The sequence below is a fragment of the Pseudophaeobacter sp. C1-32P7 genome (assembly GCF_041008775.1).
Taxonomy (GTDB): Bacteria; Pseudomonadota; Alphaproteobacteria; order Rhodobacterales; family Rhodobacteraceae; genus Phycobacter; species Phycobacter gallaeciensis_A.
Genome location: NZ_JAXGFR010000014.1, coordinates 1 through 105,626, shown reverse-complemented (window position 1 = coordinate 105,626; position 105,626 = coordinate 1). Strand labels below are relative to the sequence as shown.

Genomic DNA, 105,626 nt, shown 5'->3' with positions numbered 1-105,626 from the left:
AAGCGCAGAAGGATGCGGTGGTCGCCCAAAGGGGCTCACCGAGTAGCCGTCACAAGGGCCGCAGTTCTCGATGGTCGGCTGACCGTCGCAAACAGAAAACGCGCCGCATGACCCCCATGTTTTGTCCACTCCCGATTTAAGGGAAACGCGACATCGGCCTTGCGAATATGAGGCATCCGGGTGAGCGAAGCGGCAGGCTGCTGGTGCGCGGCGATCCACGATATCGCCTGGAACAGCCAGCCATCACGGTGCCAAGGATCGTCACCCTCCGCCAACGTCAGTTGTTTGATCGCTGCAGTCGCCTGCTCGGCATTGGCAGCAGGTCCCGGCACCCCCGCACCGCTCAGGATCTTGGCGACGTGGCGATATTGGCCGAGAACTATACGTGCAACCTGTTCGGCGAGTGCGTCCTCATCATCGATGGACCACGCCCAGCCGTGGCAGAGTTCGCCATGATCTATTGGAACGAGTTTGAGAGTCATGGGCACGCCGAGCCATTGCCCGAACTTGTAGGGGAGCAACCCAGCCACGATTGACATTCATGGTCGAATGGCAATTGTCATCGCACCTTTCTCTAGGCAGTGGTGGGTAGCGGATCGGTACCCTCGCTGAGGATGGTCAGATAGGCGCGATAGCTGAAAACACGCCCCCGCTTCCTCCCAGTAATCTCCTCAAGAATTCCGAAGCGTTGGAGGTCGGCGAGGGCCGCGTTCACCGTCGGAGCCGACAGACCGGTGTACTCGACCAGTTGGTTCGCGGTCAGGAAGGGGTGCTGCTGGAACAGTTCATGGATACGCAGTGACGAACCGGCGCGATCGCTTTGCGCTGAAATGCGCTCGCGATCCTCCTTAAACAGGTCAACAATCCGCGTGGCGGCATCAAATGCCTGGTTTGCCGTATCCGCCACGCCAGCGAGGAAGAAGTCAAGCCAAGCCTCCCACTGACCATGCTCACGAACCTCCTGGAGCAGGCGATAGTAATCAGCGCGATGCGTCTTAAGAAACAAGCTCAGATAGAGGAGAGGCTTTTGCAGCACCCCATTGACGCAGAGGTACAATGTTACCAGCAACCTGCCGATGCGGCCATTGCCGTCGAGAAAAGGGTGGATGGTTTCAAACTGGACGTGCAGCAGTCCTGCCTTGATGAGAGCAGGAAGGCGGGACTGGTCGTCGTGCATGAAGCGTTCAAACGCGCCGAGGCAATTGTCCAGTTCCGTGACGGGGGGTGGAACGTACAGCGCATTACCGGGACGTGTCCCTCCGATCCAGTTCTGGGAGCGCCTAAACTCCCCGGGGTCCTTGGTGCCGCCACGTCCGCTTTGCAGCAAACGCGCATGCATCTCGCGGATTAGCCTCAGGGACAGTGGCAAGTCTTCGAGGCGCTCCAACCCGTACATCATGGCATCGACGTAGTTCGAGACCTCGCGGATGTCATCGATTGGCTGGCCCGCCTGTGCTTCGGTCTCGAAACGCAGCAGGTCTGTCAGCGTCGATTGCGTTCCTTCGATCTGTGAGGAAAGTACGGCCTCCTTGCGGACATACATATAGAGGAACAGTTCCTGGCGCGGCAGAAGCATCGTGATGCCATCCAGCCGCCCTAAGGCGCGCTCCGCGAGGCTGAGTCGGTCGAGAAGCCCCAGTACGTCGATTGTTGGGACTGGAGGCAGGGGAGGTGGTACGAAGGCGCGGACCGTCTCTCCTGCAACGGGGGTTTCGACAAAGCGGCCAAGGCGTTGGTTGGGGTCTGAATCGGTCATAGCTCACTATGATGCCCCTCTTTTATTTAAGCAATACGGGCTTCGCTTAAATAGTGGGTAGGCTAAGATAAGCGGGTTTAATTAACGTGGTGAGAGTAGGTCAGTGGCAATATGAGCGGGTTCATGGCAGCTTCCTACTGCTCTCGGTTGCAGGAATCCTTCCCGATGCCTGTGCGGAATAGCCTCTTCCAGAGAACACCATCGATCACGAGTCGCCAATCGAGACCTTTCGGCTCATTGGCCCGCATTACGGGCGTCCTACGCGATATGGCAGCTACGCGCACGACAACTCGGATGGCTGAAGAAGGCCAAAGGTCGTATCTGTTACATTCCGAGTCGGGGTTAGTTTCATCAAATCGGCGAACGGAATTCGTGGGTGCTTGTTGTCCATAAATCATCCTGCCCTTTGGTCAGGACCGCGCCCTACTCGGTCGGCTGCATGCAGCCGCCCTCCCCGAGCTGAAACGCTGCCTCTCCCTGCGACGTACCGCTGGCCGTGCCGTCTCCTCCGGAGCCAGCCCGACCAGCCGTCGCATGGTCGTGGCAACGCTTCATCTCGGCCATTCGGTAACGGTCGCTGGGGCGGGGCGGGTCGCTTCAATAGTCTCGTTTTTCCCGTGTCAGCCGGTGTTAGTCCTCGCTTTGCCGGACATGCTGTTCTGCCATCATTGACCGCAAAGGAGTTTCGACAACCGCCGGATCGCTCTGGCCAAAGCTGGCAGAGGGTCGGTGTTGGACGCGATGTAAAAAATCGCAAACTATTGGGATGCCGAAGAGGGTTGGTCCGAAATCGGGATGACCCGCGCCCGGTGCAGATGCCACGGCGGTCTGCTTGAAATCGCTCAGCCAGATGGCACCTCACTCGACCAACTTACCACGGGCAAGCGGTCGCGCCACGTTAGGCAAGGCTCGGCAAAGCGCGAACCCGTCCGGCTGCGGCTCGGGGTGAGAGGGCAGAAAGGACACCGCCCCCGGCAGTTTCATCGGCTGTTCACCTGGGTGTCCTTCGCGGCCACCGCACTTCTCCCGATGTGTTGCTCTGCATGACATGCTGGTCGCAGCTGTCGTCCCGTCCACAAAGGTTGTCGCCGATCTTTTTCCCCTGACCCTACGGGTCATTCCTCGCGCGCCAAAAAGACCGGCGCCTGCCCCTCTCCGCTACGCTTCGCCTTCGGTGTGGCCGGGCCTTGGCCAGCTGCAAGGTGACCATCATTGCAATGCAAACAAGGAGAAGAGCAATGACCACGAACTGCATTAAATTCACCAGCACCGACATCGAAACCGCCAAGGGCGTCGGCTCCATCTCGACCCTGACCTTCGACCTCGACATCACGGTCGAACCCGTCGCGAGCACGAACCCGATGGCCCCCACGCACCGCGTCCTCGGCCGCTCCCCGCGCGGCAAGCTGGTCGAGTGCGGCGGCATCTGGAAGAAGCAGAACAAGGAGACCGGCGCCGACTACTACACGCTGACCATCCGCGACCACGGCTTCAACGCCAACCTCGGCAAGGCCGCAAACCAGGACGATCTGTCCCTGCAGGCTGTCATCCCTTGGGGCCCCAAAGACGCCGCCTAAGCCAACGGCCAGACCGCTCCGGCGGTCTGGTTTTTTCTTGTTCCTGGGAACGACAGCGGTTTGAGTGAACGAACGAAATATGAAGCCCCGAAGCAGCCTATTGCGGGCAACATTGCGAGCTTCATAAGTCCTACACCACCCTTGCTCAGGGCAGCATGACCCCGCGGTTCTGAACGGTCACATACATCAGCGTCCAAGAATTAAGGGAACAGTGACACCCGCATAGCTGTCCTGCACGGTTACACTGTGCTCGGCATCCCGCTCGCGGAGGCCGTGAGATCAGTCTTTGTCTTGGACGAACGGCACGTGCTCAATTGGCGCGACGGATGCTGAGTTATCGGACCTGATGAATACACTCCGCGCGAAAACTCTAAAGATCGGGATGAGACACAGCATCTACATCCCAAAACCGCCGCATTGCTTCCGGAGGAACTCTTGTCAGGTTGGTTGTCGCGGCTGTCTGCGGCTAATTTCTGTCATGCGACGCTTCCTGCTCATGTCTAAATCTGATAGCGCGCCGATCGCCGGACGTGATGCAGATCGTTCAATCATCGCGGCGAGCGCGATGTCAGGCGAAGAGCGCAAGAAGCGGTGCTACGGCCTTCTGCCAGCTGTCACGCGCTTCAAGCCGGCCGATCCAGCCCGCGATTCTGGGGAATTCGTCCAGCGAAATCCCCGCTTGGTCGCGATACATGAATGTGGTCGCCAGATAGAAGTCGGCAAGGCTGAGTGCGCCTGCAATCCAATCCTTATCGTCGAGTCCGGTTTCCAGAACGGCAAGGAACTGATCGGTGGCTTTCCGTTCCGCTTCGACCACAGTAGGATCAGGATCGCCCATGCCGAATTTCTCTTTGAGGAACAGCTCAAAGGACAACTTCTGCATCGCCGGGCCTAGGTGGATGGCTTGCCACCAGGCCCACTGATCGACGAGGGCCCGCGTCTTGAGGCCATCAGGATAGAGCCCTGCCTCGGGCCGGATCCCGGCCAGATAGGCACAGATCGCCCGGGACTCCCAGAGCACGAAATTCCCGTCCTCCAAAACAGGCACCTTTGCATTTGAATTGCGGGCAAGAAATTCCGCCGCGCGGTTGTCCCCGGCACGGATGTCGACCTCGACGATTTCGAGTTCCACGCCCAGTTCGTGCGCCACCGCCCGTACACGCAGCGCATTCGGTGAGAAGTTCGCGTTGTAAAGCCTCATGACATTTTCCAGCATTATTGTTCCTGCGGCGCCTGAAGAAGCGCCGCGCGGTTAGCGGCCAGGAAATCGGCCACCGACTGTCCGGGCTTGCCGGTGAGCGATTCGAGATCGCCGCTGGCCACATCGAGATAGCCCTGCGCGATTGCTTCGTCGAAGGAGGCAAAGACCCTCGCCATGAACTCCGGCAGTCCATTTGCGATCATCGCCTGCACCAGATCCTCGGCGGGCAGGGCGACATAGGGGATTTCCTTACCCGCAATTTCGGACAAGATCGCCGCGACCTCGGCCTGGCTGACCGTCTCCGGCCCGGTGATATCGAGGGTCTCCCTTCCCGTAGCTTTCATTAGCGCCGCGGCTGCGGCACGGGCGCAATCCGCGCGTGTCACATATCCGGTCTTGCCATCTGCTGCGGCGGAGAAATGCGTGCCCATGGCGACGCTCTGCTGGCCGCCCATCAACAGAAAGTCGGTGTACATATTGTTGCGCAGGATCGTATGATCCGCCCCACTTTCCGTGATCAGCTTCTCGGTCCCTTCGTGGTCTTGAGCGAATCCGATTGGACTTTCCGCGACTGGGCCTGCGAAGGAGGTATAGACGATGTGGTCGATACCTACCGTCTTGGCCGCAGCAATCGCATTGGAATGAGCTGCGAGCCGCTTGCCCGGCTCCAGATCGTCGGTGGAGATGATGAGGAGACGCTTGCCGCCCGCGAAGGCTGCTTCAAGAGAAGCCGGGTCGTTGAAATCGCCCTCGCGCGCCTCGACTCTTTTTCCCGCCAGATCGGCAAGCTTGTCGGGAGTGCGCGAGATCGCGATGACCGGCCCGGCACCTGCCTGAACCAGCAGGTCGACCACCTGCCGGCCAAGTTGTCCGGACGCGCCGGTCACGATGAAGGGGCCGTTCTGGATGTTGGACATGGTATCTCTCTTATCTTGATGTTTCTGCAAGCGCGCTTGCGATCAATCGTGGATTTGGGTGGGGGCGGGATTCGCCAGCTTGCCGCGCGCGAAACCCCAGCTTGTGGTCAGGATTTTGATCATCACATCGACCTCTGCCTCATCGCGTGGAGCAAAGGCCATGATCGCATTGGCCGGGATGTATCCGGCCGAGGCCATCGGGTGCTGTTCGCCCCATCCCTTCGCGATGAGTTCCTCAACCGCCGCCAGCGGCAGCATCATGTGCGACGAACCGTCATAGGCGGGATGCACATGCGCAAATTCGCGTCCGATCATGAAGGCTTCGCGCGGGCCGCAGGCATGCGGCCGCGGCAGGACTAATGCCTCGGCGCCGGGGACCGAAATACCCGATCGGCAACGCTCGACGAAGGGCAGGGCGAAGGCCTTCTGCTTGAACAATGCGTGAATCTCGGCCGAGGAGTTCTGCGACACTTGCTCATGCGGGGCGCACTCGGTGGTTTCGGGGCGCGGACCCTGCCGCAAGGGAAGTTCGAAGCACATATCTGGTCCTATCCAAATCTGAACGCGCTTTCGACCGCGCCCAATACGTGATCCTCGAGGGTCTTTTCCCCCCGATCCGCAAGCGCGGCGCCGGCCACGACGTGCAATGGAATTAGATGTTCCTCGCGCGGATTGGCGTCGCGTGCGCCGGGTGCCCGATCCCAAGCAGCCAGCATGGCGCGGCGCGCCCCGGGGTCTTCATGGGTCACCGCACCCGTGAGCCATCGGTCGAAGTCGCCGCCGTTCACCGGGCCATCGGGTCCGCCCCTCATCGCCCGCATCATCTTGCCCATGTTGTGATAGGTGTTGCCGGACCCGATGATCAGAACACCTTCGTCTCGCAAGGGCGCCAACGCGCGACCAGCAGCAAGATGCGCCTCAGCGTCGAGATCGTCGCGCAGGCTCAGTTGGACGGTAGGTATGTCGGCCTCAGGCAAAGCCACCTTTAGCGGAACAAACACCCCATGATCGAAGCCACGCGTAGCGTCGGCCCGGGTTTCAAAACCCGCGCCATTCAATAGCTCGCTTGCACGGGCCGCCAGCGTAGGATCGCCTAGCGCGGGCCAGGTCAGCTGATAAGTATGGGGGGGAAACCCCTGATAGTCGAACAGCAGCGGCGGCGCGGAGTTGGTCTGCACGGTAAACACCCGTTCCTCCCAATGGCCTGAGATCACGAGAAGCGCCTTGGGCTTTGCCGGCAGGCTCGCAGGCAAAGCCTCAAGGAATCTGCGGTGCCTGTCCCAGGTGTCAGGCGGGTTCCAGTCCATGAAGAAGCAAGGGCCGCCTCCATGGGGAACAAACACTGTCGGCTGCCTTTCGGTCATTCTGTCGTCCTTTTGAACCCCAAGCCCGAGGGTGGATGGCCAGCGCCGTGGCAACTCCGCATCGGATTAATTCGTCTCTGTCGGAAACGTCGGCGCATATGCCGACTTTACCGCACGCACGCGATTGGCTGTCATCCACGAGGCGATCAGGAGCACCCAGGTCGCAAGAGCCGGTGGCCAGCCTGGATCGCCCGCGCCCACATGCGCCCCGAACGCCAACACCAGATGCCAGAACATCGCCGCGTAAGCCCAGTCCGCCAGCATCGCCGAAGGGCGCCAGAGAATCACCACCGCGCCGACAATCTTCAAAATCGCGAGCGGCCAGATGATGTATGTGGGATAGCTCAACACCTCGCGATACATGCCCGCGACCATATCGTGGGATGAGATGTAGAAAGTCGCCGCACCCAGATAGACCAGCGCCACAAGGCCGGTCGCGATCCAGTAGACATACTTTGCCACGTTGTCACTCATCACCGCACTCCCTGTTTGCAAGGGCTTGTTCAGCCGCAGTTTCCGCTCTAAGTACCTTTAGGTGTCTTGCATCGTTCGTGAAAGTAGGCACTTAAAAGTAACTAGATTACTTTAACCGCGAGGATAATCCACGATGAAGAGCGTCCAGCCCCCCTCATGCCCGATGGAGGCGCTTCTGCGTGTCATCACAGGCCCTTGGACGATCTATATACTCTGGGTTCTGTCCGAGCAGGGACCGCAGCGTTTCGGCGCGCTCAAGCGTTTGGTGCCCGGCATTTCCACCCGGGTCCTGACCGAGAGGCTGAGAATGCTGGAACATGCTGGCGTTGTATGGCGCGAGCAGGCCATGACCATCCCACCCGCTGTCACCTACGGGCTGACTGAGCGCGGCGCGGAACTGCGCGGCGTGCTGGACAAGCTTGGCTCGATCGCACGCCGCTGGGAGGCCGAGGGTGCCTTTGTCGGGACCGCAAGCGCGGCAGAATGACGGTACCCCTCCTGTTCGCGGGATAATCCCGCGCCCGAGAACAACTCAGGCAGAATCAGACCCGAAGCTCATGACGAATTGAAAACGGCGCTAGAAAAAGCCGCCAAGCGGCGCTTGGTGGGGTAGATCCGCACAGCTTTACGCTTTGCTGCTAAATCAACTTCTATCTACTATACTCACTAGACGGTACAGTAAAGCTTGTAACCGCCTAGTCCTGCCTGGGATAGAGAGAACGAGATGCCCGTGAGAAAAATGGCCGACGTCATGATTGGTGCGCGCGAGGTTTTCTTCCGATGCGGTTACGAAGGAGCCACGGTCGATGCAATTGCCGCTGAAGGAAAAGTGTCGAAGGCAACCATGTATTCGTATTACCCGACCAAGGAGCAACTGTTCCTGAGCGTGGTTGAATCCGAATGCGGTCGGCTTGCGGACGAAATCCTCCGGCCCTTGATCGCGTCTTTGGAGCCGCGCGCCCAGTTGGAAGAACTCGCCCTTCGCATGGTCGACCTCACCTTGGACGACACCTACATCCGTCTCCTGCGAACGTGCGTTGGCGCCTCCGAGGCACTGCCCGAAGTGGGTGAGGTTTATTTTCGCGCAGGCCCGAAACCTGCCCGCGAACTCGTCGGTCGGATTCTGGAGCGCCTTACGCGCGAAGGCGCGCTCGATGTCGATGACGTCCGGCGCGCGTCCGATCACTTCATACACCTTTGCGTTTCGGGGCTACTTATGCCGCGCCTTCTCGCAGTGAAACGAGCTGTCCACCGCGAGCAACATGCGCGCGAAGCGGTCGCTGCATTCCTGCGACTTTACGGTAGCGGCCACAGAGACAAATTTTCAGATTGAGCTCGCTTGCCAAATACGGGGCAGCGCATTAGCTCGCCCAATGACTTAACCGACCGGACGGTACAGGGTGACTGCACAAGTGGAAAAGCAACCGAAGAACGCCTCGCCGAAGATTCTCGGCGCTGCGCGGGCGATTGCGCTGCGAGAAGGCGCGGGAAAGATCACGATCGACGCCGTCGCTCGGGAATCCGGCCTCAGCAAGGGTGGGGTGTTGTACAACTTCCCCACCAAGAAAGCGCTTCTGGCCGGGCTGCTCGACGAAATGCTCGCGGAGCACCGCGAACGTCTGGCGTCGGTCCCGGAAGGGCACAGTTCCCGCACCCTGCGCGGTCATCTCGAGACAGTTCTGCAAGCCGTAAGCACCGATGATGACCTTTCGATGGCTATTCTCGCGGTTTCGGCGTCGGATCCGAATCTTCTGGACCCGCTGAGAAGAGAGCTGTCCCGTGATGTCGAGCGCATCCGTTCGGACGCGCAGGACGACACTGCGGCGATGGTTCTTTTTTTGGCGATCCAGGGTCTTCGTTTCCAGAGGCTTCTTCGCCTCGCGGATGGTGACGACGATCAGCAAGACGCCGCCATCGACAGATTGAAGGACATGATAAATGAGCTTGAATAGAACCAGATACTTCCGAGGAGGTGCCGCTGGATTGGTCGCCCTTCTTCTCGCCATTGTCCTTCTCGTGCAATTCAACCCGGACATCGCATCCAAGGTCTTCGCGCAGACTACGGATGAGGTTTCCGGTGCCGATGCGCAAGGGAGCGCCGAGCAAGACATGGCCCAACCGGTCACGGTCGAAGTATCGCGTGCCGAGCTTCGCGATAGCGATAGGGCGCGCAGCCTGGCAGGCCGCGTGGAGCCCGCCCGGACCGTGGATATTGCCTTTCAGGTTTCGGGTCAGCTTTCCGACCTCGCGGTAGATGCTGGGACTCGGGTCGAGAAAGGCGATTTAATTGCCGCGCTCGACCCAGTCGATTTCGAATTGGCCGTGGATCGGGCGCAGGCCTCTTTCGACCTCGCAAAATCCGAATACGATCGTGCGTTGAGTCTGACCGAGAGGGGGGTGGCGACCGACGCCCGACTTGAAACGAACCGCGCGCAGCTTGCTCAGGCAGAAGTCGCCCTGCGTGAAGCGGAGCGACGCTTGGCTCAAGCCACGATCACCGCGCCCTTCGACGCCATTGTCGCGCGCATCTTTCTGGAGGAGTTTTCGAACGTCACCCCTGCGGCTCCGATTGCCAGGTTGCAGGACATCAGTGAAATGCGGGTGCGGATTTCGCTGCCCGAGGAACTCGCCGCGATGGCACGGGCCCAGCCCGATGCATTCAGGGTAACCGCCTCTTTCCCCGCCGTGCCGGGATATGACGCAACTCTGTATCTGCGGAAATTCGTGACCGATGCAGACCCCACAGCCCAAACCTATGACGTCGAGTTTGCAATCGAGGGCGCCATCGACCCGAGATTGCTGCCCGGAATGACGGCGAATGTGCGCGTAGCCGCCGCCGCGGAGGGTGCGCAATCGCGGTTGGTAGTCGTCCCGGTCTCGGCGATCGACACGACGAGCCGGAGCGAGCCGTCCATCTGGCTGTATGACGAGGGGACCGGCCGGGTGTCCCGTAAGACGATCCGCCTGGGGCTGCCGAACGACGACGAAATCGTCGTGCTTGAGGGGCTCTCCGGAGACGAACTGGTTGTGTCCGGCGGGTGGTGGCGCCTGAAGGAAAACGAAACAGTCGCGGTTCGCGGCCTCTGAACGATCCTGGACCGGAAAACCGAAACCATGACAATGAGTATTTCCCGCGCAAGCATCCGACGTCCGGTCGCCGTTTGGCTGGCAATTATCTTTTGCCTTCTCGGCGGTTTGTGGGGGCTGAACACGGTCGGACGCCTCGAAGACCCGAGTTTCACGCTCAAGACGGCGCTCGTTTTCGTGCCCTATCCGGGCGCGACGGCGATGGAGGTGGAAGAGGAAGTCACCGATGTCGTGGAAAGCGCACTCCAACAGATGAAGCAGCTCGACCGGGTGGAATCGAAATCCATGCCGGGCATGGCCCAGATCACGGTCGAGATCGAGATGACCTATGGGCCCGACGAGATTCCGCAGGTCTGGGACGAGATGCGCCGCCGTATCCGCGACATCGAAGGAGAGCTTCCCTCCGGTGCGCAGTCTCCGATCATCAATGACGATTTCGGCGACGTCTACGGCATGTTCTACGCTGTGACGGCCGATGGGTTGAGCGCCTCGGAACAGCGAGACCTCGCGACTAAACTGCGGCGCGACCTTGTCACCGTCGACGGGGTGGCCAAGATCGAGGTTCAGGGGCTGGCTGAAGAGGAGATCATCATTTCGATCCCTTCGGCGCGCCTGACCGAACTGGGCCTGCCACCGGACCAGATCCTCGGTATCATCGCCGACGAAAACCAGGTTTTCTCCAACGGCGAGATCAGCGAAGGGCTGTCTCGGCTGGGCGTGTCCGTTCCGCCGGGTTATGTCAGCGTCGAGGGCATAGAGGCGCTGCGGCTCGGCGCCCCCGGAGAGGTCGGGCAGATTGCGCTCTACGACATCGCTCGCGTGGTCCGAGAGGAGACAGAGCGGCCGAGCCAGATCGTGCGTCACAATGGCACGCGGGCCTTCACCCTCGGGGTCTCGGCGCTCGTGGACCGCAACGTTGTCGAGGTCGGCAGATCGGTCGAGGCACGGCTGGACCAGCTGAAGACCGAATTGCCGGACGGCGTCGAGATCGTACCGATCTATGAACAGCATAAGGTCGTCGACGAAGCGGTCTCGAGCTTCCTCGTCGGCCTCGGTCAATCCGTGGCCATCGTCATCGGGGCGCTGATGCTGACCATGGGTTGGCGCGCGGGTTTGGTCGTGGGTGCCACGCTGGGCCTCACGGTTTTTTCCACACTGTTTTTCATGTCTGTCTTCGGCATCGAGATGGAACGGATCAGTCTCGGGGCTTTGATCATCGCCATGGGCATGCTGGTCGACAATGCCATCGTGATCGCCGAAGGCATGCTGATTGGCATGGCGCGGGGCAAGTCCGCCGAAGACGCCGCCGCCGATACAGAGACCGCGACAGGGTTTCCCCTGCTTGGGGCCACCGTGATCGGGATCATGGCGTTTTCGGGCATTGGGCTATCGCCAGACGCCACCGGAGAATTCCTGTTCTCGCTTTTCGCGGTTATCGCGATTTCGTTGCTGATGAGCTGGATCCTCGCCGTAACCGTTACACCCTATCTTGGGAAGCTCCTTCTGAAGGCGCCAAGAGACACCTCCAAGGACCCCTATCGCGGCTTAGTCTATTCGGCTTATCGCGGTTTCCTCTGGATGGCGCTGCGCGCCCGCGTGCTCGTAGTCCTGACGGTCGTCGGAATCACGGTCTGGTCGGTCATGGCCTTCGGCCAAGTCAAGCAGGCTTTCTTTCCGGCGTCGAACACCCCGATATTCTACGTCGAATTCCAGATGCCACAGGGCACGGACATTCGAGCCACGAATGAAGAAATGGCCCGGCTCGAGGCGATCATCTTAGGCGAGGAGATAGTGACGGACGTTACAACGCTTGTCGGGCGAGGGGCCAGCCGCTTCATGCTGACCTACAACCCTGAGCAGGCCGATGCGAGCTACGGTCAGCTGATCGTGCGTGCGACCGATGCCACACTCATCCCCGATGTTGCGGCGCGTCTCAATCGCGAACTGCCGGCGCAATTCCCCAATGCTCTTATCCGCGTCGAGGAGATCGTCTTCGGTCCGCCTGCCGGGGCCGATGTCGCCGTTCGCTTTTCGGGACCCGATCCGGTAGTCCTCCGGCAGCTATCGGATAACGCGCTTGCGATCTTCGACGAGGCCGGCACGATCACAAACCCGCGCACAGACTGGCGACAGCGCGAAATTCTCGTCGAACCCATCGTCGACGAGGCTCGCATGCGGTTGGCCGGTGCGACTCGCGGATCGATTTCCGACACCGTGCAATACGGGACCTCGGGCCTGCGGGTCGGCACCCTGCGCGAAGGCGATGCCGAAATCCCTATGTATCTGCGGCTTCCCGAGGTCGAGCGCGACGGGCTGGATCGTTTGCGCGATCTCTCCGTCTGGTCGCCGGGTGCAAATGGCTATGTGCCGATGGCCAACCTCGTCTCCGGCTTTGAGCCCCGCCTCGTCGAGGCCCTTATCCACCGCCGCGACCGTGAGCGTACGATAACGGTCCTCGGCGGTGCAGGCGGCGACCTGACAGCAGATGAGGCCTTTCGCAGTGTCCGCTCTGATATCGAAGCCATTCGGCTTCCCGAAGGCTACACGATGGAATGGGGTGGCGAGTTCGAAAGCGCGGGAGAAGCGCAGGCAAGTCTCGGCAAACAGCTTCCCTTGGGCTTTCTGGTAATGCTGACAATTTCGATCCTGATGTTCAACAAAGTGCGCCAGCCACTGATCCTGTGGCTCGTGGTTCCGATGTCGGTCACGGGGATGGTTCTTGGTCTGCTGTTCACTGGGCTACCGTTCACGTTCACGGCGCTTCTCGGCTTCTTGTCCCTTTCCGGGATGCTGATGAAGAATGCCATTGTGCTGGTGGAAGAAATCGATCAGCAACGCGCCGAAGGTGTCGAGGACTATCAGGCGGTAATCGATGGCTCGGTCAGCCGTTTGAGGCCCGTCGTGCTGGCTGCGGGCACAACGATTTTCGGTATGACTCCGCTCATATCAGACGCCTTCTTCGCATCGATGGCTGTCACAATCATGGGTGGCCTCGCGTTCGCCTCGATCCTGACACTGGTCGCGGTGCCGGTATTGTATGCGCTGTTCTTCTTGATCAAGCCGCCTAAACAAGAAAACGCTCCTTCAGGTTCCCCAGCGACAGCCTGAACGCAGATGCAGTTATAAGCGTTTCTCTGAGCGCCCTCGACCCGTCTTAAGGACGGTGTAGGCATGTTCCGTCGCCTCAAGCGCGCCTTCGAGAAAACCGCCGAATGTCGGAGCCACTTCGGTGCCGCCAAAGACGAGCGCTTCGTCCCACAGGCCTGAAAGAACGCACGGCAGGCCATAGTTCGGGTGGGCAAAAAAGACAGCGAAACTGCGGCTGGCAGCACGCCAGGCGCACTCCCGCTCCATGGTCTAGGCCTTCAAGGCATGGACCGAGGCCCAACTGCTACGCATTCCCGGCAAGGACGGTCTCGCGAAGGCCTTCCGCTATGGTCTCAGCTGCTGGCCGTCATTCGAGCTCTTCCTTGGAGATGGCCGCGTCGGCATCGACGACACCACCGCCGAGCGCGTCATGCGCCCGATCAGCATCGGGCGAAAAAACTGACTTTTTGCAGGCTCCGACAGCGGTGGCGAAACGCTGTCCCGGGCGATCTCCCTTGTCGAGACAGCCAAGATGAACGGCCACGATCGGCAAGCCTGGCTGGCCGAAATCCTCGACCGCATCCACAATCACATGACCAACCCGCTCAACGAACTGCTTTCATGGAACTGGACGCCGATAAACTGATGCGCGGTAACAACCGGGCGGTTACGTTTTTGGGGAAGTGATTACCTTTGAATCTTGAGGTCCGACTTCGCCTTTGCTAGGAATCGAACAACCATTAGAAAATTAGCAAAGTCGAAAGTGCAGATGTCTGGACCCCTTGATCAACTGAAGATTATAGAACTTGGTCACGTAATTGCCGGACCACTTGCGGCAGCTTTACTCTCGGATTTTGGTGCAGATGTCATCAAGATCGAAGCCCCCAACCGGACGGATATGATGCGCGACCTTGGACCCAAGGCAGAGGATGGGGTGGGCGTCTGGTGGAAGACTTTGGGCCGTAACAAGAAAACACTAGGCCTGGACTGGAAGTCCGACGAGGGCCGGGACATCCTGCGAAAGTTGGTCGAAGATGCCGACGTGCTGATCGAAAATTTCCGACCGGGTGTGCTGGAACGTGCCGGTGTTGGGCCAGACGTCTTGCACGATTGGAACCCGGACTTGGTTGTCTTGCGGGTTTCAGGTTACGGACAGGACGGTCCGATGCGCGACGTGCCAGCGTTTGGGCGTGCTGCGGAGGCCATGAGTGGATTAGCGCATCTGACCGGTTTTCCCGACGGGCCGCCGATGCACCCCGGCTTTCCGGCGGCCGACAGCACGACAGGGCTGATGGGCGCTTTGGGAATCATGATCGCGCTATTTGCTCGCGAAAAGGGCATTGCACGCGGTCAGGTCGTCGATCTTGCGGTGTTCGAGGCGTTGCTTCGGTTGATGGACTATCCTGTTCCCGCATTGACGGGCGCGAACCTCTCGCCGCGGCGCAATGGGCTGCGCCAGCCGATGGACTTTGCTCCGGGGGGGATGTTCCGAACGTCCGATGGGGTGTGGCTGACCGTTTCCGCAGGGAGCGCGGAAACCGCGCACCGACTGTTGCGGGCAGTCGGCGGGGACGCCCTTGCCGATGATCCGCGGTTTGCGACACTCGGCGAGATGTCGCAGCACATGACGGTGGTCTTTGACGCGATCAATGATTTCGTCACGCAGCACACGGCTAAGGAAGTGGAGGCGGTATTCGCCCGCCATGATGCCGTTGCCTCGCGTGTGTTGAGTGTCGAGGAAATCGCGACGAACGAGCAGATACGCCATCGCGGGGATATCGTGTCGGTCGCTGGCGAACAGACTCAGGTCATTGGTCCGGTCCCTCATCTCAGCGCGACGCCCGGTCAGCTTCGTTGGCTGGGACGACCGCCTGGCGCAGACAGCCAAAGCATTCTGCGTGATCTTGGTTTTGACGATGAGCGGATCGCTGCCCTATGTGAGGCTGGGCTCGTAAGATTGGAAAGAGGGCGCGCGCTATGACATTTCGATTGACCGCCGACCAACAAGAGATTCGCGACCAGGTTCTGCGGATTTGCGCAAGGTTCGACGACGACTATTGGCTGGATCGGGATCGCAACGGTGGTTTTCCCCATGAACTGCACAGGGCAATGGCCGATGGCGCCTGGCTGGGTATCGCCATGCCAGAAGCTGTCGGCGGCGCTGGTCTGGGGATCACCGAGGCGACCATAATGATGCAGGCAATCGCCGAGTCGGGGGCCGGCGCAAGCGGAGCCTCGGCCATCCACATGAACATTTTCGGGCTCAACCCGGTGGTGAAGTTTGGGACCGATGAGCAGCGCGCGCGTATGCTTGGCCCTCTAATAGCAGGCGATGAAAAGGCCTGTTTCGCCGTGACCGAACCGACGACGGGGCTGGATACCACAAAGCTGAAGACCATGGCGGTGCGGCGGGGGGACAGATATGTCGTGCACGGACAAAAAGTCTGGATTTCTACCGCGCAGGTGGCAGACAAGATGTTGCTTCTGGCCAGAACAACGCGGCTTGAGGATGTGAGCAGCCCGACCGAAGGGCTGAGCCTGTTCTATACAGATCTCGACCGAAATTTCGTTGACGTGCGAGAGATCGAAAAGATGGGTCGAAAGGCTGTCGATTCGAACGAAGTCTTCATCGATGGATTGCCGATTCCGGCTGAGGACCTGATCGGGGAGGAGGGCAAAGGCTTTAGGCAAATTTTGCACGGGTTGAATCCCGAACGCATCCTGGTGGCCGGTGAATGCATCGGTATTGCGCGCAACGCACTGGCGCGAGCGGCGCATTATGCAAACGAACGTGTGATTTTTGACCGCCCGATCGGCCAAAATCAGGGTGTTCAGCATCCACTCGCCAAAGCCTGGGCGCGAGTGGAATCTGCCAATCTCATGGTGATGCACGCTGCAGCCCTCTACGATGCGGGAGAACCCTGCGGCGTCGAGGCGAACGCCGCCAAGCTTTTGGCCGCCGACGCCGCGGTCGAGGCGACCGAAGCCGCGCAAATTACGTTTGGCGGATTCGGATATGCTAAGGAATATCACGTGGAGCGACTGGTACGTGAAGCTCTGCTGTTCCGCATCGTACCGGTGACACCGCAGATGCTTCTGTCGTTCATAGCAGAAAAAGCCCTTGGACTTCCAAAGTCTTACTGATCGGAGATAACGGGCGGGGCTGGTGGGAAAAGTTGTCTTGACCAATTTTCTAACGCCCGTTAGATTACTGGCAGCTGCCCCTAATGGGGAATGGGAGGAGGCGTCATGAATAAGACGCAGTTTGGGTCTTCGAGGGAGGACCTATCAAAACGTGCAACCGTTTACGCAAGCGGTTTATTCACCGGCAAAGTCGTTGTGGTGACCGGGGCCGGAGGCGGATTGGGGCTGGCAATTGCGACCTTGTTCGCAAGGCTCGGGGCCAATCTGGCGATCAATGGACGCAACGAAGAGAAACTGGCTTTGGCCAAGGAGTTTCTTGAAAGTTTCGGGGGCGAAGTTTTCGCTGTGCCTATGACCATCCGGGAGCCTGAGCAGGTCGAGGATTTTGTCGCCAAGACGAACCAGGAGTTCGGGGCGATTGACGTATTGGTGAACAATGCTGGGGGTCAGTTTCCGCAAGCAGCGTTGGAGTTTAGTCCAAAGGGCTGGAATGCGGTCATAGACACCAACCTGAACGGCACGTGGTGGATGATGCAATCCACGGCGCGCCACTGGGTTGCCAACAAGCAATCGGGCTCCATCGTCAACATCGTGGCCGATATCTGGCGCGGCATGCCCGGCATCGCGCATACCTGTGCGGCCCGGGCAGGGGTAGTTTACCTGTCCAAGTCGGTTGCGGTGGAGTGGGCCCCGCACGGTATCCGAGTGAACTGCGTGGCGCCGGGTTGCTGCGAAAGCAACGGTTTCGGGAACTACCCTCCGGAGGGTTCTGCGACCTTTCAGGACTCCAACCCGATGCGGCACGCCGGGGACGAATGGGATGTCGCTGAAGGGGTTGTCTATATGGCGGCGAATTCAGGGAAATTCGTAACCGGAGAAGTTCTGAACATCGACGGTGGGCAGCAATTGTGGGGGGATCCATGGCCAACGGGGCGGCCGGACTACTTCCGGATTACCTGATGTTGGCCGTGAACCTTAGGGGGACAATGATATCTAGATGACGACAAGGATTAACACAGCAATCGGAGCCGATGATGGGGCGATACTGGAGTGCAGCGGGGTCGAACGACGGTTCGGCGGCATCGTCGCTGTCACCGGTGTTGACCTCGTTATTCGACAAGGGGAAATCTTTGGACTTGTCGGTCCGAATGGCAGCGGCAAGACAACGCTAACAAACGCAATTACCGGATTTTACCCGCCAAACGAGGGCAGGGTCCGGCTGGCAGGAAACGACATTACGGGTACGGCGCCTCACAAGGTTGCCAAGCTCGGCGTTGCCAGAACGTTCCAAAATCTTGCCCTGTTCAACGGGATGAGCGTTCTGGACAACATCCTGCTCGGGCGGCACATCCACATGAGCCCAGGCGTTTTGCGTACGGCGCTATATTGGTGGGCAGCACAGCGTGAAGAAATCGAGAACCGTAAAATCGTCGAGGAGGTGATCGAGTTTCTACAGCTCGAGAGCATTCGGCATGAGTTGGTCGATGGTCTTCCGATCGGGTTGAAAAAGCGGGTCGAGCTGGCGCGGGCATTGGTGGCCGAGCCACAGATGCTGATTCTCGATGAACCGATGGCCGGCATGAACCAGGAAGAGAAAGGGTATATGTCCCGTTTCATTCTGGATGCCCGTGCCGAACGCGGCGTCAGCGTTCTGCTGATCGAACACCATATGGATGTCATCACCGGCATTTGTGATCGGATGCTGGCACTGAACTACGGTGAAATGATCGCCAGTGGCATCCCCAAGGAGGTTGTGAAGGACCCGCGGGTCATCGAGGCATATATCGGAGGGTCGCATGACTGATTTTACGAAGAACCGGTCTTCAGGCGGCGAAACGATTGGTGCACTTCTGGCGAAGAACGCGTCGCTCCACGGAAAGGATATCGCCCGTCGCGAAAAAGAGCGTGGGATATGGAAAGAAACCACCTGGGCGGAATACGCCCAAGAGGTGGTGGCCTGTGCGGCTGGGCTTGAAAAAATCGGCGTGAAGCCTGGCAAAGCAGTGCTTGTTCTGGGCGATAACCGTGCGCGGCTCTATGGCGGCATGCTGGCTGTTTCGTTGCTTGGTGCCTACGCCATGCCCGCTTATCCGGGCGCAACTCTTGAGGAACTAAGGCACTTTCTTGGCGAAGTCGAGATCGTCGCGGCCATTGCGGAAGATCAGGAACAGGTTGACAAGATCCTGGAACTGAAGGACGCGGGCGCCGAGGGCATCGACCACATCATTTATGATGAAGCGCGCGGTCTTGGCTTCTACGAGGTTGAAGGGCTGTTGTCCTGGGATCACCTGATCGAAGTTGGTCAGCACGATCTGAACGAAACCCCGGGCCTGCGTGAGGAACTGCTTAGTCGTGCGAAGCCGGAAGATCCGGCCATTTTTCTGCACTCCTCCGGAACGACGGGCGCGCCGAAGGGCATCGTACTGAGTCAGAAGAACGTTCTTGCTGCTGCTCGGAATGGACATGCGGCGGGTGCCTTCGACGAAAATGAGGAGATCCTCGCGTACTTGCCGATGGCCTGGGTGGGAGACTACGCCATAACCGTTGCCGCGGCACTCCTTTGGCGTTTCACCGTGAATGTGCCTGAGCGCCAGGAAACGGTCGTGCGCGACATGCGCGAGATCGCTCCGACCTTCTATCTGGCGGCTCCGAGAAGCTGGGACCAGATGCTGACGACAATCCAGGTGGGTATCGAAAATTCGTCCCCTTTAAAGAAATGGCTGTACCATTTTTTCATGGATCGGGCCATCGCCGCTGAGACACGCAAGCTGAACGGAAAAAGCGGTGGTATATTGGAGCCTTTGGGCCGACTTTTGGGCGAGGCAATCATTTTCGGACCGATCAAGGACCAGTTCGGAATGAGCCGCCTCAAGAACGCGTTCACCGGCGGCGAAGCGATCGGCGAAGACACCTTTGTTTTCTACCGATCCTTGGGAATCAAATTGCGCCAACTCTATGGCCAAACCGAAAACAGCGCGATCAATGCAATTCAGTCTCCGGGTGAAGTGCGCCTTCATACCGTCGGCAAACCCGCGCCCGGCGTCGAGGTGACCATCGCCGAGGACGGGGAGATCCTGGTACGCTCGGACAGCGTATTCGAAGGGTACTTCAACAAACCCGAAGCGACCGCCGAAGCCCTTGAGGGCGGGTGGCTGCATACAGGTGATGCCGGGTATTTGGAGGAAGATGGACACTTGGTTGTTCTGGGGCGCGTCTCAGAGGTCATGCATACGGCCGGAGGCGAGCGGTTTGTGCCAAACTACATCGAGAACCGGTTGAAATTCAGCCCTTATATTAAGGATGCTGCCGTAATCGGCGCCGGGCTGAAGGAACTGACGGCGATGGTCTGCGTGGATTTCGAGGCCGTGGGGCACTGGGCCGAAGTGAACGGCGTACCTTACGTGTCATATGCCGATCTTTCTCAGCGTGAAGAGGTCGCGACGTTGCTTCGCGAGGCCTTCCAACGGGTCAACAAGGCCGTCACCGAACCATTGCGCCTGCAACGCTTTGTCAGTCTGCCGAAAGAATTCGACCCGGACGATGGTGAAATCACACGGACACGAAAACTACGGCGCAAGGTCGTTCAGGAACGCTATGCTGACGTGATCGCGGCGCTCTACGACGGTTCAAAAGAGGTCCATGTAAGCGCGCAGGTGACTTACGAGACCGGGGAAGTAGGGAAGGTCGAAAGAAGCCTTCCCATCAGGGAGGTATAAATGGACTGGGTCTTTCTATCAGAGCTTGCGATCAACGGAGCCTTGACGGGTCTGCTGTACTCGCTATTCGCCATCGGCCTTGTGCTGATTTACAAGGCATCTTCGGTGCCCAATCTGGCGCAGGGCGGGTTGACCATGGTCGGGGCCTATGTGGTCTTGGCGCTGGCACGCGACGTGGGTTTACCCTTGTGGCTGGCCATCCCTCTGGCTGCGGTTGTCATGTTCGGCCTTGGGTTCGGCATTGAGCGTGTTGCTTTGCGCCGTCTCGCAGGTCGGCCGGTTGTCATGATCTTGATGCTGACACTCGGCCTCGACATTTTCCTGCGGGGTACAACGCTTGCGATTTGGGGCGGGACGTCACGTTCGATGGAATTGGGCGTCAGCTATGATCCACTGTTTTTGGACGACATCTTCATCAGCCGCATCCATCTGGTTGGTGCCGGTGTTGCGCTCGCCTTGTTTGTCGCATTCATGCTGTTTTTCCGAACCCGGACCGGGATCAAGTTGCGGGCGATCGCGGATGATTACATGGCTTCGTGGTCGGTCGGCATCTCGGTTGAACGCGGAGTTGGCCTGTCCTGGGCGCTGGCATCTGTTGTTGCTGTCGCCGCGGGCGTTATCTGGGGCGGAATTCAGGGTGTCGATCAGGCGCTGTCGCTGTTGCTGCTCAAGGGTCTGACCGTTGCCGTTCTCGGTGGTCTCGACAGTATCCTTGGCGCCGTGATCGCGGGCATCATCCTGGGCGTCGTCGAAAACGTTGGCGCTGATTTCCTCGATCCGCTTGTCGGAGGCGGAAGCCGTGAGCTTATCGTCGCCGCCGTGCTCATTCTTACGGTCATGATCCGTCCGCACGGGCTATTTGGTCGTCACGACATCGAAAGGGTGTAAGGGATGTTTTACAGACTTTCTGGCGTCCATCACGCCGACTACGTTTCGGACAGCCGTATCTTCAAGGTGCCTGCCGACAGAAATCTGACAGCATTCATCTTTCTGATCGGTCTTGCCGCGCCGTTCATCATTCCGTCGCTTTACCTGAACAGCTACTTGCTTCCCTGGCTGATCTGGACGGCCGCCGCTTTGGGGCTGAACCTGGTGACAGGTTGGGCGGGGCAGCTTCACCTGGGCTATGCCGCGGTCATGGCGGTCGGCGCCTATTCGGCGATCCATGCCGCGCGTTTCGGGGTGCCGTGGGAATTCGCGCTGATCATCGGCGGGTTGACGTCATCCGTGATCGGCAGCCTGTTTGCTTTTGCCGCTTTGCGGGTCAAGGGACTGTACCTCGCCCTTACCACTCTTGCGATGCAATTTGTGATGGACTGGGTTCTGACCCACTCTCCGGCGATCTCGGGGGGCTCACACGCGTCGCTCCAGTCACCGACATTGGCGCTGCTCGGGCAAGAGATTACCACTGATACTGGCTTCTACTATGTCGCCTTCGGCTGGTGTGTCTTGGTGACGATCTTCATGCTTAATCTCAAGCGTACTGGACTCGGTCGCGCTTTGGTCGCTGTCCGTGAAAAAGATTTTGCCGCCGCGATCCTGGGTGTGAACAGTTTCTACTACAAAATTCTCGCATTCGCGACTTCGTCGTTCATCGCGGGCGTCAGCGGTGCGTTGCTTGTTGCCACCTTTTTCTTTCTCGCCGCACCCGAGCAATTCTCGGTTGCCGTTTCGATCCAGGTTCTTGCGATGGTGATCGTTGGAGGTCTTGGCAGCATCATCGGATCCTATTTTGGGGTTGCCCTGATCCTTCTTGTTCCGGGTATCGTGAACGGTCTCGTCGTCACGCTGAGTGAATGGATTGGCATGCAGATCAACGTTGAAACGCTCGCTCACATCCCGAACGCAGTCTATGGCGCACTGATCGTCATTATCCTTCTGATCGAACCACTCGGTTTGGGAAAACTCTACGGCAACATCAGAGACTACCTGATGGTCTGGCCCTTCGATCAGTTCAAGAAATAAGGGAATTGACGATGCAAGAGAAAGTTGAAGCCCAGAACATTCTGTCCATGAACAGTGTCGAGGTGCTGTACGACAATGTAATGCTGGCGATCAAAGGTGTTTCGGTTCAGGTTCCTACAGGCGGGATGATCGCACTCTTGGGATCGAACGGAGCGGGGAAAAGCACCACGTTGAAAGCGATCAGCGGTCTTTTGAAGGCTGAGCGCGGACGCATCAGCCGAGGTGAGATAACGTTCCAGGGAGCGGACATTACCGAAGCGCTCGCGCAAAAACGCGTCGAGATGGGCATCTGTCATGTCATCGAAGGGCGACGAGTCTTCGAACACCTGACCCCCGACGAGAACCTGACCGCCGCCGCGCCGCGCGGAATGTCCCGATCAACGCTGAATGCGGAAAAGGACAAGATCTACGGATATTTTCCGCGGCTTGCCGAACGCAAGAATTCGCAAGCAGGCTATTTGTCGGGTGGTGAGCAACAGATGCTTGCCATTGGGCGGGCCCTCGTGACCCAGCCGAAGCTGTTGATGCTTGATGAACCAAGTCTCGGGCTTGCTCCGTTCCTGGTCGAGGAAATCTTCGGCATCTTGCAAAAGATCAATAAGGATGAGGGCCTGTCCGTCCTGCTGGTGGAACAGAACGCCTTGGCGGCTCTGGAAATCGTTTCGCAAGGGTACCTTATCGAAAACGGCCGCGTTGTTATGCACGGCACCGCCGAGGCGCTCAAATCTAACTCCGACATTCAGGAGTTCTATCTAGGCGGCGGAGAGACCGATTTTCACAACGTCAAGCACTACAGCCGACGCAAACGTTGGTTGAGTTGAGGTACTAATCAGAAGTTGTTCAGGGAGGAACAAATGAAGAAACGTACCAAAGCGTTGGCCGTATTATCAATGTTCGGCGGAGCAATGTTTGGCACCCAGACGCTGGCTGAGCCATTCAAGATCGGCATCTGCTACGATCTCAGCAAGGCCTATACCTTTGCCACGCCGCAGGTTTCGCAGGCCGCGATGGACCTTGCCAAGCTCATCAACATGAAGGGCGGCATCGGTGGGGAACCGGTCGAAGTCATCGTGCGTGACCACGGGAACGAACCGCAGCGCGGAATCGAGTGCTACTCCAAGCTCAGCCGCGAGGGTGTATTCGTCTTCGATACCCTGTCCACTCCGGTCTCTCTGGCTATCCTGCCGCGGGCCATGGAAGACGGGCGTATCCTGATGCAGTCGCTTGTCGGCCGAGGCGATGCCGTTGACGGCACCGTTTTCGAATGGGTCTATCCGGTCGGACCGACCTATTGGGGACAGGCGGCCAATGATGTTGCCTACATAAAGCAATTGCATGATGGCGACTTGTCGGACGTGAAGGTGGGGTTTGTGTATTTCGATTACCCTTTCGGACAGGAGCCGATCGAGATCCTGGAAACCTTGTCCGAAAAAGAGGGTTTCGAGCTTGAGCTGTACCCCGTGCCGCTTCCGGGCAGTGACCAGGCCGGTGTGTGGTCCAAGGTGCGCCGCGACAAGCCCGATCATGTAATCGTCTGGATGTTGGGCGGTGCGCATGTGGTTGCGTCGAAGGAGATGCAGCGCAATCGCATTCCGATGGACAAGTACATCTCGGTCAACTGGTTGAACGAAGTCGATATCGCCAACATCGGTGAAGAGGCCGCCAAGGGTATCAAGCGCGGTACCAATGTCGTGGGCGGTCAGGATATTGCCCTGTATCAGGAAATCATGTCCGAGCTTTATGACAAGGGCGAGGGGTCCGGCCCGATCGAGAAGACGCAGGACGTTTTCTACAACACCGGTCTGGCGATGTATTCAATCATGTTCGAAGCCGCGCGCAGGGCGGCAGAACAGGAAGGCCTTCCGATAACCGCGGAGTCCTACAAAGCCGGACTGGAATCTCTTGAGGGATACGACGCGAACGGGCTGATGGCCCCCATTACGGTGACGGCCGAAGATCATGGCGGCGGCGGTAAGACCCGGATCGAGATGTGGGACGGGGAGACTTGGGTGCCGCAAACCGACTGGATCTCTGAGTACACGGACGTCGTGTGGGACGTGGTGAAAGAAAGTTCCTCAAAATACGAGCAGTGAAAGACAGGTAGCAGGAAGGGTGACGCTACGCAGGGCGGCAGCGGCGCTTACGAAACGGTATCATCGCCCTAAACCCTAGAAACGGGAGAGAGAAAACATGAAAGTCAAACAGCACATTAAGGCAGTGGTCCTTGCTACTGCGCTGGCTGCAAGCGCGACTGTGGCCTCAGCGCAGGACAAGGAGCCGATCCGCTTCGGACTCTGCTTCGACCTCAGTAAATCCTACACGTTCATTTCGCCGCAGGTGGCCCAGGCCGCGCAGGATCTCGCGATGTACACCAACGAAAACGGTGGTATTGAAGGGCATCCGGTTGAAGTCATCATTCGCGATCACGGCAACGAACCGCAGCGTGGCGTGGAATGCTATGAGCAGCTCAAGCGCGAAGGCGTTTTCCTTTTCAATTTTCTGTCCACGCCGGTCACGAACGCGGTTTTGCCGCGTGCCATGAAGGACGGTAACGTACTGATGCAGTCTTTCGTTGGCCGCGGTGACGCGGTGGACGGCGAAGTGTTCGAATGGGTTTTCCCGGTCGGTCCGACGTACTGGCAGCAGGCGGCAAATGACGTTGCCTTCATCAAGGGTCAGATGGGCGGTGACTTGAGCAAGGCGAAGATCGGGTTCATCTATCTGGATTATCCCTTTGGCCAGGAACCGATCGAGATCCTGAAAACGCTTTCCGAAAAGGAAGGGTTCGAGTTGGAGCTGTATCCCGTACCGCTTCCCGGGTCGGATCAAGCCGGCGCATGGAGCAAAATCCGCCGCGACAAGCCCGACTATGTGATCAGCTGGCTACTGGCGGGCGGACATGTGGTCGCCTCGAAGGAAATGCGCCGCAACCGTTTCCCGATCGACCGCTATCTGTCGGTGAACTGGCTGAACGAAGTCGATATCGCCAATATCGGCGCGGAAGAGGCGAAAGGCATCCTGCGCGGGACGAACGTGGCCGGTGGCCAGGAAGTTCCGATCGTCAAGACGATGCTGGACACCTACTATGCCAATGGCAAGGGCAGCGGACCCGAGAGCCTCGTGCGCGACGTGTACTACAATACGGGCATGGCGATCTACTCGGCCGGTTTCGAAGCTGCGCGTATTGCGATTACCGAAAACGGTTGGCCGATCACACCGGAAACCATGAAGAATGCCTTTGAATCGATCGAGAACTTCGATGGAAACGGCATCATGGCCCCGGTTACAGTGACCGACAAAGACCACGGAGGTGGTGGCAAGACCCGGGTCGAACAGTGGAATGGCGAAACCTGGGTTCCGCTGACCGACTGGAGCGCCGACTATCTCGACGTTGTTTGGGATGTCATCAAGCACAGCTCGGCGACTTTCACCGTCGAATAAGACTGGGCTTCCCCGCGGCAGACACGTCGCGGGGAAGCTTTCCGCAGTTAGATTGTCCCGAGAAAGCGAAGCAGGTATCATGAGCCCCATTGACGTGAAGATCGAAGACGGAATTGCAACCGTCTGTATTAACCGGCCCGAACGCAAAAACGCACTTTCCGTGGCGGCTACGAACGGGCTGACCGATGCTTGGGAAAAGATCGAGGCGGATGACAGCGTTCGTGTGGCCATTCTGACTTCGGCCGATTGTGGCGTGTTCAGCGCCGGACTGGATCTGAAGGAAGCCACAAAAATCGCACGCGACGAGGGCGTCGATATTCTGACCAAGATGCGCGACCCGTTTCACGAGACAATGCGCGCCTGCAAGAAACCGATCATCGCGGCGATGACGGGGTCGCTGATGGCGGGCGGAATGATGCTGACTTTGAATTGCGATCTGCGGGTCGGTCTCAAGGGGACCAAGGTCGGTATCACCGAAGTAAAGATCGGTCGTGGATCGCCTTGGGCATCGCCAGCATTGTCCATGCTGCCGCAGCCCATCCTTATGGAAATAGTTCTGACCGGCGACTTGATGCCGATCGAGCGCCTGCACGAATACGGGTTCACCAACTATATCGAAGACACTCCCGATGCTGTCCGCGCACGGGCCTTCGACCTTGCCAAACGCATTGCCAGCGCGGCCCCGCTGTCGGTTGTTGCCGCGAAAGGCAGTGTTCGCGCAACCATGGATCTTGGCTGTGCCGGTGGTCTGGAAGAGGGCAAGCGCCTGCACGAGGTGGTTTACGCCAGCAACGACGCGATTGAAGGCCCAAAGGCCTTTGCTGAAAAGCGAGCACCCGTCTGGACCGGGACCTGATGGAGGCTTGAATGACTGAGCTTATTCGCCTGGACAGGGATGGCCCTGTCGGAATCCTGCGGTTTCTTCAGCCGACAAAACGCAACCCTTACAGCATCGGGTTCGTCGAAGAACTAGTGGCGCTCCTGCGCGAAGCCGAACGGGACGCTACGATCCGTGTCGTTGTTATGACCGGTGGCGATCATTTCAGCAGCGGCGGCGATCTTGTCGGGTTTCAGTCTGAGATCGCGAAAGGCGCAAAGGCGACATCGGAAATGGTGGAGCTGGTTCACGATGGCGGACGCGCGGCCTATCTGTTTCGCAAACCTCTGATTTCCGCGGTATGCGGCGTGGCTTTTGGCGCGGGTTTAAGCCTGGCCTTGTCGGCGGACATTGTCGTTGCTGCCGAAGATGCCCGGCTGTGCGAAGTTTTTGCGCGCGTCGGCGGCTGTCCTGACACGGGATCAAGCTGGCTGCTTCAACAGCGTGCCGGTGCGGGGGTGGCGCGGATGCTGGTGCTCACGGGCCGCGAGATCGACGGACGCACCGCTAGGGACCTGCGCGTTGTCGAAGAATGCGTGCCGGCCAACCAGGTCGAGGTACGGGCGTTGGAAATTGCCCGCGAGATTGCAACGCACCCGATGTTTGGCGTTCAGACCGCCAAGCGTGTGATGCGCGCCGCAGCCGAGTGCAGCTATCTCGAGGCGCTGGATATCGAGCGCGATGCCCAAAGCGTTTTGCTGTGCGCGCATGACTTTCCCGAGGCGATGAAAGCGTTCTCGGAAAAAAGAACTCCAGAATTCAAAGACCGTTAGCTCGGTTGAAACCTTATCGCAAAACTCAAGGAGCCCACGCCAATGAAGGTACTCGTGCCTGTGAAACGCGTGATCGACTACAACGTGAAGGTCCGCGTCAAGGCGGATGGCAGCGGTGTCGATCTCGCCAACGTTAAGATGTCGATGAACCCGTTCGACGAAATCGCCGTTGAAGAGGCGATCCGCCTGAAAGAGGCGGGAAAAGCCGAAGAGGTCGTCGCGGTATCCATCGGCGTCAAACAGGCGCAGGAAACCCTGCGCACCGCACTGGCCATGGGCGCCGACCGCGCCATCCTGGTCGTCGCAGCGGATGACGTGCACCAGGATATCGAGCCGCTGGCAGTGGCCAAGATCCTTGCCAAGGTCGTGGAAGAGGAACAGCCCGGTCTGGTTCTCTGCGGCAAGCAGGCGATCGACAACGACATGAATGCCACCGGCCAGATGCTGTCGGCGATCCTCGGTTGGAGCCAGGCGACCTTTGCCTCGGAAGTGGGCATCGATGGCGACAGCGCCGTCGTCACCCGCGAGGTCGATGGCGGCCTGCAGACCATCAAGGTCAAGATGCCGACCGTCGTTTCCGTCGACCTGCGCCTGAACGAACCGCGCTATGCGTCGCTGCCCAACATCATGAAGGCCAAGAAAAAGCCGCTGGATGAAAAGACCGCCGCCGATTACGGCGTCGACGTCACCCCGCGCCTGACCGTGGTCAAGACGTCCGAGCCGGCCGAACGCGCCGCCGGTGAAATGGTTGGCTCGGTCGACGAGCTGGTTGCGAAACTCAAGGAAAAGGGGGCGGTGTGATGGCTGTTCTTCTTCTTGCCGAAGTCAACAATGGTGAACTGTCGATGGACGCGACCGCAAAGGCGGTCACCGCGTCCAAGGCCCTGGGCGACGTGACGGTTCTGTGCGCCGGCGCATCCGCCGCCGACGCCGCGAAAGAAGCCGCGACAATTGATGGCGTGGCCAAGGTGCTGGTCGCCGAAGACCCCGCGCTGGGTCATCGCCTGGCGGAATCGACCGCCGACCTGATCGTGTCGCTGGCAGGCGATTACGATCACATCGTGGCGCCCGCCACCACCGACGCCAAGAACGTGCTGCCCCGCGTGGCCGCGCTGCTGGACGTGATGATGCTGACCGACGTCTCGGGCGTGGTCGATGCCGACACGTTCGAGCGCCCGATCTATGCAGGTAACGCGATCCAGACGGTGAAATCGGGCGACGCGAAAAAGGTCGTGTCCTTCCGCACCGCCAGCTTCGACGCGGCCGGCACCGGTGGCTCGGCCGCCGTGGAAACCGTGGGCGGGGCCTCCGCTTCGGGCCTGTCGGAATGGGTCGAAGACAAGGTCGCCGAAAGCGACCGTCCCGAACTGACCTCGGCCGGTATCGTGGTGTCGGGCGGCCGTGGCGTCGGCTCGGAAGACGATTTCGCGCTGATCGAGAAACTGGCCGACAAGCTGGGCGCCGCCGTTGGCGCATCCCGCGCCGCCGTCGACTCGGGCTTTGCACCGAACGACTGGCAGGTTGGCCAGACCGGCAAGGTGGTCGCGCCTGACCTGTATATTGCCGTCGGCATCTCGGGTGCGATCCAGCACCTTGCGGGCATGAAGGACAGCAAGATCATCGTCGCGATCAACAAGGACGAAGAGGCCCCGATCTTCCAGGTGGCCGATTACGGTCTGGTCGCCGACCTGTTCGAAGCTGTGCCTGAACTGACCGACAAGCTGTAAGTCCATTGCAAAAATTACAAAAAGGCCCGCCTGTTTTGTCGGGCCTTTTTGTACGAGCCGAATGGGCGGCGCGTTGATTGGAAAAATCCGGATGCGCACGGTCCGAAGCCGTGTGACGCTCCGTCAGAACGGCTCGGGTTCATTGTCGAGAAAAAAAACACTTGTTAGATTTCCTCAATGCAAGCATGACTCGATAGGAATAAAACATGTCTCTGATCAAGAACTCCCCGAGTTGGGCAGTGGATGAACACAAGATGTTCGCCGATAGTACACGCAGGCTTTTCGATGCAGAGATGGCTCCGAAGATTGAAAAATGGGCGGAGCAGGGAATTGTTGACCGCGACTTCTGGAAAACAGTCGGTCAGCAGGGTGTCATGGGTGGCTCGATTGCCGAAGAATATGGTGGTTTCGGTGGCGGCATCGGGTTCGACGCGATTACCGTCTACGAGCAGGGGCGCACCGGTGATACGGGTTGGGGCTATGGGATTCAGTCCATCGTAATCCATTATCTCAACGCATATGGCAGTGAGGAACAGAAGAAAAAGTGGTTGCCGAAACTGGTCAGCGGCGACAGCGTTGCGGCGATTGCCATGACCGAGCCTGGAACGGGCTCTGACCTCCAGAACGTACAAACCTATGCGGAAAAGGATGGCAACCACTACAAGATCAACGGTTCGAAGATCTTTATCACAAACGGGCACACGGCGGATCTCGTTGTTATCGTGGCAAAGACCGATCGCAACGCCGGCGCCAAGGGCGTTTCGTTGATCGTTCTGGAAACCGAGGGCGCCGAGGGCTTTCGCCGGGGACGGAACCTGAAGAAACTGGGTATGAAAGGTTCGGATACTGCTGAGCTGTTCTTCGAGGATGTGCGCGTGCCCACGGCGAACCTGCTTGGTCCGGAAGAGGGGCAGGGGTTCTACCAGCTGATGAAGCAGCTGCCTTGGGAGCGTCTGATGATCGGCATTACCGCGCTCGGTTTTATTGATTTTGCGATCGATGAAACGGTGAAATATGTTCAGGACCGCAAGGCATTTGGAAGCCGGATCATGGACTTCCAGAATACACGCTTCAAACTGGCGGAATGCAAAACCAAGGCCGAATTGCTACGTTCTTTCGTAAATGACGGGCTCGCGCGTCTTGAAGCGGGCGAACTTGATGCGGCCACGGCTTCGATGGCGAAATGGTGGGGCAGCCAGACGCAGAACGAGGTCATGCATGAATGCCTGCAACTGCACGGCGGTTACGGTTTCATGATGGAATACCCCATCGCGCGACTTTATGCCGACAGCAGGGTCCAGATGATCTATGGCGGCACCAACGAGATCATGAAGGAACTGATCGCACGCTCGATGGATGTTTGATCCGTCCGGTGCCGGGTGGGGCTATTCCCTGCCCGGTCCCAGAATTTCGTCGCTGTGTTCCCCAAGTCGCGGGGCCGGGCGATGATCATGTCGCGCAGGGGTCGCCGAAAAGCGAGCCGGCGGGCGTGTCGTCCAGATCGCACCTTCGGTCGGGTGATCAATCCGTTGAAAGAACCCGGTTGCGGCAAGATGGGGATCGTTCGGCAAATCTGACAGGTTGCGCACTGGCATGGCGGGTATGTCGGCCTGCTCCATGAGGTCAAGCCACTCATCTGTGGTCCGGGTCAGCGCAATCTGCGCCACCATATCGTATACTGCGCCGATGTTGCGGCTTCGGGCATCCATGTCAGTGACCCAGACATGGTCGATCATGTCGTCGCGCCCGACCGCCTGAAAGAACCGCGCCCATTGCACGTTGGTGTAGGGCAGAATGGTGATGTAGCCATCTGCGGTCTGAACCGGACGCCGGTGCGGAACCAGCATGCGGGCATAGCCGAAATCCTGCGGAGTCTCCTCGAAGGTGGCGCCATCCATGTGTTCGGCCAGCAGGAAGGCGGCCAGCGTCTCAAACATCGGAACTTCGACATGCTGGGCCTGTCCCGTACGCTCGCGGTGGAACAGGGCGCCCATCACGGCATAGGCGGCGGTCACGCCGCCAAGCTTGTCGGCCAGAATTGTCGGGGCATAAGCGGGCGGTGCCTCGGGGTCGCGCAAGGTTGCCAGGCTGGCCAATCCCGACACCGACTGGACGGAATCGTCGAATGCTGGCTTGGCGGCATAGGGCCCGTCCTGTCCGAAACCGGTGGCGGATACCGTGATCAGGTTCGGGTTTTCCTGGCGCAGGGTTTCGGGATCCAAAGACAATCTGGCAAGCGCCGCAGGCCGGATGCTCGAAATCATCACATCGGCATCGATGAGCAGTTTGCGCAACTGATCGAGACCGGTTTGTGTTTTGAGGTCGAGTACGACACTGCGCTTGTTACGGTTGGTCCCCAGAAAAGCGGCCCCCATCAGCTTGTTGCGCGATGGCTGGACCTGGCGAAGAAGATCGCCCTCGGGGCCTTCCACCTTGATCACATCGGCCCCCAGATCGCCCAGCATCTGCGTCGCCAAAGGTCCGAAAACTACAGAAGTCAGATCGACGATCTTCACGTCTTGAAGGATCGCCGGATTGTTCTCATCGGTCATTTGATTGTCCACTTAGTTGCCTACCGTTTTTTATGAACAACGGCCGAACTCGGCGCGAAGGGCCTTGCCTTGCGCATCGAAGGCCGGGCAGGGGCCCAGTGCCGTTTCGCCGAGGCTGCGCCGGATCGGGGGGGTCGGGACGTTGATTTCACCGGAAGGCGTGCGAATTACGGACCGGTCAAGCTGGGGGTGACCGGACAGGGTCGCCACGTCGTTCACCGCGCCCGAGGCAATGCCCGCAGCGTCAAGCCGCTTCAGCATCTCGGCGCGGTCATGCGAGGCGAACACGTCCTTGATGAGAACTTCGAGCGCGGGTTTGTTTTCAATTCGCGACGTGTTGTCATGGAACCGGGGGTCGGTTGCCAAAGCCGCATCGCCCAGTATGTGTTCACAGAACCGTTGCCATTCGCCGTTGTGTTGCACGGTAATGACGACAAGCTGACCGTCCTTGCATTCATAGGCCCCGTACGGGCAAATGACCGTGTGGTTCAGTCCGACACGAGGTGTCGGCTTGCCAAGGTAATCGTGATACAGCAGTGGAACCGACATCCAGTCGGCCATCACATCAAACATTGCCACGGAAACGCCGCTGCCCTTGCCGGTGCGATCACGCCCGACAAGTGCTTCGCAGATTCCAGCATGGGCTGTCATACCGGTGGCGATATCGCAGACCGACACGCCCACCCGTCCTGGTCCGTCGGGTGTACCGGTCACTGATGCCAGACCGCTCTCGCATTGCACCAGAAGGTCATAGGCCTTGGCGTTGCGCATCGGGCCGTCTTCGCCATATCCGGTGATGTCGCAGGTCACTAGACGCGGGAAGCTCTCTCGCAGACTCGCGGAATCGAGCCCCAGCTTGGCCAGCGCGCCCGGCAGCAGGTTCTGAATAAACACATCTGCGTTTTCCAGCATCCTGAGCAGGATTTCACGGTCTTCGTCGGCTTTAATGTCCAAGGCGACCGATTCTTTGCCTCGGTTCAGCCATGTGAAATAGGCGCTTTCACCGTTGGCGGCGGTATCGTAGGCGCGGGCGAAATCGCCTGCGCCCTTGCGTTCGATCTTGATCACGCGCGCGCCGGCGTCGGCCAGCCGCGAGGAGCAAAAAGGCGCAGCGACTGCCTGTTCCAGCGCAACGACGAGTTTGCCGGAAAGGGGGGCTAAGTCTGAACCTGACATGAGTTTCTCTCAATTGATCCTGAAAGGTTGACTAAATCTAACAATTGTTAGAAAGATTATCAATACGCTTGAACAAAGACTGGGTCGCTTGAAGGAGAACGCCTATGCAGGATGCCAAAGGACCAGACCAGCTTTTCCAACGCGCGCTGGCAGAGGGAGAGATCCTGCTGCCCAAGTGCGACGACTGCGGGGCCTATCACTTTTTCCCGCGAGTCCTGTGTCCACATTGTCATGGCGCCGCGATTTCGTGGAAGCAGGCCACCGGCAAGGGACGGGTCTACACCACAACCGTCGTGCGCCGCAGCCAAAACCGCGGTGGCGACTACAACGTGTGCATGGTCGAGCTTCAAGAGGGCGTTCGAATGATGAGCCGGGTCGAAGACATTGCACCGGGTGAGGTCGCCATCGACATGGCTGTAACCGCTTTCGTGGGCGAGGCCGAGGGTGTTCCGGCCGTGCTCTTCAAGCCGTCGGAGGTATAAGTCATGACCACAGAACTTCGGGGGAAATCCGCCATCGTGGGAACCGGTCATGCCGGTTTCGGAGAAGCCCATGGCCTGACGGCCTATGATGTCATGGCGCAATCTGCGCTTGCGGCGCTTGGCGATGCCGGGCTGAAACTGTCCGACGTCGACGGGCTGTTCTGCACCATGATGGAAGACAGCATGCCGGCGCTTATGGCGGCGGAGTATCTGGGCATCCAGCCCCGTTTCATTGATGGCACGATGTCGGGCGGTTCGTCCTTCGTAAACTACCTGACGTCCGCGACCATGGCGCTTGATGCCGGTCTGTGTGATGTCGCTCTTATCGTCTATGGCTCCAACCAGCGCACCGCATCGGGCAGACTCGTGACCGCTTCACGTCCGCCGGCCTACGAGGCGCCATATAATCCGCGCTATCCGATCTCGGCCTATGCGATGGCCGCAGCCCGGCACATGCATGAATATGGCACCACCCGAGAGCAGCTGGCCGACGTGGCCGTTGCTGCGCGGGCATGGGCACAACACAACCCCGAAGCGTTCGAGCGCGGCCCGCTGACCCGAGAAGACGTGTTGGGCGCGCGCATGGTGGGCGATCCATTGACCGTGCGCGACTGTTGTCTTGTCACCGACGGCGGTGGCGCGATCGTGATGGTCCGCGCGGACCGCGCACGGGATTTCCCCAAGGTGCCTGTCTATGTGCTGGGCAGTGCGACGGCAAGCTCGCACCGGCAGATTTCCCAGATGAAGGATTTCACCGTGACCGCGGCCCGCGACTCGGGCGCGCGCGCCTTTGCGGCGGCCGGAGTGACCCCTGCGGATATCCAGGCGGTCGAGCTCTATGATGCCTTCACCATCAACACGATTTTGTTTCTCGAAGATCTTGGGTTCTGCGCCAAGGGCGAGGGAGGGGCCTTTGTCGAGGGCGGACGCATCGCGCCTGGCGGCGTCTTGCCGGTGAACACGAATGGCGGCGGCCTGTCCTGCGTGCACCCCGGGATGTACGGCATCTTCACAGTGATCGAGGCTGCTCGTCAGATCCGTGGCGACGCGCCGGGCATTCAGTCGAAGGATATCGACCTGGCGCTGGCGCATGGCAACGGCGGTGTGCTGTCCAGCCAGGTCACGGCGATACTTGGATCGCAAAACACGCTCTGACGGCAACTAAGGGAGGAAAGTAAATGCCATTGGATTTCGAGGCACTGTCGAACTGGGACTTTGAGGAAATCGAACAGACGCTGACCGAGCGGGATACCATCCTGTATGCACTCGGCCTTGGGTTCGGCGAGGATCCGACCGACAAAAAGGAGCTGGCCTATGTCTATGAGGACGGGCTCAAGGCAGTTCCCTCGATGGCGGTCATTTTGGGGTATCCCGGCTTCTGGCTGCGCGATCCCAAGACCGGCGTAAACTGGCAAAAAGTGCTGCACGGAGAACAGTGGCTCGACATCTACAAGCCGCTGCCGACACATGGCCGGATTGTCGGCCGCAGCAAGATCGACTTCATCGCCGACAAGGGCGAGGGCAAGGGAGCCGTCATTTACCAAAGCCGTGATATTATCGACGCGGACAGCGGTGAAAAACTGGCGCGCGTGGCGATGTCGGCTTTCTGTCGCGGTGATGGGGGGTTCGGCGGTGAGAACCAGGCAGGTCCGGCACCCGCAGTGCTACCTGACCGGGCGCCTGATCACATATGTGATATCGATACCCTGCCCCGCCAAGCCCTTATTTATCGTCTCAGCGGTGATTTCAATCCGCTTCACGCTGACCCGGATGTGGCCCGTTCTGTCGGGTTCGACCGCCCGATCCTGCATGGTCTGGCGACCTATGGGCTGGCGGCCCGGGCGATTCTAAAGACGTTGCTTGACTATGATTCTGCCCGGCTTGTCGGTCTGGATGTTCGGTTCTCGGCTCCGGTCTATCCCGGCGAAACCGTGCGGTTCGAAATCTGGGAAGAGGACGGCGAGGTCCGGTTTCGAGCGTCTATTCCTGCACGCGACGTGGTTGTTCTGAACAACGGCGCAGCGCGCTTCGCCTGAGGCAATGAAGATGGCTCAACCTCTCAAGGATATCCTGGTGCTGGATTTCAGCACCCTTCTTCCCGGTCCGATGGCGACGCTCATGCTGTCCGAGGCCGGCGCCGAAGTGATCAAGTTCGAACGGCCCGGAGTCGGCGAGGACGCGCGCCAAACCGAGCCCAGGATCGACGGAGAGAGCATCGGATTTGCCGTGTTGAACCACGGCAAGCGATCGGTGGCCATCGACCTCAAGTCAAGGGGCGCAGTGGAACGTCTGCGCCCTTTGATCGAGAAGGCCGATGTTCTGGTAGAGCAGTTTCGTCCCGGCGTGATGGACCGGCTGGGGCTTGGTTATGAAGCGTTGCGAAAGATCAATCCCGGTCTCATCTATTGTTCGATCACCGGCTATGGCCAGACCGGACCAAAGGCCAGCGCCGCCGGCCACGATCTCAACTACGTCGGTGATGCGGGTATCCTGTCGCTCAGTCGCGGACCGGATGACCAGCCAACAGCCCCGTTCGGGCTGGTCGCCGATATCGGAGGCGGAACCTATCCTGCGGTGATGAATATCCTGCTGGCCCTGATTGCGCGGCAGGCAAGCGGGCAGGGGACGCATCTGGATATCGCAATGGCCGAGGGGGCGTTCGCCTTTGCCTATTGGGCCCATGCCGAAGGTGTGATTGCCGGGCAGAACATCGAAAGCGGTTGCAGCCGTCTGACGGGTGGCCTGGCCCGTTATCGGCTTTATACGGCTGCGGACGGGCGTCAGATCGCCGTCGGCGCGTTGGAAGAAAAGTTCTGGCAGTCGTTCTGCGATGTCATTGGTTTGCCGGTGGCCCTTCGCGATGACTGGTCCGATCCAAATGCCTGTGCCGCAGAGGTTGCACGTCGTCTGAGGGAACACCCCTCGACCCATTGGGAGCCTTTGCTGGCTGCGGCAGATTGCTGCTGTTCGGTCGTGAAGACGCCCGCCGAGGCGGCGCGTGGCCCGCATTTCAAAGCGCGTGACGTGTTCGGGCGGACCGTAAAAATCTCCGGCCGGGACGCGCCCGCTTTGCCGCTGCCAATTGCCCCGGAGTTCCGTTCTTCCGGAAATTCGGTCGGAGTTGCAGCCACTCTGGGCGAAGACAATACGCGTTATGGCTTGGACCAACCAAAGACAGAGTAAATCCCGTTGACGGGCAGGTTTTGAATCGGTAATCTAACAATTGTTAGAAAAAAGGAGGGTCCAATGGACAAGTCTGACGATGACCTGCCGACTGAAGCTGAGCGTTATGTCATGCCATCGCGCTTTGTGGAAAGCGATAGCTTGGAAGTGCAGGGTTTCGTGACATCGGCTTTGCGTGATCTTCCTGTGGGCGCAACCAATCGAGATAAGGCGATCCGCCTGTTCGAAGCGGTGCGCGACGATATTCGCTATGATCCCTATTGTTTTGCGCTGGATGAGGACTCTTACCGTGCCAGCCGTATCGCTGGGGCGGAAGCGGCGTTTTGCGTTCCCAAGGCAATTCTTCTGGCGGCTTGTTTGCGTGCTGTGGGTATCCCTGCCGCTCTGGGGTTCGCGGATGTGCGCAACCACCTGAATACACCCAAGTTGCAGGAGTTGATGGGGACCGATCTCTTTATCTACCACGGCTATGTTCAGCTGTGGTTGGGGAATGAGGCCTACAAGGTGACACCTGCATTCAACATGGAACTGTGTGAAAGATTCGGGGTCAAACCCCTGGTCTTCGACGGCTATCACGACGCGCTCTTTCATGAGTTCGACGAACAGAATCACCGGCACATGGAATATGTGAACGACCGTGGTCTCTATTTCGACGCGCCGATGGGTGAGTTCCTGGTGGCGTTCAAGCAAACCTATCCGAAGCTGGAAGAATTCAACCGCATCCGAATATCCAAGGATGCGAGCGGATACGATGACGGTTTCGCAAAGGAGGGTGCCTCTTGAGGTATCTGGAAGACTTCTCGCCGGGCCAAGTCTATCGCTTTCGCAGCGCTCCGATGAGCGCGGATTCAATAAAGGCCTTTGCCAAGGAATGGGATCCGCAGCGGCTGCACACCGATGAAGACTATGCAACCGCCATACATGGCAGCCTGATCGCCTCGGGCTTTCAGACCATGCTTGAGGTGTTCAAGCCGGTCATGACCGAGATGATGGTCGATGTTGCCAATATCGGCGGCATGGGCTTTGACAATTTGCGCTGGCTGCGGCCTGTGCACCCGAACGAACCCCTTGATGTCGAACTGACGGTCAACTCGGTCACACCGTCAAAAAGCAAGCCCGACAGAGGTGTTTTGCACTATACGCTCAGCGCCAGAAACCCCGAGGGCGAGGTCGTTTTTTCGACCGACACCCCCGTGATGATCCAGCGAAAACAAAATGACACAAACTGATATCCTTTCCAGCGAACAAGAAGACCTTCGCCTGTTGCGCGAGAGCGTGCGCACGTTGTTTGAACGGGCGGGCGGAAGTGACAGAGCCCGACAACTCCGTGATGCCGGGGGCGGTTTCGATCCGGAGATGGTCCGGGAACTGGCCGAGGCCGGTGTTTTCGGCGTGGCGGTGCCCGAAGATCAGGGCGGGCTTGGCATGGGCCTAGCCGCCGGGGGTGTCATCGCCGAGGAAGTCGGCCGTGTGATTGCCCCGGAACCGGTCGTGTCGACGATCGGTCTGAGCCTCGGCCTTCTGCGCCGCCTTTGTCCGGATCATCCGAAGATGGCACAGCTCATCGGCGGCGAAATTTCATTGGCGGTTGCCTGGCAGGAACGCGGCCCCGACGGGGCGCCTGCCGATGCGACCTGCCGATACGCGGACGGAAAGCTGACCGGTAGCAAGGCCTGGGTCGTCGGTGCGATCGGTTCGCACGGGTTCCTTGTCGTGGCCGAACAGGATGATGGTCCGGTTCTGGTTCTGGCTGAGGCAGACGCGCAGGGGCTTGTCATCGACAAGCGGACGCAGGCGGATGGCAGCTCTCTGGGCGAGCTTTCGTTTTCGGGAACTCCGGCCGCGGAATTGGCCAGCAGCGGTGCGGTTCTCACTGCACTGGCCGAGGCTGTCGCCGATGCAACGGCGCTTGCCGCGGCCGAGCTTGTCGGCCTGAGCGAGCGCGCCTTCGAGATCACGCTCGACTACATCAAGACGCGGGAGCAGTTCGACAAGCCGATCGGATCATTCCAGGTCATCCAGCACCGTGCCGTCGACCTCAACGTGATGTGCGAGGTCGCGCAGGCCGGAGTGCGGGAGGCGCTTGCGCAGATGGACAGCGAAACCGATCCGAAGGTTCGGGCCCCGATTGCCAGCCGCGCCAAAGCGCGCGCCGTCACGGCCGCCAAGAAAATCACCCGCGACGCCATCCAGCTGCACGGGGCCGTCGGGTACACGGATGAGTTCGATATCGGGCTCTACCTGAACCGGGCGCTGGTGCTGTCGGCCTGGTTGGGCGACGATGCCTATCACAGGCGGATATGGTTCGAGGCACGCGAAGCAGAGGGGGCAGCACAATGACCGACTGGAACGCTATGACCGATGCAGAGTTCCGCAAAGAAGTGCGCCAGTTCTTCGAGGCGGAATATCCCGAGGAGCTGCGTCACCTGCCGCACCGACCGAAGTTCGCCGAGATCGAACATTGGCACCGCAAGCTTCACGCCAAGGGCTGGGTCGCGCCAGCCTGGCCCGCTGAATTCGGCGGTATGGGGCTGAACGCCGCCAAGTTGCTGATCTTTTACGAAGAGCAGCAGCGCTGGGGCGTCAATCGCGGCCGCGACATGGGCGTGCAGATGGTCGGGCCGCTGATCATCAAATTCGGCACCCAGGAACAAAAAGATTACTGGCTGCCGCGTATCCTGAGTTGCGAAGATATCTGGTGTCAGGGCTATTCGGAACCCGGCGCCGGGTCCGATCTGGCGAACCTGCGCACACGCGCAGAGATTGACGGCGACGACTTTGTCATCAACGGACAGAAGATCTGGACCACGATGGCGCATGACGCCACGCATATTTTCATGCTGGTGCGCTCCGATCCCGATGCGCCGAAGAAACAGCAGGGCATCAGTTTCCTGCTCGCTCCGATGGATCAACCCGGAGTCGAGGTGCGCACCATCACGACCCTGTCGGGCGAGACCGAGTTTTGCGAGGTCTTCTTTGACAATGCACGGACGCCCCGCGAGAACCTCGTGGGCGAGCTGAACAAGGGTTGGACGATGGCCAAGGCTCTCTTGAGCTTCGAACGCATTTTCATCGGTTCGCCAAGTCTGGCCCAGAACGCTCTGGGACAGCTTGAAAGCTTTGCCCGTGGCCGTGGCGCGTTTGACGATCCGGTGTTCCGTGACCGCTTTGCCCAGGCGGCACTGGATGTGGAAGATCATGCCGCGCTTTATGCCCGTTTTGCAGATCAGCTCAAACGTGGCGAGACGCTCGGTGCGGATGTGTCCATGCTGAAGATTTGGGTGACTGAATGCTTCCAGCGCATCACCGAGCTGATGATCGAAGCAGCCGGTCCCGATGGCGGCTCCATCGGGCCGCTTCAGGTCGGCAACGTAAGTGTCGATGTTCTGGCGAGTTTCTACAAGGCCAGACCTACCACGATCTACGGTGGATCGAACGAAATCCAAAGAAACATCCTGTCCAAGGCCGTCCTGGGACTGCCTGGCTGACTCAATACCCCACGGAGGAAATAGAACCATGTCGGATCGTTATGCAAAATACGATAAACTGAAATTTGACTACCCGGCGGATCGCGTCCTGCGCATCACGTTCGACCGGCCCGAGACATTCAACTCGGTCGATGCCGAAACCCACACTCAGATGACGGACATGTGGATCGATATCGACCGTGACCCAGACATCAATTCGGTCATCGTGACCGGTGCGGGCAAGGCATTTTCCGCCGGGGGTGATTTCAGCCTGATCGAAAACATGATTGGCAATTCGCACGAGATCATGAAGACGTGGAAAGAAGCCAAGGATCTCGTCTATAACATCATCAACTGCAACAAGCCGATCATTTCCGCGATCAATGGCCCTGCGGCCGGCGCAGGCCTTGTGGTTGCCATCCTGGCCGACATCTCGATCGCCGGAAAGAAGGCCAAGATTGTCGATGGTCATCCCCGCCTTGGTGTTGCCGCCGGTGACGTCGCGGCGATTATCTGGCCGCTGCTGACCTCGATGGCCAAGGCGAAATACTATCTGATGACCTGCAAGCCGGTGTCGGGCGAAGAGGCCGAGCGTATCGGTCTGGTATCAATGTGCGTCGAGGATGACGAGCTGCAGCAGATCGCGCTGGATACAGCCGTCGAACTGGCCAACGGCTCGCAAAGCGCGATTCGCTGGACCAAGTATTCGCTGAACAACTGGCTGCGCCAGGCCGGGCCGATCTTTGATGCGTCGACCGCGCTGGAGATGCTTGGCTTCATGAGCGAGGACGTCAAGGAAGGTGTGTTGTCGCACCGCGAGAAGCGCGCGCCGAACTTCCGTAAGGACTGCCCGCTTTAACGCCCGATTGGACGAGGAGGCATGGAAATGTCTGATGATATCTACAAAGATATAGCTCAAGCCTATGCCGCTGCGGCCGAAAAAGCTCCTGGCCTGAAATCGCGATTTACGGCTGCCGGATTCGATCCGGCAGCTGTCACATCGGTGGCGGACCTCTCGCGTCTTCCAGTGATGAAAAAAGAAGAGCTTCTGAAGATCCAGCGCGAGAACCCGCCCTTTGGCGGGTTCCTGGCCTCGGATCTGAAGGATGTCGGGCGGATCTACGTGTCCCCCGGCCCGATTTTCGAACCGGCCCTTTCGGACGGTGGCGGCCACGGCCTTGACCGGCTGTTCAAGGCGGCAGGCGTGGGGCCGGGGGATATCATCCTGAACACCTGGATGTATCATCTGGTGCCCGCGGGGCTTTTGTTCGACGAAGCGGCACAGGCCGCAGGCGCCACGGTGATCCCCGGAGGCGTCGGCAATACGGAGCTTCAGGCACAGATCATCGCCGAAACCGGCGTGACTTCGATCTGCGCTTCGACCGCGTTTTTCCTGACGCTGGCGGACAAGGTGATCGAAACCTATGGCCGCGACGCATGGAAGGTGAAGACAGCCTTCCTCGGCGGTGAGATGGGCGACTGGATGGCCAAGCGCCGCCGGATCGAGGCCGAATACGGCGTGTCCACCTGGGCCGCCTATGCCACCGCCGATCTGGGCCTTGTCGCCTATGAGGATGGCGGCGAAGGCTACCTGGTTCATCCCGACCGCGTGGTGCAGATCTGCGATCCGGTCAGCGGCGAACAGGTCGCTCATGGCGAACCTGGCGAGGTTGTCGTGACCGCGCGCGATGCCACCTGGCCGATGATCCGGTTCGGCACCGGCGACAGCGCCTTTGCCCTGGAAAGCAACGCGGATGGCACCGTCAGCCGGATTTCAGCATTGCAGGGACGGGTCGGGGCAGCGGTCAAAGTGCGCGAGATTTTCGTTTATCCGCGCGTGGTTGAAGAAGTTGTCATCGGCACGCCGGGCGCAAAGGCCGCGCAGGCCGTGGTAACGCGCGAGAACGATCGCGACATGATCCGCCTCTCGCTTGTGCTGGAAGACGGTGCCGACGCTTCCGCCGCAGAAGCAGCCGCCGCTGATACCTTCAAACTGCATGCACGAATTCGTGCTGACGAGGTGAACATTGTTTCGGAACTACCCGAAAATGCAGAACTGATCGTCAACCAAAAAGACCGCTGAGATCGGGTTCTGTGCGCTTTGCCTGAATCCGACCTTTTAGCCGACACTGGCACGCGGGTTTTCGTGGACCCAAGACTTTCAACTTGGCGAAGGTCTTGGGGATCCCGGCCCCGCGCGCCCGTGGGGTGTCGCGGAAAGCGGCACAGGTCAAACGTGGTCGAAATCGACTGTCAGTTTTTTGGTTTTCGGACGGGCCTGGCAGGTCAGGACAAAGTTCTCCTTCAACTACCAAGGCTCCAAAGCATAGTTCAGCGTCATCTCTGCCTCGCCTTCGATAACTTTGGCGCGGCAGGTGGAACACATTGCGCCCTTGCAGCAATAGGGTAGTTCGATACCTGCTGCGGCGGCGGAGACCACGCTTTCCTGATCAGGTGTCATCACAAAGCTGCGGGCGGTGCCATCATGGATCGCCGTGACCTGAACTCCTTCTCCAGTGGCGGCTTCCGCCGTAAGCGGCGCAAGCGTGACGGTGGCGGTATTGTCAGCATCGGCGGGAGCGAACAGCTCGTCATGAAAACGGTTCTCTTCAACGCCTAGGTCGCGGAGCGCGGTCTTGAGTTCCTGAATCATCTCGGCGGGGCCGCAAAGAAAAGCATCTTCTATTTCTGCCGGAGCGAACAGGGCACCGGAGAACTTGCGCAGCTTTTCCGCATCAAGCCGGCCCGAGAATAGTGGGGAATCGGTGCCTTCGCGCGTCAGTGTATGAAAAAGAGAGAACCGTCCGGGATAGGTATCCTTGAGATCGTTCAATTCGTCGCGGAAGATGATGGAACTTAGCGTTCGACTGCCGTAAAAAAGGATGAAGTTGGCCCCGGCCTCGGTGGCAAGCACCGAGCGGATGATCGAAATGATTGGAGTAGTTCCACTGCCCGGGGCCAGGGCGAGATAGGTGCGTGGTCCGCCTTGTCGTATCTTTGATCCGAATGTGCCTTCGGGCGTCATGACATCAAGTTCGGTGCCCGGTGGCAGTTCGCTATGAACGAAAGAGGAAAACGCTCCGCCTTCCAGCAGCTTGACCAGAACGCGCAACTCGCCATCGTCTCGGCCGGAGCTGACCGAATAGCATCGCCGCACACCATCGATATCATCGGCACGGCGCAGCGTGACGTACTGGCCCGGGATGAATTGATAGTCGTCCGCCAGATCTTCGGGATTGGGCGAGCATTTCGCCGAACTGCTGGCGGGGCAGGATGTCGACGTCACATTGGCCGCCCGCCGCGTCGCCCGCTTGTCTGAGCTTTCCGCAAAGATAGCGGCGGAAGGGGGGCAGGCCGATGTGATAGAGATGGACGTGGCGGACCCGAAGTCGGTGGAAGCCGCGCTGAAGGGACGGGTCTTTGACACTGTCATCAACAATGCCGGAACGACGGCATCTCTTCCCGCATTGGAACACGGGCCGGCCGAAATCGACGCGATCATAGACACAAATCTCAAGGGCGCATTTCATGTCGCACGTATCGCCGCCAAAGCGATGATTGATGCCGGACGCGGGGGCTGTATCGTCAATGTCGCCTCGTTTCTGGGCACACGGGTGGCCAGCCATGTGTCCGCCTATGCCGCGTCCAAGGAAGGGCTGATTCAACTGACCCGGTCTCTGGCGCTTGAATGGGCGCGGCATGGCATCCGGGTGAATGCCATCTGCCCCGGTTATATCGAAACCGACCTGAACCGTGAGTTTTTTGCCACTGACGCGGGACAGGCATTGATCAAACGCGTCCCGCAGCGCCGGTTGGGGCATGATCCGTTGGCCGCCCCCCCCGGACCGGGGGCCTACGATAAGGCGACCGGGAATCCCCGGCCGCAATTCTTAGAGTCACGATTTCAGAACGCGTTAAGCCCGGTCAGGTTGCGCCCGATGACCAGTTTTTGGATTTCGGTGGTGCCATCGGGAATCGGCATGACCTTTGCATTGCGGAAGTGCCGTTCAACGTCGAACTCTTTGGTGATGCCGTTGCCGCCGTGGATCTGCACCGCTTTGCCGGCGATTTCGACGGCCATTTCGGTTGCATACCATTTCGCCATCGAGGTCTGGGTGTCACAGCGCACGCCCAGGTCCAGAAGTTGCAGCCCGCGCTGGCACAACAGGCGCGCGGCATCCAGGTGCGTGGCCATGTCGGCCAGGTAGCCTTGAATCAACTGGTGCCCGCCAATCGGCTTGCCATGCTGCTCGCGTTCCTGGGCATATTTGACCGCACATTCCAATGCCGCCTGACCAATGCCGATGCTGGTCAGGCCAACAAACACACGCGCGCTCTCAAACAGTTTCAACGTCTGGAACAGGCCGCCGCCTGCATTACCCAGAACATGCTCGGCGGTGGTTTCCGCCCGGTCGAAAAACAATTCACAGGTCGATGCACCGACAAGTCCCATCTTGCGCAATTCGCGGCTCTCATAGTTGCCGGTGTCGCGGTCGACGATGACCATGGAAATACCGTCGTCCAGATTGCAGACAACGATGGCGAAATCCGACTGGGCCCCATTGGAAATCCAGAGCTTCTGGCCAGTGACGAAAATCTTATCGCCCTCTCGGTCCGCACGTGTCTTGACCTCGCGTACGTTCGAACCGACCTCTGGTTCGGAAATACAGGTGGCACAGATCCGTTCGCTGCGCAGGAGCGGCTTCAGATAGGCCTCTTTCTGCGCCACATTTCCCAAGAGGTTGACCGCGAACACGGCATGACCCTGAATCAGCACCGCGATTGCCAGATCGGCCCATATCCGGGCCAGTTCCTCGTATAGGATGCCATAGGTCATGCGGTCGATTCCGGCACCGCCTTCCTCTTCGGGGATCAGGCCGCTGATCAGCCCGAATTCCTCGACCTTGGCGAACAGGGACTTCAGGGTTTTCGCATCGGGGGGGTGGCCGAGGTTCTCGTATTTCTCGGCCAGCGGCGCGAACTCTGCCTCGGCCATCTTGCGGAAGTTTTCCAGCAACATGCGTTGCTCATCTGTATAGATTGCCTGAGCGGCGGCGATCACGTTTTCCATGGTTCGTCTCCTTGTTTCAACGGCCCAGAATGATGACGCAGGCGGCCGCTTCTTCTACCCCGTGCAACCCCCCGCCGTTTTCGGCGATGGCATTCTTTGCCCCTTCGACCTGGCGCGCGCCAGCTTCGCCGCGCAGTTGCGTGACCAGTTCGAAAACCTGCCCTATCCCTGTGGCACCGACCGGGTGGCCCTTGGATTCCAACCCGCCCGAGGGGTTCACCGGAATGCGTCCGCCGATCTTTGTCTCGCCGCGCAGACTGGCGGGACCGCCCTCGCCGAATTCGACAAATCCGAGGTTCTCGATCTGGATCACTTCGCCCACGGCCGTGGCGTCATGCACTTCGGCCACCGATATATCCTCGGGGCCGATCCCGGCCTGTTCATAGGCCTCAAGCGCGGCAAGCCGGGTCAGGTGGTTCTTGTAATCTTCCGGCGGACGATCGGTGCCCGAGCGCAGGATCGCGGCCTTGACCTTGATCGCGCGCGCGGGATCTAGGCCCAGACGTTTTATCCCCTCGCCGGTGCATAAAACGGCCGCAGCGGCCCCGTCCGAGATCGGGGCGCACATCGGCAGGGTCAGCGGATAGGTGATCGGCGGCGCGGCCAATACCTGATCGACGCTCATGGCTTCTCGGTATTGCGCCAGTGGATTATGCACGGAATGCGCATGGTTCTTGGCGGCGACGGCGGCGAACTGTTCCTGAGTTGTGCCAAAGGTCTTCATGTGCAGCCGGGCGAAGCCTGCGTAGACATCCATGAACACGCTGTAGGGCTTGGGCGATTTCGATCCTTCGGGTTCCTCGACCCCTGCACCCAGATCGGCCAGCCGTTGCGCGACCTCTTCGCTGTTGCTGACGTCCCAGCCGCTGTCGAAGGCCGAAAACATCAACGCACGGTCGTCAGAATACATCTTTTCGGCGCCCACGGCGAGACAGCAGTCGCCATTGCCGGCCTTGAGGAAATCGACTGCCAGTTTGAACCCGGTCGAGGCGCTGGCGCAGGCGTTTTCGACATTCACCACCGGAATGCCCTGAATGCCCATTTCACGCAGCGCGATTTCGCCGCGGATCATGTGCTGGCCCTCCATGTGGCCCTGCACCGCGTTCGAGAAGAATGCGCCGTCGATACGATCTGCCGTCACTCGGGCATCGGAAAGCGCGGCGGCGACGGCCTCGCCGGTCATGTCCTTGATGGTTTTGTCCCGGAACTTTCCGAACGGCGTCATCCCGACGCCAACGATGTAAATGTCCTGCATCGTTTGTCCTCCTGACCTAGTATCCGCGAAACTGCGGTTTTCGTTTTTCATTGAACGCCGACAGACCCTCGTGCATGTCCCAGGATCGCATGTGCGCGCGCAGGTTCAGCATCTCTTCGGAAAGCGCGGCGGTTTCGTCCACGTCCAGCGACCGATTGGCAACCGTCTTCATGCGGCGTAAGACCGCCGGGCTTTTTTCTGCCAGCCTGTCGGTAAAGGCCTGCACCGCTTGTCGCAGGTCTTCGTCCGCGACGACCTTGTTCACCAGTCCCCAGTCCATCATGTCCCGTGCCGAAACGTTCTCGCCCGAGAACAGCAGGTATTTCGCGCGGTTCAGGCCAATCCTACGCGGCAGGATCGCCGCACCGCCGGCCCCGGGAAAGACGCCAAAGTTGGAATGTGCGTCGCCCAGTTGCGCGCTTTCGGCGGCAAAGACCAGATCGCAGGCCATCACCATTTCCAAACCGCCCGCCATCGCCAGCCCGTTCACTGCGGCGATCACCGGTTTCGGGCCATGTCGCATCAGCCCAAACGTGTGATCGACAAGATCCAGAAGATCCGGCTCGCCTGGTGCATGTTTGGCGCCAGCAACTTCTTTCAGATCGGCACCGGCGCAGAATGCCCGGCCAGAGCCGGTCAGGACAATTGTACGCACCCCATCGTCGGCCAGCGCCGATTCCAGTGCTGCCGCCATCTCGCGCAGCATCTGCGTTGACATTGCGTTGAGCTGTTCGGTGCGCTGGAAGGTAATCCATTCAGTTTTTTCGACCCGCTCAACGAATAGCGTCTGCTTTGCTTCACTCATGCTAAGCTCCTGATAATTATACATATTATTGGTTTTTCGCCTTGTCTTTTGCGGCGATTTGCGCTGCACTCGGGCGGACCCGCACGTGGAAAACAAAAGAGCTGGAGATTGATATGAGCACTACACCCCTGGCCGGCCTGAAAATTCTCAGCCTTGCCGAACAGTTTCCCGGTCCCTATGCCACAATGCTGTTGTCCGACATGGGAGCCGAGGTGATCATGATCGAACGACCGGGTGTCGGCGATCCGGCCCGGCAATTTCCGCCCTTGTTCCGGGCACTGAACCGAGGCAAGCGCAGCGTTGCGTTGGATCTGAAATCGGCCGAGGGGCTGGCACGGTTTCGCGAACTGGCCAAGGAATCGGATGTCATCGTCGAAGGGTTCCGCCCTGGCAAGCTTGCGGCCTTGGGTGCCGGTTTCGAGGACATGCGTCGTGTCAACTCGCGGCTGGTTTATGTATCGATTTCGGGTTACGGGCAGGACGGCCCCTATCGTGACAGGGCTGGCCATGACCTGAGCTATGAAGGGGTTGGCGGTTTGCTGGCCGATCAGGCCGATGCAAAGCAGCCCGGCCCTGTGCCGCCGATCCCCCTTGCGGATGTTGGCGCGGCGTTGTTCGCGGCGATCGCAATCCTGTCGGCGGTGGTGTCGAGCCAGCGCACAGGGCAGGGGCGTTACGTGGACGTGTCCATGTCGGATGCGGTGGTTTCGATGTTGACCGCATTCCTCGTTCCCGCCGCCAATGGAACACCGCTGGGCGAATTTATCGCCGAGCCGGGCTATGGCGTGTTCACCTGCAAAGACGGCAAGCTCTTGACCTTGTCCATCGCGCATGAGGACTGGTTCTGGAAACCGTTCTGCGATGTGATCAACAGGGCGGATCTTGCGCCGTTGACAGGCCGCGACCGTGTCGCCCGCAAGGCCGCGCTGCGCGAAGAAATCGCGGCGATTTTGGTCAACAAGACGCGCGCCGAATGGGGCGACCTTCTGGATAAGGCGGGGGTGCCATGGGGTCCGGTCAATTCCCTGGTCGAAACGTTGGACGACCCCCATGTGCGTGCGCGCCAGCTGCTGCGCAAGATTACGCATGACGGCGGCAAGGCCGAGACTTTTATTGTCCAGCCGTTGAAATTCGATGGTTTCGAAACCGCGATACCGGATCTGCCCCCCGAGCTCGGGGCAGATAATGACAGCGTTTTTTCGGACAGCTCCAACTAGAGGCGGCAGCCGTCCGATGGCGGCTCTAGCAGGCAAAAGAATACCCGCCATTCACCGGATAGGTTTGACCGGTGATCCAGCTGGCAGCATCCGAGCAGAGGAACAGGATCATTCCGGCGGGGTCTTCCGGCTCGCCCAGACGGCGGATCACGTACTGCGACAATGCCCGCTTCTCGGTCTCTGCATCCGGGATCAGGTCGGCGACAGCCGGAGTTCTTGTGCCCCCCAAGGCGACGCAATTCGCGGTGATCCCGAACCGGCCGCCGGCCTTTGCAATTGCCCGCATGAAGCCGGCCGCACCGGCCTTGGCCCCGGAATAAACCGCCAGATGCGGTTCACCGACACGGCCGGCGTCGGAAATGACGGTCACAATGCGCCCATAGCCACTGTTAACCATCAACGGCATGGCGTGACGGGTGCAGTTCAGCACCCCATCGAAATTGGTGGCCATCCAGCGGCGCCATTCGTCGGGATCGGATTCCCAAAAAGGGACCAGATCGTCGAGCCGCGATGTCGGCCCGGCGTTGCCCGCATTGTTGACCAGAATATCCACGCCGCCAAATGTGGTCTGCGTTTCGGCAAACGCCGCGCCAACCGCGTCGAAATCCGAGACGTCGAAGGCGAGTGGCAGAGCCTTTGCACCCGCTGCCTCCACTTCCGCGGCAACGCTTTCGGCCCGTTCGGCGTGAAAATCGTTGACAACGATGGCACCGGCTCCGTGTTCCGCCAGATAAAGCGCGGCTTGCCGACCAACGCCTTGCCCCGCTCCGGTTACAAATGCGGTACGACCTTTGATGGAAAGCAGGTTACTCATCTTCGTTCCTTTCTATCCCAGCCATCTCTTCCGGCGGCGATAGTGTTTGATATCTCGATAGCTTTTGCGCTCGCCCGATGCGGTGACGCCGAGATAGAATTCCTTGATGTCCTCGTTGTCAGCAAGCTTGTCGGCAGGGCCGTCCATCACGATCCGGCCGTTCTCCATCACATAGGCATAGTCGGCGATCGATAGCGCCGCGGCGCTGTTTTGTTCGACCAGGAAGAAGGTCGTGCCTTCTGACTTGAGCTGCTTGAGCACTTCATAAACATCCCGGATCATCATCGGGGCCAATCCCAACGACGGTTCGTCGATCGCGATGATCTTGGGGCTGGCCATCATGGCCCGGCCGATCAGCAGCAGTTGTTGTTCGCCACCAGACATGAAGCCAGAGGTGCGGTTGCGCAGGTCCGCAAGCCGGGGCATCAAGGTGTAAACATGGTCCAGGCGCTTTTTCAGCTCGGCGGAGTTGGGCACCATGTGCCCGCCGACGATCAGGTTTTGCTCTGACGTCAGATGCCGCAAAACGCGCCGCCCTTCCATCACATGGATGAGACCGTTCTTCACGACTTCCGAGGCTTCCATGTTCTGAATGGGAGTTCCGTCCAGAACGATGGACCCCGCCGAAACGGTTCCATCCTCGGATTTGAGCGTTCCCGAGATGGCTTTAAGCGTCGTGCTTTTTCCTGCGCCATTGCCACCGAGCAGAGCAACACATTGTCCCGCACGGACTGTCATGGACACGCCTTTGAGCGCCAGGATGACGTCGGAATATGTCACCTCTACGTTGTTGAGTTCCAGCATGGTCATATTGCCCGGGGCTAAGGATCAGAACGGGCGCCGCGACTGCGGCGCCCGGATTAATTCACCATTTCTCAACTTGCGGAACGTCGACACCCGTTGCCGCGATGGTGATTTTCCCATCTTTGACGGTGCCCACATTCACTTTGAGGCCTTCCAATGGGAACGGTGCTTCTGGCGTAAAGGACAAGGTCGGCAGGAACCCATGGGTTTCTTCGGTGGTGATCGGTTTGGCAAAAAGCGCCTCACGTACCATCTCTCCGGTCAGGCCCTCGGCGCCGTTCGCCTCGATCGCGTGATCGATCACGGTCACGGTATAGAGACCCTGAGATACGCCCATTGCGGTCACGACGTTCCAAGGTGCTTCGAGTCCGTAATCGGCAACCAATGTCTCGTAGAATTGTCGCGCGGGAGTGTCCTCATCGGCCGCAATCGCCATGCCGTAGGCTTCAAAGTCCCCCTCCATTTGCTCAAGCCCGCCAAGCGCGCCACCCGAGGCTGGAAGCCCGTTATGCGAACTCATCATGATCGGGATGTTCGCCCCGTTGGCCTGCAGCCCACGTTTCGCGGCAACCACGATAGAGGTGTTAGTTTGGATTACCAGCGCCTCGGCCCCGGCTCGTACAACGCGGCGCATTTGCCCCGTCAGATCGGTGGGTTGAACTTCGGTATAGATGACCTCGACGAGGTCGATCTCCTCGGGGTGCTCTTCGGCATAGAGTTCAAGGCCCTTTGCCATGTCGACATAGGCAGGCGATGCTTCGGAGGCGAGGATCGCAACCTTGAGCGGTTCGTCTCCTCCGCGCTGTTCACGCATCCAGTTCAGAAAGCCGACACTTTCGTGCGAATAGGTCGGGCGTGGGTTGAAAATCCAGGCATCCGGTTGCCAGGCAAAACCGTAGGCCGCTGTGGCCATGAACATCGGGATTTTGTCTTCCGGCAGGCGTTCGGAAAGGGCCGCGACGTCAGGCCCGCCGAGGCCGACAACCGCAATCGGGTCCAGTTCCGATTTGATCCCGGGCCAGAGACTTGCCACCTGTGCCGCGTCATAGCGGGTTTCGTAGTTTTTGTAGTTCAGCGTGACGCCAAGTTCCTTGCCGCGGGTTTCATTCCACCAGGTGAACACAGCTTCGCGTCCGCCTGCCAGGATGGGCATGATGTCAGCATAAGGGCCGGAAAAGTCCGACAGCAGGGCGAGATTATAGGTCTCTTCGGCCTGCGCCTTCAAAGGCATGGTCGCCGCGGCCGCCAAGGCAGCCGCTGCCAGTAAGCCGCGAAGACCTCGATTCGATTGGTAAGTCATATTCTTCCTCCCAGGTTTAGAGCCGCTCTATTTCTCAGTAAGGAAACGGCCAGATACGGTATGACGACTTCAGGATGTTCCAGCGGTGCATCAGCCCCTTGGGTTCGAGGATCATAAACAATGCGATCACGCCGCCAAGAACGACATTCATGCCAGCGAACACGATGTCACCGCCAAGGAATGATACCGAGTCGGCGATATTGGGGCCGACCGTCGCGATAATTTCCTGGATGATGCGGATAATGAAGACGCCGATCAGGGCCCCCACGATTGAACCCATCCCGCCGACGATGATCATCGCGACGAAGAAGATCGAGTGAAACAGGGTGAACTGGTCTACCCCCACGAAGCGGATCAGATAGGCCCAAAGCGCCCCGCCGACGCCCGCATAGAAAGCGCCGATCAGGAAGGCATTTGCCTTTGTGGCCGCGACATTGATCCCCATTATACCCGCGGCCACGTCATCATCCCTGACCGCCACGAAGGCACGGCCGAAGCGTGACCGAACGATCCCGAACGCGCCCGCCACCATGATCGCGGTCACGGCGAAATTCAGATAGAACTGCGAAGATTCGCTGACAAATCGCAGCCCGAAAAGCTCGGCCGGGGGCACGGTGATACCGTTCGACCCACCCAGCCAGGTTGACGGCAGGTTCAATACGGCAAAGTGGAACAGGAACTGAGCTGCAATCGTGGTCAGTGCCAGATAGAACCCCTTGATCCGCGCCGCGGTCAAGCCAAAGAGAAAGCCGAACAGCGCAGCCGAGAGCCCGGCCAGAGGAATGGTCAGCAGAAACGTAAGGCCGGTCTTCGAGGCCAGTATCGAGGCCGTATAGGCGCCGACCCCCATGAACGCCGCCTGACCCAGGTTGATCTGGCCCGCATAGCCGGTGCAGATCTGAAGCCCGACGGCGATGACGGCGCTGATCATCATCATATTCAGGATAGCGATGATACGGCTGCTCACCAGGTAAGGCGCCAACAGCAGTAGAGCCATGAATACGACGAGGGCCAGAAACTGCCAGCGCGTTCGGATCAAACGTCTGTCACTGCGATAGCTTGTCGGGAATACGCCAGAAGGATCCATGGATTACACCCGTTCGATTGTGCGCCAGCCGAACAGGCCGGTCGGCCGGATCAGCAGAATGGCAAGCATTATGATATATGGAACGACACTGCCGAGCGAGCCACCGATCAACGGATCAAGGTAGTTGGTGGTCAAGCTCTGCGCGATGCCGATGATTATTCCTGCCAAGATAAGCCCGCCGATGGATTCCAGCCCGGCAAAGAGCGCCACCGGCAGGGCCGCGAACCCGATATCCGAGGCCAGGAAGGTCAGCGATTTGCCGCTGAGAAAGATCATCGCACCAATTGTGGACAGGATTGCCCCGAGAACCCAGGCAACGGCAATCGAGCCTTTCACCGAAATGCCCATCGAGGAAGCTACGACGTGGTCCTCCGCCACAGCGGTCATACGGAGGCCGGACCGGGTCCGGTTGAAGAACCACGACAGGCCGACGGCCGCGACAATGGTGATGATCCCACCTATCAGGAGGTTCATCGGGATCAACATATCGCCGAGGAACAAGGGTTTCAGCGGAAAAATGATCGGGAAGGGTCTTACCGCGGGACCGAACACAAGCAGCACCAAACCGCGCAGCAGGATCAAAAGGCCGACGGTGACCATGACCATCGAGAAAACCGATTCACCGATCAGCTTTGTCAGGAAAATCCGTTCGATTGCGTACCCGACCAGCCCGGCCAGAACCAGCGAAAGGGGTATCGACAACCAAAGGCTAAGCCCCGCTTGCATCGTTGTGAACCAGACGATGAACCCGCCGATGATCACAAGCTCGCCCTGCGCGAAGTTGAACACCTTGCTGGCGCGGTAAATCACAACAAAGCCCATGGCCACCAGCGAATACAGAAGGCCGATCAAAGCCCCGGTAATGATGTCATTGATGAAATAGACCATTGTCGCCGACCTCCTTTAAGATTTGGACTGCCGCTTGGCAGCCTTCGATGCGTTTTCAACATCCGACACGCGAACCGTGGTCTTGAGAACGCCTTGACGGCCGTCCTGATAGGTCACAGCGATTTCGAGATCTGTCTCGTCATCGCCAGCATAGATCGCCTCGACGAGCTTGGCATACCGTTCCTCCAGAAAGGCCCGGCGAAGCTTTCGGCTGCGGGTCAACTCGCCTTCATCCGGGTCGAGTTCCTTGGGAAAATTCGCAAAACGTGCCACGCGCGAGCCTTCGGGCAGGAGCGCATTGATGCGCGCCACTTCGCCTTTGATAAGGTCCAGAACTTCGGGTTTCTGCGAGAGATCGGTGTAGGTCGAAAAGCTGATCTTGTTCTCTTCCGCCCAACGCCCGAGAACTTCCATATCGATATTGATAAGCGCGCTGACGAAGCTCCGGGTTTCGTCGCCCAAGGTCATGAGATCCTTGATGAAGGGGCTATACCGCAACCGCGTTTCGATGAATTGCGGCGGATAGCTGTGCCCATTTGCCAGGCGGCGCATATCCTTGACACGGTCAAAGAACAAAAGCTCGCCGTCGTCGGTCATCGACACCGCGTCACCGGTCTTGTACCAACCGTCTTCGGTCAATTCCTCTGCGGTCTTTTCGGGCTTGCCGTGATAGCCACCGAAGCCCGATCCGCCACGCACCTGAAGCTCCCCTTCGTCCGAGACCCTGTATTCCAGCGGTTCGCCGTAGTTCGTGTTGCTTTGCATCCAGCTGCCGCTGGTTTCCAGCTGATAGCTTTCGCCGACATGCGCGGTCAGAAGGCCGATTTCGGTCGCGCCATACACGTTGCGCAGCTTAACCCCCATCGCGTGGAACATACGAAAGACGTCAGGTGCCATCAGGGCGCCGCCGCTCATTGCGTTTTTGGCCTTACCAAGGCCAAGATTGTCGCGCAGGTGATGCAGCACCAGAGCTTCGGCAAAGGGAAGCTGCAGGCGTGCGGCAAGGCTGGGGCTACGCCCCTCCAGCCGTTCCACATAAACGTCGTGGCCGACCTTCATGCCCCAGTTGTACATCGCATTGCGGATTTTGCCCGCCCCCAGCATCCGGGCCTGAACGATGGAGGCGAGATTTTCCCACTGGCGCGGGCTGAACACCAGTGCGTCGACCGCCAGTTCGCGAATGTTGGTCAGTACGTCTTCAGGGCCTTCGGGGAAATTGACGACCATGGGCGCGATCAAACCGATCGACAGGCCGAAAATCTGTTCCGTGACCCAGGCCGGCGAAATGTAGGTCAGGTATTCGGTGCCCGGCGCGATTTCGATTGCCCCCATCACCCGCGAGCAATTGTCGAACAGGTAGCGATGGCTGATGACAACGCCCTTGGGTTTTCCCGTGGTACCCGAGGTATAGGACAGCAAGGCGGTATCGTCCGCCCGTCCACGTTTTACGTGTTCTTCAAATCTGGCGGGTTCCTTGGCGTGGATCTGACGCCCTGCCGCGCTCACACTTTCAAACGAATGCAACAGGGGATGATCATAGCCCCACAGACCGGAATCGTCCCAGTAAACGACCGCCAGGGCGCCCGAGTACTTGCCCGCAATCTCGATGCATTTATCGACCTGCTCCTGATCCTGCGCCAGAAAAATCCGCGTTTGCGAGTCTTCGGCCAGATACAGAATCTCTTCAGCGTTTTGATCCGGATAGACAGACAGGACTTTGCCGCCTAACGACTGGACGGCGTATTCAGCCCAGAAATGTTCGGGTTCGTTTTCGCCAATCATCATGACGGATTCGCCAGCCGACAAGCCCAGGTTCTCCAACCCGAGAGCCAGGGCGCGAACCCTGTCAAGAACATCGGCCCAGGTGAATTCACGCCAGATGCCCAGGCGCTTGTGCCGTTCGGCGAGGTTGGTCGGTGTGGATGTCGCTCGCGCGAGCAAAACCTGCGGCAGGGTTTCGCTATGTGTCACTGCTGGGTCCGAAAAGACCATTGCTGTCCGTTGTTTGACCATGCCGCTACCCCAGATATGCCTTTATGACAGCCGGGTCCTTCTGGATTTCTTCCGGGGTGCCTTCGGCGATGACCCGCCCGAAATCCAGCACCACGATCCGGTCGGCAAGGTCCATCACGACGCCCATGTCGTGCTCCACCAGAACTACCGGAATCTTGCGCGCCTCGCGCACATCGAGAATGAAGCGCGCCAGGTCTTCTTTTTCCTCCGAGTTCATGCCGGCCATCGGTTCATCCATCAGCAGGATCGACGGTTCCTGCGCCAATGCACGGCCCAGATCGACACGCTTGCGCAACCCATACCCCAACGTGCCCACGGGCCGGTTGCGGATTGCCTCGATCTCGAGAAAATCGATGATCTCCTCTGCGGCTTCACGATGTTCCGATTCCTCGCGCATCACGGGACCGAACTGGAAAAAGGCCTGGACTACATTCGATTTCATCAGCATGTGGCGGCCGATCATAATGTTTTCCACCACCGTCTGCCCGGCAAAAAGATGGGTGCCCTGAAACGTCCGCGCCAGACCGCGCCGGGCGATCTGGTCAACACGCAGGCCGGTCACGTCCTGCCCGGACAATTCGACACGGCCCTTCTGCGGACGGTAGAAGCCCGCAGTCACGTTCAGAAGTGATGTTTTTCCGGCTCCGTTCGGTCCGATAATTGCAAGCAATTCATCGTCGGCCACAGAAATGCTCACATCGTCGAGCGCGGTCACACCGCCAAATTTCAAAGTTGCACCACGCACCGCAAGCGGTGAGGATACGTGCCCGTTATTCGTGGTCATGTTGCGGCCCGTGCTTTTGCCCCACACCTCATGGAGGCGCGCATAGCCTGACCGCACGGTTTTTCGTTGGTTACGAGTTTTCCTCGCATTGTTCCTCCTCCCACCTCTAAATTCAGAGGTTTGCCTGGTTTATTTACCAAGTTTCTCCGCCATTCCTAACAGATGTTAGAAAATTTGGTCAACAATTGAATTCGCTACCGAAGAAAAACGATCAGACAGCCGCGTACTCTGCGGAAAAGCTTCGAAGACCGTTTTGATCCTGACACCAGACTGTCCCGGAGGTGCCGGTCTCTTCATTGTGCAGTTGCAATTCGCAGGGCAGGGTGAGTGGCGCGAGTCCGCGAAAAGAAAACCGGTGAGGCGATGTTTTCAACGCATCCGCCGCCAGATTCAGAAGTAGCGTGGCTTGCAAGGGGCCATGGACAACAAGCCCGGAATAGGCTTCGGTTTCGGTGGCGTAGATGTGGTCATAGTGAATGCGATGGGCATTGAACGTCAGCGCCGAATAGCTAAACAGCAGAACAGGATCCGGTGTCAGGGTCGATCTGAGCGTGGTGGGGTCACCCGCGTCAGGTGCGCTCTCGCCCGTGCGGGGGGCGGAAATCTCACGATAAACGATCGTTTGCTGCTCCCGGATACAAAGCCGGTTGCCACTCAGATACTCATGTTCGACGGTCACAAAGACCAATGGTCCACTACGGCCCTGCTTGGCCACAATATCCCTGATCGAAGAGCGTCGGGTGATGGTTTCGCCGATTTTCAGCGGCGCGATATGCGTAACATCGCCGCCAGCCCACATGCGGGCGGGCAGCGGAACAGGGGGCAGAAATCCACCCCTCGCGGCATGGCCGTCTTCTGACAGGGCGGTCGCTGGCACGGTATCAAGGGCAAGGCACCAATGAATTCCCAGCGGGACATCGCCCGCTCCATCCCAAAGATGCGGACCGAGCGTGGCGCGGAATTTGTCGATCAGCCCGTGCGTCAGAACATCTTCCTTAGTCTCGGTGCGTCCCAGCCAGGGCGCCAGCGCGTCAAGGTCGATCTCACCCATAATCCTAGCCTTCAGAACGATCTTGGCATGCCGAGGATATGTTCTCCGACATATGACAGGATCAGGTTGGTCGAGATCGGGGCGACCTGATAGAGGCGCGCCTCGCGGAACTTGCGCTCGACATCGTATTCCCGTGCGAAACCGAAGCCGCCATGGGTCTGAATGCAGGCATTGGCCGCTTCCCAGCTGGCCTCCGAAGCCAGCAGCTTAGCCATATTCGCCTGTGCTCCGCAATCCAGCCCAGCATCGAACCGCCTGCAGGCTTCAAAGCGCATCAGATTGGCGGCCTCGATGTTCACATAAGACCTGGCGATAGGGAATTGCACGCCTTGGTTCTGGCCGATGGGACGGTCAAAGACCACGCGGTCACCGGCATAGGCGCGGGCTTTGTCGACGAACCAGTATCCATCACCGATACATTCCGCCGCAATCAGGGTCCGTTCGGCGTTCAACCCGTCAAGAATATGGTAAAACCCGCGCCCCTCGGTGCCGATCAGGTTCTCGGCGGGGATTTCCAGGTTGTCGAAAAACACTTCATTGGTTTCGTGGCCGGGCATATTGGCGATGGGGCGGACCTCCATCCCGTTGCCGATAGCCTCTTTCAGATCGACCATAAAGATCGACAGGCCCTGCGACTTTTTCTTGACCTCGCTCAGCGGCGTGGTGCGTGCCAGCAGGATCATCAGGTCGGAATGCTGGATACGGCTGATCCAGACCTTCTGGCCATTGATCTCATACCGGTCACCTTTCTTGACCGCGGTGGTCTTCAGTTTGGTGGTGTCGGTCCCGGTTGTCGGTTCGGTCACGGCCATGGATTGCAGGCGCAACGCGCCGCTGGCGATGCCGGGCAGGTATTTCTGCTTTTGCTCATCCGAACCATGCCGCAGCAGCGTGCCCATGTTATACATCTGCCCGTGGCAATGGCCCGCGTTTCCGCCGCAGCGGTTCACCTCCTCCATGATGATCGAGGCTTCGGTCAACCCCAGACCCGAGCCACCGTATTCCTCTGGGATCATCGCGGCAAGCCAGCCCTCGCGGGTCAGCGCATCGACGAATTCCTCGGGGTAGGTTTCGTCTTCGCCGAACTTGCGATGATACTCTGGCGGAAACTGCGCGCAAAGTGCGCGCAAGGCGTCGCGCAGATCGGTGTGAGTGTCTGGGGCTGACGTCTGCATCGGTTACTTCGCTCCCGGACCCGACGTTTCAAGAATTTCCTGCTCGGCACGCTGCCAAAGCTCATAGGAAATCGGGTTTTCGCTCTCTTCGAGGATATGACCGACCAGACCGATGGCGCGTGCCATGACGCCAAAGCCCCGCACGATCTTCCAGGGGAAGCCAAATTCACAGCAGATCGCTCCGATCGCCCCGGTGGCGTTGATCGGCAGCATCTTACCCGATTTTTCTTCGGCAACGGCCTGAATTTTCTGGATCAACTCGATGTATTCACCGGACTTGCCGTTCTCGGCAGCGATCTGGAACAGGCGAGGTGTGCGCGGATCGACCGGCTTGTGCACCGGATGGCCCAGCCCCGGCACGATCATCTTGCGGGCGCGGAATTTTTCCACCGTCTCGACGGCCAGCGCATCCAGATCGACACCGGTGCCCAACTTGTCCTGTGGCAGTGCCTCGTAAAGCATCTTCGAGGCACCCTCCATAGAACCGACAAAGACGGTGCCCAGCCCGCACAAGCCAGCCGCCACAGCCGCCTGAAGCGATTCCGGCGCCCCCATATAGGTCATCCGCGCCGCCAGGGCCGAGGGCGTGATACCATGTTCGACCAAGGTAATGACGATAGCGTTAAAGACGCGGCTTTCCTCGGGCGTGGCCTTGCGACCCGTCAACTGCAGAAACGCCAGATCGCCGAGGTTCATGTGGCCCAGGATCTCGTTGGGCAGATCGAGCCCACGCACGCTGATCTTGTCAGAGGTGCTCCAGGCAATGTCGGAGCTGATTTTTTCTTTGCGTTTTCCCATCAAACCGGATCCCACGAAAAGACATCCGCCGAAACTTCGAGCGGCGTGAACTGTGATTTGAGCGCGGGAATGGCGCGCTCGGCGATTTCATCGGCGGTCCAGCCATCATCGGAATGAACCGACCGCACCGGGCGGGGCTGGTTGAACAGGAAGATCTCGTTCTTGCGAACCGCAAAGATTTGTCCTGACACGTCAGCCGCGCGGTCGCTCATCAGGAAACAGGCCATCGGTGCAACCTTGGCCGGTGTCATCTCCTTGATCTTTTCGACCCGTGCCACCTGTTCCGGGGTGTCTGTCTTGATAGACGAGATCATCCGGCTCCAGGCGAAGGGCGCGATGCAGTTTGACCGCACGTTCCAGCGTTTCAGGTCGAGCGCTACCGATTTCGAGAAGGCCGCGATGCCCAGCTTTGCCGCCGAATAATTCGCCTGCGCCAGATTGCCGATCAGCCCCGAGGTCGAGGTCATGTGCACCAGAGCACCGCCCTCTTGCTCGCGGAAATAATCGGCCGCCGCGCGGCTGGTGTTGAAGGCGCCATAGAGATGGACCTTCACCACCGCGTCGAAATCCTCGTAGGTCATTTTGTGGAAGAACCCGTCGCGCAGGATGCCGGCGTTGTTCACCACCGCGTCGATGCGGCCGAATTCCTTGACACCCGCCTCGATCATCGCGCGCGCGGCGTCCGGATCGGTGACGTTGCCGCCATCGGCGATCGCATCGCCGCCCGCCGCCTTGATCTCTTCGACGACTTTCTGCGCCGCAGTTTCTGTCTGACCGGTGCCTTTCAGGGATGCGCCCAGATCATTGACCACCACGGCGGCGCCTTCTGCGGCTGCCATCAAGGCGATATCACGCCCGATCCCACCGCCGGCCCCGGTGACCAGAACGACCTTTCCGTCAAGTGCTTTTGTCATCTTCTTGCTCCCTCAGCGTGACTTGCGGTATTTGTCCAACCCGCCGGTGTGCATGACCCGGCCCATGAGCGGCACACCGATGATCTCTTCTGCTTTGACCGCCGCTGCGATCAGCTTGTCCAGATCAATGCCGGTTTCGATGCCGAGCTCGTGACACAGGAACACTGAATCCTCGGTGCAGACATTTCCTGCGGCGCGCGCGTGGCCGTGGCCCGCGAAAGGACAGCCGCCAAGACCGGCGACGGAGCTTTCGAACATGTCCACGCCCATCGACAGGGCCGCATAAACGTTGGCGATCCCCAGCCCACGTGTGTCATGGATGTGCATACCGATGCGCGCCTCGGGCGCCAATTCGCGCAGGGCGCCGATCATCCGTTTGACCGCCTCGGGGTTTCCCCAACCCATGGTGTCGGCGACCACGAGGATCGGCACGGGGATGTTCTCTTCTTCGCATAGCTGAAGGATAAAGCGGAAATCGTCCAAGATGCGTTCTTGGGGGATGGGGCCCTCGAGGTTGCAGCCGAAGGCGGTCATCACATAGGCCGCGTCGACGGTATATCCCTCTTCCTTGTAAAGACGGACCCAGTCACGTTGTTTTTCCCGCATCTCGGCCGAGGAACAATTGTTGTTCGATTGGGCGAATGCTTCGGAAGGATAGAACAGCAGACGCGGGTCGATATCGACCTCATGCGCGGTCAGGGCCTTGCGAAACCCTTTGTCGTTCAGCCACAGCGATGTGTAGTTCACGCCCGGTTTGCGCTTGATACGCTGGAACAACTCGCCGGTGTCCGCCATCTGAGGAACGTATTTCGGGCTGACAAAGCTGCCGACCTGAATGCGTTTCAAGCCGGTTTCGCTGAGCATGTCGATCAGTTCGATCCGCTCTTCGATCGGGTAAATCTTCTTTTCGATCTGAAAACCCTCACGCGGGCCTTCTTCACGAAATTCTACGAATTTGGGAAAGTCGCTCATTTCATCACTCCTCGGATGGCAGGATCTCGGCGATGACCTGGCCGCGATCGACCATGTCCCCATTCGAGACGGATATATTGCTGGCGATCCCGGCCGCGGCCGCCCGGATCGAGATTTCGAGTTTCATGGATTCCATGACCGCGACCACGTCGCCTTCGGCCACGCTCTGACCATCGGAGACCTTGATTTCGACAATCATGCCGGTCAGCGGAGAGGTCACGGCGCGATCCGCCGCGGCATTGTCGCCGGCAAAGGCAAGGGGCGCGGCGGGCCGAAATACCAGGCGGCCTTCGGGCGTATCCAGTTCGATCACGCCCGCGTGCAGGCGCGCGTCGATCAGATGGACGGTGTCGCCTTCGCCGACACGCCAACGGCCCGGGGTCAGTTCACGTGCCGACAGTATCAGCGCCTCGCCTTTCTCCGAATGGATGGTGTACTTGGCACCCGGTTTGACAGGACTGACGCGCAGTTCTTCGGATACCTCGTCAGAATCGGTAAGCGTCACGCGCTGCCCCGCTTCAATCGCATCGCCGCCCAGTCCAAGCCGCCAGCCGGTAAAGGCATCACGGTTGGTCCAGGGATTGGCGTTTGTGTCGCTGCGCGACTGGGTCACGAAGAGAATGGCAGCGGTCGCCTTCCACAGATCGGGGCGGGTCAGGCCGGGTGCCTGTGTCAGCTCATCCAGCCTGCCGTCGATCCAGCGGGTATGCACCTGCATCCGTTCGAATTCATGGTTTCGCGCCAGCGCCGTTAGAAAGGCGCGATTGGTCTCGACACCTTCGACCGCGACATGATCAAGCGCCGTGGCCAGACGTGCCAATGCGGTTTCCCGGTCGGGCGCGTGCACGATCAGCTTGGCGATCATCGGGTCGTAGTAGGGCGTGACGGCATCGCCTTCTTCGACGCCGCTGTCGATGCGCAGGCCCGATGGCAGGCTGAGCGTGGAGAGCGTGCCCGTCGACGGGGCGAATTGCATCGCCGGATCTTCGGCGTAAAGCCGCGCCTCGACCGCGTGGCCGTTGATCGTCAGATCGTCCTGCACCAGTCCAAGGCCCGCGCCTTCGGCAATCCGCAGGTGAAGCGCGACAAGGTCCAGCCCGGTGATCGCTTCGGTGACGGGATGTTCCACCTGAATGCGCGGGTTCACCTCAAGGAAGAAATACTCGCCACCCGCGACCAGAAATTCGACCGTGCCCAGCCCGCGATAGTCCAGCGTTTCGCCCAAGCGCACCGCGTCGCGTGCGATGTCGTCCAGAAGCGTTCGGGGCAGACCCCAGGCCGGGGCTTCCTCGATGACCTTCTGGTGGCGGCGCTGAAGCGTGCAATCGCGTTCGAACAGATGCACCACATGGCCTTTGCCGTCACCTGCGATCTGCACTTCAACATGGCGCGCCTCGGGCAGGAAACGCTCCAACAGCAGCCCTTCGGAGCCGAAGGTGGATTTTGCTTCGCGCAGCGCGCCTTCGATGTCCTCGACCAGCGTGGTTTCGTCAGTGACGAGCCGTTGTCCGCGCCCACCACCGCCGCCGACCGCCTTGAGCAGCACCGGCAGGCCCATTTGGCGCACCTCCTCGGCAATCTGCTCGGGATCGGACCGCGCACCTTCGGCGCCCGAAATCACCGGGACGCTGGCCGCCACGGCGGCCTCTTTGGCGCTGGCCTTGTCGCCGAAACGTTCAAGCGTTTCAGGCGTCGGCCCCATGAAGATCATGCCGGCGGCTTCGACCGAACGAGCAAAATCGGGGTTTTCGGCCAGAAAGCCATAACCGGGATGGATCGCATCCGCGCCCACTGATTGCGCAGCGGCAATCACCGCGTCGATTTTCAGATAGCTCTCGGATGCAGGTCCGGCGCCGATACAGACAGATTTGCCAATCTCGCGGACATGCAGGGCATTGGCGTCGGCCTGCGAATGCACGCCGACGGGAATGATACCGCTGGCCCGCGCAGTGCGCGCGATCCGGCAGGCAATTTCGCCGCGGTTGGCGATCAGAAGCGTCTTGATTTTCACGGTTCGCTCCTCACATCCTGAACACGCCGAATTTGGTATCGACCTTGGGTCTGCGCGATGTCACATCCAGCATCAGCGCCATGACATCACGGGTCTCACAGGGCTCGATCACGCTGTCGATCCAAAGGTTGGAAGCAAAATTATAGGCTCCCTGAAAATCTTCGTATTCCTTGCGGATCGGTGCCTTGAAGGCTTCCTCCTCCTCGGGGGTCCAGCTTTTGCCTTCGCGTTCGTTGATCTGCGCGCGGACCTGAGCCAGCACGCTGGCGGCCTGTTCCGGCCCCATGATCGCCGACCGTCCCGTCGGCCAGGCAAACATTGCGTCCGGCTGGAACGGGCGGCCCAGCATGGCCAGGTATCCCGCCCCATAGGAGCCGCCGGTGATAATGGTGAATTTCGGCACCCGGGCCGAAGACATGGCCGTGATCATCTTGGCGCCAGCCTTGGCAATGCCCATCTGCTCGACCTCGCGGCCCACCATGAAGCCGTTCACATCGGCCAGGAACAGCAGCGGAATATCACGCTGGACGCAGAGATTGATGAAATGCGTGGCCTTCAGTGCGGCTTCGACGAAAAGCACGCCTGTATTTGCGAGAATACCGACCTCGTGGCCGTGGATGCGGCCCCAGCCGGTCATGATCGTGTCGCCATAAAGCGGTTTGAATTCGTGAAAATCGCTCTCATCGACCAACCGAGCCACGATTTCGCGGTTGTCGGTCGGCACCTTGGGGTCGCGGCTGATGAGTCCATAAATCTCTTCGACCGGGTAGGCGGGCGCACGGGGCGTTTCGGGCGTCTTGCGGGGTTGGGGTTTTTCGCCAAGATGGCTGACAATTTCGCGCGTGATGGCCAGAGCGTGGGCGTCATCTTCGGCCAAATGGTCTGTCACACCGGAGACGGACGAATGCATCTTGCCGCCACCCAGTTCTTCGGCTTCGACCTTTTCGCCGGTTGCGGCAAAGGTCAATTCCGGTCCGCCTAGATACATAAAGCCCTGACCGCGCACGATCACCACTTCGTCACAGAGCGCGGGGATATAGGCACCACCCGCGGTGCAGGGCCCCATGACCACGGCGATTTGCGGCACACCATCGCCAGACATGCCGATCTGTTGGTGAAAGATGGAGCCGAACTGGCCTTCGTCGGGGAAAAGGTTGGCCTGGTCGGGCAGGAAGGCACCGCCGGAGTCCACGAGGGTGATGACGGGCAGGCGGTTTTTCCAGGCAATTTTCTGTGCCCGGACGTGTTTGCGGCAGGTGATCCCGAAATAGGTGCCGCCCTTTACGGTGGCATCATTGGCGATGATCATGCACTGACGGCCTTCGATCACGCCAATACCGGTGATGATGCCGGCGCCGGGTGGAACTCCCTTGTGCATATTCAGTCCGGCCAACTCGCCGAGTTCCAGAAATGGTGTGCCCGGGTCGATCAGTCGTTCGATCCGTTCGCGCGGCAGGATTTTGCCTTTGTCCACATGACGTTTGCGCGCCATTTCGGGGCCGCCGACGCGCTGTAAGAGCCGGAGGGCATGTAGTTCATCGACCTTTTCGCGGTAAGACACGTCGTTGGCGCGGAAGTCGTCCGACGCGGTGTCGAGAAGGGATTTCATTCTAGTCATGGCAGGTCTGGATATTTCCTGAGAACGAAGGCGACCTTGGCGGCGCCAGGTTTTTCGAAAGTGTCGGCCGCAACCAGGTGAACGTCGGCCTTGAAGACCAAGGATTCGCGCAGGCGCTGCTCGATTTTCTTTTTGAGGGTGACGTCATCGGCCGGATCGCGATTGGGGCCGCGTTCGACAATCACCGTCAGCGCGCCCTGCGTGGTGTGGCCCTCGAAATCGGCCACGATGCGCATGACGCCATTGGTGTCCGGCACCATTTCGGTAATGACGCTGTTGATCGCCGACGGGAAGACATTGGCCCCCCGGACGATCAGCATGTCGTCGGTCCGGCCGGTACAGCGGATCTTCGGCCCGGTGCGGCCGCAGGAGCATTCGGTATCGATCACTTCGATATAATCGCCTGACCGGAACCGCACGAGCGGGCTCGCCTGGCGGCCGAGCGCGGTATAGACCATCTCGCCCTCGGCACCTTTTTCCCAGGGGATGATTTCGCCGCTTTCGGGGTCGAGCAATTCGGTGATGATATAGTCCATGTTGACCATGTGCATACCCGACTGGGCGTCGCACTCGGCCCAGTATGTCACGCCCAGATCGGTGCCGCCCAGCATCTCGGTGCATTTCGCACCCCAGGCCTTTTCGATCTTTGCCCGAATTGCGGGAATGCCGCCGCCGGGTTCGCCGCCGACGATCACGCGCTCGATACCCAGTTCGCTGGCCTTGCATCCCAGCACCTCGGGAGCCTTTTCGGCCAGGTGCAGAACAAAGTTCGGAGCGCCGACCACGCAACGCGGCCGCGTGTCTGCGCAGGCGCGCAGCAGACGTTCTGCACCGCCATCCGCCCCCACCGGCACATCGATCGTGCCCATGTACTGCAATCCCTGCATCACCGGGATGCCGCCGACAAAGCCCTTGGCCAGCGAAAACGCGTGCAACACCATATCGCCCGGTCGCACCCCGTTGGCGAAGAAGCAGCGCGCCGTCATCTCGTGCCACATTTCGGCGTCGGATTCGGTCAGGGCCACATACGAGGGGCTGCCGGTGGTGCCCGACGAGGCCTGCATCTGGATGATGTCCGACATTGGTGCCGCGCGGTGCTTGCCGAAGGGCGGTTCCGCAGCAAGGCTTTCGCGGATCTCGGTCTTGTAGGTGTAAGGCAGCTTCTGCAGGTCTTCGATGCTGCGAATCTCGTCGAAATCGACACCGGCGTCGGCGAACTTTTCCTGATAGAAGGTCGAATTCGACTTGAGATAGGCCATCTGGTCACGCAGCCGCTCTTCCTGAATACGGCGCACCTCGTCGAGCGGCGTGCCCTCGATCGCGTGCCAGAAGCGATCATTTACCTTGTCGGCGGCATCCTCCCGCCGGAAGCGCATTCCAAATTGCATGTCGTTCTCCGTTCCAAGCCGTGGCGATCAATAGGATCGTGGCAGGCCCATGACCTTTTCGCCGATAAAGCTCAGGCACAGTTCGCGGTTCACCGGCGCTGTGCGCAGCAGGCGGACCAGCGGGTACATTTCGTAAAGTCCCGTATCTTCGGTAAAGCCCGATCCACCATGCGCCTGAAGCGCCGCGTCGACCGCTTCGATCCCGGCTTCGGCGGCGGCATATTTCGCCATGTTCGACGACGCACCGGCAGGCAGCTTGTTGTCGAACTCCCATGCCGCGCGCCGGGTCATCAGACTGGCCATCTCGACCGCTGTGTGCGCCTTGGCCATCGGATGCTGCACGCCCTGGTGCGCACCGATGGGTTGGCCGAACACATTGCGCTCGGAGGCATAGGCCACGCCCTTGTTCAGGGCGAACCGGCCGATGCCGCAGCACAAGGCGGCCAGGATGATACGCTCGGGGTTGAGGCTGTCGAACAGGATCGAGAACCCTTCGTCCACCTCGCCGACCACATCCTCGGGGCCGAGATCCACATCGTCGAAGAACAGTGTCCACTGCTCCTCGGGCAGGGGGATCGAGATCTTCACCCGCTGCTTGTCGACGCCTTTTTTCTTCAGATCCACGGCGAACAGGGTAAAGCCGTCGGTCTTGCGGCTGACCTCGGTATGCGGTTTGGTCCGCGCCACCACGAGGCAGTAGTCGGCCACTTCGGCCCCGGTGATGAAGGTCTTTTCGCCCGACAGGCTGAACCGGTTGCCTCGACGCTTGGCCAGCGTAGTGGCCTTCATCGTGTTAGACCCGGCCCCCGGTTCGGTGATCGCGAAACAGAACTGGATATCACCGCGGCAGGCAGCCGGCAGCAGTTCTTTCTTGTGGAACTCGCTCCCGTGGCTGGCGATATGGGCCAGCGACATGGTCGGCCCGACCACCATCATCAAAAGAGGAATGCCGTGATTGGCGGTGCCCTCCATGAACAGGGCCATTTCGGTCATACCAAGGCCCGCGCCGCCATATTCCTCGGGCACCATGATGCCGAGGAAGCCGTCATCGGCGATCTGGCGGAACATTTCGTGCGGAAACTCGTGCTTGCGTGCGTGTCTCAGCCAGTAATCGTTGTCGAACTTCTGCGCCAGCTGGCCGCCATAGTCGTAAATCTGGCGTTGTTCGTCGTTCAAAATGAAATCCATGCTTCGTCCTCAAGCCTTGAATTCGGGGGCGCGCCGGTTCTCGAATGCATCGAGGCCCTCGGCCACGTCATCGCTGGGCAGTGCGCGCACGGCGGCATCGCGCTCAAGCCGCATCTGCTGGTCGATACCAAGGTCCGCGCCTTCGCGCGCCAACCGCTTCATCTCGGCGATGCCGGGACGTGAACGGGTGGCGATTTTCTCGCAGTATTCCAGCGCAGACTTGTGCAGGTCCGCATCCGGCACGATGTAGTTGACCAATCCGGCCTCTTTGGCCTCGTCCGACTTGAGCCAGCGGGCCGAGAACATCAGGTCGAGCGCCCTGCGCTGCCCCATCAACCGTGTCAACCGCTGCGAGCCACCCCAACCGGGAATCAGCCCGAATTGCGCGTGCTGATCGCCAAACTGGGCGCTTTCGGCCGCGAAACACACATCGCATGCCAGCATCAGTTCGATCCCGCCGGCCAGACACAACCCCTGCACTGCCACCACGACAGGGAGGGAGGAGGTTTCGAGCGCACGCAGGTTGTTCATGCCAAAGGCGATGAAATGGTCCAGCGCGGCGGGATCGTTCAATTTACCTTTCACTTCCACCAGATCGGCACCGGTGCAAAAGTGCTTGCCCTGCGCCCGGATGAGGATCGCCCGAATAGCGGGGTTCGCCTCGAATTCCGCACGCGCGACAGAAATACGCTCATGCACCTCAAGTGACAGGCAATTGAATTTCTCGGGGCGGGCCAGTTCGATGATGCCGGTGTTGCCCTCGGAAGTGACGAGGATGGGGTCGCTCATTTCGAGGCTCCCTTCGCCTTCTTGTCATACTGCAGCGCCATGCGACCGACCTTCTCGCGGGCGATCACCAGCTTCTGGATCTGCGCGGTGCCGTCACCGATCTGCAAGCCGAGCACATCGTTGTAGCGCTGGTGGTGGGGCAGGTCGGTGGTGTAGCCGTAATGTCCGTGCAGGATCAGGCACTGGTGCAGGATCTCGCAGGCGGTTTTGGGCAGGTACCATTTGCACATGGCGGCCTGAGAGGTGTGGGGCAGGCCACGGTCGCGCAGGTCCAACGTGTAATAGCAAAGCTGGCGCATCATGGTCAGTTGGGTCTCGGCCTCGGCCAAGGGAAAGCTGACACCCTGATACTGCACGATCGGGGCTCCGAATGCCTCGCGCTCCTGAACGTAGGCCCAGGTTTCATCCACCGACGCTTGCGCGGCCCCCAGGCACTCCAGCCCGATCAGTGCGCGGGAATAGTCGAAGCCCGCCATGATCGTGCCAAAGGCATGGTCCTGTTCCGCCATCATGTTTTCAGCCGGCACGAAAACATCGTCAAAGAAAACCGAGCCGCGCCCGACAGGCTTGGTGCCGATGTCGTCAAAATGGGTGCGCTTGATGCCTTCCTGGTTCAGATCGACGAAAAAGGCGCTGACCCCGCGTGAGCCGCCATCAGGATCGCCGGTACGGGCAAAGACGACCGCCGCATCCGCCTGACTGGCAAAACTCATGGATGTCTTTTCACCGTTCAGCCGCCAGCCGTTGCCGGATTTCTCGGCCCTCAGAATCAGGTTCGCCGCATCCGAACCGCCGCGCGGCTCTGTCAGGCCCAGGCCAATGACCGCATCACCCGAAACAACCTTGGGCACCCATTCCGACGCGATGTCCTTGGAGGCATGTTTGGCAACCATTCCGCCCATGAGAGAGCCCAGAAGCTGCACGTAACTTGCGTTGAAATCGGCATAGGCGATCTCTTCGACGATCAGCCCTGACGTGACAGAGCTTTCGCCGAGACCCCCGAATTCCTCGGGCAGATCGGCCCCGATCAGCCCCAGTGCGCCCATCTCCTTGATCAGCGCACGGTCGAATGTATGGCCGCTGGCGCGTTCTTGATATGTGGGCGCAAGCCTTTCAGTTGCGAAGCGCTTTGCGGTCTCGCGAAACGCCTTCTGATCGTCTGTAGGCTGGAATTGCATCGGTGCTCCTCCCCATGAGCGAAAATCTTCTTTCCAAAAATCTAACAAATGTTAGAATGTAGATCAAGTGCAGTTTTGAGGAGGAGAACCAAAGTGAAAAATAGACCAGATGGAAGCTTTGAAACCATGCTCTCGCCCATCCGCGCAGGCCAGCATACATTGCGAAATCGTGTCATCATGGGGTCGATGCACACGCGGTTGGAAACCGAGCCTGACGGCATAGCCAAACAGATCGCGTTTTACGCCGAGCGTGCGCGGGGGGAGGCGGCGATTCTGGTCACCGGCGGGTTTTCGCCCAATGCCGAGGGCATATTCGATCCAGAAGGTCCGAGAATCGATGACCCGGAAGAAGCGCTTGACCTGCGCCCGATCTGCGAGGCGGTGCAGGCCGAAGGCAGCCTGGTCTGCGCGCAACTCCTCCACGCCGGGCGCTATGCCAAGATCGAAGGGTGTGTGGCCCCGTCGCCGATCCGCGCCCCGATCAACCGTTTCATCCCGCGTGAAATGACCGAAGCCGACATTCTCCGTACCATCGAGGATTTTGCCGTAGCGGCCGCCAATGCGCTGGCCGCAGGCTTTGATGGCGTCGAGATCATGGGGTCCGAGGGATACCTGATCAACGAATTCACCGTCACCCACACCAACAAGCGCCAAGACGACTGGGGCGGCAGCGCCGCGAACCGCCACCGATTCCCGGTCGAGATCGTGCGCGCGGTGCGCGAACGTTGCGGCCCCGACTTTCTGGTCATCTACCGGATTTCGGCGGCCGATCTGGTCGAGGGCGGCGCGCCCGCCGAAGAAATTGCCGCACTGGCCCGCAAGATCGAGGCTGCGGGTGCGGATATCCTGAACACCGGCATCGGCTGGCATGAGGCCCGCGTGCCGACGATCGCCTACCCGGTGCCGCGCGGTGCCTGGCGCAAGGCGGCAGCCAACGTCAAAGCGGCGGTGTCGATCCCGGTAGTCGCCTCGAACCGGATCAACACACCCCAGCTTGCAGAAGACATACTTGCCTCTGGCGATGCGGACATGATCTCGATGGCGCGCCCGTTTCTGGCCGATCCGCATTTCGTGAAAAAGACGCGCGAGGGCCGCGCAGACGAGATCAACACCTGCATTGCCTGCAACCAGGCCTGCCTGGATTTCATTTTTTCGGACCGGCCGGTCGGATGTCTGGTCAATCCAAGGGCCGGGCGTGAAACGGAATTCCGGGATACGCCAACCGACACGCCAAAGAAAGTGGCCGTCGTTGGCGGTGGTGCCGCGGGCATGGCCACAGCCGCCGAGGCGGCACGGCTGGGCCACGATGTCACCCTGTTCGAAGCGCAGGACAAATTGGGCGGTCAGCTGAATCTGGCCCGCGCCGCACCAGGCAAGGACGAATTCGACGAAACCCTGCGGTATTATGCCGGTCAGATGCAGAAACACGGGGTCACGCAGCGTCTGGGACAGCGGGCAGAGGCGAGCGATCTTGAGGGATTTGACCATGTGGTCATCGCCACCGGGGTCACGCCGCGCATTCCCGACCTGCCGGGTATCGACCATCCCAGCGTCGCGACCTACGCCGAAATTCTGTCCGGTGACCGCGAGGCGGGCGACCGTGTCGTGGTGATGGGGGCGGGGGGCATCGGTCATGATGTGGCCGAGTTCCTAGTGACCAAACCCGCCGAGACCGCGAATTCCGACGTCTTTTGCGAAACCTGGGGAGTGGACCCCGAGTTTGTCTCCTCGGGTGCCCTGGCGGGCGACCCTCTGGCACCGAAGCCGTCGCGCCGCAAGGTCGTCATGCTGCAGCGCAAGACCGCTAAACCGGGCGCGGGGCTTGGTGTTTCGACAGGGTGGATCCTGCGCAACGCGCTGCGCAAACATGGGGTCGAGGCAATGGGCGGGGTGACCTATGAACATATCGACGATGCGGGGCTGCACATCGTCGCGGACGGAAACCCGACGGTCATCGCAGCCGATACAATTGTGCTGTGCACCGGTCAGGAACCGGAACGGGCCCTGGCCAAAGAGGTTGTAGCGCGCGGCGTCCCGGTTACGATGATCGGCGGGGCAAAGGAGGCCGCCGAACTGGATGCGCTGCGCGCCATTGATGAGGGCGTGCGCCTGGCGCAGGATCTCTGAACCGAGGCTCGGGCAAGGGGGAAACTATGCTGACCGACGTCATCCGCGCGGGGCGCGCTGATCTGTATTCGATCTTTCGAACCCGCGCACATGACTGCGCCCGCGCCCTCGCCATCGAGGACGGCAGCAGAAAACTGACCTATGCAGAACTGCTGGAGCGGGTCGATCGTCTGGCGGCTGTATTTCTGGCACGAGGCGTGGCGCCCGGAGACAGGATCGCGATCCTGTCGCATAACCGCTCAGAATACCTGGAGGTCGAACTTGCAGCAGCGGGAATCGGCGCGATCGTCGCCTGTCTGAACTGGCGGCTTGCCCCCGATGAACTGCGGCACTGCATCGATCTGGTCGAGCCGGTTCTCGCGGTTGTCGAACCGGAACTTTCAGAAGCTTACCGCGCCGTCGCGTCGACACCCTGTCTAACCGTCGGGCCAGACCTGGAAACGGCCATTGCCGGGGTCGAGCCGGACCCGCGCACCGGAACCATGGTTGACGACCCCGAGGCCGGTCTGACGATCCTCTATACCTCGGGGACCACGGGCCTGCCCAAGGGGGCGCATATCAGCCACCGCGCGCATATCGCCCGATCCATGGTTTTTGCGGCCCAGCTGGCGCTGGATCCCGGCGACGGGTTCATCGCCTGGGCGCCGATGTTCCACATGGCCTCCACCGATCATGCGCTGGCAACGATCCTGCGGGGCGGGACCGTGGTGATGGTGGACGGGCTGCAGCCCGCCGTCATCAACGAGGCGCTGTCACGCCACAGGATCGGCTGGTTCGTGATGATGCCCGGGGCACTGGAGGCTTTTATTAACGAACGGCACGCCAACCCTTTGCCGCTGAAGGGGATCAAGGTTTGCGGCGCAATGGCTGATCTGGTGCCGCCGCATCAGATCGCGGAACTGACCGGTCTTCTGGACACGCCCTATCTGAATTCCTTCGGGGCGACCGAAACCGGCCTGCCGCCGGGAACCGCCGATCTGATCGCGCCGGGTGTGACCCCGGACCGGCTGTCCAAGCGCATCAGCGCCTTTTGCGAGGTGCGGCTGGTCGATCCCGACGACCGCGAAGTCCCCGATGGAACGCCGGGCGAAATGGCGCTTCGGGGTCCGACGCTGTTTTCCGGGTACTGGAACGCCGACGACACCAATGCCCGTGACTTTCGCAACGGCTTTTTCCACATGGGCGATCTGTTCCGGCGCAATGCGGACGGCACCGTCGACTTTGTGGATCGGGCGAAATACCTGATCAAGACCGGAGGTGAAAACGTCTATCCGGCGGAAATCGAACGTGTGCTTCTTTCTCATCCCGATGTGATCGATGCCGCCGTGGTAAGGGCCTTCGACGCGAAATGGGGGGAAAGCCCGGTGGCCTTTGTCGCCTGTGACGATGACGGGCCGGATGCCGAGGCGCTGCTGAACTTGTGCCGCGAAAGCCTCGCTGGCTATAAGCGACCACGCGAAATTCGCTTCATCGCGTTCGAGGATTTTCCCAGATCGACCAGCGGCAAGATCCAGCGGCATATCCTCGAAGCCCGGCTCGCAGATTAATTTTCGCTCTGACCCGATCGTCAGCCAGCCACGCCAGTTCGCCCCAATAGCGATAAAAGCGTTCTTATCCTCGTTGCCACGAGCTTCTTATCCCCGCCCTTTGGAGTAACCCCCTGAAAGTGATCCACCATCTGGGATAGATTGACCCGCGATTGAAGCGCAGCCCTCTGTCGGACTACACGGCTAGGGTTTTCCGGGTGTTTGAGCTCAGGAGGATTCGTAGATCCCTGAGCCATTCATCAGTGCGATCGGTGGTTTGTTCCCGGTTGCGCTGTGGGGGCAGCAGTAACCCGGCGCATCGCACCGACGGGCATGGACTGCCGGCAATTGCCGGTTGGGGCTGCTGCGGGCCTTCAAGGGAAAGTCGGCGACTATCCGATGTGCGGGACAAAGCGGACATTCGCCAAGCGACCTCAAACGTCCGGTTCTGTACTGCGGCCCGACAAAACGATATCAAGTGATCAGCGGTCAGCCGATCGCACCTGTGTAACTGTCTTCTTCGGCCCTCCTGTCTGCATGATCTGGGACAGGTAAGAATTGCGCCGTCTGATGAAGTCACGCAGAAGGGTCGGGTAATCTTCACTGACGGCATTCTTCACAGAAACCCGACGCTCCAGTTCATGTCGCCAGGCCCTTACACGGGCAAGCCCTGTGAAGACGCCAAACTCTCCGATGGTGTCAAAAACGTCGAAATAGCGGAAGACCGGGCCGAATACGACATCGACGAGGCTGAACCGGTGGCCATCGAACCATGGTCCCTCCCCAAGCTCCGCGTCCAGCCGAAGGAACTTTGCGCGGAGCGCCGCCACTTTTTCTTCCAACGCTTTCTCGTTCGGCGCCGAGTAGAACCCCGCAATGTCGTTCAAGACAGCAGATCCAAATTCAATCCAGGCACGGTGGCGGGCGCGATCGAGAGCGTCGTGCGGATGAAGCGCGTGGGGTTGTGTATCCTCAAGATATTCGAGGATAACCGCAGATTCGAAAATCGGCGTCCCGTCCACAACCAGGACAGGCGTCTTGCCCAGCGGAGATATGGCAAGAAACCAGTCGGGCTTGTTCGAAAGATCGATGTCAGTTCTCTCGAACGTGACACCTTTCTCAGTGAGCGAGATCGCCGCGCGCTGCACATATGGGCAGAGCGCATGGCTAATGAGGTGGAGGCTCATGTTGTCTCTCCCGCCATCTGCACGTTACCGGGCGCGAAGGAAGGGCTGAGGGCGAAACGGCCGTCGCCCAGAAGCCCTTGCACGATGGCAAGCAGCGTCAGATAGGCCGGGTATTCCCACCCGCCGTTCTCGTATCCGAACATCCAGCCGTTTCCGGAGTGAGCCCAGGTCGCACCGGCCAGGATGGGCACGGTCGCCGACGCGACCCACCGAGCCTGTACGCCGAGGACCAAAAGGGCACCGGCAATCGCCTCGACTGCAAAGACCATATAAGCAAACCAGCCGGGCAGCCCGATCGAAATGAAGAACTGCGCCGTTCCGGGAAGTGTGAAAATGAAGAGCTTGAGAAACAGGCTGTGCGCCAGGAACATGATCCCGAGTGCTATACGGAGCAGGAATATCCCAAATTCTGTGAGGTGCGATTGTGACATGATATGATCCCATATGTCGATGCAGTTGCATCTATATATAGCGCGTCACATGCGATGTCAAGGTTGATGCACTTACATGTACATGATAGGTGCTGGATATGAACGAGATTGACCATGCTACTGAGGCCGCCTGGACAGCCCTCATGACTAAAAGCCGCGTTTTGCTTGAGGCTGTCGAAACGTCTCTGAAATCGGCAGGATACCCGCCAATTGCATGGTATGACGCGCTTCTCGAACTCGAGAAGGCTGGCCCGGACGGACTCCGGCCATTCGAACTCAAAGACCGGATTTTGTTACCCCAATACGGTACCTCGCGGCTGCTGAACCGTATGGTGAAAGCAGGGCTGGTGAACCGACAGGACTGCTTGGAAGATGGGCGAGGTCAAAACATTTCTATCTCTGAAAAGGGTAAATCTGTCAGGAGGGCGATGTGGCCGATCTATGAACGGGTTCTGTCGGAAAGGATCGGCGCAAAGCTGAAACCCAAAGACGCCGCTCAATTGGCCTCGCTACTCTCAAAGCTCTGAAGTCTAGGTCGACTGACGCGAAACCTGTCTGTGACTTTCCACGCTAAGTGGCCCTGAATTTTTTTCACGTTAATTGGCCGACAGTTGCCTATGTCGGTGTGCGAAGGGTGTTTCGGGCTGTTTCGACGTCCTTTCGCATCCAACAGACCTCTGCGTGATCGTTGATAAATCCCATGGCCTGCATGAATGCATATACGGTGGCCGGCCCCACGAATTTGAAGCCAAGCTTTCGTAGGTCTTTGGACAGGGTCTCGGACGCTGGTGATTTGGACCGCATTTGTGGCAGTGCGTCGTCCTTGGCAGGTTCATATAGCCAGATGAATGCGGCGAAGGAGCCTTCCTCTTGGACGACCTCGAAAGTACGGCGAGCGTTGTTGATCACGGCTTCGATCTTGCCTCGATAGCGAACAATTCCTTCATCGGCAAGTAGGCGCTTAATATCGTTGTCGTCAAAGTTCGCAACTCCCCGAAAGTCGAACCCGGCGAAGGCAGCACGAAAGTTCTCGCGCTTGGCCGGAATGGTGCGCCAGCTCCGCCCTGACTGGAAACTCCGGCGTGACGGCAGCCCATCGGCACCGTGGGCGTCCATCCGTTCCAATTACGGTTGCAGCATCAGGCCGCTGCCGCATAAACTTGAACAGAAACTGAACCAGATCCTCCGTTACGATACAGTCTCAGCTCTCCGAAAAACCCTGACGAGGGACAATCGGCGACCGCACTGCTAAAGGCTAACATTACCGCTTGGCAGGTCTGAACCTGCTGGCGGCGATCTGGATACCGCGCGCGCCTACGGGAAACGGTTGGCCGAGGTCGCGAGCCGCTGGAACAGCTGATCCAGCTGTCTGAATAATCGGCCCGGCCGCCCGGATCGGATGTGCTGCGGCCGGGTTGCGCTCAGTCCGCGACCCCCGCCCGCCCGATCAGCGCCATGAGCGTTCCGGTCATCGTTGCGACGAGCTTTTCATCCTGGCTCTTCACGGCATAGGCACGCGCCTCGCATATGGTCAGCGTCCTGCCTGGTTTCACCACGTCAGCGACGAAGCGAAACCGTTCGCCGTCCGCCGGGTTGAGTAGGTTGATCTTGAATTCGGCCGTCAACACTGCCGCGTCCGCTGGCATCAGCGAAAAGGCCGCGTATCCGCAGGCGCTGTCCAGCGCTGTCGACAGGATTCCGGCATGCAAAAACCCATGCTGCTGGGTCAGTGCAACCTGATGTGCCATTTCCAGAACGATGCGGCCGGGTAACAACTCGGCAATGCTGATCCCCAACGTGTTCATCACCTTCTGGCGATCGAAACTGTTGCGCACGCGTGCGTCATAGTCGGGGTTTTTCGGTTTGAATTGTGTCATGGCGGGTCTTCCTCTTCGATTTCATTCGTCAATGACCAATCTTAGGCGGTCTTTGAGGCGCGTATCTTGTAGCGAAAGGTCAAAACGACGCGGAATAGACAGAGCGCGCAACGCGCCGGGCGGTTTGCCGGCGAAGATCCGGCAAGCGGCGGACAAGTGAGATTGATCGTAGTATCCGGCGTCCAGCGCCAGATCGCTCAGCAGCAGGGTCTTTGACGCAAGCTGCCCGAGAGCCCGGCGAAAGCGTCGCAAGGTCGCAAGCCGCCGCCGCGACACGCCGGTTTCCGCCCGCACCTTTCGACGTTTGGTCCGGTCGCTGTAAGCTCCGGTTGGTGCGGCAAAGCGCAGGTCTCTCGCAAGGCCGTCAAGCACCGCGATGAGCGCAGGCAGGTCATCGTCCCCGTTCTGAACCCGGGCCAGTTCTGAGGCCAGCATGTCCAGCCCTTTGGAGTCGGGAAATCGCTGCGGTCGTGACGACAGTCGCAGCCCGGCCACGACACCCAGGAATGGCCTTGGGCGGGGCGAAAAATAGGGGCGCGGTTCTGCCAGCGATACGCGCCCGCCGCCGCTGTCGTCGCGCGTTACCGAAAGGGTAAAGAGGTCGGTTGCGAACCGCCCGTGTCCACCACCGCTCAGCACACCGGTATCGCGGAACACGAACAAATGGTCGATCTGTTTGGCCGCTTCCTCAGGCGGAGCCAGTTCGAGATAACGCGGCGGCTCCATCAGGTTACTTGACGAAAGCATCCCGGTTCTCGGCGACGAAATCGGCAAATCGGCGCGCCGGGCGTCCCATCACATCACTGACCGTGGTCTCGATGCCGGCAAGGTAGCCCTTGGGCGCGATGGAAGCCAATTCGACCATGGCTCTGGCGACCTCGTCCTGCATTCCGCCAGCCACCATGCCCGCCTTGGCATTTTCGGCCGACAGGGACACGCACGACACTGTTCGTCCCGTCACCCCGGACAGAAGGGCCGCGATGTCATCCCCTGCAAGAGCTTCGGGCCCGGTCAGGCCAAGAGCCTTGCCTTCGTAACCCGGAGCGGTCAGCGCCTCGGCGGCGACATCCGCGATGTCGCGGGCGTCGATCCAGGCCACGGGGCCGCCCAGATCGTCATAGTACACGGCGTCCTTTGCAATGTTGCCGGCCTGCCACAGCAGGTTCTGCATGAAATAGGTCGGCTGGACAAAGGTCCAGTCAAGGCCGCTTTGCTTCAGCAGCTCCTGGGTTTCGGAATGCCACTTTCCAAAGGTCAGCCCCGCCTTGGGCGACGCGCCAAGCCCCGTGGCCACAACGATATGGCGCACGCCCGCGGCCTTGGCCGCCTCGATCACGTTCGCCTTCCACTGGCGCATGTTCAGATGGGCAGGCGTGACCAGGTATATCTTTTCTGCCCCGTCACAGGCCCGCGCCAGCGCGGCAGGGTCCGTGAAATCCGCTGCGACCGCCTCGCATCCTTTGGCCCTTAGCGCATCTAACTTGGAGGGGGCGCTGGTGACAGCGCGCACGGACGCGCCTTTTGCCAGAAGCGTATCGACGAGGGGCGCGCCAGTCGTGCCCGTGGCTCCGAAAACAGTGATCATGACTTTTCCTTTTGCAGGTCTGCGATGGGCTGAATGGTTTCCGGGTTGCTGATCGACGACAGATCGCCCGGATCTTCACCGAGAAAGGCGGCACGCACGACACGGCGCATGGTTTTCATGCTGCGGGTCTTGGGCAGCGCTTCGACAAAGTGGATCTCGCGCGGGCGGAAGGGCTTCGAGACGATCTCTCCGACACGATCCTTGAGCCGGTTCACGAGCTCCGCGTCCGGCGACACATTTGGGGCCGCCACGCAGACGCAGACGACGGCCACGCCCTTGATGTCATCAGGTGCCGCGATGGCAGCGGCGTCCACCACCTCTCCGGTTTCGGTCAGGGCCGCCTCGATCTCGGGCGGGCCGATGCGTTTGCCGGCGATGTTCAGCGTGTCGTCCGACCGGCCCAGGATATACCATGTCCCGTCCGGATCGCAGCGCACCCAGTCGCCGTGCCGCCAGAGGCCGGGGAAGGTGGACCAGTAGGTTTCAAGGTAGCGATCGCGGTCCCCCCAGATGGCCGGGGTCAGACCCAGAGGCGGCTGGGTCACGACCAGTTCGCCGACCTCGCCCGGTGCGGCTTCGCTGCCGTCCTGGCGCAGAACCTTGGCCCCGACACCCAGGGCCTGGGCCGAAAATCCGCCGGGCTTGAGCTCGTGCAGCACGGTCGAGGTCAGGATCGCGCCAAAAAGCTCGGTCCCGCCCGAGATGTTCAGCGGCACGGCGCGGCGGCGACAGATATGATCGAGCTGCCAGAGCCAGGCATCCTCGGTCCAGGGCTCGCCGGTCGAGGCGACGATGCGCAGGGACGACAAGTCGTAGCCCGACAAAGATTCAGTATCCTGCGTCATGAACTGCCGTACCAGGGTCGGGGCCACGCCGAGATGCGTGACCTCCATCTCGGACGCAAGACGCAACAGCCTGAAGGGATCGCCGGGCATTGATGGTGCGCCCTCGGCCAGCACCAGAGTCGAACCGGACAAGAGCACCGACAAAAGGGTAAGCGGTCCCATGACCCACCCCATGTCGGTCATCCAGAGGTGCCGGTCATCCCGTTTCATGTCGAGGCAAAGCAGGAAATCGGCCGTGGCCTTGGCCTGCACGCCCAGATGGGTATGCACGACGCCCTTGGGCCGTCCGGTGGTGCCTGACGTATAGGCGATCAGAAAGGTGGCTTCGGCCTTGACCGGAACGGCGGCAAGCTCCGGACTGGCGCGGCCCACGGTTTCGCTCCAGTCCAGATCGCGGGCGGGATCGGCTACCGCACCGCCGAACCGTCGCAGGCTGATCACGGTATGAACCGATGGCACGTCGGTCAAAGCCTGGGCGAGGCTCGCCTCCATCCAGACCGGCTTGCCTCGCCGGGGTGTGGCATCCGCTGTCAGCACCGCCACGGCATCCGCGTCGTTCAGGCGCGATACGATGGCATGAGGCGCAAAACCGGAAAACAGCGGCACCGCAACCGCGCCCAGCCGGGCAATCCCCAGAAGCGCGGCCTCGATTTCGGGGATCATCGGCATATAGATGCCCACCGCCTGACCGGGCCTTACACCGCGCGTGGCAAGGGCCGAGGCAACGCGGGAGGCTTCGGCGGTAAGGTCGGAATAGGTCCAGCGGCGGCGGCTTCCGTCTTCGCCGACCCAGTCGATTGCGACCTTGTCGCCCAAGCCATCGACAATTCGGGCGTCAAGACAGGTTTCCGTCAGATTCAAAGTACTCCCGACGGCCCACCGGATCGATTCGGGCCCTTCGGAGATATCTCGCAACCGGCTGTAGGGCCGCGCGAACCGTATCCCGGCATGGTCAATGATCCGGCCCCAGAACCAGTCTGGGTCTTCATTCGAACGGCGGACGAGTTCCTCGTAACTGTCAATGCCGCAGCCCGTCAGAAATGCGGTCAGAGTGCTTGTCCGCTGGATGTCAGAGCCTGGCTGAAACATTCGCAACCTTTCTAGAATGAAAAAGGGCCGCACAAAAGGCGCGGCCAGTCGGGGAGGTAACTCTTTTGGCACGGTTTGGCAGCAACGCCTGGTGTCCGGCGCTGCTGTCATGGCTTCAACCGTGCATGGACAAGCCGCCCGAAACCGAAATCACCTGGCCGGTAATGAACCCTGCGTCGTCCGACGACAGGAAGCAGATGATGCCAGGGTAATCCGTCGGCTGCGCCAGGCGCTTCATCGGAATCGCCCGCTTGAGACCTTCGGCGATCTTTTGACCTGCCTCGCCCTCGGCAAATTGAGCGAACAGAGGTGTGTCGGTCGGTCCCGGGGCGACCGCATTCAATTGTATACCTTTGCGCGCCAGCTCGCGCGCCACGGTCTTCGTGAACGAAATGATGCCGCCCTTGCAGGCTGAATAAACCGCCTCGCCGGATGACCCGACACGACCAGCGTCAGAGGCGATGTTAACCACGCGACCGCCGCCGCTCTTGACCATGCCCGGAAGCACCGCGTGATGCATGTTGAGCGGGCCGTAAAGATTGATGTCGATAACCTTTTTCCAAAGATCGGCATCGGTGTCGAGAAACATTCTGCTGACGTCCCAGCCGGCGTTGTTCACCAGCACATCAATCGGGCCGCCGGATTCGAACTCGGCCACCGCCGTGTCGACTTGACTACGGTCGGTGATATCTACCTTGAAGGCCTGCGCCTTCCCGCCAGCCTCGGTGATCAGTCGGACAGTTTCCTCCGCCCCATCCTTGTTCAGATCGAAAACGGCAACTTCGGCGCCCTCTTCGCCGAACCGTTCGCAAACTGCGCGGCCAATGCCGCTTCCACCGCCGGTCACAATGACCCGTTTTCCACTCAACCCTCGCATGGAGGTCCTCCTCTTCCGATAAACCTTTGTCAAGAACTTGATTCGGAACGTTCCTTGGATTATTCTAACATTTGTTAGATTTAATGCAATGGACAGTCTCGTGTCCCGCAAGTATCGAAATGAAATGGTACACAAGACTGACCCCCCCAGGACACTGAGCGAAGACTTGAGCAAGTCTGAGAGGACACGTGAGGGTATCCTTTCGGCGGCTGCGCGACTTTTTCGGTATGAAGGCTATCACGCAACGACTATGCGCGACATCGCGCAGGAAGCTGGCATTGAGGCCGGCAGCATTTATTATCATTTTCAATCCAAGGACCAGATTCTGAGCGAAGTTCTCGATCTTGGCGTCCGTCAACTATATCAGGCGGTCAGTGAAATCGTTCGGTCGGCACCGACAAGTTCGGAGGATTTTCGCAAGACTTTCGGACTGCTGATTGAAACACACCTTGCCTACCTATTGACCGACAGCGACTTTACGTCAGCCAATATTCGGAACTATCCGATGTTGTCGGACGAAACACGCGCCCCGCATCGCGAATTGCGTGCATCATATGCGGGTGCCTGGGGCAAATTCCTGAATGACGCCAAACGCGCCGACCACCTTCGAAGCGACATACCCACTGCTGTGATCCGCCAGTTCATCCTGAGTGCCATGAACTGGACCGTAGAATGGTACGATGTCGACTCGTATCCGGTGCGCATACTCGCGGAACGAATGAGTAAGCTGATACTTGACGGAATGTGTCCACATCGCAAGGCGGATACCGAAGGCTTGAAGCTGTGCCCCGCCACTACCGCCAAAACCCCGGATCCCGACAGCAAGGCGGCTAAGACCCGTGCAGAAATTCTAAAGGCCGCAGCGCGCGTTCTGAGGGACAATGGCTACAAGGCGACCACGCTGAGAAAGATCGCGGAAGAAGCGGACATGAAAGCGGGCAGCGTCTATTACCATTTCAACTCCAAAGAAGCGATCGTTGACGAAGTTCTAAACGCCGGACTGAGGGACTTGCTATCAGGTGTCGAAGCCGCCGTTCGGAAATTCGATGCCCCGTACGATCATCACGCCAAGATAGCGACTGCAATCTGGGCGCACCTGGATTTCCTCTTCAAGGCAAGTGAATTCACCTCAGCGAATATCAGAAGCTATGGAATGCTCCCCAATCATTTCAGGGAGAGGCACAGGGGTATTCGCCATGAGTATGGAAAACTCTGGGATCGGATACTCCGTGAAGCTCAGGACGACGGTGCCATACGGTCGGATATCAAGATCGTCCCCTTGCGCCAAGTGATGTTGGGTGCCTTAAACTGGACGGTGGAATGGTTCGACCCGAACAAGGCAGGAGTGGAAGGATATCTATCACTGCCTGAATTCTCCAGCATGCTCATCAATCTGCTATTGGAAGGCATTTGTAACCGGGAAGCGACCCCGTCCACAGGACAAGGTAGCCCTGAAAGCGGTTGCCCCGGTCAGACCAGAAGGAAGTGATACAGCCCTTCGGCAACCGCCTTTTCCCGATCCGTCTGCCAGCTGAGCACGCTGACGCTTGCCATCCGCTTGCCTTTGCGCGTGACGTTAGCGCGCGCAAAAAGCGGTCCCTTCACACCGGGTCTGAGGTAATCGACGGTCAGGTTGATCGGCTTGGCCGGAACGTCGGCGAAATCGGGCTGTACCGCGATGGCGGCAGTGGCCTCCATAAAACTCGCGATTATGCCGCCATGGTAGTACTCCATGATCGGGTTACCGATATGGCGGTCATCAAAGGTCATTTCCGCCTCAGCATGGAGACTGTCTAGACTTCTGACCTCAAAGTTGAGAAATCGGAAGAACGGCACCCGGGATACATTGGCATTGACAGTTTGCACGTCCATCACGAGGTTTTTCCTTTTGTCATTGCGTCAAACAGGCTGGTTTCGCCGCGCGTCAATGCAAACGAGGCGGTTCCCCTAGCTATTTCAGCATCCTCATGGCCCGCGAACCAGACGCTGCCGGAATTGAAGGCGATGTGGCGGGTCTTGCGAAAACAATGCGCTTGAACGATGACATCCGCGCGCGAACGGGCCGGGCGCAGGTAATCAACTCTGAGGTCAAGAGTGGCCATGGTACTGACGCCTTCGATGGCAACAAAGTTCGCCAGTCCAAAGACACTGTCCAGAAGTGCCGTCAGGATACCACCGTGGAGCAGCGATTGTTCCGCATCGACGCAAAAGTCCGGATTGAACGGCATCCGAACCCGAACACCTTCCGTCGAGACCTCTTCGATCTCAAGCGCCATATGCGTTATCAGACCCTTGCCGCGCGCATTCCACATCTGCGCGATTTGCTCCATCTTCTTTTGGGTGATGTCTGACATGCGATCTTTCCTTTAACGCCCCGTGAAATTGGGTTTTCGTTTTTCGACGAACGCAGCAACCGCCTCGTGGTGGTCTTCGGTCTGATGCATGAGCGCCTGATAGGCCGCCGCGGAATTCAGGAAATCCGGCAGGTCCATCCGTTCGGCATTGCGCATCAGACGCTTGGCGACCCGCACCGCGCGCGGCGGTTTCGCGGCGATGACAGCGGCCCGTTCACGGGCCCGTTCCATCAATTTTTCATGAGGCACAAGTTCAAGCACCATACCAAGCTCCAGCGCTTCCTTGGCCTCGACCATGCGCCCCGAGAAGGTCAGATCGGCGGCCTTCTGGTGGCCCAGACGACGCAACAGGAACCAGCTGCCCGCATCGCCCGGAATGATTCCGAGATTCAGAAACACCTCGCCGAACCTTGCTTTTTCTGACGCGATGCGCATGTCGCACATCATGGTCAGGTCGCACCCCGCGCCCACCGCCGGGCCGTTGACTGCGGCGATCGTCGGAATATCCATGTTGTAGAGCGCAAGCGGCAGCCGCTGCACCCCATCAACATAACTCTGCGCCGCCGCCAGCGGCTCCTTGCGGAACACGCTGTCGGGATCGTTCATCTCCTTGATGTCCCCGCCTGCACAAAAGGCCGGGTCGGCCCCGGTCAGGATCATCACGCTGACCTGAGGATCGGCCTGCACCTTGGCGAAGGTCTCCAGAAGGGCAGCGATCATGTCGTTGCCGGTGACCGGGTTGCGCCGCTCGGGGTCGTTCAGCGTAACCGTAGCGATCCTGTCGGAAATCTCCAGAAGGACGGGCTGTTTATTCATTCTTGCCATCTCCCCGTTCGCGTTTCTCGAACATCGCGGGGTTGATCATGTCCCGCGCGTCATGACCCATATGCAAGGTTTCACCGCCGTCTACATAAATGTCTTCTCCGGTGATGAAACCGCCAAGTTTCGAGGCCAGGAAAATGATCGTGCCTGCGATGTCCTCGGCCGCCCCCATCCGGTTTAGCACCGAGCGGTTCAGCTTTTTCCACTGTTCCGGCGGAATCGGATAGCGGCCAAGCGCATCGGTCTTGATCGTGCCCGGCGCGACACAGTTCAGCCGGATGCCGTACTCGCCCCATTCGGCGGCCAGCGTTTTCATCATGCCCGTCACACCGGCGCGGGCGGCGACGGTGTGTGTAAAGCCGGTAAGCGCGGTGCGCGCAGAGATGGCGGTGACAAACACAACCGATCCACCATTGTCGTACATGAAGTGATCCGCCGCTGCCCGGGTCATCTGCCAAGATCCGATCAGGTTGTTGCGGATCACGGCTTCGAAGCCCTTGTTGGTGATATCGCGGGCGGCCGCGATATACTGGCCGCCGGCATTGTTCACCAAAACATCCAACTGCCCATAGTGGTCCTTGATCCGCCCCATCGCAGCTTCGATACTGTCTTCGTCGCGGGTGTCTCCGGGCACGACAAAGGCCTCGCCCCCCGCCGCCCGGATCATTTCGGCGGTCTCTTCCAGCGGCTCTTCGCGGCGCGCGAACAGCGCAAGCCTTGCCCCGCAAGCGGCCATTTCGATCGCCGTCGCCCGGCCCATTCCAGATCCGGACCCCGTGACCAGGGCAACTTGACCCGCCATGAGATCCGACGCGTAACGCCTTGATTTCGCTTCGCTCATGTTCCGCCCCTAGTTCTTCAGCAATTCGCCAGAGATGATGAGTTTGCGAACCTCCTGGGTGCCTGCGCCGACCTCAAGCACGCGACCGGTCCGGTATAGCCGGTTCACTTCTGTATCACGCATGTAACCCGAGCCGCCGTGAATCTGGACAGCTTTGTCCAGCACGAAGGATGTCGCCTCAGCGGCCTTGTAGATCGCCGCAGCGGTGAGCTTGTGTATTTCGCCGCGCCCGCCTTCGCCCTCTTCGAGGCCTTCACACATGGCAGCGGTGCGCAAGGACAGGCTCCGCGCGGCCTCGATCTGCGTATACATGTCGGCCAGCATCGCCTGAACCATCTGAAAACTGGCGATCGGTTTGCCGAATTGCTGGCGTGTCTTGGCGTAATCGATGGAAATATCCAGCGCCCGCTGCGCAATGCCCAGAGCGTTGAAACAGACGATGGCACGTTCCAGATCAAGTCCGGACATGGTAACGGCAACCCCGCCATCCAGCTTGCCGACCATGTTTCTGGCCGGAACACGGCAATCTTCGAATACCAGTTCGCCCGTCGGCGAGCCCCGGAATCCCATCTTGTTCAGCTTCTGCGCCACCTTGAAACCGGGCGTGTCGGTTTCCACGATAAAGGCGGAAATGCCCTTGGCCCCTTTTTCGGGCGATGTCTTGGCATAGACCAGCACCAGATCGGCAATCGGCCCATTGGTGATGTAGATCTTGGCGCCGTTCAGGATGTAGTCGTCGCCATCCTTTTTGGCCGTGGTCCGCATCGAGCCAAGCGCATCAGACCCCGCGCCGGGTTCGGTCAGACCCAGGGCACCCACCAGCGTGCCGTCGCACAGACCTGGCAGGTATTTTCGGCGCAACTCGTCATTGGCGTTGCGATAGATATTATTGACGCAGAGGTTGTCGTGCGCCACATGGGTCAGTCCGATGGCCGCCGAGGCGCGCGACATTTCCTCGGTGATGATACAGGCCGAGGTAAAATCGAGCCCGGCACCGCCGAATTCCGTCGGCACGTTCAGTCCCAGGTAGCCCATTTCGCCCAGCTTGGGGAAAACCGAAGACGGCAGGTCATCAGTATCGTCCATTTCCGCATTCAGATGGTGGAATTCGGACATGAAGAACTTGCCGGCCTGATCGGCCAGGGCCTGCTGTTCGTCCGTCATGAAATGTGTTGGCAGAGCGGTGTCGTTGCGCAGTTGCTTGTTCATTGTCTCGTCCCCCTCAGGCGCGCAAAAGTTCTTCGGCAATGATGATCTTGCGGACTTCGCTTGTTCCCGCGCCGATCTCCAACAATTTGTTGGCGCGGAACAGCCGGTTGATCTCGGTGTCCTGCATGTAGCCAGAGCCACCATGAATATGACAGGCTTCGGTCACCGCCTTGTTGAATGCCTCGCCTGCGTAAAGACAGGCCGCCGCGGTCAGTTTGTGGATTTCGCCACGGCCCCCGGCCCCTTTTGGTAGGCCCGTACAGGCGGCCAGTGCCCGATAACCGAATGCGCGCGCGGTTTCGACCTCGGTGTAGATCTCGGCCAGTTTCGACTGCATCATCTGGAAACTTGCAATCGGTTTGCCGAATTGTTCGCGAATCTTGGCGTATTCCAGCCCTAGTTCCAGGGCGCGTTCGGCCATGCCAACGCAGACTGAGGCAACCATAGCACGCTCCAGATCCAACCCGCTCATTACCACCGAAACGCCGGTGTTTTCCGGTCCAACCATGGCGGATGCGGGTACGCGGCAATCCTCAAACACCAGTTCTCCGGTTGGCGAGCCGCGAAAGCCCATCTTGTCAAGCTTTTGCGCCACCTTGAAACCGGGATTGTCCGTCTCGATGATGAAAGCAGAAATGCCCTTGGCGCCCTTCGACTTGTCGGTTTTGGCATAAAGCAGGATCACATCGGCAATGGGGCCGTTGGTGATGTAAATCTTCGAGCCGTTGATGACATAATCATCACCGTCGCGGCGGGCAGTTGTGGCCATGGATCCGAGCGCATCGGATCCCGCACCCGGTTCGGTCAGGCCCAAAGCACCAACCAGCTCGCCCGAGCAAAGGCCCGGCACGTATTTCTTCACATGCTCTTCGGATCCATTGCGCAGCAGGTTATTCAGGCACAGGTTGTCATGCGCCCCGTGTGAGAGGCCCACAGCCGGATTCCACTTCGAAATCACCTCGGACACCAGCGCCTGGGTGAACTCGTTCTGTCCCGATCCGCCAAGCTCTTCGGGTGCGGTAATCCCCAGCAGGCCCAGCTCGCCCATCTGCTTGAACAGATCATCGGGCCACCATTCCTCGTCATCCATACGCGCTTGCAGTGGGTGTAGCACCTCGCGCGACACCCGATCCACGTGATCGACGATCTGCCGTTGCTCATCAGTCAAAGAATAGTTCGCCCTGATGGCTTCCAGATCAGCCGAGATGGCCTCACTTTGAGTGGTCATATCATCCTCCCGAAAAATGTCGTCCGCCGTGTTGACCAAAATCAAACATATGTTAGAAAATAGATCAAGCCAAGCTTTTGACGACCTGACGTAAGAAAGCGCGGTGTCCTGCAATACAGAGGGGGGGGAGCTTCGGAAATGACTGAGAGCGTTGTTCAATCGCAGGCGCTCGGCAAAGAAGTGCGTATCACGATTCGACGTCCTGACAATCGAAATGCCCTCAACCGTGAGGTCGCAGACGGGATCATGGCCGCCATATGTGCTGCCGAGAGGGACAGCGATTGCCGCGTGATCGTTCTGACCGGCGAGGGCGAGCGCGCCTTCTGTGCCGGGGGCGACATCAAGGCGGGGGCGGATGGCGGCCCGTTTGTTCAGGATCCGGCGGACCCGGATCATTTTGCCGGAAGGTTGTTCGAGACGATACAGGCGTGCCGAAAGCCAACGATCGCGCGCATCAATGGCGTCGCTATGGGGGCAGGAGCGGGCATCATCTGTGCCTGCGATCTGGCTGTGATGGCGGATCATGCTCGCATCGGAACGCCGGAAGTGAAGGTGGGTCTGTTTCCCATGACGATCGTGCCACCCATGATGCGCGTGCTGCCCCGGCGGAGGCTGATGGAGATGTTCATCACCGGCGTTCCTCTGACGGCCGAGGAAGCCCTGCAGTTCAATCTGGTCAACTATGTGACCGATGCCGCGGGGCTGGACGACAAGGTTGCAGAACTGGTTGCCCAGATCGCCGCGCAGTCGCCGAGCGCGATCCGGCTGGGAAAATACGCCTGTCACGCGATGGAGGACATGACCTATCCGCAGCAGATGCGGTTTGCAGAAACACTGTTACCGCGTGTGGCGCAGACCGAAGACGCGCGCGAAGGCTTTGATGCCTTTATTGAGAAGCGCAAACCCGAATGGACGGGCCGCTGATCAAACGGGGAGGAGAGGAATATGTCGGAACGAAAGCTGCGCATCGGATGCGCGTCGGGTTTCTGGGGCGATACGCCGGAAGCGATCGGTCAACTGGTCTCAAAGGGCGAGATCGACTATCTGGTGTTTGACTATCTGGCAGAGGTGACAATGTCGCTGATGGCGCGGGCCCGCGCCAAAGCGCCCGAGTCGGGCTATGCGCCGGACTTCGTCAAGGCGCTGGCACCCTGGTTGTCGGATATCAAGGCAAAAGGGATCAAGGTCGTTGCCAATGCAGGGGGCGTGAACCCGCGTGGCTGCAGCGATGCGCTTGCCAAAGCCGCCGCCCAGGCCGGGATCGATCTGTCCGTCGGAGTCGTGCTAGGCGATGACCTGTTGCCCAGGGCCGATGAAATTCGCAAAAACGGTCAGACGGAAATGTTCTCGGGTGTCGCATTTCCAGATGATATCTGGAGCATGAATGCCTATCTGGGTGCCCGCCCCATCGCTGCCGCGCTGGATGCCGGGGCCGACATCGTGATCACCGGACGCTGCGCCGACAGCGCGGTCGCGCTTGGTCCCCTGATGCATGAATACGGTTGGGGCGACGATGACTGGGACAAGCTCAGCCAGGGATCGCTGGCCGGCCACCTGATCGAATGCGGCCCCCAGGGAACCGGCGGCAACTTCACCGACTGGCAGGACGTGCCGGGTTGGGACAATATGGGCATGCCCATCGTCGAGGTGTCCGAAGACGGCAGTTTCATCATGACCAAGACGCCTGACACCGGCGGGCTGGTCGTGCCCGGGTCAGTCGGAGAGCAGATGCTCTATGAAATCGGGGACCCGCGCGCCTACCTGTTGCCCGACGTGATCTGCGACTGGTCCGGGGTCACCCTGGAACAGGTCGGACCCGACCGGGTGCTGGTCAAGGGCGGCAGGGGGCTTGGGCGCACCGACAGCTACAAGGTGTCGGCGACCCATGCCGATGGCTGGCGCGCGGTCTCTACCCTGACACTGGCCGCGATTGACGCACCCGCCAAGGCCGAACGTGTGGCCGAGGCGATCCTGACCCGCTGTCGCCGGATTTTCCGCGACCGCAACATGGGAGATTTCCGGCAGGTCAGCGTCGAGGTGCTGGGGGCCGAGGCGGCCTACGGCGCAAATGCGCGCGCCCGGACCCGCGAGGTGGTGCTCAAGATCGGCGCGGTCCATGACGATCGCGCCGCGCTGAACATCTTTGCCGGCGAAATCGCACCGATGGCGATTTCGACCGCGCAGGGTCTGACCGGGTTCTTCGCCGGACGGCCAAAGGTGCAGCCGGTGGTCCGTCTATTTTCCTTCCTTCAGAGCAAGGCCGAAACCCCCGTCGCGGTCGAGGTCGACGGCAAGGATGTGCCCGTGAGCGTGGCCACTACGCCAGTCCACCTTGATCCGCCTGCCGCACCGCCCGCAGATAGCCGCGAGCCCGGTCCGGACGTTGTCAAGGTCCGCCTCGTCGATTTGGCCTGGGGCCGCTCGGGCGACAAGGGGGACATCGCCAATATCGGCATCCTCGCGCGCAAGCCGGACTACCTACCATATATCCGCTCGGCTCTCAGCGAAGAGGTGGTGAAGGACTATTTCGCCCATGTCTGCGACGGCAGGGTAGAACGGTTCGACTTGCCTGGAAGCCATTCGCTGAATTTCCTGTTGCATGAATCGCTTGGCGGTGGCGGCATCGCCTCGGTCCGCATAGACCCGCAGGGCAAAGGGTTCGCGCAGATGCTGCTTGATATCGAAATTCCCGTGCCAGCCGATCTGGCCGCACGTGACGGACTGAATGCCGCGGCCCGGAACTAAGAGGACGACACCATGACCATTTCGAAACTCCTGGTCGCCAATCGGGGCGAGATCGCGGCGCGCGTGTTGCGCACCGCTAAGGCCCGCGGGCTTGCGACTGCCGTGTTGCGTCATGTCGCCGAGCAAGAGGGGCCGGCGCATCTGATCGCAGATGAGGTCGTGATGATCGACGGCCCGACGCCCGTGGCCGCCTATCTCGATATTCCTCAGATCGTCGAAGCCGCCAAAGGGATCGGCGCGGACGCGGTTCATCCCGGCTATGGCTTTCTGTCAGAGAATGCCGGTTTTGTCGCGGCGCTGGAAAAAGCCGGAGTGACCTTTGTCGGCCCGACGTCCGAGGTCATCGACCTGATGGGGGACAAGGTCCGCGCCCGCGCCTTCGTCGAGGAACGCGGGTTTCCCGTCGCCCCCTCGGCCATCGAGGATGATGATCCGGCGAGCTTTGTCGAACGCGCCCGCGCCGTTGGCTATCCGCTGCTCATCAAGCCCTCGGCCGGCGGTGGCGGCAAGGGCATGCGCGTCGTACGCGAGGACAGCACGCTGGAGACCGAAATCGAAACCGCGCGCCGCGAAGGCGAACGATATTTCGGCGACGGGCGGCTTTTCGTCGAACGCTATATCGAACGCCCGCGCCATATCGAGGTGCAGGTGATGGGCGACGGACAGGGCAACGTGGTCCATTTCTGGGAACGTGAATGTTCGATCCAGCGCCGGTTCCAGAAGATTATCGAGGAAACGCCGTCACCGGCGCTGACCCCCGAGCAACGGGATGAGATCTGCGAGACCGCTGCCGGAATTGCCCGCGCCGTCAAATACCGCGGGGCAGGGACTGTCGAATTCATCTATGCACAGGATGGGGCCTTTTATTTCCTGGAAATGAACACCCGCCTTCAGGTCGAACATCCGGTGACCGAGATGGTAACCGGCTTTGATCTGGTTGCCGAGCAGCTGCGTGTCGCGGCGGGCGACGGGCTGAGCGCCGTGCAGGCGGATATTCCCCAAACCGGACACTCGATCGAACTGCGCATCTGTGCCGAGGATGCGACCGCCGATTTTCGCCCCGCGATCGGCAATATCCTGCTGCTGGACGAACCCCAGGGCGAGGGGATCCGCGTAGACAGCGGCATTCTGGATGGCGGCAAGGTAACGACCGACTTCGACCCGATGTTGTCCAAGCTGATCGTGCATGGCCCGGATCGCGCGCAGGCCATCGCCCGTGCCCGGAGCGCGGTGCAAAGCTATGTGATTCTCGGGGTAACGACCAACACCGGTTACCTGGATGCAATCCTTGCACATCCGGATTTCGCCTCTGGTGACGTTTCAACTGGCTTCCTGGCTGAACAATCCGAAACGCTAACCGCGCCGGGCGAAGATGTCTCTGACTTGCTGATAGCGGCGGCGGCCCTATCGGACGAGCGCCTGGTGAGTGACGTAATGCAGATACCGGAAATGTACCGCAAGATGGGTGGGTGGAGAAACTGATGCAACGGATTTTTCAGATCGACGGAGAAGAGACTGATTGCTGGCTGGGTCATGATGGCAGCCGGTTCGTGCTCAACACCCCCACTGGCGCTGTTGCCTGCCAATTGGATCCGACGGGTCTGCCGGGCGGTTACAAGCTGCGGGCCAAGGGTGTTGTGCGCGAATTGCGACTGGCCGTGGGGCCGGAAGCAACTTTTGTGCACATGGACGGGCGAACCTACGAAGTCGGGCGGGTTGATCCCGCCGAACGCCTGGCCGGAAGCGACGGTGGCGCGAGCGACGACCGATTGGTGGCGCCCATGCCGGGTGTCGTGGTGTCAGTTGCGGTTAAACCCGGCGATGCGGTTGAAGAAGGCCAGCCACTTCTGGTGATCGAAAGCATGAAGTTGGAAACCACACTGACGGCGCCGCGCGACGGGGTCGTTGCCGAAATGCCATTCGCCGAAGGCGACAGTTTTGGTCTGAAAGACATCCTGGCCCAATTGGCTCCGGAGGAGGAGTGACCATGCGCAGAATTGAAAGTCAGATCGACACCAATGCCGCCGACTACAAGGCAAATTTCGCCGCCATGTCTGAACGGCTGAAGGAATTCCACGCTCGCCAGCACGCGGCGCGTTTCGAACGTCCGCAACGCGATATCGACCGCCTCGCCCGCCAGAACAAACTGGGCGTGCGCGAGCGGTTGAAACTGCTGCTGGACCCCGGCACTCCGTTTTTGGAATTTTCAACCCTGGCGGCCTGTCGTGAATATGACGGGGTGGTGCCCGGCGCAGGCGTGGTTACGGGGATCGGCATCGTGCAAGGCCGCGAGGTCGCCATTCATGCCAATGATGCCAGCGTCAAGGGCGGTGCCTGGTATCCGCATACCGTGAAAAAGGTCGTGCGTCTTCTGGATGTCGCGCTGGAAAACCGTCTGCCGGTCATCCATATCTGCGACAGCGCGGGCGGTTTCCTGCCGCTGCAGCACGGGGTGTTTCCCGACCGGTATCTGGGCGGGCGGGTGTTCCGCAACCAGGTCAAGCTGAGCCAGGCCAATATCCCGCAGATTGCCGTGGTCGGCGGACACTGCACGGCTGGCGGTGCCTATGTGCCGACGCTGAGCGACTACAACATCATCATCGAAGGCACAGGCGCGATTTTCCTTGGCGGTCCCCCGCTGGTCAAGGCGGCTACCGGCGAAGAGGTCGGTGTTCAGGAGCTTGGCGGCGCGGTCATGCACACCTCGGTATCGGGCACCGGCGACTATCGCGCCGCGACCGAACAACACGCCTTTTCACTGGCGCGCGAGATTGTCAGCCAATGGATGCGCACCCCGAAAACGATCATCGAAACCGCCGCTTTTGAAGAGCCATACTACGACCCCAAGGAGCTTTATGGGATCATCCCCAAGGACCGGAAAACCCAGTTTGATATGCGCGAGGTTCTGGCGCGGATCGTCGATGGCTCGCGCTTTCACGAATACCAGCCCGACTATGGCACCACGATGGTTTGCGGCTTTGCCCATATCTGGGGTTACAAGGTCGGCATCCTTGCCAACAACGGGGTGCTGTTCAACGACAGTTCGCTCAAGGCAGCGCATTTCATGCAGTTGTGCAACCAGAACCGCACGCCTCTGGTCTTTTTCCAGAACATCACCGGCTATATGGTGGGCCGCGAATACGAAGAACGAGGCATCGCCAAGGATGGCGCCAAGATGCTGATGGCGCAGGGCGGCTCGGTCGTGCCGAAGTTTACCGTGATCGCCAATGCGTCTTACGGGGCCGGCAACTACGGGATGTGCGGACGGGCCTGGGACGCGCGCACGCTGTTCATGTGGCCCCAGGCCGAGATCGGCGTGATGGGGGCGGATCAGGCCGCAAATACCATGGCGGACGTCAAGATTCGGCAGCTTCAGCGCGAAGGCAAAGAGCTGACCGAAGAAGAAATCGCCGCGATCCGCGAACCGGTGCTGGAAAAATACAAGCGCGATGTCGAGGCTTATACCTCGACCTCGGAATTGTGGGACGACGGCATCCTCGATCCGGCGGACACACGCAACGCGCTTGGCATGTCGATTTCTGCCTCGCTCAATGCACCGATCGACGATCCGCACTACGGGATCTTCCGTCTGTAAAGGCTTGAGGGACGGCACACCGGGTCGGGGAGTGCCGTTCCGCGTCAAGGCGCTTCCATCTGGTGCTTTCGGAATCTGAAGTAGTCCTGACCGGTCCGGTTCCCGGACCGGTCAGGACGATGTCCGCCGCGCCTCCTGAATGGAGACGACGTCAGAGGCCGCCATGCCGGGCCGGTTTGCCTCGACCGCCTTCAGCGGCTCGACCGGCGTCAATCCGGCCAGACAGTCGCGCGCAAGTTGCTGGTATTCCGCGGTGCCGCGCGTTTTCCACGCGATTTCTTTCTCGCTGACCTCGCGGATCACCTTTGCCGGCGATCCCACCACCATCGAACGCGGCGGAATCACGGTTTCGCCACGCACAAACGCCTGCGCGCCGACAATCGATTCCGCCCCAAGCTCTACACCATCCATAATGACGGAATTCATTCCGACCAGAGCGTTCCGGCCCACTGTGCAACCGTGCAGGATCGCGCCATGGCCGATGTGGCCGTCGCTTTCCACCACGGCGTCGCGGCCGGGAAAGGAATGGATGATGCAATTGTCCTGAACATTGGCTCCATCCCCGATCACGATCCTGCCGAAATCGCCCCGCAAGCTTGCTCCGGGGCCGATGTAGCATCCATGACCCAAGATGACATTTCCGATCAGAACGGCCTGGGGGTGGACATATGTATCCTCGGGCACGACGGGTATAAAACCCTTGAACTCATAACAGTATGCCATTCCGACCACCTTTCGTAAGCTGAGTGCTAAACGCTTGTCAGCGGTTGCGCCGGGACCAGAATCCCTCAATTGTGCCGCCGATCAGGGCGTGTGGCCCGAAAACAAACACAAGTTAGAAAATAGCGCAAGCTCCCTACGTCACAGCTTGGCGATATTGACACTTCCCAAGGTTGGGATTTAAAATCTAACAAATGGTAGAAAATAGGCTGGCGGACCGATTAGGGTGGCCTGACCGAACTTGGGAGAGAGAGAAATGACAGACAAAGCCTATGTTGCAGGCGTTGGGATGGTCCCGTTCCAGAAGCCGGGAAAATCCGAAAGCTACGATGTGATGGCGACCGCTGCGACCCGGTCCGCTCTGGCAGACGCGGGGTTGGATTATGATAAAGTCCAACAGGCCTATGTTGGCTATGTCTATGGCGACAGCACCTGCGGTCAGCGCGCCCTGTACCATGTCGGAATGACAGGCATCCCGGTTCTGAATGTGAACAACAACTGCTCGACCGGATCGTCCGCCCTGTTCCTGGCCAGGCAGGCAGTTGAAAGCGGCGCGGTCGAATGTGCTCTGGCACTTGGGTTCGAACAGATGCAGCCCGGCGCAATCGGTGCGATGTTCCATGACCGGGTCAGCCCGTTTGCGGCATTCGACAGTGAAACCGACGATCTGGTTGGCCGTTCCGAAATCCCGCTGGCACTGCGGTACTTTGGCGGTGCGGGCAAGGCGCATATGGACGAGTTCGGCACACCCGTCGAGACCTTCGCCAAGATCCGCGCCAAGGCCAGCCGACATGCTGCGAAGAATCCGGTTGCCCTGTTCCGGCAGGAGGTGACGGCGGAAGATGTCATGGCCGCCCAGGTCGTCTGGCCCGGCGTCATGACCAAGCTCATGGCCTGTCCGCCAACCTGTGGCGCGGCGGCGGCGATCATTTGTTCCAAGGAATTCGCCGACAAGCACGGATTGGACAGTTCCGTTCGGATCGCGGCGCAGGCCATGACAACAGACGGACCGGAAACTTTCGAAGCCCATGACATGCGCGAAGTGGTCGGCTTTTCGATGGCCAAGCGCGCCGCCGATCAGGTTTACGAGGACGCGGGCATCGGGCCCGAGGACGTGGATGTGGTCGAACTGCACGACTGTTTCGCCCACAACGAGCTTATCACCTATGAGGCGCTTGGCCTTTGCGGTCGCGGCGAAGCGGCGAAATTCGTTGATGATGGCGACAACACCTACGGCGGAAAATACGTGACCAACCCGTCGGGCGGTCTTTTGTCCAAAGGCCATCCGCTTGGGGCGACCGGCCTAGCGCAATGTACCGAGCTCGTTCAGCAGCTTCGCGGCCAGGCAGATGCGCGCCAGGTTGATGGCGCACGTCTGGCGCTTCAGCACAATCTGGGCCTCGGCGGGGCCTGCGTCACCACGCTTTATGAAAAAGCCTGATAGCGCCTTTCGGGAGGAATCAATATGACTGGAAAACTCGACGGGCGCGTGGCGCTGGTCTCGGGCTCGGGCCGGGGCATTGGCCGCGAAATCGCTCTCAAACTGGCCTCGGAAGGGGCCCGGCTGGTGATCAACGATCTGGATGCGGATCCGGCCAATGAAACCGCCGAGGCGGTGCGCGCAATGGGAGCTGAGGCCGTGGTCTGTGCCGGCAGCGTCACCGAAGACGGTTTTGCCGAACGGTTCATCAAGACCGGCGTGGACAGCTTTGGCGGGTTAGACATCATCGTGAACAACGCAGGCTACACTTGGGATAGCGTCGTTCAGAAGATGTCCGACGAACAGTGGCAGGCGATCATCGACGTCCACCTGACGGCACCTTTCAAGATCCTGCGCGCTGCCCAGCCGGTGATCAGCGCCAAGGCCAAGGAAGAGGCCGCCGCCGGGCAAGAGGTGTTCCGCAAGGTGGTCAACATCTCGTCCATCGCAGGGACCGGCGGCAATGCTGGCCAGATCAACTATTCCGCCGCAAAGGCCGGTATCCTAGGGGTCACCCGGACGATGGCCAAGGAATGGGGCCGCTATAAGGTCAACGTCAACGCCGTCGCCTTCGGCCCGATTCGCACCCGCTTGACCGAAGGCAGCGCGGATGGCGACAGCACGATCAAGGTCGAAGAAAAAGAGATCAAGGTCGGCGTGAATCCCGATCTCCTGTCCCAGATGGAGCGCATGATCCCGCTGGGCCGGGTCGGCACTCCGGAAGAAGCTGCCGGTGCCGTCTATCTGTTCTGTGCGCCGGAATCGAACTTCATTTCAGGCCAGCACGTCATCTGCGGTGGCGGTTTCGTGATCTAAGGCATTTGCCCGGACCCGATGACGGGGTCCGGGCAAGCACATTAATGTCTGGGCGGCCTCTTGGCGGTCGCCAATGCGGAATTTTCCGCAAACTCTAGTCTGGCACGATCACGACGATTTACTCATTTGCGTTATTAACCTAACAGGCGTTAGTTAGGCGTTGGGGCGATACGAAAGTATATGGCACAAAACACGGCAATCAAAATCAACGAGACATCGCGCAGCGCGGTTGGACGGGATGGGGTGCTGGACATTGCCGCGCGGCTTTTCCGCGAACAAGGCTACGGGTCCGTTTCGCTCCGAAAAATTGCCGAGGCCGCCGGGATCAAGGCGGGTAGCATATATTATCATTTCGGTTCCAAGGACGAGATCGTCGCGGCCGTTCTTGATGCAGGGATTCGAGTCGTTCACGAGAGCATGAGAGACGCCGTCACCGACCTGCGGGCCGATGCCGACGGCGAAACGGTACTGCGCGCCGCGATCCGGGCGCATCTGCGCGCGCTTATTGATGTGAGCGATTATACATCGGCGAATGTGCGTATTTTCGGGCAGGTGCCGCAATCCGTCCGGGATGCCAACTTGCCCACGCGCAGGGCCTATGAGGCAGAGTGGGACAGTCTTCTGTCCCAGCTTAAGAAAGATGGCACGCTGAAGCAAGACGTCGATATCCGTCGCCTGCGCCTGATGCTGATCGGTACATTGAACGCCACGCTCGATTGGTTCGACCCGGACCGCGGTAGCGCCGATGCGTTGTCACGCACCTATGCCGATGTGTTCCTCAACGGGATACTCCAAAGACAGGATACCTGACTTCATGGCACGTCTTGAAACAGCGGTGCTGACCGCATCAGAGACCTACACCCGCAACCACGCCGCACAAAGCGAGCGCGTCGAAACGCTGCGTGCGCGGATCGCCGAAGCAACGGCTGGCGGCCGCCCCGATATGGTCGCGCGGCATCGCAAGCGCGGCAAGCTGTTGGTCCGCGAACGGATCGACCTGCTGGTGGATCCGGGCACTGCGTTTCTTGAGCTGTCGTCGCTTGCCGCCTACGGTCAATACGGGGGCGAGGTGCCCGGTGCGGGGATCGTGACCGGTATCGGGATCGTCCACGGGCTGCCCTGCGTTGTGATCGCCAACGATGCGACAGTGAAGGGTGGGTCTTTCTATCACGAAACCGTGCAGAAACACATCCGCGCCCAGGAAATCGCAGCCGAGAACCGGCTGCCCTGCCTCTATCTGGTGGATTGCGGCGGTGCCTATCTGCCAGAGCAGGACCGGGTTTTCCCCGATGCCCGCCATTTCGGCAATTCCTTTTATCGTCAAACCAACATGTCCGCGAGCGGCCTGCCGCAGATCTCGGCGGTCTTTGGAGGCTGCACGGCCGGTGGGGCCTATATCCCGGCCCTGTCGGACGAAGTCATCATGGTACGCGGCAACGCACGCATCCATCTGGGCGGCCCCTCGATCGTCAAGGTGGCGATCAACGAAGAGGTTGATGGAGAAACATTGGGGGGGGCCGAGATGCATTCGCGCGTCTCCGGTGTGTCTGACCATCTGGCCGAGGACGAGTATCATGCGCTTGCTCTGATGCGCGACATCGTATCCGAACTGGGCCTGTCGCGCCCGATGGGTCCCGATGCAACCTGCGCGCCGCCGGCGCGCAACCCAGAGGAACTGCTTGGCGTCATCAGCGCCGATCGCAAACAGCCCTATGACATGCGCGAGGTTCTGCTGCGCATGATCGACGCCGGCGAATTCCGCGAATTCAAGCCCGGATGGGGTGAGACGCTGGTCTGCGGCACCGCGCGGATTCACGGCTATCGAGTGGGCATTCTCGCAAATAATGGGGCGCTTGTGTCCGACAGTTCGCTCAAGGGCGCGCAATTCGTGTCGATGTGCGATCAACGCAACATCCCGCTTTTGTTCCTCCACAACATCTCGGGCTTCATGGTCGGCACCGAAGCCGAGCGCGGCGGCATTGCCAAAGACAGCGCCAAGCTGGTCTATGCCATGTCGGTTGCCAAGGTGCCGCGCCTGTCGGTCCTCTTGGGCGGCTCATACGGGGCAGGCAACTACGGCATGTGCGGACGTGGTTTCGCCCCGAATTTTCTCTTTGCCTGGCCCACGGCGGAACTGGCCACCATGTCTGCCGACATCGCCACAAATGTGATGCTGGAACTGCGCCGCCAGAAAGGGGGCGACCCGGGCAAGATGGAGGCCGACATGAAGCTGATCGAGGAGCAGGTTCGGGCCCAGTACGGTGAACAGTCCGATCCCTATTATGCCACCTCGCGGCTTTGGGATGACGGGCTGATCGAACCCGCGCAAACCCGCGATATCCTTGGCCTGTGTCTGGCCATCGTGACATCGGTGCCCGAAGCCGGTCGCCATACGCCTGTATTCAGAATGTGAGGCTTCAAGTTGACCAATACCTACAACACGATCCTTATCGAAACCGATGCGCGTGGCGTCGCCACGCTGACGCTCAACCGCCCCGACAAACACAATGCGCTGAATGGCGAATTGATCGCAGAGCTATACGATGCCGCCGAAAAGCTGGCTGCAGATGACGATGTGCGTATTGTGGTCCTGACCGGCGCGGGCAAGAGCTTCTGCGCGGGCGGCGATTTCAACTGGTTCGCCTCTAATGTCGAGAAAACCCGTAGTGAAAGGGTCGCACAAAGCGCCACGCTGGCGCGGCTGTTGCGCCGTCTTGACACGCTGCCCAAACCCTTGATCGGGAGGATCAACGGCCCGGCTTACGGTGGCGGTGTCGGCATGATCTCCGTCTGCGACTACACCATCGGCGCCGAAGGCGCGCGCTTCGGTCTGACCGAGGTAAAACTGGGCCTTCTGCCCGCGAATATATCGCCTTATGTGGTGGCCCGCATCGGCAAGGTGCATTCGCGTGAAACCATGCTGTCGGGGGCGTTGTTCGACACGGCCCGCGCCGAGCGGATCGGTCTGTTGACCGAGGTTGTCGCGCCGGGCGACCTGGACGCCACGGTGAACCGGGTGGTGCATGATCACCTTCAGGCCGCGCCGGGTGCCGTGGCCGATACCAAGGCGCTGATCGCCTATGTCGCGTCCCACGATCTGGAGACCAACATGATCTACACCGCCGACCGGCTGGCCGATGCGTGGGAGACTGAGGAAGGTATCGAAGGCATCAACAGTTTCATCAACAAGGGCGTTCCGTCATGGCGGGTGAAATGAGCTTCACCCGCGTTCTGATCGCCAACCGGGGCGAGATTGCCCGGCGCATCCAGCGCGGGTGCCGCAAACTGGGGCTGGAAAACGTAGCGGTGTTTTCGGACGCGGACCGCGACGCGCCCTTCGTGGCCGAGGCCGATCATGCCGTCTGCATCGGTGGGGCCGCCCCGTCGGACAGTTATTTGAACGTCGAGGCCATCCTTGAGGCCGCGCGGGCGACGGGCGCGTGTGCGGTGCACCCGGGCTATGGTTTTCTGTCTGAGAATGCCGGTTTCGCGGCGGCGGTCGAGGCGGCGGGCCTTGTGTTCATCGGGCCGGAACCCGACGCTATCGCGCGGATGGGCTCCAAGATCGAGGCCAAGGCTGCCGCCGAAGCCGCAGGCGTGCCCGTCCTGCCCGGCTATCGAGGCGAGGATCAGTCCGACGCGCGCCTGCTGCAAGAGGCCGAGGCGCTAGGCACCCCCTTTCTGGTCAAGGCCAGCGCCGGCGGCGGCGGACGCGGGATGCGGCTGGTCTCCGATCCGGGCGACGCACCCGAAGCGATTGCATCTGCCCGGGCCGAAGCGCAGAGCGCCTTCGACGATCCGGCGGTGTTCCTCGAACGCTATGCACCCCGTGCCCGCCACGTCGAAGTGCAGGTTCTGGGCGACACTCACGGCACCGTGCTGCATCTGGGCGACCGCGATTGTTCGCTGCAACGCAACCACCAAAAGCTGATCGAAGAAGCCCCCGCCGCCGATCTTCCCGAGGCTGTGCGCGACCGCATGCGTGCGGCAGCGGTGCGGTTGGCGCAGGCGATCGGCTATCGCTCCGCCGGGACGGTGGAATACCTCTATGACCCCGGGCGCGGTGAATACTACTTTCTGGAAATGAATACCCGGTTGCAGGTGGAACACCCCGTGACCGAGGCGATCACCGGCATCGATCTGGTCGAATGGCAGTTGCGCATCGCGCGGGGCGAGCCGCTGGCGCTGACGCAAGGCGATGTGCAGTTTGACGGGCACGCCATTGAAATCCGCATCGCCGCCGAAAACCCGGCCGAGAATTTCCGCCCCGAAACGGGCGAGATCAGCCTTTGGGCTCCGCCCGCCGGCGTGCGGCTCGATACCGGGGTCGAGGCAGGCTCGGTCGTCAGCCACCATTACGATTCGATGATTGCCAAGCTGATCGTCCACGCGCCGGATCGGGCCGGTGCGATCCGCCGGGCGGTTGTCGCAATGGATGCCTTTGCAGTCGGTGGCGTCGGTCTGAACCTGGCCTATCAGCGCGCGTTGCTGACACACCCGGATTTTGAGGCGTTCCGGCACCATACCTCAGGCCTGCCCGAGATGTTTCCAGGCGGCTGGACTGAACCGTCCGCTGATCCCCGGGACATGGCCCTTGCCGCGATGGCGCTGCATCTGCATCTCGCCCCGGCGGGCGCGTCGCCCTGGGAAAGCCTGGGGTCATGGCGGCTCACGGCCCCTGCGGGGTGGCCCGGTGCAGCATCCTATTGGGAGACGACCAAAGACGACCCGATCCGCGTAAACGGCTCCGGGTCGGTGTTGACAGCCGTACAACTGGACGGCCAGACCATCGCGGTCGAGAGTGCCGCCTTAACAGGATGCCGTCTGAGCGGACGCATCGACGGGGTTCCGTTTTCGCGCACCGCCTATGTCTCGCGCGCGCCGGGTCACTGGCGGGTGCACCTGCAAACCCCTGCCGGAATGACCGCGACAGACCTGCGCACGCTGGAAGACCAGCATCTGCAACGTGCCACCGGCGGGTCTGGCGTCGCTGACCTGTTGTCCGCACCCATGCCCGGCGCCGTTGCCGAGGTGCGTGTCGCACGCGGCGACCGCGTTAAAGCCGGTGACACGCTTGTGGTGCTTGAGGCCATGAAGCTGTTGCAAAGCCTGCCCGCGCCGGTCGCGGGCGTAGTGACGGAAATCTATTGTGCACCGGGCGACACGGTTGCCGGGCACGCCCCACTTATCAAACTCGATCCAGAGGAAAACACATGACCAGACAAGACAACATCACCGCGGCCTCCGGCCCGTTCAACGAAGACCTCAACTTGATCCGCGACCAGCTGCGCCGGTTCATCGAAACCGAGGTGACCGCCAAGGCCGAGCCCTGGGAGGAGGAGGGCATGGTGCCCCGCGACGTGCTGCGCCGGATGGGTGATCTCGGCGTTCTGGGGATGCGCTATGACGAACAGTATGGCGGCGCGGGGCTGGACGTGATGTCCAGCGTGGTTTTGGCCGAAGAGGTCGGGCGATCCACCTTCGGCGGATTCTCGGCCACGGTTCTGGTCCACACCGACATGGCCTCGCCGCATCTGGAAAACGCCGGCACGCCCGAACAGAAGGCGCGGTGGATGCCGTCGATCACCTCTGGCGAAATGATCACCGCCGTCGCCGTGACCGAGCCGGGCGCGGGCTCGGACGTGGCCGGCATGCGCACCCGCGCGGTGCGGGACGGGTCGGATTGGGTGCTGAACGGCACCAAGATGTTCATCACCAACGGCGTGCATGGCGATCTCTACTTTGTCGGCGCCAAGACCGATCCCGATGCCAAGGGGTCGCGCGGGATCACCATGTTTGCGGTCGAAAAAGGCACGCCGGGCTTTTCGGTCGGACGGGCGTTGAACAAGACCGGCTGGCTGTGCTCGGACACTGCCGAACTGATCTTCGAAGATGTCCGCATCCCGGCCGAAAACGTTCTGGGCGAGGTCAACCGCGGCTTCTATTCGGTGATGAAGAACTTCCAGAACGAACGCATCGTCCTGGGTGCGATGGCCTGTGCCGAAGCGCAAACCGCGCTGGACATGACCGTGGATTACGTCAAGCAGCGCAGGGCCTTTGGCGGCGTTCTGTGGGACAAGCAGGCCGTGCGCCAACGGCTGGCCGACTGTCAGACGCGGATCGCGGCAGGACGTCAGCTGGTCTATCACGCCGCCGGTCTGGATGCCGCGGGCGGTGACTGCGTGAAAGAGGTCTCAATGGTCAAAGCCTATTGCGGCGAACTGGTGAACAGCGTGCTTTATGACTGCGTCCAGTTTCACGGCGGCATGGGTTATATGCGCGAAACACCGGTGGAACGCATGTCACGCGATGCCCGTGTGCAGGCCATCGGCGGCGGGGCGAGCGAAGTCATGTTGGAAGAAGTCGCCAAGCGCATGTGAGCTTACTATCCAAAAAATAACAATCTTCAGAAACAAGGACGAAAAAGATGAATCTGGAAACCACTCAAAGCCAATCAGTCGCAAGACTGACCCGAGAAATCTCGATAATACTCGTCGGCACAATTCTTTTGGCACTATCCGCCAAAATCGTGGTGCCGTTCTACCCCGTACCTATGTCTACACAGACCCTGGTTGTCTTGGGTCTGGGCCTTTTCCTGGGGCCGGTGCGCAGTAGTCTTGTTGTTGTGACATACCTTTTTGAAGGTCTGCTTGGCCTGCCGGTCTTCGCAGGCACGCCTCCGGCTCCGGCCGGACTGGCGTATATTGCGGGTCCCACAGGCGGATACCTGATAGGCTTCGCACTTGCAGCGGCGGCTGCCGGTTGGGTTGTTCAAGCACTGCAAGGACTTTGGCCTTCATTCAGAGCATCTGTCGCGGTCTTTTTGGGCTCGATACTCATGTATTGCGCAGGGCTGTTCTGGTTGGGTGGCTTTGTCGGCTATGGCGAAAAGTTGCTGAACGCCGGTCTTTACCCGTTCCTTCTCGGGGATCTGACGAAGGCGACAATTGCTGTAGTTCTGTATACTGCTTACCATAATCGCCGCGCTGTGTGACTGCCAGCCCAAGACTGTATCAGACTGTTTCAGTCTCATACGGTCTTGGTCCAATATAAGTTGAAATGGTCCGATGCCGGATTTGACAGGCACCGGACGCCAGCCTGAGGTTTCCGGCGCCATGCGAGAGCAATGCGCAAAACTGTGCGAACCAAATTGTTCGCAATCAATACCTGGTCGCACACAATGAAAAGAAGCAGCATGTTTTTCTCAGAGCCGGAGCCTTGCCGCGCGAAGGGAGTCGAATTGGCCCCTGGAATTCTGAGGATCGTCGCGAACAATCCCGGAAAGATGACCTACCACGGGACAAATAGCTACATCATTGATACGCCTGATGGTCGGTTCATAATCGACCCCGGCCCAGCAGAAGACAGTACACATTTCGAGGCAATCATCAAAAATTTGGGGGCCAAACCATCCGGGATTCTGCTCACACACCACCATTCTGATCATTTTGGAGTCGTCCCAGCCCTGCGAGCACGGACAGACGCACCTGTTTATGCCTCACGGGCATTCCCTGACGATGCATTTCGACCTGACCGGTTTCTGGAGGACGGACAGGTCATTGCCGGTCTTACCGTCCTGCACACACCTGGTCACGCGAGCGACCACCTTTGTTTCGCGAGACCTGACGGAGTGCTCTTCACGGGCGACCACGTTATGAGTTGGAACAGTTCGATCGTCAGCCCCCCTGACGGAAACATGCACGACTACTGCGCGCAGCTACAGCGGCTGATTGAGCGCGACGATAGGATCTACTTTCCGGGGCACGGACCTATACTCCGGGATCCGCAACCTTACGTCAAACGGTTGCTTTCCAACCGCATGCGTCGCGAGGCGGAGATCCTCGCCCACCTCTCAAACACCCCGGATTCGGTCCAGAATATCGCCGCTTCCGTCTACCAGAAAACCGACCCACATATCGCAATGGCCGCAGAACGAAACGTTGCGGCGCATCTGGAGAAGCTGTTGTCTGAGTCGCGGGTGGTACAAGATGGCGAGGCCTGGAAATTAACATAAACTTCATTATACGTATCTGACGCTGTTTCGTGTCATGGTGTATTGACGGCAACCACCACTCGCCCTAGTAGCATCCGCAACACCAAGTACCCGGAACTGCATGCAAATTGGTCCTCTATCTCTAAGCACCGATTTTCGACTTTTCTGCTCCCTCACCTCCGAATGTAACATATATCGCGTGGCGATATTTCGTGCATCGTGCCCGTTTCGCGGGCATGAACTTGCGGGACCGTGTAGCATTGAACATACAGGACTTGAGACGCGCCCGCGGCCTCAGCCAGGAAGCGCTTGCTCATCAGGCCAACGTAAGCCGCGGTCACATGGGCAGGCTCGAGAACTCGAAATTTGCGGCCTCCCTCGACCTTCTCGAACGCATCGCCAAGGCGCTCAATGTCGATCCCGAAGAGCTCTTCGCGAGGCGTTAATCCGCTTCCTGAGGCTTTGATCCCGCCGCAATTTCAAAAGTCAAAACGGCAAGAACGGTACGAGTAGCGCGGGTACATGGCGAAGAAAAAGACAGGCTGGCCCTTCCAGGAAGGGTTTATCATCGACGGAATGAACGAAACCCATGTGTTTACCGACTACCGCTGGGATGATGGAAGCGTGAGCCGCCGCCAGTTTGTGGATCCATGCAGTTACGACCATACACTTGTCGTAGTACGGACAGTTGCACTCAAGCTTCCGGACAGCCACGATTAGTAGGAGAACCACTCCGAGTGGCGCATGTTGCCCTCGTAGTCGCCGTATTCGACCATGATGCTGCGGGAATAGAAGTGCCAAAGGCCACCGCCGCTTGGATAGGCGATCTCCTGACCGCTTTCCGAGATGAATGTCGCGGGCCAGGGCGTGTGGGATCCGTAGACCCGCTGGATGTAACTGCAGGTCCGATTCTCGCGATCGCAGGAGCGGATCGACCAATCCCACTGTCGCGGCTCGTCGCGCGGCTCGTAGGAGCGCCCGGTGAACCAGATCACATGGGTCCGATTCAGCCACTCGTATTCAGGCAAGTTGGTGTCGAGCTCGCCCTCCCCGCCCGGCCCGCCCAGCTCGACCGGCACATGGGCAAAGGTGCAGACCCCGAAGGGCGGCAGGCTCGGCCAGGGTGTGATGCGGCGGATCATGGTGCGATAGGCGCGGGCACAAACGGCGCTCGGGGGAAAACCACCCGCCAT

General features: G+C 59.9%; 99 protein-coding genes and 2 pseudogenes. 54 read left to right on the top strand and 47 right to left on the bottom strand.

Annotation, left to right across the window (positions count from 1 at the left end; all coding sequences use genetic code 11):
* Window positions 1–35: 35 nt before the first annotated feature.
* Window positions 36–482, bottom strand: a complete 447-nt coding sequence (locus tag SM763_RS18375; protein WP_368999368.1) for a hypothetical protein — start codon at window positions 480–482, stop codon at window positions 36–38.
* Between the two features lie 92 nt (window positions 483–574).
* A complete protein-coding gene (locus SM763_RS18370; RefSeq protein WP_152467152.1) occupies window positions 575–1,756 on the bottom strand; it encodes a Fic family protein in 1,182 nt (393 codons plus the stop codon).
* 1,238 nt (window positions 1,757–2,994) lie between these two features.
* Between SM763_RS18370 and SM763_RS18365 the strand changes: the two genes are divergently transcribed.
* Window positions 2,995–3,333: a DUF736 domain-containing protein gene (locus SM763_RS18365; protein WP_065331505.1), complete on the top strand. Its 339-nt coding sequence runs from the start codon at window positions 2,995–2,997 to the stop codon at window positions 3,331–3,333.
* Window positions 3,334–3,901: 568 nt separating this feature from the next.
* Here SM763_RS18365 and SM763_RS18360 read toward each other — a convergent pair.
* From SM763_RS18360 to SM763_RS18340, 5 genes are all read right to left on the bottom strand, one after another.
* Window positions 3,902–4,549, bottom strand: coding sequence for a glutathione S-transferase family protein (locus SM763_RS18360; protein ID WP_051372683.1), 648 nt, complete (start codon window positions 4,547–4,549; stop codon window positions 3,902–3,904).
* Entirely contained in the window at window positions 4,549–5,451 is a 903-nt protein-coding gene (locus SM763_RS18355) for an SDR family oxidoreductase (protein ID WP_152467180.1), read from the bottom strand. Before SM763_RS18355 ends, SM763_RS18360 begins: the two co-directional genes overlap by 1 nt.
* A gap of 42 nt (window positions 5,452–5,493) precedes the next feature.
* The gene (locus tag SM763_RS18350; protein ID WP_036051542.1) at window positions 5,494–5,991 is read right to left on the bottom strand and encodes a luciferase domain-containing protein; all 498 of its coding nucleotides are present in this window, start codon (window positions 5,989–5,991) and stop codon (window positions 5,494–5,496) included.
* 8 nt (window positions 5,992–5,999) lie between these two features.
* Entirely contained in the window at window positions 6,000–6,815 is an 816-nt protein-coding gene (locus SM763_RS18345; RefSeq protein WP_136340168.1) for a DODA-type extradiol aromatic ring-opening family dioxygenase, read from the bottom strand.
* Between the two features lie 66 nt (window positions 6,816–6,881).
* On the bottom strand, window positions 6,882–7,289 hold the full coding sequence (locus SM763_RS18340; RefSeq protein WP_043753122.1) for a DoxX family protein: 408 nt from the start codon (window positions 7,287–7,289) through the stop codon (window positions 6,882–6,884).
* A 133-nt stretch (window positions 7,290–7,422) separates the two neighbouring features.
* Between SM763_RS18340 and SM763_RS18335 the strand changes: the two genes are divergently transcribed.
* The 21 genes and pseudogenes from SM763_RS18335 to SM763_RS18235 all read left to right on the top strand — a co-directional run bounded on the left by SM763_RS18335 (window position 7,423) and on the right by SM763_RS18235 (window position 30,470).
* Window positions 7,423–7,776, top strand: coding sequence for a winged helix-turn-helix transcriptional regulator (locus SM763_RS18335; RefSeq protein ID WP_229737775.1), 354 nt, complete (start codon window positions 7,423–7,425; stop codon window positions 7,774–7,776).
* Window positions 7,777–8,028: 252 nt separating this feature from the next.
* Window positions 8,029–8,622, top strand: a complete 594-nt coding sequence (locus SM763_RS18330) for a TetR/AcrR family transcriptional regulator (RefSeq protein ID WP_234163373.1) — start codon at window positions 8,029–8,031, stop codon at window positions 8,620–8,622.
* A 67-nt stretch (window positions 8,623–8,689) separates the two neighbouring features.
* Complete coding sequence (locus SM763_RS18325; protein WP_234163372.1) at window positions 8,690–9,241, top strand: TetR/AcrR family transcriptional regulator; 552 nt, start codon at window positions 8,690–8,692, stop codon at window positions 9,239–9,241.
* Between the two features lie 31 nt (window positions 9,242–9,272).
* A complete protein-coding gene (locus tag SM763_RS18320) occupies window positions 9,273–10,376 on the top strand; it encodes an efflux RND transporter periplasmic adaptor subunit (protein WP_234163371.1) in 1,104 nt (367 codons plus the stop codon).
* Window positions 10,377–10,403: 27 nt separating this feature from the next.
* Window positions 10,404–13,484, top strand: a complete 3,081-nt coding sequence (locus SM763_RS18315; RefSeq protein WP_152467182.1) for an efflux RND transporter permease subunit — start codon at window positions 10,404–10,406, stop codon at window positions 13,482–13,484.
* Window positions 13,485–13,686: 202 nt separating this feature from the next.
* Window positions 13,687–14,109 (top strand): annotated as a pseudogene (locus SM763_RS18310) (IS66 family transposase); the annotation flags it as partial.
* Window positions 14,110–14,232: 123 nt separating this feature from the next.
* The gene (locus SM763_RS18305) at window positions 14,233–15,444 is read left to right on the top strand and encodes a CaiB/BaiF CoA transferase family protein (RefSeq protein WP_152467184.1); all 1,212 of its coding nucleotides are present in this window, start codon (window positions 14,233–14,235) and stop codon (window positions 15,442–15,444) included.
* The gene (locus SM763_RS18300) at window positions 15,441–16,607 is read left to right on the top strand and encodes an acyl-CoA dehydrogenase family protein (protein WP_172975950.1); all 1,167 of its coding nucleotides are present in this window, start codon (window positions 15,441–15,443) and stop codon (window positions 16,605–16,607) included. Before SM763_RS18305 ends, SM763_RS18300 begins: the two co-directional genes overlap by 4 nt.
* 105 nt (window positions 16,608–16,712) lie before the next feature.
* A complete protein-coding gene (locus SM763_RS18295; protein WP_028284935.1) occupies window positions 16,713–17,567 on the top strand; it encodes an SDR family oxidoreductase in 855 nt (284 codons plus the stop codon).
* A 37-nt stretch (window positions 17,568–17,604) separates the two neighbouring features.
* Window positions 17,605–18,411, top strand: a complete 807-nt coding sequence (locus tag SM763_RS18290) for an ABC transporter ATP-binding protein (protein WP_136340174.1) — start codon at window positions 17,605–17,607, stop codon at window positions 18,409–18,411.
* Window positions 18,404–20,323 (top strand): AMP-dependent synthetase/ligase, encoded by a 1,920-nt coding sequence (locus tag SM763_RS18285; RefSeq protein ID WP_368999367.1) that lies wholly within the window; start codon window positions 18,404–18,406, stop codon window positions 20,321–20,323. The genes SM763_RS18290 and SM763_RS18285 overlap by 8 nt, the downstream gene beginning before the upstream one ends.
* On the top strand, window positions 20,324–21,211 hold the full coding sequence (locus SM763_RS18280) for a branched-chain amino acid ABC transporter permease (RefSeq protein WP_152467186.1): 888 nt from the start codon (window positions 20,324–20,326) through the stop codon (window positions 21,209–21,211).
* A gap of 3 nt (window positions 21,212–21,214) precedes the next feature.
* A complete protein-coding gene (locus SM763_RS18275) occupies window positions 21,215–22,288 on the top strand; it encodes a branched-chain amino acid ABC transporter permease (RefSeq protein WP_152467187.1) in 1,074 nt (357 codons plus the stop codon).
* 11 nt (window positions 22,289–22,299) lie between these two features.
* Window positions 22,300–23,109, top strand: coding sequence for an ABC transporter ATP-binding protein (locus SM763_RS18270; protein WP_152467188.1), 810 nt, complete (start codon window positions 22,300–22,302; stop codon window positions 23,107–23,109).
* 33 nt (window positions 23,110–23,142) lie between these two features.
* On the top strand, window positions 23,143–24,381 hold the full coding sequence (locus SM763_RS18265; RefSeq protein ID WP_490363293.1) for an ABC transporter substrate-binding protein: 1,239 nt from the start codon (window positions 23,143–23,145) through the stop codon (window positions 24,379–24,381).
* Between the two features lie 97 nt (window positions 24,382–24,478).
* On the top strand, window positions 24,479–25,729 hold the full coding sequence (locus SM763_RS18260) for an ABC transporter substrate-binding protein (protein WP_152467189.1): 1,251 nt from the start codon (window positions 24,479–24,481) through the stop codon (window positions 25,727–25,729).
* A gap of 79 nt (window positions 25,730–25,808) precedes the next feature.
* Window positions 25,809–26,585 (top strand): enoyl-CoA hydratase/isomerase family protein, encoded by a 777-nt coding sequence (locus SM763_RS18255; protein ID WP_152467190.1) that lies wholly within the window; start codon window positions 25,809–25,811, stop codon window positions 26,583–26,585.
* 11 nt (window positions 26,586–26,596) lie between these two features.
* Window positions 26,597–27,379, top strand: coding sequence for an enoyl-CoA hydratase/isomerase family protein (locus SM763_RS18250; RefSeq protein ID WP_136340178.1), 783 nt, complete (start codon window positions 26,597–26,599; stop codon window positions 27,377–27,379).
* 42 nt (window positions 27,380–27,421) lie between these two features.
* Window positions 27,422–28,180 (top strand): electron transfer flavoprotein subunit beta/FixA family protein, encoded by a 759-nt coding sequence (locus SM763_RS18245; protein WP_090029138.1) that lies wholly within the window; start codon window positions 27,422–27,424, stop codon window positions 28,178–28,180.
* A complete protein-coding gene (locus SM763_RS18240) occupies window positions 28,180–29,106 on the top strand; it encodes an electron transfer flavoprotein subunit alpha/FixB family protein (protein WP_152467191.1) in 927 nt (308 codons plus the stop codon). The genes SM763_RS18245 and SM763_RS18240 overlap by 1 nt, the downstream gene beginning before the upstream one ends.
* A gap of 206 nt (window positions 29,107–29,312) precedes the next feature.
* On the top strand, window positions 29,313–30,470 hold the full coding sequence (locus SM763_RS18235; RefSeq protein ID WP_081979662.1) for an acyl-CoA dehydrogenase family protein: 1,158 nt from the start codon (window positions 29,313–29,315) through the stop codon (window positions 30,468–30,470).
* Window positions 30,471–30,491: 21 nt separating this feature from the next.
* Here the strand turns inward: SM763_RS18235 and SM763_RS18230 are convergent, their stop codons facing one another.
* Together SM763_RS18230 and SM763_RS18225 are read right to left on the bottom strand one after the other, a co-directional pair.
* Window positions 30,492–31,658, bottom strand: coding sequence for a CaiB/BaiF CoA transferase family protein (locus tag SM763_RS18230; protein ID WP_152467192.1), 1,167 nt, complete (start codon window positions 31,656–31,658; stop codon window positions 30,492–30,494).
* Between the two features lie 30 nt (window positions 31,659–31,688).
* Window positions 31,689–32,834 carry a CaiB/BaiF CoA transferase family protein gene (locus tag SM763_RS18225; RefSeq protein WP_152467193.1) on the bottom strand — a complete coding sequence of 382 codons (1,146 nt, stop codon included), beginning with the start codon at window positions 32,832–32,834 and terminating at the stop codon, window positions 31,689–31,691.
* Window positions 32,835–32,938: 104 nt separating this feature from the next.
* Here SM763_RS18225 and SM763_RS18220 point away from each other — a divergent pair, with 104 nt between their 5' ends.
* The 10 genes from SM763_RS18220 (at window position 32,939) to SM763_RS18175 (ending at window position 42,049) form a co-directional block, all read left to right on the top strand.
* Window positions 32,939–33,316: a Zn-ribbon domain-containing OB-fold protein gene (locus tag SM763_RS18220; protein WP_152467115.1), complete on the top strand. Its 378-nt coding sequence runs from the start codon at window positions 32,939–32,941 to the stop codon at window positions 33,314–33,316.
* A gap of 3 nt (window positions 33,317–33,319) precedes the next feature.
* Window positions 33,320–34,471 carry a thiolase family protein gene (locus SM763_RS18215; protein WP_152467116.1) on the top strand — a complete coding sequence of 384 codons (1,152 nt, stop codon included), beginning with the start codon at window positions 33,320–33,322 and terminating at the stop codon, window positions 34,469–34,471.
* 23 nt (window positions 34,472–34,494) lie between these two features.
* Window positions 34,495–35,352, top strand: a complete 858-nt coding sequence (locus tag SM763_RS18210; protein WP_172975947.1) for a MaoC/PaaZ C-terminal domain-containing protein — start codon at window positions 34,495–34,497, stop codon at window positions 35,350–35,352.
* A gap of 10 nt (window positions 35,353–35,362) precedes the next feature.
* Complete coding sequence (locus tag SM763_RS18205; RefSeq protein ID WP_152467117.1) at window positions 35,363–36,499, top strand: CaiB/BaiF CoA transferase family protein; 1,137 nt, start codon at window positions 35,363–35,365, stop codon at window positions 36,497–36,499.
* 63 nt (window positions 36,500–36,562) lie between these two features.
* A complete protein-coding gene (locus SM763_RS18200; RefSeq protein ID WP_152467118.1) occupies window positions 36,563–37,282 on the top strand; it encodes a transglutaminase-like domain-containing protein in 720 nt (239 codons plus the stop codon).
* Window positions 37,279–37,728, top strand: coding sequence for a MaoC family dehydratase (locus SM763_RS18195; protein WP_136340184.1), 450 nt, complete (start codon window positions 37,279–37,281; stop codon window positions 37,726–37,728). The genes SM763_RS18200 and SM763_RS18195 overlap by 4 nt, the downstream gene beginning before the upstream one ends.
* Entirely contained in the window at window positions 37,715–38,839 is a 1,125-nt protein-coding gene (locus SM763_RS18190) for an acyl-CoA dehydrogenase family protein (protein WP_136340185.1), read from the top strand. Before SM763_RS18195 ends, SM763_RS18190 begins: the two co-directional genes overlap by 14 nt.
* Window positions 38,836–39,987 (top strand): acyl-CoA dehydrogenase family protein, encoded by a 1,152-nt coding sequence (locus SM763_RS18185; RefSeq protein ID WP_152467119.1) that lies wholly within the window; start codon window positions 38,836–38,838, stop codon window positions 39,985–39,987. Before SM763_RS18190 ends, SM763_RS18185 begins: the two co-directional genes overlap by 4 nt.
* 28 nt (window positions 39,988–40,015) lie before the next feature.
* Window positions 40,016–40,825 (top strand): enoyl-CoA hydratase/isomerase family protein, encoded by an 810-nt coding sequence (locus SM763_RS18180; protein ID WP_028095226.1) that lies wholly within the window; start codon window positions 40,016–40,018, stop codon window positions 40,823–40,825.
* Between the two features lie 27 nt (window positions 40,826–40,852).
* Entirely contained in the window at window positions 40,853–42,049 is a 1,197-nt protein-coding gene (locus SM763_RS18175) for a phenylacetate--CoA ligase family protein (RefSeq protein ID WP_232237126.1), read from the top strand.
* A 225-nt stretch (window positions 42,050–42,274) separates the two neighbouring features.
* On the opposite strand, the gene SM763_RS18170 is transcribed toward SM763_RS18175, so the two are convergent.
* The gene (locus SM763_RS18170; RefSeq protein ID WP_168733229.1) at window positions 42,275–43,252 is read right to left on the bottom strand and encodes an FAD-binding oxidoreductase; all 978 of its coding nucleotides are present in this window, start codon (window positions 43,250–43,252) and stop codon (window positions 42,275–42,277) included.
* Between SM763_RS18170 and SM763_RS18165 the strand changes: the two are divergent.
* Window positions 43,203–43,724 (top strand): annotated as a pseudogene (locus SM763_RS18165) (SDR family NAD(P)-dependent oxidoreductase); the annotation flags it as partial. The gene SM763_RS18170 and the pseudogene SM763_RS18165 overlap by 50 nt on opposite strands.
* A gap of 146 nt (window positions 43,725–43,870) precedes the next feature.
* Here the strand turns inward: SM763_RS18165 and SM763_RS18160 are convergent.
* From SM763_RS18160 to SM763_RS18150, 3 genes are read right to left on the bottom strand one after another with little or no spacing between them, the layout of a single operon-like run.
* Window positions 43,871–45,037, bottom strand: a complete 1,167-nt coding sequence (locus tag SM763_RS18160; protein WP_136340189.1) for an acyl-CoA dehydrogenase family protein — start codon at window positions 45,035–45,037, stop codon at window positions 43,871–43,873.
* Window positions 45,038–45,053: 16 nt separating this feature from the next.
* On the bottom strand, window positions 45,054–46,292 hold the full coding sequence (locus tag SM763_RS18155; protein WP_152467122.1) for a thiolase family protein: 1,239 nt from the start codon (window positions 46,290–46,292) through the stop codon (window positions 45,054–45,056).
* A gap of 16 nt (window positions 46,293–46,308) precedes the next feature.
* Entirely contained in the window at window positions 46,309–47,097 is a 789-nt protein-coding gene (locus tag SM763_RS18150) for an enoyl-CoA hydratase/isomerase family protein (RefSeq protein WP_152467123.1), read from the bottom strand.
* A gap of 113 nt (window positions 47,098–47,210) precedes the next feature.
* On the opposite strand from SM763_RS18150, the gene SM763_RS18145 reads away from it, so the two are divergent.
* A complete protein-coding gene (locus tag SM763_RS18145; RefSeq protein WP_232237125.1) occupies window positions 47,211–48,314 on the top strand; it encodes a CaiB/BaiF CoA transferase family protein in 1,104 nt (367 codons plus the stop codon).
* A gap of 25 nt (window positions 48,315–48,339) precedes the next feature.
* Here SM763_RS18145 and SM763_RS18140 read toward each other — a convergent pair whose 3' ends face one another.
* The 18 genes from SM763_RS18140 to SM763_RS18055 all read right to left on the bottom strand — a co-directional run bounded on the left by SM763_RS18140 (window position 48,340) and on the right by SM763_RS18055 (window position 69,086).
* The gene (locus tag SM763_RS18140; RefSeq protein ID WP_043753691.1) at window positions 48,340–49,128 is read right to left on the bottom strand and encodes an SDR family NAD(P)-dependent oxidoreductase; all 789 of its coding nucleotides are present in this window, start codon (window positions 49,126–49,128) and stop codon (window positions 48,340–48,342) included.
* A 12-nt stretch (window positions 49,129–49,140) separates the two neighbouring features.
* On the bottom strand, window positions 49,141–49,932 hold the full coding sequence (locus SM763_RS18135) for an ABC transporter ATP-binding protein (RefSeq protein ID WP_028288589.1): 792 nt from the start codon (window positions 49,930–49,932) through the stop codon (window positions 49,141–49,143).
* Between the two features lie 61 nt (window positions 49,933–49,993).
* Window positions 49,994–51,232 (bottom strand): ABC transporter substrate-binding protein, encoded by a 1,239-nt coding sequence (locus tag SM763_RS18130; RefSeq protein ID WP_051630972.1) that lies wholly within the window; start codon window positions 51,230–51,232, stop codon window positions 49,994–49,996.
* 34 nt (window positions 51,233–51,266) lie between these two features.
* Window positions 51,267–52,199, bottom strand: a complete 933-nt coding sequence (locus tag SM763_RS18125; protein WP_271109724.1) for a branched-chain amino acid ABC transporter permease — start codon at window positions 52,197–52,199, stop codon at window positions 51,267–51,269.
* Between the two features lie 123 nt (window positions 52,200–52,322).
* Window positions 52,323–53,207, bottom strand: a complete 885-nt coding sequence (locus SM763_RS18120; RefSeq protein WP_028288586.1) for a branched-chain amino acid ABC transporter permease — start codon at window positions 53,205–53,207, stop codon at window positions 52,323–52,325.
* 15 nt (window positions 53,208–53,222) lie between these two features.
* Window positions 53,223–55,178, bottom strand: coding sequence for an AMP-binding protein (locus tag SM763_RS18115; protein ID WP_233145719.1), 1,956 nt, complete (start codon window positions 55,176–55,178; stop codon window positions 53,223–53,225).
* A 46-nt stretch (window positions 55,179–55,224) separates the two neighbouring features.
* Window positions 55,225–56,004 (bottom strand): ABC transporter ATP-binding protein, encoded by a 780-nt coding sequence (locus tag SM763_RS18110; RefSeq protein ID WP_028288584.1) that lies wholly within the window; start codon window positions 56,002–56,004, stop codon window positions 55,225–55,227.
* Window positions 56,005–56,215: 211 nt separating this feature from the next.
* Window positions 56,216–57,055, bottom strand: a complete 840-nt coding sequence (locus tag SM763_RS18105) for an HTD2 family dehydratase (protein ID WP_152467124.1) — start codon at window positions 57,053–57,055, stop codon at window positions 56,216–56,218.
* Window positions 57,056–57,066: 11 nt separating this feature from the next.
* Complete coding sequence (locus tag SM763_RS18100) at window positions 57,067–58,230, bottom strand: acyl-CoA dehydrogenase family protein (protein ID WP_152467125.1); 1,164 nt, start codon at window positions 58,228–58,230, stop codon at window positions 57,067–57,069.
* Window positions 58,231–58,233: 3 nt separating this feature from the next.
* Window positions 58,234–59,028, bottom strand: coding sequence for a citryl-CoA lyase (locus SM763_RS18095; protein WP_152467126.1), 795 nt, complete (start codon window positions 59,026–59,028; stop codon window positions 58,234–58,236).
* On the bottom strand, window positions 59,028–59,942 hold the full coding sequence (locus tag SM763_RS18090) for an SDR family NAD(P)-dependent oxidoreductase (protein WP_152467127.1): 915 nt from the start codon (window positions 59,940–59,942) through the stop codon (window positions 59,028–59,030). Before SM763_RS18090 ends, SM763_RS18095 begins: the two co-directional genes overlap by 1 nt.
* Window positions 59,943–59,954: 12 nt before the next feature.
* Entirely contained in the window at window positions 59,955–60,914 is a 960-nt protein-coding gene (locus SM763_RS18085; RefSeq protein ID WP_152467128.1) for a hydroxymethylglutaryl-CoA lyase, read from the bottom strand.
* Window positions 60,915–60,918: 4 nt separating this feature from the next.
* Window positions 60,919–62,925, bottom strand: coding sequence for an acetyl/propionyl/methylcrotonyl-CoA carboxylase subunit alpha (locus tag SM763_RS18080; protein WP_152467129.1), 2,007 nt, complete (start codon window positions 62,923–62,925; stop codon window positions 60,919–60,921).
* Window positions 62,926–62,935: 10 nt separating this feature from the next.
* A complete protein-coding gene (locus SM763_RS18075; protein ID WP_152467130.1) occupies window positions 62,936–64,543 on the bottom strand; it encodes an acyl-CoA carboxylase subunit beta in 1,608 nt (535 codons plus the stop codon).
* The gene (locus SM763_RS18070; protein WP_136340197.1) at window positions 64,540–65,931 is read right to left on the bottom strand and encodes a phenylacetate--CoA ligase family protein; all 1,392 of its coding nucleotides are present in this window, start codon (window positions 65,929–65,931) and stop codon (window positions 64,540–64,542) included. Before SM763_RS18070 ends, SM763_RS18075 begins: the two co-directional genes overlap by 4 nt.
* A gap of 27 nt (window positions 65,932–65,958) precedes the next feature.
* Complete coding sequence (locus SM763_RS18065; protein WP_027264402.1) at window positions 65,959–67,119, bottom strand: acyl-CoA dehydrogenase family protein; 1,161 nt, start codon at window positions 67,117–67,119, stop codon at window positions 65,959–65,961.
* Window positions 67,120–67,128: 9 nt separating this feature from the next.
* A complete protein-coding gene (locus SM763_RS18060) occupies window positions 67,129–67,908 on the bottom strand; it encodes an enoyl-CoA hydratase/isomerase family protein (RefSeq protein ID WP_027264403.1) in 780 nt (259 codons plus the stop codon).
* Window positions 67,905–69,086 carry an acyl-CoA dehydrogenase family protein gene (locus SM763_RS18055; RefSeq protein WP_043753664.1) on the bottom strand — a complete coding sequence of 394 codons (1,182 nt, stop codon included), beginning with the start codon at window positions 69,084–69,086 and terminating at the stop codon, window positions 67,905–67,907. The genes SM763_RS18060 and SM763_RS18055 overlap by 4 nt, the downstream gene beginning before the upstream one ends.
* A gap of 126 nt (window positions 69,087–69,212) precedes the next feature.
* On the opposite strand from SM763_RS18055, the gene SM763_RS18050 reads away from it, so the two are divergent.
* A complete protein-coding gene (locus tag SM763_RS18050; protein WP_152467196.1) occupies window positions 69,213–71,213 on the top strand; it encodes an NADPH-dependent 2,4-dienoyl-CoA reductase in 2,001 nt (666 codons plus the stop codon).
* A 26-nt stretch (window positions 71,214–71,239) separates the two neighbouring features.
* Window positions 71,240–72,760, top strand: coding sequence for a class I adenylate-forming enzyme family protein (locus SM763_RS18045; RefSeq protein ID WP_152467131.1), 1,521 nt, complete (start codon window positions 71,240–71,242; stop codon window positions 72,758–72,760).
* 461 nt (window positions 72,761–73,221) lie between these two features.
* Here SM763_RS18045 and SM763_RS18040 read toward each other — a convergent pair whose 3' ends face one another.
* Together SM763_RS18040 and SM763_RS18035 are read right to left on the bottom strand one after the other, a co-directional pair.
* Window positions 73,222–73,926, bottom strand: coding sequence for a glutathione S-transferase family protein (locus SM763_RS18040; protein ID WP_043753650.1), 705 nt, complete (start codon window positions 73,924–73,926; stop codon window positions 73,222–73,224).
* Entirely contained in the window at window positions 73,923–74,357 is a 435-nt protein-coding gene (locus tag SM763_RS18035) for a DoxX family protein (protein ID WP_036051600.1), read from the bottom strand. The genes SM763_RS18040 and SM763_RS18035 overlap by 4 nt, the downstream gene beginning before the upstream one ends.
* 98 nt (window positions 74,358–74,455) lie before the next feature.
* Between SM763_RS18035 and SM763_RS18030 the strand changes: the two genes are divergently transcribed.
* A complete protein-coding gene (locus SM763_RS18030; RefSeq protein WP_232237122.1) occupies window positions 74,456–74,884 on the top strand; it encodes a MarR family winged helix-turn-helix transcriptional regulator in 429 nt (142 codons plus the stop codon).
* Between the two features lie 88 nt (window positions 74,885–74,972).
* On the opposite strand, the gene SM763_RS18025 is transcribed toward SM763_RS18030, so the two are convergent.
* The 6 genes from SM763_RS18025 to SM763_RS18000 all read right to left on the bottom strand — a co-directional run bounded on the left by SM763_RS18025 (window position 74,973) and on the right by SM763_RS18000 (window position 80,630).
* A complete protein-coding gene (locus SM763_RS18025) occupies window positions 74,973–75,473 on the bottom strand; it encodes a DNA-3-methyladenine glycosylase I (protein WP_136340201.1) in 501 nt (166 codons plus the stop codon).
* A gap of 305 nt (window positions 75,474–75,778) precedes the next feature.
* Window positions 75,779–76,234 carry a PaaI family thioesterase gene (locus SM763_RS18020; protein WP_152467132.1) on the bottom strand — a complete coding sequence of 152 codons (456 nt, stop codon included), beginning with the start codon at window positions 76,232–76,234 and terminating at the stop codon, window positions 75,779–75,781.
* A gap of 21 nt (window positions 76,235–76,255) precedes the next feature.
* The gene (locus SM763_RS18015; RefSeq protein ID WP_152467133.1) at window positions 76,256–76,981 is read right to left on the bottom strand and encodes a helix-turn-helix domain-containing protein; all 726 of its coding nucleotides are present in this window, start codon (window positions 76,979–76,981) and stop codon (window positions 76,256–76,258) included.
* On the bottom strand, window positions 76,965–77,819 hold the full coding sequence (locus SM763_RS18010) for an SDR family oxidoreductase (RefSeq protein ID WP_152467134.1): 855 nt from the start codon (window positions 77,817–77,819) through the stop codon (window positions 76,965–76,967). Before SM763_RS18010 ends, SM763_RS18015 begins: the two co-directional genes overlap by 17 nt.
* Window positions 77,816–79,753: an AMP-binding protein gene (locus SM763_RS18005; protein WP_197918524.1), complete on the bottom strand. Its 1,938-nt coding sequence runs from the start codon at window positions 79,751–79,753 to the stop codon at window positions 77,816–77,818. The genes SM763_RS18010 and SM763_RS18005 overlap by 4 nt, the downstream gene beginning before the upstream one ends.
* A 115-nt stretch (window positions 79,754–79,868) precedes the next feature.
* Window positions 79,869–80,630, bottom strand: a complete 762-nt coding sequence (locus tag SM763_RS18000) for a glucose 1-dehydrogenase (protein ID WP_152467136.1) — start codon at window positions 80,628–80,630, stop codon at window positions 79,869–79,871.
* Window positions 80,631–80,718: 88 nt separating this feature from the next.
* Here SM763_RS18000 and SM763_RS17995 point away from each other — a divergent pair, with 88 nt between their 5' ends.
* A complete protein-coding gene (locus SM763_RS17995; protein ID WP_368999366.1) occupies window positions 80,719–82,119 on the top strand; it encodes a TetR/AcrR family transcriptional regulator in 1,401 nt (466 codons plus the stop codon).
* Here the strand turns inward: SM763_RS17995 and SM763_RS17990 are convergent.
* Genes SM763_RS17990 through SM763_RS17965 form a run of 6 tightly spaced genes read right to left on the bottom strand, consistent with a single transcriptional unit; the run spans window position 82,101 to window position 87,084 of the window.
* Window positions 82,101–82,502, bottom strand: coding sequence for a PaaI family thioesterase (locus tag SM763_RS17990; RefSeq protein WP_028093915.1), 402 nt, complete (start codon window positions 82,500–82,502; stop codon window positions 82,101–82,103). The genes SM763_RS17995 and SM763_RS17990 overlap by 19 nt on opposite strands.
* Window positions 82,502–82,984: a PaaI family thioesterase gene (locus SM763_RS17985; RefSeq protein WP_027264417.1), complete on the bottom strand. Its 483-nt coding sequence runs from the start codon at window positions 82,982–82,984 to the stop codon at window positions 82,502–82,504. Before SM763_RS17985 ends, SM763_RS17990 begins: the two co-directional genes overlap by 1 nt.
* A 12-nt stretch (window positions 82,985–82,996) precedes the next feature.
* Window positions 82,997–83,800 carry an enoyl-CoA hydratase-related protein gene (locus tag SM763_RS17980; RefSeq protein ID WP_152467137.1) on the bottom strand — a complete coding sequence of 268 codons (804 nt, stop codon included), beginning with the start codon at window positions 83,798–83,800 and terminating at the stop codon, window positions 82,997–82,999.
* The gene (locus tag SM763_RS17975) at window positions 83,793–84,647 is read right to left on the bottom strand and encodes an SDR family NAD(P)-dependent oxidoreductase (protein ID WP_057796873.1); all 855 of its coding nucleotides are present in this window, start codon (window positions 84,645–84,647) and stop codon (window positions 83,793–83,795) included. Before SM763_RS17975 ends, SM763_RS17980 begins: the two co-directional genes overlap by 8 nt.
* Before the next feature lie 9 nt (window positions 84,648–84,656).
* Window positions 84,657–85,856, bottom strand: coding sequence for an acyl-CoA dehydrogenase family protein (locus tag SM763_RS17970; protein ID WP_152467138.1), 1,200 nt, complete (start codon window positions 85,854–85,856; stop codon window positions 84,657–84,659).
* Between the two features lie 13 nt (window positions 85,857–85,869).
* Complete coding sequence (locus SM763_RS17965; RefSeq protein ID WP_152467198.1) at window positions 85,870–87,084, bottom strand: acyl-CoA dehydrogenase family protein; 1,215 nt, start codon at window positions 87,082–87,084, stop codon at window positions 85,870–85,872.
* Between the two features lie 138 nt (window positions 87,085–87,222).
* On the opposite strand from SM763_RS17965, the gene SM763_RS17960 reads away from it, so the two are divergent.
* From SM763_RS17960 to SM763_RS17940, 5 genes are read left to right on the top strand one after another with little or no spacing between them, the layout of a single operon-like run.
* On the top strand, window positions 87,223–88,008 hold the full coding sequence (locus tag SM763_RS17960; protein ID WP_043753629.1) for an enoyl-CoA hydratase-related protein: 786 nt from the start codon (window positions 87,223–87,225) through the stop codon (window positions 88,006–88,008).
* A gap of 21 nt (window positions 88,009–88,029) precedes the next feature.
* A complete protein-coding gene (locus tag SM763_RS17955) occupies window positions 88,030–89,829 on the top strand; it encodes an acyclic terpene utilization AtuA family protein (protein ID WP_152467139.1) in 1,800 nt (599 codons plus the stop codon).
* A 12-nt stretch (window positions 89,830–89,841) separates the two neighbouring features.
* Window positions 89,842–91,311: an acetyl-CoA carboxylase biotin carboxylase subunit gene (locus SM763_RS17950; RefSeq protein ID WP_136340206.1), complete on the top strand. Its 1,470-nt coding sequence runs from the start codon at window positions 89,842–89,844 to the stop codon at window positions 91,309–91,311.
* On the top strand, window positions 91,311–91,814 hold the full coding sequence (locus SM763_RS17945) for an acyl-CoA carboxylase biotin carboxyl carrier protein subunit (RefSeq protein ID WP_232237131.1): 504 nt from the start codon (window positions 91,311–91,313) through the stop codon (window positions 91,812–91,814). Before SM763_RS17950 ends, SM763_RS17945 begins: the two co-directional genes overlap by 1 nt.
* A gap of 2 nt (window positions 91,815–91,816) precedes the next feature.
* The gene (locus tag SM763_RS17940; RefSeq protein ID WP_043753618.1) at window positions 91,817–93,424 is read left to right on the top strand and encodes an acyl-CoA carboxylase subunit beta; all 1,608 of its coding nucleotides are present in this window, start codon (window positions 91,817–91,819) and stop codon (window positions 93,422–93,424) included.
* A 111-nt stretch (window positions 93,425–93,535) separates the two neighbouring features.
* Here SM763_RS17940 and SM763_RS17935 read toward each other — a convergent pair whose 3' ends face one another.
* Window positions 93,536–94,147 (bottom strand): acyltransferase, encoded by a 612-nt coding sequence (locus SM763_RS17935; protein WP_043753615.1) that lies wholly within the window; start codon window positions 94,145–94,147, stop codon window positions 93,536–93,538.
* A 253-nt stretch (window positions 94,148–94,400) separates the two neighbouring features.
* Here SM763_RS17935 and SM763_RS17930 point away from each other — a divergent pair, with 253 nt between their 5' ends.
* The 11 genes from SM763_RS17930 (at window position 94,401) to SM763_RS17880 (ending at window position 105,153) form a co-directional block, all read left to right on the top strand.
* The gene (locus tag SM763_RS17930; RefSeq protein WP_152467141.1) at window positions 94,401–95,585 is read left to right on the top strand and encodes a lipid-transfer protein; all 1,185 of its coding nucleotides are present in this window, start codon (window positions 94,401–94,403) and stop codon (window positions 95,583–95,585) included.
* A 24-nt stretch (window positions 95,586–95,609) separates the two neighbouring features.
* Window positions 95,610–96,440 carry an SDR family NAD(P)-dependent oxidoreductase gene (locus SM763_RS17925; protein ID WP_027264429.1) on the top strand — a complete coding sequence of 277 codons (831 nt, stop codon included), beginning with the start codon at window positions 95,610–95,612 and terminating at the stop codon, window positions 96,438–96,440.
* A gap of 180 nt (window positions 96,441–96,620) precedes the next feature.
* On the top strand, window positions 96,621–97,250 hold the full coding sequence (locus tag SM763_RS17920) for a TetR/AcrR family transcriptional regulator (protein ID WP_197918523.1): 630 nt from the start codon (window positions 96,621–96,623) through the stop codon (window positions 97,248–97,250).
* A gap of 4 nt (window positions 97,251–97,254) precedes the next feature.
* Complete coding sequence (locus tag SM763_RS17915; RefSeq protein ID WP_043753606.1) at window positions 97,255–98,853, top strand: acyl-CoA carboxylase subunit beta; 1,599 nt, start codon at window positions 97,255–97,257, stop codon at window positions 98,851–98,853.
* A gap of 9 nt (window positions 98,854–98,862) precedes the next feature.
* Window positions 98,863–99,657 (top strand): crotonase/enoyl-CoA hydratase family protein, encoded by a 795-nt coding sequence (locus SM763_RS17910; protein WP_028288551.1) that lies wholly within the window; start codon window positions 98,863–98,865, stop codon window positions 99,655–99,657.
* Complete coding sequence (locus tag SM763_RS17905) at window positions 99,642–101,657, top strand: ATP-binding protein (protein WP_276155040.1); 2,016 nt, start codon at window positions 99,642–99,644, stop codon at window positions 101,655–101,657. The genes SM763_RS17910 and SM763_RS17905 overlap by 16 nt, the downstream gene beginning before the upstream one ends.
* Complete coding sequence (locus tag SM763_RS17900; RefSeq protein ID WP_152467144.1) at window positions 101,654–102,820, top strand: acyl-CoA dehydrogenase family protein; 1,167 nt, start codon at window positions 101,654–101,656, stop codon at window positions 102,818–102,820. The genes SM763_RS17905 and SM763_RS17900 overlap by 4 nt, the downstream gene beginning before the upstream one ends.
* A gap of 47 nt (window positions 102,821–102,867) precedes the next feature.
* Window positions 102,868–103,434 carry a biotin transporter BioY gene (locus SM763_RS17895; protein ID WP_136340106.1) on the top strand — a complete coding sequence of 189 codons (567 nt, stop codon included), beginning with the start codon at window positions 102,868–102,870 and terminating at the stop codon, window positions 103,432–103,434.
* 201 nt (window positions 103,435–103,635) lie between these two features.
* Window positions 103,636–104,454: an MBL fold metallo-hydrolase gene (locus SM763_RS17890; protein WP_136340210.1), complete on the top strand. Its 819-nt coding sequence runs from the start codon at window positions 103,636–103,638 to the stop codon at window positions 104,452–104,454.
* A 254-nt stretch (window positions 104,455–104,708) separates the two neighbouring features.
* On the top strand, window positions 104,709–104,879 hold the full coding sequence (locus tag SM763_RS17885; RefSeq protein WP_240504174.1) for a helix-turn-helix transcriptional regulator: 171 nt from the start codon (window positions 104,709–104,711) through the stop codon (window positions 104,877–104,879).
* Window positions 104,880–104,955: 76 nt separating this feature from the next.
* On the top strand, window positions 104,956–105,153 hold the full coding sequence (locus SM763_RS17880; protein WP_368999365.1) for a hypothetical protein: 198 nt from the start codon (window positions 104,956–104,958) through the stop codon (window positions 105,151–105,153).
* Here the strand turns inward: SM763_RS17880 and SM763_RS17875 are convergent.
* Window positions 105,150–105,626 (bottom strand): hypothetical protein (locus SM763_RS17875; protein WP_368999364.1); only part of this gene is annotated, 477 nt, incomplete at its 5' end. The genes SM763_RS17880 and SM763_RS17875 overlap by 4 nt on opposite strands.

Coding starts and splice junctions, on each gene's coding strand:
- SM763_RS18260 (WP_152467189.1), top strand. CDS start 24,479: ATGAAAGTCAAACAGCACATTAAGGCAGTGGTCCTTGCTACTGCGCTG.
- SM763_RS18255 (WP_152467190.1), top strand. CDS start 25,809: ATGAGCCCCATTGACGTGAAGATCGAAGACGGAATTGCAACCGTCTGT.
- SM763_RS18095 (WP_152467126.1), bottom strand. CDS start 59,028: ATGGGAAAACGCAAAGAAAAAATCAGCTCCGACATTGCCTGGAGCACC.
- SM763_RS18285 (WP_368999367.1), top strand. CDS start 18,404: ATGACTGATTTTACGAAGAACCGGTCTTCAGGCGGCGAAACGATTGGT.
- SM763_RS18235 (WP_081979662.1), top strand. CDS start 29,313: ATGTCTCTGATCAAGAACTCCCCGAGTTGGGCAGTGGATGAACACAAG.
- SM763_RS17995 (WP_368999366.1), top strand. CDS start 80,719: ATGGACAGTCTCGTGTCCCGCAAGTATCGAAATGAAATGGTACACAAG.
- SM763_RS18205 (WP_152467117.1), top strand. CDS start 35,363: ATGGCTCAACCTCTCAAGGATATCCTGGTGCTGGATTTCAGCACCCTT.
- SM763_RS17950 (WP_136340206.1), top strand. CDS start 89,842: ATGACCATTTCGAAACTCCTGGTCGCCAATCGGGGCGAGATCGCGGCG.
- SM763_RS18250 (WP_136340178.1), top strand. CDS start 26,597: ATGACTGAGCTTATTCGCCTGGACAGGGATGGCCCTGTCGGAATCCTG.
- SM763_RS18140 (WP_043753691.1), bottom strand. CDS start 49,128: ATGAGTAACCTGCTTTCCATCAAAGGTCGTACCGCATTTGTAACCGGA.
- SM763_RS17975 (WP_057796873.1), bottom strand. CDS start 84,647: ATGAGCGAAGCGAAATCAAGGCGTTACGCGTCGGATCTCATGGCGGGT.
- SM763_RS18315 (WP_152467182.1), top strand. CDS start 10,404: ATGACAATGAGTATTTCCCGCGCAAGCATCCGACGTCCGGTCGCCGTT.
- SM763_RS18240 (WP_152467191.1), top strand. CDS start 28,180: ATGGCTGTTCTTCTTCTTGCCGAAGTCAACAATGGTGAACTGTCGATG.
- SM763_RS18230 (WP_152467192.1), bottom strand. CDS start 31,658: ATGACCGATGAGAACAATCCGGCGATCCTTCAAGACGTGAAGATCGTC.
- SM763_RS18070 (WP_136340197.1), bottom strand. CDS start 65,931: ATGCAATTTGGAATGCGCTTCCGGCGGGAGGATGCCGCCGACAAGGTA.
- SM763_RS18010 (WP_152467134.1), bottom strand. CDS start 77,819: ATGATCACTGTTTTCGGAGCCACGGGCACGACTGGCGCGCCCCTCGTC.
- SM763_RS18370 (WP_152467152.1), bottom strand. CDS start 1,756: ATGACCGATTCAGACCCCAACCAACGCCTTGGCCGCTTTGTCGAAACC.
- SM763_RS18330 (WP_234163373.1), top strand. CDS start 8,029: ATGGCCGACGTCATGATTGGTGCGCGCGAGGTTTTCTTCCGATGCGGT.
- SM763_RS18215 (WP_152467116.1), top strand. CDS start 33,320: ATGACCACAGAACTTCGGGGGAAATCCGCCATCGTGGGAACCGGTCAT.
- SM763_RS18265 (WP_490363293.1), top strand. CDS start 23,143: ATGAAGAAACGTACCAAAGCGTTGGCCGTATTATCAATGTTCGGCGGA.
- SM763_RS17940 (WP_043753618.1), top strand. CDS start 91,817: ATGCGCAGAATTGAAAGTCAGATCGACACCAATGCCGCCGACTACAAG.
- SM763_RS18355 (WP_152467180.1), bottom strand. CDS start 5,451: ATGTCCAACATCCAGAACGGCCCCTTCATCGTGACCGGCGCGTCCGGA.
- SM763_RS18220 (WP_152467115.1), top strand. CDS start 32,939: ATGCAGGATGCCAAAGGACCAGACCAGCTTTTCCAACGCGCGCTGGCA.
- SM763_RS17880 (WP_368999365.1), top strand. CDS start 104,956: ATGGCGAAGAAAAAGACAGGCTGGCCCTTCCAGGAAGGGTTTATCATC.
- SM763_RS18000 (WP_152467136.1), bottom strand. CDS start 80,630: ATGCGAGGGTTGAGTGGAAAACGGGTCATTGTGACCGGCGGTGGAAGC.
- SM763_RS17925 (WP_027264429.1), top strand. CDS start 95,610: ATGACTGGAAAACTCGACGGGCGCGTGGCGCTGGTCTCGGGCTCGGGC.
- SM763_RS18350 (WP_036051542.1), bottom strand. CDS start 5,991: ATGTGCTTCGAACTTCCCTTGCGGCAGGGTCCGCGCCCCGAAACCACC.
- SM763_RS18085 (WP_152467128.1), bottom strand. CDS start 60,914: ATGAGCGACTTTCCCAAATTCGTAGAATTTCGTGAAGAAGGCCCGCGT.
- SM763_RS18005 (WP_197918524.1), bottom strand. CDS start 79,753: ATGTTTCAGCCAGGCTCTGACATCCAGCGGACAAGCACTCTGACCGCA.
- SM763_RS18120 (WP_028288586.1), bottom strand. CDS start 53,207: ATGGTCTATTTCATCAATGACATCATTACCGGGGCTTTGATCGGCCTT.
- SM763_RS18130 (WP_051630972.1), bottom strand. CDS start 51,232: ATGACTTACCAATCGAATCGAGGTCTTCGCGGCTTACTGGCAGCGGCT.
- SM763_RS17945 (WP_232237131.1), top strand. CDS start 91,311: ATGCAACGGATTTTTCAGATCGACGGAGAAGAGACTGATTGCTGGCTG.
- SM763_RS18295 (WP_028284935.1), top strand. CDS start 16,713: ATGAATAAGACGCAGTTTGGGTCTTCGAGGGAGGACCTATCAAAACGT.
- SM763_RS17895 (WP_136340106.1), top strand. CDS start 102,868: ATGAATCTGGAAACCACTCAAAGCCAATCAGTCGCAAGACTGACCCGA.
- SM763_RS18055 (WP_043753664.1), bottom strand. CDS start 69,086: ATGCAATTCCAGCCTACAGACGATCAGAAGGCGTTTCGCGAGACCGCA.
- SM763_RS18015 (WP_152467133.1), bottom strand. CDS start 76,981: ATGCTTTCGTCAAGTAACCTGATGGAGCCGCCGCGTTATCTCGAACTG.
- SM763_RS17960 (WP_043753629.1), top strand. CDS start 87,223: ATGACTGAGAGCGTTGTTCAATCGCAGGCGCTCGGCAAAGAAGTGCGT.
- SM763_RS18160 (WP_136340189.1), bottom strand. CDS start 45,037: ATGGAAAACGTGATCGCCGCCGCTCAGGCAATCTATACAGATGAGCAA.
- SM763_RS18365 (WP_065331505.1), top strand. CDS start 2,995: ATGACCACGAACTGCATTAAATTCACCAGCACCGACATCGAAACCGCC.
- SM763_RS18090 (WP_152467127.1), bottom strand. CDS start 59,942: ATGACAAAAGCACTTGACGGAAAGGTCGTTCTGGTCACCGGGGCCGGC.
- SM763_RS18020 (WP_152467132.1), bottom strand. CDS start 76,234: ATGACACAATTCAAACCGAAAAACCCCGACTATGACGCACGCGTGCGC.
- SM763_RS18190 (WP_136340185.1), top strand. CDS start 37,715: ATGACACAAACTGATATCCTTTCCAGCGAACAAGAAGACCTTCGCCTG.
- SM763_RS17935 (WP_043753615.1), bottom strand. CDS start 94,147: ATGGCATACTGTTATGAGTTCAAGGGTTTTATACCCGTCGTGCCCGAG.
- SM763_RS18225 (WP_152467193.1), bottom strand. CDS start 32,834: ATGTCAGGTTCAGACTTAGCCCCCCTTTCCGGCAAACTCGTCGTTGCG.
- SM763_RS18035 (WP_036051600.1), bottom strand. CDS start 74,357: ATGTCACAATCGCACCTCACAGAATTTGGGATATTCCTGCTCCGTATA.
- SM763_RS18100 (WP_152467125.1), bottom strand. CDS start 58,230: ATGCAGACGTCAGCCCCAGACACTCACACCGATCTGCGCGACGCCTTG.
- SM763_RS18150 (WP_152467123.1), bottom strand. CDS start 47,097: ATGAGTGAAGCAAAGCAGACGCTATTCGTTGAGCGGGTCGAAAAAACT.
- SM763_RS18270 (WP_152467188.1), top strand. CDS start 22,300: ATGCAAGAGAAAGTTGAAGCCCAGAACATTCTGTCCATGAACAGTGTC.
- SM763_RS18110 (WP_028288584.1), bottom strand. CDS start 56,004: ATGACCACGAATAACGGGCACGTATCCTCACCGCTTGCGGTGCGTGGT.
- SM763_RS18145 (WP_232237125.1), top strand. CDS start 47,211: ATGAGCACTACACCCCTGGCCGGCCTGAAAATTCTCAGCCTTGCCGAA.
- SM763_RS17955 (WP_152467139.1), top strand. CDS start 88,030: ATGTCGGAACGAAAGCTGCGCATCGGATGCGCGTCGGGTTTCTGGGGC.
- SM763_RS17970 (WP_152467138.1), bottom strand. CDS start 85,856: ATGAACAAGCAACTGCGCAACGACACCGCTCTGCCAACACATTTCATG.
- SM763_RS18075 (WP_152467130.1), bottom strand. CDS start 64,543: ATGACTAGAATGAAATCCCTTCTCGACACCGCGTCGGACGACTTCCGC.
- SM763_RS18175 (WP_232237126.1), top strand. CDS start 40,853: ATGTCTGATGATATCTACAAAGATATAGCTCAAGCCTATGCCGCTGCG.
- SM763_RS18040 (WP_043753650.1), bottom strand. CDS start 73,926: ATGAGCCTCCACCTCATTAGCCATGCGCTCTGCCCATATGTGCAGCGC.
- SM763_RS18275 (WP_152467187.1), top strand. CDS start 21,215: ATGTTTTACAGACTTTCTGGCGTCCATCACGCCGACTACGTTTCGGAC.
- SM763_RS18340 (WP_043753122.1), bottom strand. CDS start 7,289: ATGAGTGACAACGTGGCAAAGTATGTCTACTGGATCGCGACCGGCCTT.
- SM763_RS18180 (WP_028095226.1), top strand. CDS start 40,016: ATGTCGGATCGTTATGCAAAATACGATAAACTGAAATTTGACTACCCG.
- SM763_RS18360 (WP_051372683.1), bottom strand. CDS start 4,549: ATGCTGGAAAATGTCATGAGGCTTTACAACGCGAACTTCTCACCGAAT.
- SM763_RS17980 (WP_152467137.1), bottom strand. CDS start 83,800: ATGAATAAACAGCCCGTCCTTCTGGAGATTTCCGACAGGATCGCTACG.
- SM763_RS18200 (WP_152467118.1), top strand. CDS start 36,563: ATGGACAAGTCTGACGATGACCTGCCGACTGAAGCTGAGCGTTATGTC.
- SM763_RS17985 (WP_027264417.1), bottom strand. CDS start 82,984: ATGTCAGACATCACCCAAAAGAAGATGGAGCAAATCGCGCAGATGTGG.
- SM763_RS17965 (WP_152467198.1), bottom strand. CDS start 87,084: ATGACCACTCAAAGTGAGGCCATCTCGGCTGATCTGGAAGCCATCAGG.
- SM763_RS18345 (WP_136340168.1), bottom strand. CDS start 6,815: ATGACCGAAAGGCAGCCGACAGTGTTTGTTCCCCATGGAGGCGGCCCT.
- SM763_RS18065 (WP_027264402.1), bottom strand. CDS start 67,119: ATGGATTTCATTTTGAACGACGAACAACGCCAGATTTACGACTATGGC.
- SM763_RS17915 (WP_043753606.1), top strand. CDS start 97,255: ATGGCACGTCTTGAAACAGCGGTGCTGACCGCATCAGAGACCTACACC.
- SM763_RS18060 (WP_027264403.1), bottom strand. CDS start 67,908: ATGAGCGACCCCATCCTCGTCACTTCCGAGGGCAACACCGGCATCATC.
- SM763_RS18045 (WP_152467131.1), top strand. CDS start 71,240: ATGCTGACCGACGTCATCCGCGCGGGGCGCGCTGATCTGTATTCGATC.
- SM763_RS18245 (WP_090029138.1), top strand. CDS start 27,422: ATGAAGGTACTCGTGCCTGTGAAACGCGTGATCGACTACAACGTGAAG.
- SM763_RS18305 (WP_152467184.1), top strand. CDS start 14,233: ATGTCTGGACCCCTTGATCAACTGAAGATTATAGAACTTGGTCACGTA.
- SM763_RS18050 (WP_152467196.1), top strand. CDS start 69,213: ATGCTCTCGCCCATCCGCGCAGGCCAGCATACATTGCGAAATCGTGTC.
- SM763_RS17930 (WP_152467141.1), top strand. CDS start 94,401: ATGACAGACAAAGCCTATGTTGCAGGCGTTGGGATGGTCCCGTTCCAG.
- SM763_RS18025 (WP_136340201.1), bottom strand. CDS start 75,473: ATGGACGCCCACGGTGCCGATGGGCTGCCGTCACGCCGGAGTTTCCAG.
- SM763_RS17990 (WP_028093915.1), bottom strand. CDS start 82,502: ATGGACGTGCAAACTGTCAATGCCAATGTATCCCGGGTGCCGTTCTTC.
- SM763_RS18155 (WP_152467122.1), bottom strand. CDS start 46,292: ATGCAGGACATTTACATCGTTGGCGTCGGGATGACGCCGTTCGGAAAG.
- SM763_RS18335 (WP_229737775.1), top strand. CDS start 7,423: ATGAAGAGCGTCCAGCCCCCCTCATGCCCGATGGAGGCGCTTCTGCGT.
- SM763_RS18280 (WP_152467186.1), top strand. CDS start 20,324: ATGGACTGGGTCTTTCTATCAGAGCTTGCGATCAACGGAGCCTTGACG.
- SM763_RS17890 (WP_136340210.1), top strand. CDS start 103,636: ATGTTTTTCTCAGAGCCGGAGCCTTGCCGCGCGAAGGGAGTCGAATTG.
- SM763_RS18375 (WP_368999368.1), bottom strand. CDS start 482: ATGACTCTCAAACTCGTTCCAATAGATCATGGCGAACTCTGCCACGGC.
- SM763_RS17905 (WP_276155040.1), top strand. CDS start 99,642: ATGGCGGGTGAAATGAGCTTCACCCGCGTTCTGATCGCCAACCGGGGC.
- SM763_RS18185 (WP_152467119.1), top strand. CDS start 38,836: ATGACCGACTGGAACGCTATGACCGATGCAGAGTTCCGCAAAGAAGTG.
- SM763_RS18030 (WP_232237122.1), top strand. CDS start 74,456: ATGAACGAGATTGACCATGCTACTGAGGCCGCCTGGACAGCCCTCATG.
- SM763_RS18105 (WP_152467124.1), bottom strand. CDS start 57,055: ATGGGTGAGATCGACCTTGACGCGCTGGCGCCCTGGCTGGGACGCACC.
- SM763_RS18300 (WP_172975950.1), top strand. CDS start 15,441: ATGACATTTCGATTGACCGCCGACCAACAAGAGATTCGCGACCAGGTT.
- SM763_RS18210 (WP_172975947.1), top strand. CDS start 34,495: ATGCCATTGGATTTCGAGGCACTGTCGAACTGGGACTTTGAGGAAATC.
- SM763_RS17900 (WP_152467144.1), top strand. CDS start 101,654: ATGACCAGACAAGACAACATCACCGCGGCCTCCGGCCCGTTCAACGAA.
- SM763_RS17920 (WP_197918523.1), top strand. CDS start 96,621: ATGGCACAAAACACGGCAATCAAAATCAACGAGACATCGCGCAGCGCG.
- SM763_RS18135 (WP_028288589.1), bottom strand. CDS start 49,932: ATGCTGGAACTCAACAACGTAGAGGTGACATATTCCGACGTCATCCTG.
- SM763_RS18290 (WP_136340174.1), top strand. CDS start 17,605: ATGACGACAAGGATTAACACAGCAATCGGAGCCGATGATGGGGCGATA.